The sequence below is a fragment of the Micromonospora sp. CNZ296 genome (assembly GCF_007827635.1).
Genome location: NZ_VISW01000014.1, coordinates 113541 through 211072 on the forward strand (window position 1 = coordinate 113541; position 97532 = coordinate 211072).

108 protein-coding genes, 1 tRNA gene and 2 riboswitches (1 of these 111 only partly in view) are annotated in these 97532 nt (G+C 73.2%); of the genes, 45 read left to right on the forward strand and 64 right to left on the reverse strand.

The window, feature by feature from the left end; translation table 11 throughout:
• Positions 1–923: the 5' portion of an ArnT family glycosyltransferase gene (locus FB455_RS22825; RefSeq protein ID WP_013286320.1), read on the reverse strand. The gene continues 619 nt to the left of window position 1, outside the view; the window shows 923 of its 1542 coding nt (coding positions 1–923); the start codon lies at positions 921–923; the stop codon falls past the left edge of the window.
• A 108-nt stretch (positions 924–1031) separates the two neighbouring features.
• On the opposite strand from FB455_RS22825, the gene FB455_RS22830 reads away from it, so the two are divergent.
• The 6 genes from FB455_RS22830 to FB455_RS22855 all read left to right on the forward strand — a co-directional run bounded on the left by FB455_RS22830 (position 1032) and on the right by FB455_RS22855 (position 4919).
• A complete protein-coding gene (locus tag FB455_RS22830; protein ID WP_013286321.1) occupies positions 1032–1520 on the forward strand; it encodes a GNAT family N-acetyltransferase in 489 nt (162 codons plus the stop codon).
• Positions 1521–1587: 67 nt separating this feature from the next.
• Positions 1588–2142, forward strand: a complete 555-nt coding sequence (locus FB455_RS22835) for an isochorismatase family protein (RefSeq protein WP_013286322.1) — start codon at positions 1588–1590, stop codon at positions 2140–2142.
• A 132-nt stretch (positions 2143–2274) separates the two neighbouring features.
• Positions 2275–2802 (forward strand): DUF2087 domain-containing protein, encoded by a 528-nt coding sequence (locus FB455_RS22840; protein WP_013286323.1) that lies wholly within the window; start codon positions 2275–2277, stop codon positions 2800–2802.
• The gene (locus FB455_RS22845) at positions 2799–3308 is read left to right on the forward strand and encodes a GNAT family N-acetyltransferase (protein ID WP_240322369.1); all 510 of its coding nucleotides are present in this window, start codon (positions 2799–2801) and stop codon (positions 3306–3308) included. Before FB455_RS22840 ends, FB455_RS22845 begins: the two co-directional genes overlap by 4 nt.
• Positions 3309–3382: 74 nt before the next feature.
• Complete coding sequence (locus FB455_RS22850; protein ID WP_013286325.1) at positions 3383–3817, forward strand: Hsp20/alpha crystallin family protein; 435 nt, start codon at positions 3383–3385, stop codon at positions 3815–3817.
• Between the two features lie 112 nt (positions 3818–3929).
• Entirely contained in the window at positions 3930–4919 is a 990-nt protein-coding gene (locus FB455_RS22855; RefSeq protein WP_013286326.1) for a tyrosine-type recombinase/integrase, read from the forward strand.
• A 55-nt stretch (positions 4920–4974) separates the two neighbouring features.
• Here FB455_RS22855 and FB455_RS22860 read toward each other — a convergent pair whose 3' ends face one another.
• Complete coding sequence (locus tag FB455_RS22860; protein ID WP_013286327.1) at positions 4975–5346, reverse strand: VOC family protein; 372 nt, start codon at positions 5344–5346, stop codon at positions 4975–4977.
• A 99-nt stretch (positions 5347–5445) separates the two neighbouring features.
• Between FB455_RS22860 and FB455_RS22865 the strand changes: the two genes are divergently transcribed.
• The gene (locus FB455_RS22865; protein ID WP_013286328.1) at positions 5446–5904 is read left to right on the forward strand and encodes an Rv0361 family membrane protein; all 459 of its coding nucleotides are present in this window, start codon (positions 5446–5448) and stop codon (positions 5902–5904) included.
• A gap of 3 nt (positions 5905–5907) precedes the next feature.
• Here the strand turns inward: FB455_RS22865 and FB455_RS22870 are convergent, their stop codons facing one another.
• From FB455_RS22870 to FB455_RS22880, 3 genes are all read right to left on the reverse strand, one after another.
• The gene (locus FB455_RS22870; RefSeq protein WP_369830071.1) at positions 5908–6594 is read right to left on the reverse strand and encodes a thymidine kinase; all 687 of its coding nucleotides are present in this window, start codon (positions 6592–6594) and stop codon (positions 5908–5910) included.
• Positions 6595–6688: 94 nt separating this feature from the next.
• Positions 6689–8086, reverse strand: coding sequence for an MFS transporter (locus FB455_RS22875; RefSeq protein ID WP_013286330.1), 1398 nt, complete (start codon positions 8084–8086; stop codon positions 6689–6691).
• A gap of 20 nt (positions 8087–8106) precedes the next feature.
• The gene (locus FB455_RS22880; RefSeq protein WP_013286331.1) at positions 8107–8874 is read right to left on the reverse strand and encodes a glycerophosphodiester phosphodiesterase family protein; all 768 of its coding nucleotides are present in this window, start codon (positions 8872–8874) and stop codon (positions 8107–8109) included.
• A gap of 88 nt (positions 8875–8962) precedes the next feature.
• Here FB455_RS22880 and FB455_RS22885 point away from each other — a divergent pair, with 88 nt between their 5' ends.
• Together FB455_RS22885 and FB455_RS22890 are read left to right on the forward strand one after the other, a co-directional pair.
• A complete protein-coding gene (locus FB455_RS22885) occupies positions 8963–9412 on the forward strand; it encodes a helix-turn-helix domain-containing protein (protein ID WP_013286332.1) in 450 nt (149 codons plus the stop codon).
• On the forward strand, positions 9405–9773 hold the full coding sequence (locus FB455_RS22890; RefSeq protein WP_013286333.1) for a DUF4180 domain-containing protein: 369 nt from the start codon (positions 9405–9407) through the stop codon (positions 9771–9773). The genes FB455_RS22885 and FB455_RS22890 overlap by 8 nt, the downstream gene beginning before the upstream one ends.
• Before the next feature lie 154 nt (positions 9774–9927).
• Here the strand turns inward: FB455_RS22890 and FB455_RS22895 are convergent, their stop codons facing one another.
• The gene (locus FB455_RS22895; RefSeq protein ID WP_013286334.1) at positions 9928–10578 is read right to left on the reverse strand and encodes a flavodoxin family protein; all 651 of its coding nucleotides are present in this window, start codon (positions 10576–10578) and stop codon (positions 9928–9930) included.
• A 64-nt stretch (positions 10579–10642) separates the two neighbouring features.
• The gene (locus FB455_RS22900; RefSeq protein ID WP_013286335.1) at positions 10643–11413 is read right to left on the reverse strand and encodes a lysophospholipid acyltransferase family protein; all 771 of its coding nucleotides are present in this window, start codon (positions 11411–11413) and stop codon (positions 10643–10645) included.
• A 207-nt stretch (positions 11414–11620) separates the two neighbouring features.
• On the opposite strand from FB455_RS22900, the gene FB455_RS22905 reads away from it, so the two are divergent.
• Both FB455_RS22905 and cydB read left to right on the forward strand, forming a co-directional pair.
• Complete coding sequence (locus FB455_RS22905; RefSeq protein WP_179945456.1) at positions 11621–13033, forward strand: cytochrome ubiquinol oxidase subunit I; 1413 nt, start codon at positions 11621–11623, stop codon at positions 13031–13033.
• A 17-nt stretch (positions 13034–13050) separates the two neighbouring features.
• Complete coding sequence (cydB, locus tag FB455_RS22910) at positions 13051–14049, forward strand: cytochrome d ubiquinol oxidase subunit II (protein ID WP_013286337.1); 999 nt, start codon at positions 13051–13053, stop codon at positions 14047–14049.
• 70 nt (positions 14050–14119) lie between these two features.
• On the opposite strand, the gene FB455_RS22915 is transcribed toward cydB, so the two are convergent.
• Positions 14120–14806, reverse strand: coding sequence for a hypothetical protein (locus FB455_RS22915; RefSeq protein ID WP_071095006.1), 687 nt, complete (start codon positions 14804–14806; stop codon positions 14120–14122).
• A 65-nt stretch (positions 14807–14871) separates the two neighbouring features.
• On the reverse strand, positions 14872–15336 hold the full coding sequence (locus tag FB455_RS22920) for a peroxiredoxin (protein WP_221488069.1): 465 nt from the start codon (positions 15334–15336) through the stop codon (positions 14872–14874).
• A gap of 90 nt (positions 15337–15426) precedes the next feature.
• Here FB455_RS22920 and FB455_RS22925 point away from each other — a divergent pair, with 90 nt between their 5' ends.
• Both FB455_RS22925 and FB455_RS22930 read left to right on the forward strand, forming a co-directional pair.
• A complete protein-coding gene (locus FB455_RS22925) occupies positions 15427–15819 on the forward strand; it encodes a YciI family protein (RefSeq protein ID WP_145754944.1) in 393 nt (130 codons plus the stop codon).
• Positions 15820–15838: 19 nt separating this feature from the next.
• Positions 15839–17059 (forward strand): RNA polymerase sigma factor, encoded by a 1221-nt coding sequence (locus FB455_RS22930; protein ID WP_145754945.1) that lies wholly within the window; start codon positions 15839–15841, stop codon positions 17057–17059.
• Positions 17060–17099: 40 nt separating this feature from the next.
• On the opposite strand, the gene FB455_RS22935 is transcribed toward FB455_RS22930, so the two are convergent.
• Complete coding sequence (locus tag FB455_RS22935; RefSeq protein ID WP_145754946.1) at positions 17100–17933, reverse strand: patatin-like phospholipase family protein; 834 nt, start codon at positions 17931–17933, stop codon at positions 17100–17102.
• Positions 17934–18008: 75 nt separating this feature from the next.
• Between FB455_RS22935 and FB455_RS22940 the strand changes: the two genes are divergently transcribed.
• Positions 18009–18737, forward strand: a complete 729-nt coding sequence (locus FB455_RS22940) for an SDR family NAD(P)-dependent oxidoreductase (protein ID WP_013286344.1) — start codon at positions 18009–18011, stop codon at positions 18735–18737.
• A 50-nt stretch (positions 18738–18787) separates the two neighbouring features.
• On the opposite strand, the gene FB455_RS34865 is transcribed toward FB455_RS22940, so the two are convergent.
• Positions 18788–18913: an MFS transporter small subunit gene (locus FB455_RS34865; protein ID WP_013286345.1), complete on the reverse strand. Its 126-nt coding sequence runs from the start codon at positions 18911–18913 to the stop codon at positions 18788–18790.
• Positions 18910–20328, reverse strand: coding sequence for an OFA family MFS transporter (locus FB455_RS22945; RefSeq protein ID WP_145754947.1), 1419 nt, complete (start codon positions 20326–20328; stop codon positions 18910–18912). Before FB455_RS22945 ends, FB455_RS34865 begins: the two co-directional genes overlap by 4 nt.
• Positions 20329–20507: 179 nt before the next feature.
• Between FB455_RS22945 and pdxY the strand changes: the two genes are divergently transcribed.
• From pdxY to FB455_RS22970, 5 genes are all read left to right on the forward strand, one after another.
• A complete protein-coding gene (pdxY, locus tag FB455_RS22950; RefSeq protein ID WP_013286347.1) occupies positions 20508–21359 on the forward strand; it encodes a pyridoxal kinase PdxY in 852 nt (283 codons plus the stop codon).
• A gap of 99 nt (positions 21360–21458) precedes the next feature.
• Positions 21459–21923 (forward strand): helix-turn-helix transcriptional regulator, encoded by a 465-nt coding sequence (locus FB455_RS22955; RefSeq protein WP_013286348.1) that lies wholly within the window; start codon positions 21459–21461, stop codon positions 21921–21923.
• 5 nt (positions 21924–21928) lie between these two features.
• On the forward strand, positions 21929–22339 hold the full coding sequence (locus FB455_RS22960) for a VOC family protein (RefSeq protein ID WP_030272243.1): 411 nt from the start codon (positions 21929–21931) through the stop codon (positions 22337–22339).
• 8 nt (positions 22340–22347) lie between these two features.
• A complete protein-coding gene (locus FB455_RS22965) occupies positions 22348–22797 on the forward strand; it encodes a pyridoxamine 5'-phosphate oxidase family protein (RefSeq protein ID WP_030272241.1) in 450 nt (149 codons plus the stop codon).
• A 26-nt stretch (positions 22798–22823) separates the two neighbouring features.
• A complete protein-coding gene (locus tag FB455_RS22970) occupies positions 22824–25199 on the forward strand; it encodes an ATP-binding cassette domain-containing protein (protein WP_013286351.1) in 2376 nt (791 codons plus the stop codon).
• Positions 25200–25269: 70 nt separating this feature from the next.
• Here the strand turns inward: FB455_RS22970 and FB455_RS22975 are convergent, their stop codons facing one another.
• Positions 25270–26127, reverse strand: coding sequence for a hypothetical protein (locus FB455_RS22975; RefSeq protein ID WP_013286352.1), 858 nt, complete (start codon positions 26125–26127; stop codon positions 25270–25272).
• Positions 26121–28055, reverse strand: a complete 1935-nt coding sequence (locus tag FB455_RS22980) for a hypothetical protein (RefSeq protein WP_013286353.1) — start codon at positions 28053–28055, stop codon at positions 26121–26123. The genes FB455_RS22975 and FB455_RS22980 overlap by 7 nt, the downstream gene beginning before the upstream one ends.
• Positions 28056–28732: 677 nt before the next feature.
• Between FB455_RS22980 and FB455_RS22985 the strand changes: the two genes are divergently transcribed.
• The 3 genes from FB455_RS22985 to FB455_RS22995 all read left to right on the forward strand — a co-directional run bounded on the left by FB455_RS22985 (position 28733) and on the right by FB455_RS22995 (position 31753).
• On the forward strand, positions 28733–29722 hold the full coding sequence (locus FB455_RS22985; protein WP_186466430.1) for a tyrosine-type recombinase/integrase: 990 nt from the start codon (positions 28733–28735) through the stop codon (positions 29720–29722).
• Positions 29723–29773: 51 nt separating this feature from the next.
• Positions 29774–30793, forward strand: a complete 1020-nt coding sequence (locus FB455_RS22990; RefSeq protein ID WP_145754949.1) for a hypothetical protein — start codon at positions 29774–29776, stop codon at positions 30791–30793.
• Between the two features lie 5 nt (positions 30794–30798).
• A riboswitch (ZMP/ZTP riboswitch) is annotated at positions 30799–30873 on the forward strand.
• Positions 30874–30886: 13 nt separating this feature from the next.
• Complete coding sequence (locus tag FB455_RS22995) at positions 30887–31753, forward strand: tetrahydrofolate dehydrogenase/cyclohydrolase catalytic domain-containing protein (protein WP_145754950.1); 867 nt, start codon at positions 30887–30889, stop codon at positions 31751–31753.
• 4 nt (positions 31754–31757) lie between these two features.
• Here FB455_RS22995 and FB455_RS23000 read toward each other — a convergent pair whose 3' ends face one another.
• On the reverse strand, positions 31758–32537 hold the full coding sequence (locus tag FB455_RS23000; RefSeq protein ID WP_013476774.1) for an endonuclease/exonuclease/phosphatase family protein: 780 nt from the start codon (positions 32535–32537) through the stop codon (positions 31758–31760).
• Positions 32538–32711: 174 nt separating this feature from the next.
• On the opposite strand from FB455_RS23000, the gene FB455_RS23005 reads away from it, so the two are divergent.
• Both FB455_RS23005 and FB455_RS23010 read left to right on the forward strand, forming a co-directional pair.
• Positions 32712–33485, forward strand: a complete 774-nt coding sequence (locus FB455_RS23005) for a sulfite exporter TauE/SafE family protein (protein WP_176739673.1) — start codon at positions 32712–32714, stop codon at positions 33483–33485.
• Positions 33470–34273, forward strand: a complete 804-nt coding sequence (locus FB455_RS23010) for a GNAT family N-acetyltransferase (RefSeq protein ID WP_030272228.1) — start codon at positions 33470–33472, stop codon at positions 34271–34273. Before FB455_RS23005 ends, FB455_RS23010 begins: the two co-directional genes overlap by 16 nt.
• On the opposite strand, the gene def is transcribed toward FB455_RS23010, so the two are convergent.
• Entirely contained in the window at positions 34253–34762 is a 510-nt protein-coding gene (def, locus tag FB455_RS23015) for a peptide deformylase (RefSeq protein WP_145754951.1), read from the reverse strand. The two genes, FB455_RS23010 and def, sit on opposite strands and share 21 nt — an antisense overlap.
• Before the next feature lie 99 nt (positions 34763–34861).
• Here def and pip point away from each other — a divergent pair, with 99 nt between their 5' ends.
• On the forward strand, positions 34862–35812 hold the full coding sequence (gene pip, locus FB455_RS23020) for a prolyl aminopeptidase (protein ID WP_145754952.1): 951 nt from the start codon (positions 34862–34864) through the stop codon (positions 35810–35812).
• 140 nt (positions 35813–35952) lie between these two features.
• Here pip and FB455_RS23025 read toward each other — a convergent pair whose 3' ends face one another.
• The gene (locus FB455_RS23025) at positions 35953–37146 is read right to left on the reverse strand and encodes a chorismate-binding protein (protein ID WP_145754953.1); all 1194 of its coding nucleotides are present in this window, start codon (positions 37144–37146) and stop codon (positions 35953–35955) included.
• A 123-nt stretch (positions 37147–37269) separates the two neighbouring features.
• On the opposite strand from FB455_RS23025, the gene FB455_RS23030 reads away from it, so the two are divergent.
• Positions 37270–37470: a DUF5999 family protein gene (locus tag FB455_RS23030; RefSeq protein ID WP_013286363.1), complete on the forward strand. Its 201-nt coding sequence runs from the start codon at positions 37270–37272 to the stop codon at positions 37468–37470.
• Positions 37471–37564: 94 nt separating this feature from the next.
• Here the strand turns inward: FB455_RS23030 and gcvP are convergent, their stop codons facing one another.
• Both gcvP and FB455_RS23040 read right to left on the reverse strand, forming a co-directional pair.
• Positions 37565–40387, reverse strand: a complete 2823-nt coding sequence (gene gcvP / locus FB455_RS23035) for an aminomethyl-transferring glycine dehydrogenase (protein WP_145754954.1) — start codon at positions 40385–40387, stop codon at positions 37565–37567.
• Positions 40388–40460: 73 nt separating this feature from the next.
• Positions 40461–40551: riboswitch (glycine riboswitch) on the reverse strand.
• 57 nt (positions 40552–40608) lie between these two features.
• Positions 40609–41451 carry an NAD-dependent protein deacetylase gene (locus FB455_RS23040; protein ID WP_030272221.1) on the reverse strand — a complete coding sequence of 281 codons (843 nt, stop codon included), beginning with the start codon at positions 41449–41451 and terminating at the stop codon, positions 40609–40611.
• An 88-nt stretch (positions 41452–41539) separates the two neighbouring features.
• On the opposite strand from FB455_RS23040, the gene FB455_RS23045 reads away from it, so the two are divergent.
• Positions 41540–42196 carry an NAD(P)H-binding protein gene (locus FB455_RS23045; RefSeq protein ID WP_145754955.1) on the forward strand — a complete coding sequence of 219 codons (657 nt, stop codon included), beginning with the start codon at positions 41540–41542 and terminating at the stop codon, positions 42194–42196.
• Positions 42197–42245: 49 nt separating this feature from the next.
• On the opposite strand, the gene FB455_RS23050 is transcribed toward FB455_RS23045, so the two are convergent.
• The 15 genes from FB455_RS23050 to FB455_RS23120 form a co-directional block, all read right to left on the reverse strand.
• Positions 42246–42926: a DivIVA domain-containing protein gene (locus FB455_RS23050; RefSeq protein WP_013286367.1), complete on the reverse strand. Its 681-nt coding sequence runs from the start codon at positions 42924–42926 to the stop codon at positions 42246–42248.
• A complete protein-coding gene (locus FB455_RS23055; RefSeq protein WP_013286368.1) occupies positions 42923–44089 on the reverse strand; it encodes a globin domain-containing protein in 1167 nt (388 codons plus the stop codon). Before FB455_RS23055 ends, FB455_RS23050 begins: the two co-directional genes overlap by 4 nt.
• A 2-nt stretch (positions 44090–44091) precedes the next feature.
• Entirely contained in the window at positions 44092–44481 is a 390-nt protein-coding gene (locus FB455_RS23060) for a group I truncated hemoglobin (RefSeq protein ID WP_013286369.1), read from the reverse strand.
• A gap of 436 nt (positions 44482–44917) precedes the next feature.
• Positions 44918–45511 carry a MerR family transcriptional regulator gene (locus FB455_RS23065; RefSeq protein WP_013286370.1) on the reverse strand — a complete coding sequence of 198 codons (594 nt, stop codon included), beginning with the start codon at positions 45509–45511 and terminating at the stop codon, positions 44918–44920.
• 216 nt (positions 45512–45727) lie between these two features.
• Positions 45728–46192, reverse strand: a complete 465-nt coding sequence (locus FB455_RS23070; protein ID WP_036311069.1) for a bifunctional nuclease family protein — start codon at positions 46190–46192, stop codon at positions 45728–45730.
• Between the two features lie 211 nt (positions 46193–46403).
• Positions 46404–47105, reverse strand: a complete 702-nt coding sequence (ftsR, locus tag FB455_RS23075; protein ID WP_174361714.1) for a transcriptional regulator FtsR — start codon at positions 47103–47105, stop codon at positions 46404–46406.
• A gap of 50 nt (positions 47106–47155) precedes the next feature.
• The gene (gene odhI, locus FB455_RS23080) at positions 47156–47608 is read right to left on the reverse strand and encodes an oxoglutarate dehydrogenase inhibitor Odhl (protein WP_007071101.1); all 453 of its coding nucleotides are present in this window, start codon (positions 47606–47608) and stop codon (positions 47156–47158) included.
• Positions 47609–47824: 216 nt separating this feature from the next.
• Positions 47825–48205, reverse strand: coding sequence for a glycine cleavage system protein GcvH (gene gcvH / locus FB455_RS23085; RefSeq protein WP_013286373.1), 381 nt, complete (start codon positions 48203–48205; stop codon positions 47825–47827).
• Positions 48206–48259: 54 nt separating this feature from the next.
• Positions 48260–49198: a DUF881 domain-containing protein gene (locus FB455_RS23090; protein WP_013286374.1), complete on the reverse strand. Its 939-nt coding sequence runs from the start codon at positions 49196–49198 to the stop codon at positions 48260–48262.
• A 10-nt stretch (positions 49199–49208) separates the two neighbouring features.
• Positions 49209–49541, reverse strand: a complete 333-nt coding sequence (locus FB455_RS23095; protein WP_007071104.1) for a small basic family protein — start codon at positions 49539–49541, stop codon at positions 49209–49211.
• A complete protein-coding gene (locus FB455_RS23100) occupies positions 49538–50503 on the reverse strand; it encodes a DUF881 domain-containing protein (protein ID WP_030272215.1) in 966 nt (321 codons plus the stop codon). The genes FB455_RS23095 and FB455_RS23100 overlap by 4 nt, the downstream gene beginning before the upstream one ends.
• Positions 50500–51138 (reverse strand): cardiolipin synthase ClsA, encoded by a 639-nt coding sequence (gene clsA, locus FB455_RS23105; protein ID WP_013286376.1) that lies wholly within the window; start codon positions 51136–51138, stop codon positions 50500–50502. The genes FB455_RS23100 and clsA overlap by 4 nt, the downstream gene beginning before the upstream one ends.
• A 307-nt stretch (positions 51139–51445) precedes the next feature.
• Entirely contained in the window at positions 51446–51916 is a 471-nt protein-coding gene (locus FB455_RS23110; protein WP_013286377.1) for a MarR family transcriptional regulator, read from the reverse strand.
• Positions 51917–51964: 48 nt separating this feature from the next.
• Positions 51965–53152, reverse strand: coding sequence for a PP2C family protein-serine/threonine phosphatase (locus FB455_RS23115; protein WP_030272213.1), 1188 nt, complete (start codon positions 53150–53152; stop codon positions 51965–51967).
• 98 nt (positions 53153–53250) lie between these two features.
• A complete protein-coding gene (locus tag FB455_RS23120; protein WP_013286379.1) occupies positions 53251–53997 on the reverse strand; it encodes an SAM-dependent methyltransferase in 747 nt (248 codons plus the stop codon).
• A 128-nt stretch (positions 53998–54125) separates the two neighbouring features.
• On the opposite strand from FB455_RS23120, the gene FB455_RS23125 reads away from it, so the two are divergent.
• The 3 genes from FB455_RS23125 (at position 54126) to FB455_RS23135 (ending at position 55799) form a co-directional block, all read left to right on the forward strand.
• Positions 54126–54971 carry a universal stress protein gene (locus FB455_RS23125; RefSeq protein ID WP_030272211.1) on the forward strand — a complete coding sequence of 282 codons (846 nt, stop codon included), beginning with the start codon at positions 54126–54128 and terminating at the stop codon, positions 54969–54971.
• A gap of 148 nt (positions 54972–55119) precedes the next feature.
• A complete protein-coding gene (locus FB455_RS23130; RefSeq protein ID WP_013286381.1) occupies positions 55120–55329 on the forward strand; it encodes a hypothetical protein in 210 nt (69 codons plus the stop codon).
• Positions 55326–55799, forward strand: a complete 474-nt coding sequence (locus FB455_RS23135; protein ID WP_013286382.1) for a hypothetical protein — start codon at positions 55326–55328, stop codon at positions 55797–55799. Before FB455_RS23130 ends, FB455_RS23135 begins: the two co-directional genes overlap by 4 nt.
• Here FB455_RS23135 and FB455_RS23140 read toward each other — a convergent pair.
• Positions 55796–55996 carry a hypothetical protein gene (locus FB455_RS23140; protein WP_013286383.1) on the reverse strand — a complete coding sequence of 67 codons (201 nt, stop codon included), beginning with the start codon at positions 55994–55996 and terminating at the stop codon, positions 55796–55798. The two genes, FB455_RS23135 and FB455_RS23140, sit on opposite strands and share 4 nt — an antisense overlap.
• A gap of 127 nt (positions 55997–56123) precedes the next feature.
• Between FB455_RS23140 and FB455_RS23145 the strand changes: the two genes are divergently transcribed.
• On the forward strand, positions 56124–56780 hold the full coding sequence (locus FB455_RS23145) for a hypothetical protein (RefSeq protein WP_013286384.1): 657 nt from the start codon (positions 56124–56126) through the stop codon (positions 56778–56780).
• Positions 56781–56786: 6 nt separating this feature from the next.
• Here FB455_RS23145 and FB455_RS23150 read toward each other — a convergent pair whose 3' ends face one another.
• The 10 genes from FB455_RS23150 to FB455_RS23190 all read right to left on the reverse strand — a co-directional run bounded on the left by FB455_RS23150 (position 56787) and on the right by FB455_RS23190 (position 68205).
• Positions 56787–56969: a hypothetical protein gene (locus FB455_RS23150; protein WP_013286385.1), complete on the reverse strand. Its 183-nt coding sequence runs from the start codon at positions 56967–56969 to the stop codon at positions 56787–56789.
• Between the two features lie 66 nt (positions 56970–57035).
• Positions 57036–58313: a hemolysin family protein gene (locus FB455_RS23155; RefSeq protein ID WP_013286386.1), complete on the reverse strand. Its 1278-nt coding sequence runs from the start codon at positions 58311–58313 to the stop codon at positions 57036–57038.
• Positions 58313–58510 (reverse strand): hypothetical protein, encoded by a 198-nt coding sequence (locus FB455_RS23160; RefSeq protein ID WP_013286387.1) that lies wholly within the window; start codon positions 58508–58510, stop codon positions 58313–58315. Before FB455_RS23160 ends, FB455_RS23155 begins: the two co-directional genes overlap by 1 nt.
• Positions 58511–58555: 45 nt before the next feature.
• Positions 58556–60319, reverse strand: a complete 1764-nt coding sequence (gene selB, locus FB455_RS23165) for a selenocysteine-specific translation elongation factor (protein WP_145754956.1) — start codon at positions 60317–60319, stop codon at positions 58556–58558.
• 5 nt (positions 60320–60324) lie between these two features.
• Positions 60325–61617: an L-seryl-tRNA(Sec) selenium transferase gene (selA, locus tag FB455_RS23170; protein ID WP_071094973.1), complete on the reverse strand. Its 1293-nt coding sequence runs from the start codon at positions 61615–61617 to the stop codon at positions 60325–60327.
• A 22-nt stretch (positions 61618–61639) separates the two neighbouring features.
• Positions 61640–61735: transfer RNA gene (locus FB455_RS34370), tRNA-Sec, on the reverse strand.
• 44 nt (positions 61736–61779) lie between these two features.
• Positions 61780–62961: an NrfD/PsrC family molybdoenzyme membrane anchor subunit gene (gene nrfD / locus FB455_RS23175; protein ID WP_145754957.1), complete on the reverse strand. Its 1182-nt coding sequence runs from the start codon at positions 62959–62961 to the stop codon at positions 61780–61782.
• A complete protein-coding gene (locus FB455_RS23180) occupies positions 62958–64001 on the reverse strand; it encodes a 4Fe-4S dicluster domain-containing protein (protein ID WP_145754958.1) in 1044 nt (347 codons plus the stop codon). The genes nrfD and FB455_RS23180 overlap by 4 nt, the downstream gene beginning before the upstream one ends.
• Positions 63994–67317: a formate dehydrogenase gene (gene fdh / locus FB455_RS23185; RefSeq protein ID WP_145754959.1), complete on the reverse strand. Its 3324-nt coding sequence runs from the start codon at positions 67315–67317 to the stop codon at positions 63994–63996. Before fdh ends, FB455_RS23180 begins: the two co-directional genes overlap by 8 nt.
• 300 nt (positions 67318–67617) lie before the next feature.
• The gene (locus FB455_RS23190) at positions 67618–68205 is read right to left on the reverse strand and encodes a hypothetical protein (protein WP_145754960.1); all 588 of its coding nucleotides are present in this window, start codon (positions 68203–68205) and stop codon (positions 67618–67620) included.
• A gap of 824 nt (positions 68206–69029) precedes the next feature.
• Between FB455_RS23190 and FB455_RS23195 the strand changes: the two genes are divergently transcribed.
• Positions 69030–69356, forward strand: a complete 327-nt coding sequence (locus FB455_RS23195) for a hypothetical protein (RefSeq protein ID WP_145754961.1) — start codon at positions 69030–69032, stop codon at positions 69354–69356.
• Positions 69353–70003: a nucleotidyl transferase AbiEii/AbiGii toxin family protein gene (locus FB455_RS23200; protein ID WP_145754962.1), complete on the forward strand. Its 651-nt coding sequence runs from the start codon at positions 69353–69355 to the stop codon at positions 70001–70003. The genes FB455_RS23195 and FB455_RS23200 overlap by 4 nt, the downstream gene beginning before the upstream one ends.
• A gap of 99 nt (positions 70004–70102) precedes the next feature.
• Here the strand turns inward: FB455_RS23200 and FB455_RS23205 are convergent, their stop codons facing one another.
• Positions 70103–71005 (reverse strand): SDR family oxidoreductase, encoded by a 903-nt coding sequence (locus FB455_RS23205; protein ID WP_047892925.1) that lies wholly within the window; start codon positions 71003–71005, stop codon positions 70103–70105.
• Between the two features lie 151 nt (positions 71006–71156).
• Here FB455_RS23205 and FB455_RS23210 point away from each other — a divergent pair, with 151 nt between their 5' ends.
• On the forward strand, positions 71157–72947 hold the full coding sequence (locus FB455_RS23210) for a 5'-nucleotidase C-terminal domain-containing protein (protein WP_145754963.1): 1791 nt from the start codon (positions 71157–71159) through the stop codon (positions 72945–72947).
• Between the two features lie 37 nt (positions 72948–72984).
• Here the strand turns inward: FB455_RS23210 and FB455_RS23215 are convergent, their stop codons facing one another.
• The gene (locus FB455_RS23215; protein WP_135240224.1) at positions 72985–73170 is read right to left on the reverse strand and encodes a hypothetical protein; all 186 of its coding nucleotides are present in this window, start codon (positions 73168–73170) and stop codon (positions 72985–72987) included.
• A 95-nt stretch (positions 73171–73265) separates the two neighbouring features.
• Here FB455_RS23215 and FB455_RS23220 point away from each other — a divergent pair, with 95 nt between their 5' ends.
• Positions 73266–74300, forward strand: coding sequence for an NAD(P)-dependent alcohol dehydrogenase (locus FB455_RS23220; RefSeq protein ID WP_123111734.1), 1035 nt, complete (start codon positions 73266–73268; stop codon positions 74298–74300).
• 43 nt (positions 74301–74343) lie between these two features.
• Here the strand turns inward: FB455_RS23220 and FB455_RS23225 are convergent, their stop codons facing one another.
• The gene (locus FB455_RS23225) at positions 74344–75480 is read right to left on the reverse strand and encodes a geranylgeranyl reductase family protein (RefSeq protein ID WP_145754967.1); all 1137 of its coding nucleotides are present in this window, start codon (positions 75478–75480) and stop codon (positions 74344–74346) included.
• Between the two features lie 143 nt (positions 75481–75623).
• Between FB455_RS23225 and FB455_RS23230 the strand changes: the two genes are divergently transcribed.
• Positions 75624–75860 (forward strand): hypothetical protein, encoded by a 237-nt coding sequence (locus tag FB455_RS23230; protein WP_013286401.1) that lies wholly within the window; start codon positions 75624–75626, stop codon positions 75858–75860.
• A 71-nt stretch (positions 75861–75931) separates the two neighbouring features.
• Positions 75932–77386, forward strand: a complete 1455-nt coding sequence (locus tag FB455_RS23235; protein WP_030275019.1) for an MFS transporter — start codon at positions 75932–75934, stop codon at positions 77384–77386.
• On the opposite strand, the gene FB455_RS23240 is transcribed toward FB455_RS23235, so the two are convergent.
• A complete protein-coding gene (locus tag FB455_RS23240) occupies positions 77359–77916 on the reverse strand; it encodes a helix-turn-helix domain-containing protein (protein ID WP_123111733.1) in 558 nt (185 codons plus the stop codon). The genes FB455_RS23235 and FB455_RS23240 overlap by 28 nt on opposite strands.
• 71 nt (positions 77917–77987) lie before the next feature.
• On the opposite strand from FB455_RS23240, the gene FB455_RS23245 reads away from it, so the two are divergent.
• Both FB455_RS23245 and FB455_RS23250 read left to right on the forward strand, forming a co-directional pair.
• Complete coding sequence (locus tag FB455_RS23245; RefSeq protein ID WP_013286404.1) at positions 77988–78329, forward strand: hypothetical protein; 342 nt, start codon at positions 77988–77990, stop codon at positions 78327–78329.
• A complete protein-coding gene (locus FB455_RS23250; protein ID WP_013476742.1) occupies positions 78326–79243 on the forward strand; it encodes an alpha/beta hydrolase family protein in 918 nt (305 codons plus the stop codon). Before FB455_RS23245 ends, FB455_RS23250 begins: the two co-directional genes overlap by 4 nt.
• A 51-nt stretch (positions 79244–79294) precedes the next feature.
• Here FB455_RS23250 and FB455_RS23255 read toward each other — a convergent pair whose 3' ends face one another.
• The 5 genes from FB455_RS23255 to FB455_RS23275 form a co-directional block, all read right to left on the reverse strand.
• A complete protein-coding gene (locus tag FB455_RS23255; protein WP_145754964.1) occupies positions 79295–79846 on the reverse strand; it encodes a hypothetical protein in 552 nt (183 codons plus the stop codon).
• Between the two features lie 412 nt (positions 79847–80258).
• The gene (locus tag FB455_RS23260; protein WP_030275023.1) at positions 80259–80984 is read right to left on the reverse strand and encodes a hypothetical protein; all 726 of its coding nucleotides are present in this window, start codon (positions 80982–80984) and stop codon (positions 80259–80261) included.
• A 220-nt stretch (positions 80985–81204) separates the two neighbouring features.
• The gene (locus FB455_RS23265; RefSeq protein ID WP_145754965.1) at positions 81205–82305 is read right to left on the reverse strand and encodes a DUF3626 domain-containing protein; all 1101 of its coding nucleotides are present in this window, start codon (positions 82303–82305) and stop codon (positions 81205–81207) included.
• 137 nt (positions 82306–82442) lie between these two features.
• Positions 82443–83072: an MBL fold metallo-hydrolase gene (locus tag FB455_RS23270; RefSeq protein WP_030275028.1), complete on the reverse strand. Its 630-nt coding sequence runs from the start codon at positions 83070–83072 to the stop codon at positions 82443–82445.
• Positions 83069–84157: an S-(hydroxymethyl)mycothiol dehydrogenase gene (locus FB455_RS23275; RefSeq protein WP_013286410.1), complete on the reverse strand. Its 1089-nt coding sequence runs from the start codon at positions 84155–84157 to the stop codon at positions 83069–83071. The genes FB455_RS23270 and FB455_RS23275 overlap by 4 nt, the downstream gene beginning before the upstream one ends.
• Positions 84158–84296: 139 nt before the next feature.
• On the opposite strand from FB455_RS23275, the gene FB455_RS23280 reads away from it, so the two are divergent.
• Complete coding sequence (locus FB455_RS23280) at positions 84297–84710, forward strand: hypothetical protein (protein WP_013286411.1); 414 nt, start codon at positions 84297–84299, stop codon at positions 84708–84710.
• 27 nt (positions 84711–84737) lie between these two features.
• Here FB455_RS23280 and FB455_RS23285 read toward each other — a convergent pair whose 3' ends face one another.
• From FB455_RS23285 to FB455_RS23305, 5 genes are all read right to left on the reverse strand, one after another.
• Entirely contained in the window at positions 84738–86021 is a 1284-nt protein-coding gene (locus FB455_RS23285; RefSeq protein WP_030275030.1) for an MFS transporter, read from the reverse strand.
• A complete protein-coding gene (locus FB455_RS23290; protein WP_036311809.1) occupies positions 86018–86668 on the reverse strand; it encodes a GntR family transcriptional regulator in 651 nt (216 codons plus the stop codon). Before FB455_RS23290 ends, FB455_RS23285 begins: the two co-directional genes overlap by 4 nt.
• 68 nt (positions 86669–86736) lie before the next feature.
• Entirely contained in the window at positions 86737–87576 is an 840-nt protein-coding gene (locus tag FB455_RS23295; RefSeq protein WP_013286414.1) for an alpha/beta fold hydrolase, read from the reverse strand.
• Positions 87573–88484 carry an SDR family NAD(P)-dependent oxidoreductase gene (locus FB455_RS23300; protein WP_013286415.1) on the reverse strand — a complete coding sequence of 304 codons (912 nt, stop codon included), beginning with the start codon at positions 88482–88484 and terminating at the stop codon, positions 87573–87575. Before FB455_RS23300 ends, FB455_RS23295 begins: the two co-directional genes overlap by 4 nt.
• Positions 88477–89973: a flavin-containing monooxygenase gene (locus FB455_RS23305; RefSeq protein ID WP_030275032.1), complete on the reverse strand. Its 1497-nt coding sequence runs from the start codon at positions 89971–89973 to the stop codon at positions 88477–88479. The genes FB455_RS23300 and FB455_RS23305 overlap by 8 nt, the downstream gene beginning before the upstream one ends.
• Positions 89974–90088: 115 nt before the next feature.
• Between FB455_RS23305 and FB455_RS23310 the strand changes: the two genes are divergently transcribed.
• On the forward strand, positions 90089–90769 hold the full coding sequence (locus FB455_RS23310; RefSeq protein WP_013286417.1) for a TetR/AcrR family transcriptional regulator: 681 nt from the start codon (positions 90089–90091) through the stop codon (positions 90767–90769).
• Here FB455_RS23310 and FB455_RS23315 read toward each other — a convergent pair.
• Positions 90744–91199 carry a hypothetical protein gene (locus FB455_RS23315; RefSeq protein WP_013476729.1) on the reverse strand — a complete coding sequence of 152 codons (456 nt, stop codon included), beginning with the start codon at positions 91197–91199 and terminating at the stop codon, positions 90744–90746. The two genes, FB455_RS23310 and FB455_RS23315, sit on opposite strands and share 26 nt — an antisense overlap.
• Positions 91199–91675 carry a hypothetical protein gene (locus FB455_RS23320; protein WP_030275034.1) on the reverse strand — a complete coding sequence of 159 codons (477 nt, stop codon included), beginning with the start codon at positions 91673–91675 and terminating at the stop codon, positions 91199–91201. The genes FB455_RS23315 and FB455_RS23320 overlap by 1 nt, the downstream gene beginning before the upstream one ends.
• A 44-nt stretch (positions 91676–91719) precedes the next feature.
• Between FB455_RS23320 and FB455_RS23325 the strand changes: the two genes are divergently transcribed.
• Positions 91720–92715, forward strand: a complete 996-nt coding sequence (locus tag FB455_RS23325) for a helix-turn-helix transcriptional regulator (RefSeq protein WP_145754966.1) — start codon at positions 91720–91722, stop codon at positions 92713–92715.
• 51 nt (positions 92716–92766) lie between these two features.
• On the opposite strand, the gene pdxR is transcribed toward FB455_RS23325, so the two are convergent.
• Positions 92767–94242: a MocR-like pyridoxine biosynthesis transcription factor PdxR gene (gene pdxR, locus FB455_RS23330; protein WP_030275036.1), complete on the reverse strand. Its 1476-nt coding sequence runs from the start codon at positions 94240–94242 to the stop codon at positions 92767–92769.
• Between the two features lie 29 nt (positions 94243–94271).
• On the opposite strand from pdxR, the gene FB455_RS23335 reads away from it, so the two are divergent.
• Both FB455_RS23335 and FB455_RS23340 read left to right on the forward strand, forming a co-directional pair.
• On the forward strand, positions 94272–94880 hold the full coding sequence (locus tag FB455_RS23335; RefSeq protein ID WP_030275037.1) for a LysE family translocator: 609 nt from the start codon (positions 94272–94274) through the stop codon (positions 94878–94880).
• Between the two features lie 27 nt (positions 94881–94907).
• Positions 94908–95615 carry a B3/B4 domain-containing protein gene (locus FB455_RS23340; protein ID WP_030275039.1) on the forward strand — a complete coding sequence of 236 codons (708 nt, stop codon included), beginning with the start codon at positions 94908–94910 and terminating at the stop codon, positions 95613–95615.
• 132 nt (positions 95616–95747) lie between these two features.
• Here FB455_RS23340 and FB455_RS23345 read toward each other — a convergent pair whose 3' ends face one another.
• A complete protein-coding gene (locus FB455_RS23345; protein ID WP_030275041.1) occupies positions 95748–96137 on the reverse strand; it encodes a hypothetical protein in 390 nt (129 codons plus the stop codon).
• Between the two features lie 93 nt (positions 96138–96230).
• Between FB455_RS23345 and FB455_RS23350 the strand changes: the two genes are divergently transcribed.
• Positions 96231–97037, forward strand: coding sequence for an SDR family oxidoreductase (locus FB455_RS23350; RefSeq protein ID WP_013476724.1), 807 nt, complete (start codon positions 96231–96233; stop codon positions 97035–97037).
• A 118-nt stretch (positions 97038–97155) separates the two neighbouring features.
• Here the strand turns inward: FB455_RS23350 and FB455_RS23355 are convergent.
• Positions 97156–97532, reverse strand: a 377-nt coding sequence (locus tag FB455_RS23355; protein ID WP_486481565.1) for an oligopeptide/dipeptide ABC transporter ATP-binding protein, incomplete at its 5' end; no start/stop codon positions are given.

The window sequence follows — 97532 nt, forward strand, 5'->3', positions numbered from 1 at the left end:
CCACCGGCCACCACCACGATCGCGACCACCACCAGCCACGCCCAGGCCAGCGACCGGTACGCCGCCCAGGACGGCCGGCGCAGCAGCGCCACCAGCCCGGCTACCCACACCGGGACCGCGAACGGGCTGATGATCAGGAACTGGAGCACCACCGCGTCGATCCGGCCGCTGTAGGAGCTGTCGCCCTCGGCGATCGACGCGGCGACGTCGAGCTGCGGGAAGCCGTGCGCGGCCTGCCACACCGCGTACGGCACGGCGAGCAGCGCGGCGATTCCCGCGCCGGCGAGCACCCACCGGTCCCGCAGCAGCCGGCGCGGCCCGGCGATCAGCAGACCGGCGACCAGGCCCACGCCGAGCAGCGCGGGCAGCGGCTTGTTGAGCAGGCCGACGCCGAGCGCGAGCCCGGCGCCGAGCGCCCACCGGGTGTCGCCGGTGCGCAGCATCCGCACCACGCACAGCGCGGCGGCCAGCCACACCAGCAGGTCGACGCTCGTGGTGCTGAGCAGGTGGCCGCCGGCCAGCACGATGCCCGAGGCGGCGGCGAGCACCGCCGCGGCCGTCTGGGCGACGCGGCCGGCGCCGAACTGCCGGGCGATCGAGGCGACCAGGACCACCGCCGCGCCGCCGATGAACGCCGACGGGGTACGCAGCACCACCAGGTTGCCCGGCGCGATCGTGTCGGCCAGCCGCGCCAGCGCCGGCACGAGAGGCCCCTGGTCGACGTAGCCCCAGTCGAGGTGCCGGCCGCACAGCAGGAAGTACAGCTCGTCGCGGTGGTAGCCGTAGCGGCCGGCCAGCGACAGCAGCACGGCGGTGAGGGCCGCGCCCACCACCAGGGGCGCGGCGGTACGCGGACCGGCGGGCGGCGGGCCACCGGGTGCGGCGGCCTCGCTCCGATCGATGTCGGCGACTGATTCGGCCACCCGTCCATGATGGCCCCGGCGGGTGGTCCGCCGATGCCCCGCCGCCCTCGGCCGGGTGGACGGAAACCGGTGGCCGGACGGCCGGGGCGGCGGCTAGCGTGCGCGCCGATGCTGATTCGTGACTACACCGACGCCGACTGGGCCCAGGTCCGGCCGATCCTCGCCGACGTCATCACCGCCGCCGACACGTTCCCGTACGACCCGCGGTGGCCGCCGGAGACGGTGCGCGAGGTGTGGGTGGAGCGCCCGCCGGGGCGTACCTCGGTCGCGGTGGACCGCGACGGCGCGGTGCGCGGCACCGCGAAGATGGGCCCGAACCGGCCCGGGCCGGGGTCGCACGTGGCGACGGCGAGTTTCATGGTCGCGGCGGACGCCCGCGGCCGGGGTGTGGGCCGGGCGCTGTGCGAGGAGGCCCTGGACTGGGCCCGGCGGCAGGGTTTCGCCGCGATGCAGTTCAACGCCGTGGTGGAGACCAACACGGCGGCGGTGGAACTGTACCGGCGGCTCGGCTTCACGGTGATCGGCACCGTGCCGGAGGCGTTCGCGCACCCGGAGCGGGGACGGGTCGGGCTGCACGTGATGCACCGGCGGCTGTGAGCGCGGCCCGGGAGTGTCGGGGGCCGGGGCTAGGTTGACCGGGACCGTCACCACCCGAGGAGTCGCCATGACCACGCTCACCGGCCGTCCGCACACCGCGTTGCTCGTCGTCGACGTGCAGAACGGTGTGGTGGGCGGCGCCCACGACCGTGACCGCGTGGTCGCCACCATCGCCGGTCTGGTCGACCGGGCCCGCGACGCCGCCGTCCCGGTGGTGTGGGTGCAGCACCGCAGCGACGACCTGCCGCCCGACAGTGAGCAGTGGCGGATCGTGCCGGAGCTGTCGCGCCGCGACGACGAGCCGCTGGTGCACAAGGCGTACGGCGACTCCTTCGAGGACACCGACCTGGAGCCGGTGCTCGCCGCCGCCGGGGTGGGCCGGCTGGTCGTGACCGGCGCGCAGACCGACGCGTGCATCAGGTCGACGCTGCACGGGGCGTTCACCCGTGGCTACGACGCCACGCTCGTCGCCGACGCGCACACCACCGAGGACCTGTCCGCCTACGGCGCGCCGCCGCCCGCGCAGGTGATCGCCCACACCAACCTCTACTGGAGTTTCCAGACCGCTCCGGGGCGCACCGCCGGCACCGTCGAGGCCGCCGAGGTGGACTTCGCGGCCTGACCTGCCGGGACGCACCGGTCGCGCCGGTCGGTGTCGGGGACCGGCCGGGCCGCCGTCCGCCGTGGCGACCCGGGGAGCGGCGGCCGGAAAACGCCTCGCCGGATCCGGCGGGTTGCTGACAGGCTGCCCGCCATGACCGCTCAAGCCCTCGCCGGGGCGCTCGCCGACGAGCGCCGCCGGACCGTGTTCGCCGCGATCGTGCTCGGCGCCCGGGACGTGCCGGCCGTGGTGGCCCGTACCGGCCTGCCCGCCCGCGACGCCGCAGTGGCCGTCCGCCGTCTCACCGACGCCGGGGTGCTCACCGACGACGGGGACGGGCTGCGGGTCGACGCCGGGCGGCTGCGCGAGTTCGCGCGGGCCGGTGCGGCATCCCCGGCGGCGCCGGCCGCGAACCCGCGCGAGACGATCCTGCGCACGTTCCTGCGCGACGGCGCGCTGACCCGGCTGCCCGCGCAGCGGGGGCGCCGCCGCGTGCTGCTGGAGCACATCACCGAACGCACCTTCGAACCCGGGCGGCGCTACCCGGAACGGGAGGTGGACGACGCGCTGCGCCGCTGGTGCGAGGGCGGCGACGCGGACCACGTGACGCTGCGCCGCTACCTGATCGACGACATGCTGCTCACCCGCGAGCAGGGCGTCTACTGGCGGACCGGCCCGTGACGGGCTGGAGCACGCAGGTCGTGCGCCCGGACGGGCCGGACGCGGCGCTGATGCTGCGCGAGTACATGGCGGAGATGGTGCGCCGCTGGTACGGCCGTCCGGAGCGGCCCGGCGAGGTGGACGCCGCGCTGGCCGAGGACCCGAGCGACGACCTGGCCCCTCCCACCGGGCTGCTGGTGCTCGCCCGCCACGAGGGGCGGCTCGCCGGGTGCGCCGGGCTGAGGTGGCAGCCGGACTGGGCCGAGCTGACCCGGGTGTACGTGCGCCCGGAGCACCGGGGCGCCGGGGGCGGGGCGGCGCTGATCGCCGCGATCGAGGCGTACGCGACCGGCGGCGGGGCGACGCGGATCCGGCTGGACACCCGCTCCGACCTGGTCGAGGCGCGTGCCCTGTACGCCCGGCACGGCTACCGGGAGATCCCCGCGTTCACCAGCGGCCCGTACGCGCAGCACTGGTTCGAGAAGGCGCTCGCGGGACGAGTTGACGACGCGGCGCAGGCGCGCTAAAACAGAACCAGGAACTTGAGTCACCCGGACTCAACTTGAGACCTTGGGTCAGGAGAACCGAGGAGGCAAGAGTCATGTTGATGCGTACCGACCCGTTCCGCGAGATCGACCGGATCGCCGAGCAGTTCTTCGGCACCACCGCCCGGCCCGCCGTGATGCACCTCGACGCGTACCGCGACGGTGACCACTTCTACGCGGCGTTCGACCTGCCCGGCGTGGACCCGGACAGCATCGACTGCACCGTCGAGCGCAACGTGCTGACCGTCCGCGCCGAGCGCCGCCGTCCCACCGGCGAGAACGTGGAGCTGGTCGCTGCCGAGCGTCCGATGGGCACGTTCACCCGGCAGCTGTTCCTGGGCGACACGCTCGACACCGACCGGCTGGAGGCCGGCTACGACAACGGCGTGCTGACGCTGCGCATCCCGATCGCCGAGCGCGCCAAGCCGCGCCGGATCACTGTGAGCACGCCCGCCGAGAGCAACGGCCACCGTCAGCTCACCACCGCCTGAGCACGTCACGCCCGAAGCGGGGGAGGCCGGAGCGCCGGCCGACCCCCTTCGGCGTACCGGCGGTCAGCGCGCCTCGTCGCCAAACACCCCGCCGGCTGAGAACCTTTCTCACATGCTTCGCCCCGAGGTGCTGCCCCGCGCCCGCCCCGCCGCCCTGCCCGCCGGTCCGGCCGACGTCACCGAGGCGTGGCTGCGCAACCGGCGGCTGTCCGAGCACACCCGCGACGCGTACCGCCGCGACGTCACCGGATGGCTGACCTGGTGCGCCGAACAGGCAGTCGACCCGCTGCGGGCCACCTTCCTCGACGTCAACACCTACGGCCGGGAACTGGAGTCCACACCCCGCGGCCGCGCCGGCCGTCCGCTCACCCCGGCCACCGTCGCGCGGCGGCTGTCCGCGCTGTCGAGCTGGTACGACTTCCTGGTCAAGCTGGGCGCGGTGCCCGCCAACCCGGTGTCGGCGGCGGACCGGCCGCGCGTCGACCGGGACCACTCCGCCACCGTCGGCCTGACCCCCGACGAGGTCGACGCGCTGATCGCCGCCGCCGAGGCCGACACCGGCCCGGCCGCCGCCCGCAACCGGGCCGCCGTCGCGCTGCTTGCCGACCTGGGGCTGCGGGTGGGGGAACTGGTCGCGCTGGACGTGTCCGACCTGGGCACGGAACGCGGTCACCGCAGCATCCGCTTCGTCGGCAAGGGCGGCAAGGTACGCCGGCGCGCGCTCACCCCGGGCACCGCGTACGCGGTCGACGCCTACCTGGCCGTACGGGCCGCCGCGCAGGGTGTCACGGTGCCGGAGCTGACCGGTCCGCTGCTGGTCACCGCCACCGGCGGCCGGTTGGACCGGCACGCCGTGTTCCGGCTGGTGCGCCGCCTCGCGCAGCGGGCCGGGATCGCCGCGTGGGCGAAGTTGTCGCCGCACTCGCTGCGTCACGCGTTCGCCACCACGGCCCGCTCCGAGGGGGTGCCGCTGGAGGACGTGCAGGACGCGATGGGGCACGCCGATCCGCGTACCACCCGCCGCTACGACCGGGACCGGCACAACCTGGACCGAGATCCGGCGTACGCGATCTGGGCGGCGCGGGCCCGCCGCCGCGGCTGATCGCCACCAGCCGCGCAGCGGGCCGCGGAGCACTGCGGCCCGCTGCGCCGACCGGTCAGCCCTGGGGGCGGGGGCAGAGGCAGAACGGCTGCCCGATCGGGTCGAGCAGCACGGTCCACCGCTCGCCGCCGGGCTGGAACTCGGGCCGGGTCGCGCCGGCCGCCACCAGGTCCTTCTCCGCGACCGCCACGTCGTCGACGTAGAGGTCCAGGTGGTAACGCTTGTCGCCGCTCTCGTCCGGCCACGCCGGCGGCGTGTAGCCGGGCACCAGGCCGAACCCGATCGCCGGGCCGTCCTTGACGATCATGGCGTACTCGGCCTCGCTGTGGGTTATCTCCCATCCCAGCGCCTTGGCGTAGAAGGCGGCGTGCGCGGCCGGGTCGGAGCTGTCGATACTGATCATGGCGATGTCGGCATGAGCTGTCATGCGGACAGTCTGCCGCCGATGCCCGCCGTTTGCTGTCCGGTACGAGCGCGCGTCGCAACCGGCTGCGCGTCACCGTCCGGTTGCCTACCGTCGACAGTGATGGGCAGGCAGCGGGAGTGGCACCACACGGCCCGGCGTCGCCGCCCGCTACGCGCGGGCGTGCTGATCGCCGGTCTCGGCGTGGGCACCTGCCTGATCGGGGTGGCCGGGCTGGCGGCGTGGAACGCGCAGGTGGTGTTCCAGGCCGACGGGCCGGTGCGGGAGACCGCCGACGGGTTCTTCCGCGACGTCGCGGCCGGTGACACCGACGCGGCGTACGAGCGGCTGTGCGCCGAGGCCCGGGGCAGGTGGAGCAAGTCGGGCTTCGGCAGTTGGGTTCGGACGCCTCCGCAGGTCAGCGGCTACGAGATCGTCGACGTGTCGGTGGCGACCCGATCGGGCCGGCCGCGCGGCACGGTGCTCGTGCGGATCAACCGGGACGGCGGCGGCAGCGAGGAGCGGGAGCTGCCTGTGGTGCCGGAGGGCGGCGGCTGGCGGGTGTGCGGAGACCCGTTCTGACGCTCAGCCGCGCGGGCCGAGGTCCCCGGAGCGGTAGTGGCGCCGGCACAGCACCTGATAGCGCACGTCGGCGGTGTCCACGGTGTCGCCGATGACGACCTGCGCGCCCTCGCGGACCACCCGGCCGCCGACCACGCGGGCGTTGAGCAGCCCTTCCCGGCCGCACCAGCACAGCACCTCGACCTGGATGCGGGCCACCTCGTCGGCCAGTTCGAACAGCCGCTGCGCCGCGGGGAACAGGCAGGAGCGGAAGTCGGTCGCCAGGCCGAAGGCGTAGACGTCGACGTCGAACCGGTCGACCAGCTCGGCCATCTGCTCGATGTGTTCGAGGTTGTAGAACGAGGCCTCGTCGCAGATCAGGTAGTCCACGCGTACCCCCTCGGCCCACGCGTCGCGGACCAGGACGCGCAGGTCGAGGTCGTCGGTGACCTCGACGGCCTCGTGGGCCAGGCCGATGCGGGTGGTGACCTGCGGGCCCAGCGAGCGGTCGATGCGGGTGGTGACCAGGCCGCGGCGGCCCTGCCGGGCGTGGTTGTGGTTCATCTGCAACGCCATGGTGGACTTGCCGCAGTCCATCGGCCCCCAGAAGAACTTGAGCGCGGCGGCGTGCAGCGGCCGGCCGTCGACGCCGCGGGCGGCGGCGCAGCCGGCGGCCCGGTCGTCGCCGGGCCCCGGCAGGGGGCGGGCCAGGCAGGTGGGGGCGGCGTCGTCGGTCACGTCGGGGCAGCCTAGTCCATCGACGCCGCCTGATCAGGCCCCCGATGATCCACGGGGGCGCGGCGGGTCAGAGCACCCGGGGCGGGGTGTTCCCGGCGGCGATGATGGCCCGGCGCATCGGCACGGCGGCCAGCAGCGCGAAGCCGACCACGAAGAAGATCAGCAGCGACACCAGGCCCACCCGGTACGACGAGGTCAGCTGGAAGACCAGGCCGAACGCCAGCGGGCCGAGCCAGCTGGTGCCCTTGTCGCTGATCTCGTAGAAGCCGTAGTACTCGCCCTCCTTGCCGGCCGGGATGAGCTGGCTGAACAGCGACCGGCTCAGCGCCTGGCTGCCGCCGAGCACCAGGCCGATGCAGCCGCCGAGGATCATGAACGGCACGGGCGCCTCGGCCGGCAGCCGGAACGCGGCGATGATCACACCGGTCCAGAGCACCAGCGACAGCAGCACGGTCTTCCAGGCACCGATGCGTTTGGCGAGCGCGCCGAGGGCGAGCGCGCCGCCGAAGGCGAGGAACTGCACCAGCAGGATCGTCACGATCAGCGTGCTCTGCTCCAGCCGCAGTTCCTCGGTGCCGTACTGGCTGGCGAGGGTGATGACGGTCTGGATGCCGTCGTTGAAGACCAGGAACGCGAGCAGGAAGTACAGCGTCAGCGGGTACGTCTTGATCTCCCGCAGGGTGCGCCCGAGCTGCCGGAACCCGTCGGTGAGCACGTTGACGCCGCTGCCGCCCCGGCGGGCCGCCTCGGTCGGGTGTTCCCGCAGCCAGCGCAGCGGCACCAGGGTGAACGCGGCCCACCACACGCCTGCGGAAACGATCGACCAGCGGGCCAGGTCCAGCGTGCGCTGGGCGTTGCCCTCCTCGCTGAGCATGGTGACCGCGACCAGGTTCAGCGCGAGCAGCAGGCCGCCGCCGAGGTAGCCGATGGCCCAGCCGCGGCTGGAGATGCCGTCGCGCTCGTCGGGACCGCCGAGTTGCGGCAGGAACGAGTTGTAGACGACCACGGCGGCGCCGAAGGAGATGTTCGCGATCAGGAACAGCGCGCCGCCGAGCAGGTAGCGCTCGCCGGTGACGAACGCGAACGCGATTGTCGCGCCGGCGCCGGTGAACGCCGCGGCGGCGAGCAGCCGCTTCTTGTGCGCCGACCGGTCGGCGATCGCGCCGATCACCGGCAGCACGAACACGGTGAGGAAGACCGACAGCGAGATCAGGTACGGGTAGAACGATCCGGCGGCGACCTTGATGCCCAGCGGGTACACCGCGCCGTCGCAGCTGTCCGCGCCCAGCTCGCAACCGGCGGCGAGTTCGGTGACCGTGGTGAGGAACGGCCCGAGGAAGACCGTGATGACTGTGGTCTGGAACGCGGAGTTCGCCCAGTCGTAGAAGTACCAGCCGGTGCGCTCGCGGCGGGTGCTGCCCGGTCCGGCGGGGTCGGCGACGGCGGGGGTGACCGTATCGGCCATCGGGGGTCGTCCTCGGGGGCTCAGGCGGCCCAGTGGCCGCGACTGCGATAGACGTCACGGAGCACGCTGACGTGATCGGTCATGATGCCATCCACACCAAGATCAAGTAAGTGGTGCATCTGGGCGGGATCGTCGATCGTCCAGACGTGCACCTGCAACCCGATCCGGTGGCAGTACGCGAGGAACCGCCGGTCGGCCACCGGCACCCGCCCGAAGGCGACGGGCACCTGCGCGGCCACCACCGACGGGGGCAGCCGTAGCGGCCGTCCGTGCAGCGAGGCCAGCCGCAGCCGGGCCACGCCGCGCATGCCGAGGCTGGTGGCGACCTTCGGCCCGGCCAGCGCCCGCAGCCGGGCCAGCCGGGCGTCGCTGAACGAGGCGAGCAGCACCCGCCCGCCCGCGCGGACCCGGGTGACCGTGGCGACGGTGGGCGTCACGCCGCCGTCGGACTTCACGTCGATGTTGAACCGCACCTGCGGCCAGGCGCCGAGCACCTCGTCCAGGCGGGGCACCAGGGCGGCGCCGCCGACGCGTACCGAGGCCAGGTCGGCCCAGCGCAGATCCGCGATGCGACCCGGCTCGCCGGTGACCCGGCGCAGCGTCGGGTCGTGGAAGACCACCGGTACGCCGTCGGCGGTGGCGTGCACGTCGGTCTCCACGTACCGGTAGCCCAGGGCGACGGCACGGGCGAACGCGGCGGCGGTGTTCTCGTCGCCGTCGGCCGCGCCGCCGCGGTGGGCGAACGCCAGCGGCGCGGGCGCGTCGAGGTAGCCGTGACGGGGCTGCACGCGGGCAGTATGCCCGGCCCGGGTGGCGCAGACATGGCCGGGCGGTGAAATTACCTATCGTTCCCCATCATCGCTAAGATAGGGTGCGATGAGTAACGACATGTACTCGGTGGAGCAGGTCGCTGACCTGCTCGGCCTGCACGTGCGCACCGTGCGCGGCTACATCCGCTCCGGGCGGCTGCGGGCCACGCGGATCGGCAAGCAGTACCGGATCACCCGCGCGGACCTGGACGCGCTGACCGGCCGGCCGGCGCCGCCCTCGGTGCCGGCGGCGGAGGTGTCGAGCGTCGTGCGGCTCGACGGCGTCGACCGGGCCGCCGTCGACCGGCTCGCCACGCTGGTGCTGGCCGGTGTGAACACCCACCACGACCCGGACCGTCCGCTGCGCGTGCAGACGGTCCACGACGAGGAGCGGCACCGCATGACCATCATGATCCTGGGCGATCTCACCGCCACCGCCGACCTGCTGCGCCTGCTCGACGGGGTGCTCGACGGCGGCAACGGCCTGCTCGGCGGCGGGGAGCACAGCCGTGGCTGACCTGATGCAGGAGCGCGCCGGCGAGCAGGTGCTGGTCTGCGACCCGGACGGCCCGCCGATCGCCACCGAGCGCGACGCGCTGGACCTGATCGGCGCGGCGTTCCTCGGCGCGACTGTGGTCGCGGTGCCGGCCGAGCGGCTCGACCCCGACTTCTTCACGCTCGGCACCCGCTTCGCCGGCGACGTGATGCAGAAGTTCGTCAACTACCGGCTGCGCCTGGCGATCGTCGGTGACATCTCCGCCCACCTGGAGCGCAGCGACGCGTTGCGCGCGCTGGTGGCCGAGTCGAACCGGCACGACCAGGTGTGGTTCGTCCCGGACCTGGCCGCACTCGACGACCGGCTGCGCACCACCCCCTGACCCACCCTGCCCGCCCCGCCCTCGCCTCGCTGATCTTGCACTTGCGGCCCCTCGTCGGGGGCGTTTGGCCGGGTTTGCCGGGGCACCAATTGCAAGATCGACGGCGGAGTAGCGGGCCGCGGGGTCGGGTCGGGTGCGGGCAGGGGGCGCCGGGTCAGCCGGACTGGCTGCTGGGTTCGGTGCCTGCGCCGCGGGTTCCGGGTGGCGGGTAGGGCCGGTCCGCGAGCAGCCGGGCCAGGTGGGCGCTGTTGAGCGCCAGCGCGGCGGTGGTGCGGCCGGTCGTGTCGGGTTTGGGGCGGGCGTCGACGTAGTCGGTCTTGTGCAGCGCCTCCCCGACCCAGTAGGTGGCCCCGGCGGCCGGGCAGGTGAACCCCACCTCGTTGAGGGCCTGCTGCACCTCGGCGATGGTGTGGTGCGCGCCGTCCTCGTTGCCGACCACGGCCACCCCGCCAACCTTGCCGTAGGTGCGCAGGCGGCCCTGGTCGTCGGTCTCGGACAGCTCGGCGTCCAACCGTTCGAGGACCATCTTGGTCACCGACGAGGGCTGACCGAGCCAGATCGGCGTGGCGATGATCAGGATCTGGGCGGCGAGCAGCTTGGCGCGGATGCCGGGCCAGCCGTCGCCGTCGCCCTCGTCGACGGAGACCCCGAAGCGCACGTCGTGGTCGACCACCCGGACGATCTCGCCGTCGACACCCTGCTCGGCCAGCGCGTCGAGCACCTCCTGACCGAGCACCTGTGAACTGGACGTCGCCGGGGAGCGCTTCAGGGTGCAGTTGAGAACGAGTGCTCGGACAGCGGTCATGACCAGGTCCTCTCCACCTGAAGGGGCGCGAGGACTTGATACCCGCCACCGGCGCCGGGATGCCTCAGCCGGCGCGGTGGCGACGGTGGGCGCGGGCGGTGTCGACCGGCCGGCCCGGGTCGACGTGGCGCGGCCGGTCCGGCTCGTCGGGGCGCAGCGGCACCAGGTCGTCGGTGATCGCGTCGATGATCCGGTCGGTGGCCTGCCGGGCCGCGCCGGGGGAGCCCGACCGCAGGTCGTCCAGCGGCACCGGGGCGCCGAAGTGCACCCGGATGGCGGGCCGGCGGACGATCGCCCGGGCTGTCGCACGCAGCATGCCCTTGGGCGCCCGGTAGGGGAGCACCTCGTGCGAGCCCCACTGGGCGACCGGGACCACGGCGGCGCCGCTGGCGAAGGCGAGCCGGGCGGCGCCGGTCTTGCCCCGCTCGGGCCACATGCCCGGGTCGAGCCCGATGCGTCCCTCCGGGTAGACCACCACCACCGAGCCGCCGGCCACGGCCTCGGCGGCGACCTCCAGTGACCGGTGCACCGCGGAGGTGCCCCGGTCGACGCGGATGTGCCCGGCGCGGCGCATCAGCGACCCGATCACCGGGGCCCGGAACAGACCGCCGGTGGCCATGATCCGGGGCGCGACGCGCCGGACCCGGCAGGCGGCGGCGAGCACCACCGGGTCGAACGGGCTGATGTGGTTGGCGGCCAGGACCAGCGGGCCGTGGCGCAGCGCGTCGGGCACGTCGCCGGTGACCTCCAGCCGGCCGACCAGCCCGACGACGGCGCGGGCGAGCGTCTGCGCGCTCCGCCACAGCAGCGGCGCGCGCCAGGGGGTGCTGTTCATCAGTGCTGGATGTTCCCACGCGCGGGCACAGCGGGGGGAGCCGGTGGGGGTCCTCCGGCGAGGAGGATCCCGGGACCGCAGGTCCTCCGGCAAGGTGATCAGGGTCATTGGTCCCGGGCCGGGTGGGGCCCTGCGGCCCTGCTGCTTTCGCTACGACGCCGAGTAGTATCTACTACGTCTCGTAGTATGCGCAGCTGGGGGTTTCAGGTGGACGCGTTGGACGTCGCCCGCTGGCAGTTCGGTGTCACCACCGTCTACCACTTCTTGTTCGTGCCGTTGACCATCGGCCTGTCCGTGCTGGTGGCGATCCTCCAGACCATGTGGCACCGCACCGGCAACGAGCGGTACCTCAAACTCACCAAGTTCTACGGCAAGCTCTTTCTGATCAACTTCGCGATGGGTGTGGTCACCGGCATCGTGCAGGAGTTCCAGTTCGGCATGAACTGGAGTGACTACTCCCGCTTCGTCGGTGACATCTTCGGCGCGCCGCTGGCCATCGAGGCCCTGGTGGCGTTCTTCCTGGAGTCCACGTTCATCGGCCTGTGGATCTTCGGCTGGGACCGGCTGCCCAAGCGCCTGCACCTGGCCGCGATCTGGGCCGCCGCGATCGGCACCAACCTGTCGGCGTACTTCATCCTCGCCGCCAACTCGTTCATGCAGAACCCGGTCGGGTTCCGGATCAACCCGGACAGTGGCCGGGCCGAGCTGACGGACTTCGTCGCCGTGCTCACCAACAAGGTCGCCCTGGTGACCTTCCCGCACACCCTGGCCGGCGCGTTCCTGGTCGCCGGGTCGCTGATGGTCACCGTCGGCCTGTGGCACGTGATGCGCAACCGCGACAGCGCCGACACCGGCGCATACCGCTTCGCCACCAAGCTCGGCTCCTGGGTCGTCCTGATCTCCTCGGCGCTGGTCATCCTCACCGGCGACATCCAGGGCAAGATCATGACCGAGGTGCAGCCGATGAAGATGGCCGCCGCCGAGGGCCTCTACACCACCGAGAGCCCCGCCTCGTTCTCCGTGTTCACCGTCGGCAGCCTCGACGGCAGCCGCGAGCTGTTCGCCGTCAAGATCCCGTACCTGCTGTCGTTCCTCGGCACCGGCGACCCCAACGGCACCGTGCAGGGCATCAACGACCTGCAGGCCCAGTACGCCAGCCAGTACGGCCCCGGCAACTACGCCCCGATCATCCCGGTCACCTACTGGAGCTTCCGCTTCATGATCGGCTTCGGGCTGGCCGCCGCCGCGATCGCGCTGCTGGTGCTGTGGAGCCAGCGCAAGGGCCGCACCCCGACCAGCAAGTGGCTGCTGCGGGCCGGCCTGGTCATGCCCGTGCTGCCGCTGCTGGCCAACTCCTTCGGCTGGATCTTCACCGAGATGGGCCGCCAGCCGTGGATCGTCTTCGGCGAGATGCTCACCCGCGACGGCGTGTCCCGCAGCGTCTCCCTGACCGAGGTGCTCACCTCGTTCACCGCGTTCACCCTCATCTACGCCGTCCTCGCGGTGGTCGAGTTCAAACTGCTGGTCCGCTACGCCCGCGCCGGCGTACCGGACGTCACCCCCCAGTCCGACGACGACGACACCGACGACGCCGAGCGCCCGCTGGCGTTCGCCTACTGACACCCCGGAGCCCAACCGTGGAACTGACGACCGTCTGGTTTCTCCTCGTAGCAGTGCTCTTCACCGGCTACTTCATCCTCGAAGGCTTCGACTTCGGCGTCGGGATGCTGCTGCCGGTGCTCGGCCGCGACGACAGGCAGCGCCGCGTCCTGATCAACACCATCGGCCCGGTCTGGGACGGCAACGAGGTGTGGCTGATCACCGCCGGCGGCGCCATGTTCGCCGCCTTCCCCGAGTGGTACGCCACCCTGTTCTCCGGCTTCTACCTGCCGCTGCTGCTCATCCTGCTGGCCCTGATCGCCCGCGGCGTCGCCTTCGAGTACCGCCACAAGCGGCCCGAGGCGTCCTGGAAGCGCCGCTGGGACCAGGCCATCTTCTGGGGCTCGGCGATCCCGGCCGTGCTGTGGGGCGTGGCGTTCGCCAACATCTTCCGCGGCGTGCCGCTGGACGCCGACCACGAGTACGTCGGCGGCCTGCTCGACCTGCTCAACCCGTACGCGCTGCTCGGCGGCCTGACCACGCTGGGGCTGTTCCTCACCCACGGCGCGGTGTTCCTGGCGCTCAAGACCACCGGTGACATCCGGGAGCGCGCCGGTGCCCTCGCCGTGAAGCTCGGTGTCGGCACCGCCGTGGCCGCCGTGGCGTTCCTGAGCTGGTCGCTGAGCATCCGCTCCAGCGCCGCCGCCGTCGTGCTCGCCGTCGGCGCCGCCCTCGCCCTGCTCGGCGGTCTGGCCGCGGCCAAGGTACGCCGGGAGGGCTGGGCGTTCACCGGCACCGCCGTGGCGATCGCGCTGGCCGTGGCGACGCTGTTCGCCGCGCTGTTCCCGAACGTGATGCCGTCCACCCTCGACGCGGCCGGCACGCTCACCGCCACCAACGCCGCGTCCACCCCGTACACCTTGAAGATCATGACCTGGGTCGCTGTGGTGTTCACGCCGATCGTGCTGGCGTACCAAGGTTGGACGTACTGGGTGTTCCGCCGCCGGATCGGGGTACAGAACATTCCGCAACACTGATCGACCTGTGGGCGCAGGGGCGCGGGGCCGGTGCGAGGGGGTCGCACCGGCCCCGCGGGGCGTTCCGGGGTCAGCGCGCCTCGCGCAGCTCCGCCAGCCGCGCCTCGATCTCGGCCAGCTCGGCGCGCAGCTTCTCCGCCTGCTGCTCGGCCTCGGCCCGCTCGGCGGCCAGGATCTGCTCCACCGCCTCCTGCACCCCGGGAACGTCGACCAGCGCCACCATCCGCAGCGCCTCGGCCGGCTTCACCACGTACGGCCGGGCCAGCGCCTTCGTGCCCTGCTGCGCGGCCACCGTCCACTCGCCCTCGGCGTAGGCCAGCGTGACGGTCAGCCCCGGCGGGGTCTTCGGCTTGGCGGCCTTCACGACCCGCTTCGCCGGCTTCGGCTCCGCCTGCGGCTGCTCGGCCTTCGGCTCCTCCCGCCGCGGCGCCGGCACCCGCGGCGTGTCCAGCACGAACTCCGGCTCCGGCGCGGCCGGCGGCTGCTCCGGTTCCGGCTTCGCCTCGGCGGCCGGACGCCGCCCGGCACCCTTCGGGGCGATCGCCACGTCGGCGGGGGAGAACGGCAGCTCGTCGCGGCCGAACCGCACCACCACGAACTCCTCCGACGCCGCCGGGTCGGTCAGCTCCACCACCTGCCCGAGCTGCCCGGCCATCTGCCCGGCTGCCTCGGTGAACACCACCCGGGGCTTGCGGCCCGCGGCCAGCGCCTCCCGGATCCCCTGAATCTCGTCAGTGGACAAACCCTGACCCGCCATCACGCCCTCTTCCGTACACCTGTTTGACGCAGCCTTGATACCAGCCGGCTGCGACACCGCGATGATCAGCCCCCGAGGGCCCGCAGCGCCGCGTCGGCGTGCTCGTTCATGCTCAGCTCGCTGTGCACCACTGCGAGCACCCGCCGGTCCGTGCCGATCACGAACGTCATCCGCCGGGTGCTCAGCGCGCCCAGCGGCAGCCGCCGCCGCACCCCGAACGCACGCGCCACCTCGCCGTCGACGTCGGACAGCAGCGGATAGTCGAACCCGTGCCGGCGGGAGAACTCCGCCTGCCGCTGCACCGGATCCCGGCTGATCCCCACCCGAGACGCGCCCACCGCCGCGAACTCCGCCGCCAGATCCCGGAAGTGGCAGCTCTCCGCTGTGCAGCCCCGCGTCATCGCCGCCGGGTAGAAGAACAGCACCACCGGACCGGCGGCCAGGAACTCCGACAGCCGCCGTGGCGTGCCCGTCTCGTCCGGCAGCGTGAAATCCTCGACCAGGTCACCGACACCCACCGCGTCACTCATGACGCGAGGATATGTAGACATCGGCGATCCCGCTCCGTCGTACCCGGCGAGCGGCGGGGAGGCACCGCCGCACGACGCGAAGGACCGACAGTGAAGTACGTGATCATGATCCACTCCAACCCGGAGCCGTGGGGCCACCCCACCTCCGAATACCTCGCCGCCCACCAGGAGTTGCCCGCCGAGGTACGCGACCGGCTCAACGCCGACTTCGAGCAGGTGATGACCGAGCTGCACGCCAACGGGGAACTGGTCGTCGGCGAGGCGCTCGCCGACCCCCGCACCGCCCGGCTCTACCGGTGGCGCGACGGCGCGCCGCTGGCGACCGACGGCCCGTACTCCGAGGCCAAGGAACACCTCGCCGGTTTCTTCCTCATCGACGTCGAGGACCAGGCCCGCGCCGACGCCGTCGCCGCGAAGTTCGCCGGCCCGGGGGAGACCGTCGAGCTGCGGCCCCTGATGTGGCCGGGCGGGTCCGATCAGTAACGCCCCGCCCCTCGCGGACGTGTGGCGCCGGGAGGCGCCGCACGTCCGCTCCGCGCTGCTGCGCCGCTACGGGCAACCCGACGCCTGCGAGGACGCCCTGCAGGACGCGGCGGAGGCGGCCGCCGCCCGGTGGCCGCTCACCGGCGTGCCCGACGAACCGCGGGCCTGGCTCATCCGGGTCGCCGCGCGACGGCTGATCGACCGGATGCGCGCCGAGGAGGCCCGCAGCCGCCGCGAGCGGCTCGACGCGGTCCGGCAACCCGGCGCCGGCGTCGTGCCGCCCGTCGACGACACGCCCGTGACCGGGGACGACGACACGCTGCGGCTGCTGTTCCTGTGCTGCCACCCGGCGCTGAGCCGCCCCTCCCAGGTCGCGCTGACCCTGCGCGCGGTCGCGGGACTGCGGGTGGAGCAGATCGCCGCCGCCTACCTGGTGCCGGCCCGGACCATGACGCAGCGGCTGAGCCGGGCCCGCGCGACGCTGCGCGAGGCGGGCGCCCGGTTCACCATGCCGCCGCCGGACGCGCTGCCCGGCCGGGTGGCCGCCGTGCTGGACGTGTGCCACCTGGTGTTCAGCGAGGGCTACACCCGCACCTCCGGCGACCAGCTCGTCGACGTGGAACTCGCCGAGGAGGCGATCCGGCTCACCCGCCAGGTCCACGCGGCGCTGCCCGGCCACCACGAGGTCACCGGCGCGCTGGCGCTGATGCTGCTCACCCACGCCCGGTCGCCCGCCCGCACCGACGCCGCCGGTGACCTCGTGCCGCTGGCCGACCAGGACCGCTCCCGCTGGCGCGGCGACCTCATCGACGAGGGCGTCACGCTGCTCGGCCGGGCCCTGCCCCACGGCCCGGTGGGCCGCTACCAGCTCCAGGCGGCCATCGCCGCCGTGCACGCCGAGGCACCGGCCTTCCCGGACACCGACTGGCTGCAGATCAGCGTCCTCTACGACATGCTGAGCCGGGTCGCCCCCAGCCCGTTCGTCACGCTCAACCAGGCCGTCGCGGTGGCCATGGCGCACGGCCCCGCCGTCGGGCTGGCGCTGCTCGATTCGCTGCTGGCCGACCCGGCGATGCGCGGCCACCACCGGCTGCACGCCGTCCGCGCGCACCTGCTGGAACTCCACGGCGACCCACAGGCCGCCGCCGAGCACTACCGGCTGGCCGCACGGCTGACCGGAAGCCTGCCCGAACAGCGCTACCTCAACCGGCGCCTGAGCCGCCTGACCGGCGTCTCCTGAGCTGCGGCGCCGGTCAGGCCGCGCCGTGCTGCACGCCCGGTCAGCGCCACACCGCGGCCACCTCGTCGGCCACCGCGTCGGCCTGGGCGAACCCGGCCCGCGCCGACGCCGCCCGCCGCGCCGGGTCCAGCACGTTGCGGCCGATCGCCGTCCGCGCCGCCCGGTCCGGCGACACCACTGCCACCCGCGCCCCCGCCTCCCGCAGCGGCGCCACCTGCGCCGACAGCCGCGGCATCGGCCCCACCGCCGCGCGCGTCGGCGCCAGGACCACCACCTGCCCGCACCCGGCCGCCAGGTCCGCGTTCACCGGCGAGCGGACCCCGCCGTCGACGTAGCGCCGGCCGCCGACTGTGACCGGCGGCCACACCCCCGGCACCGCGCAACTCGCGCCGACCGCGTCCACCAGCGGCACCCCGCTGTCCGCGTCGAACACCACGAACTCGCCGGAGGCCGCGTCCACGGCGGTGACCAGCAGCCGCGCCGCCGGCCAGTCCGGCGACGGCAGCCGCGCCGCGATCACCGCCCGCCGTGACTGCTCCGACGGGGTACGCGCCGACAACGCCATCGCGCCGATACGTGCCCGGGCCCGCGCCGCGTCCCGGCCCCGCCCACCGGCCCACGCCCAGCGCAACAGCACGCCCGTCCCGAGCCGGGCCGGCACCTCGTCGCGGGGCGGCCGCAGCTGCGCCTCGTACAACCGCGCCGGCGGCGTACCCGAACGCACCTGCGCCCCCACCACCGACCCGGCCGACGTACCCACCACCAGGTCCGCCTCGTCCAACCGCAGGCCGTGCCCGGCCAGCCCGGCCAGCAGACCCAGCTCCCAGGCCACCCCGGTCACCCCGCCGCCACCCAGCACCAACGCGCGCCCCATGTGACAGTCCTCTCCACCCCGGATGGTCCCGCCCACGGTAACGTCGCCCCCACCGCAAGGCAGGGGAGAAGGGCATTGACCTCCGTCACCATCGTCACCGGGGGAGGACGCGGCATCGGCGCGGCCACCGCCCGCCGGCTCGCCGCCGACGGCCACGACCTGGTCATCGGCTACCGCACCGACCACACCGCCGCCGAATCCGTGGCTGCCGACGTGCGCGCCGCCGGCCGCCGCGCGGTCACCGTCGCCGCCGACACCACCGACCCCGACCAGGTACGCCGCATCTTCGACGCCGCCGACCGGCTCGGCCCGCTCACCGGCCTGGTCAACAACGCCGGCGTCACCAGCCCGATCGGCCCGTTCACCGACCTGCGCGTCGACGACCTGCGCGAGGTCGTCGACGTCAACCTCATCGGGTACGTGCTGTGCGCCCAGCAGGCGGCCCGGCGGCTCACCCGCGGCGGCGCCATCGTCAACGTCTCCTCCGTGGCCGCGACGCTCGGCTCGCCCGGCGAGTACGTGCACTACGCCGCCGTCAAGGCCGCCACCGACACCCTCACCGTCGGGCTGGCCAAGGAACTCGCGCCGCACGGTGTCCGCGTCAACGCCGTCGCCCCCGGGATCATCCGCACCACCATCCACGCCCGCTCCGGAGTGCCCGACCGGCCCGACACCGCCGCGGGCCGGATCCCGATGGGCCGTGCAGGGGAACCCGAGGAGGTCGCCGGCGCGATCGCGTACCTGCTCGGCCCGGACGCCTCGTACACAACGGGCGCGGTCCTGCGCGTCGGCGGCGGTCTCTGACCCGGCGGCGGCCCGGGGATCTCCACCCCCGGGCCGCCGCGTCGCGTCTCCTACTGGGTGAACAGCTTCGCCGCCGTGATCAGCGTCTGCACCACGCCGTAGCCCAGCAGCGCCGACACCACCAGCCACGACACCACCAGACGGGCCCGCTGCCCGCCACCGGTCCGCTCGTTCACGATCCGCTCCTCTCCGCCGTCACCGGCTGCCCCGGTCCCGTCTCGTCCCGCCCGGACGCGGGCTCGTGGTAACGCTGCGGCACCGGCCGCACCAGCAGGTTCGCCACCAGACCCACCGCCAGCACGCCGACCATCGTGAACAGCGCCGGCCGGTACGCCGCCGCGGTCAACGTGCCCGGCTCGCCCTGCGCGTCGAGGAACGCGTTGACGATCAGCGGCCCGGCCACGCCCGCCGCCGACCACGCGGTCAGCAGCCGGCCGTGGATCGCACCCACCTCGAACGTGCCGAACAGGTCCCGCAGGTACGCCGGCACGGTGGCGAACCCGCCGCCGTAGAACGACAGGATCACGCACGCCAGCAGCACGAACAACGCCGTCGCGGTCTGCCCCACCAGCGCCAGCAGCAGGTACAGCACCATGCCCACACCCAGGTACACCATGTAGATCGGCTTGCGGCCGATCACATCCGAGGTGGACGACCACACGAACCGGCCCGCCATGTTGAACAGCGACAACAGCCCCACGAACCCGCCGGCCGCCGCCACCGACACCGCCGACGTGCCACCCTCGCGGAAGAAGTCCTGGATCATCGGGCTGGCCTGCTCCAGGATGCCGATACCCGCCGTCACGTTGCAGAACAGCACCACCCACAGCAGCCAGAACGACCGCGTCCTGACCGCGTTGGCCGCCGACACGTTCGCCGTCGTCACCAGCGGCTTGTCCGCCACCCGAGCCGGGTCGAACCCGGCCGGCCGCCAGTCCGGCGCCGGCACCCGCACGTTGAACACCCCGAACATCATGATCACGAAGTAGCCGACGCCGAGCGTCACGAACAACCACACCAACGCCGGCCCCGACGCCGTGGAACCGCTGTTCGCCGGGTCGTAGCCCGGGTCGTAGAACGACAGCAGCTGCCGGGACAGGGGAGAGGCCACCATCGCCCCACCACCGAACCCCATGATCGCCAAGCCGGTCGCCAGACCCGGCCGGTCCGGGAACCACTTGATCAACGTGGAGACGGGGGAGATGTACCCGATCCCCAGACCGATCCCGCCCAGCACCCCGTACCCCAGATACAGCAGCCACAGCTGCCCGGTCGCGATACCCAGCGCCCCCACCAGGAACCCCGCCGCCCAGAAACACGCCGAGACGAACATCGCCTTACGCGGCCCGTTCGCCTCCACCCACGTACCGGCCACCGCCGCCGACAACCCCAGCATCACGATCGCGATACTGAAGATCACCCCGATCGCCGTCTGACCGGTGTCGAAATGCGCGATCAGGGAGTTCTTGTACACGCTCGTGGCGTAGACCTGCCCGATGCACAGATGAATCGCCAGCGCCGCCGGAGGAATCAGCCAACGGCTGTACCCCGGCGGCGCGACGGTGTGCCGACGATCGAGTGCGGAAAGCATCAGTGCTTCCTCCGTCCGGATGGCGAGAACACCCCGGTTCATGCCCCTGCCGCACGCTGCACCCAAACCCGCCCCGCGCCGGACGGCCGAAACGCTGCGCCGAACGGTCACCGCCGTCCCGGCCCGTCATCACCCCACCACCGGCAGTCATCCCCGGCCCGGGATGCGACGATGACCGGGTGAAGATCCTGTCCATCCAGTCGTCGGTCGCCTACGGCCACGTCGGCAACTCCGCCGCCGTGTTCCCGCTGCAACGCCTCCGCCACGAGGTCTGGCCGGTCCTGACCGTGCACTTCTCCAACCACACCGGCTACGGCGCCTGGCGCGGCCCCCTGCTCGCCCCCACCGACGTCGCCGACGTCATCGCCGGCATCGAGGACCGCGGCGTGCTCGGCACCGCCGACGCCGTCCTCTCCGGCTACCAGGGCGACCCCGCCGTCGGCGCCGTCATCCTCGACGCCGTCGCCCGCGTCAAGGCCGCCAACCCGGCCGCCCTCTACTGCTGCGACCCGGTCATGGGCGACGTCGGCCGCGGCATGTTCGTCCGCCCCGGCATCCCCGAATACCTCCGCGACACAGTCGTCCCGCGCGCCGACATCGTCACCCCCAACCAGTTCGAGCTGGAATTCCTCGCCGGCCGCACCACCGACACCGTCGACGACCTGCTCGCCGCCGTCGACACCGTCCGCGCCACCGGCCCCCGGCACGTCCTGGTCACCAGCGTCCTGCACGGCGACCTGCCCGCCGGCCACCTGGAAGTCGTCGCCGTCTCCGACGACGGCGCCTGGGCCGTCACCACCCCGCTGCTGCCGATCGCCCCCAACGGCGGCGGCGACGTCACCGCCGCTCTCTACCTCGCCCACCTCGCCACCACCGGCTCACCGAAGACCGCACTGGAACGCACCACCAACTCGATCTACGCGGTACTCGAGGCGACCCTCGAAGCCGGCACCCGCGAACTGCAACTCGTCGCCGCCCAGGACGCCATCGCCGACCCACCCACCCGCTTCACCGCCCGCCGGCTGCGCTGACCGACAGCGCGGGTGCACCTGCCGCGCGGGTGCACCCGCGCGGCGACTCGCCGCTCGAACAGGTGGACGACCCCACCGCCCACCAGGCAGGATGCGGACGTGCCACCGCACCCGGCAACCGACGACCCCGCGTTCGCCCAACGGCTGCGCGACCTCACCCGGCTGCGCCGCGTCCGCGACCGCATCGACCGCGAATACGCCAAACCCCTCGACGTCGAAGCCCTCGCCCGCGGCGAACACATGTCCGCCGGCCACCTCAGCCGGCAGTTCCGCCAGACCTACGGCGAATCCCCGTACGCGTACCTCATGACTCGCCGCATCGAACGCGCCATGGCCCTGCTGCGCCGCGGCGACCTCAGCGTCACCGACGTCTGCTTCGCCGTCGGCTGCCAGTCCCTGGGCACCTTCAGCACCCGCTTCACCGAACTCGTCGGCGAACCACCCAGCGCCTACCGCGCCCGCCACGCACCCGACACCGCCGAACCACCCCCGTGCCTGACCAAACAGGCGACCCGACCGATCAGGAATCGAGAAGCCCGCACCGGCCGACCACCACTAGCGTGACCACCATGACGATCACCATTCACTACGCCTTCCTGCCCCACACCGACGCCGACGCCGCCCTCGCCTTCTACCGCGACACCCTCGGCTTCGAACTGCGCAACGACGTCGGCTACAACAACATGCGCTGGCTCACCGTCGGCCCACCCAACCAGCCCAAGACCGGCATCGTCCTGCACCCGCCGGCCGCCGACCCCGGCATCACCGACGACGAACGCCGCACCATCCTCGAACTCATCGCCAAGGGCAGCTACGGCGCGCTCACCCTCGCCACCGACGACCTCGACGGCCTGTTCGACCGCCTCCAGGCCTCCGGCGCCGACGTCGTCCAGGAACCCACCGAACAGCCCTACGGCGTCCGCGACTGCGCCTTCCGCGACCCCACCGGCAACCTCATCCGCATCAACGAGCGGCGCTGACCCACCCCATGACCGACGCACCCCGCACCCGCGCCCGCCGCCGCAAGGACACCACCCACCGCCTCGAAAACGACGTCGACTGCTGGGTCGCCACCGCCGAACCCGACGGCACCCCGTACCTCGTGCCCCTGTCCTTCGACTGGGACGGCCACACACTGCTCGTCGCCACCCCGGCCGACAGCCCCACCGGCCGCAACCTCGCCGGCGGCCGCGCCCGCGTCGGCCTCGGCCCCACCCGCGACGTCACCATGATCGACGGCGATGTCGAAACCCTCGCCCTCGACGCCCTGCCCACCGGCCGAGGCGACCGCTTCGCCACCCGAACCGGCTTCGACCCCCGTACCCTGACCACGCCCTACCGCTGGTACCGCATCACGCCACACCGCATACAGGCCTGGCGCGAAGCCGACGAGCTACCCGGCCGCACCCTGATGCGCGACGGCCGCTGGCTCGACTGACACCCGCACCACCGGACGGAGAGACCATGAGCAAGGCCACCACCGGCCTGCACCACGCCGACAGCCACGACATCATCCGCGTCCACGGCGCCCGCGAGAACAACCTGCGCAACGTCGACGTCGAGATACCCAAACGCCGCCTCACCGTGTTCACCGGCGTCTCCGGCTCCGGCAAGAGCTCACTGGTCTTCGGCACCATCGCCGCCGAGTCCCAGCGCCTCATCAACGAGACCTACAGCGCCTTCGTCCAGGGCTTCATGCCCACCCTGTCCCGCCCCGAGGTCGACATCCTCGAAGGCCTCACCACCGCCATCATCGTCGACCAGGAACGCATGGGCGCCGACCCCCGCTCCACGGTCGGCACCGCCACCGACGTCAACGCCATGCTGCGCATCCTGTTCAGCCGCCTCGGCGACCCCCACATCGGCCCACCCAACGCCTACTCCTTCAACGTCCCCTCCGTACGCGCCGCCGGCGCCATCACCGTCGACCGCGGCCCCGGCAAGACCCAGACCAAGAAGGGCACCTTCAACCGCCTCGGCGGCATGTGCCCCCGCTGCGAGGGCCGCGGCGCCGTCACCGACTTCGACCTCACCGTCCTCTACGACGAGAAGCTCTCCCTCAACGAGGGCGCCATCACCATCCCCGGCTACAGCATGGACGGCTGGTACAGCCGCACCTTCCGCTCCAGCGGCCTGTTCGACCCCGACAAGCCCATCCGCGACTACACCAGACGCGAACTCGACGACCTGCTCTACAAGGAGCCCACGAAGATCAAGGTCGACGGCATCAACGTCACCTACACCGGCCTCATCCCCGCCATCAGCAAGTCGATGCTCGCCAAGGACGTCGACGCCATGCAGCCCCACATCCGCGCCTTCGTCGAACGCGCCGTCACGTTCACCACCTGCCCCGACTGCGACGGCACCCGGCTCGCCCCCGAAGCCCGCTCCTCGAAGATCAACGGCATCAACATCGCCGACGCCTGCGCCATGCAGATCAGCGACCTCGCCACCTGGGTACGCGACCTGCACCAACCCTCCGTCGGCCCGCTGCTCAAGGCACTGGGGGACACCCTCGACTCCTTCGTCGAGATCGGCCTCGGCTACCTCAGCCTCGACCGCCCCGCCGGCACCCTCTCCGGCGGCGAGGCCCAGCGCACCAAGATGATCCGCCACCTCGGCTCGTCCCTCACCGACGTCACCTACGTCTTCGACGAACCCACAATCGGCCTGCACCCGCACGACATCGCCCGCATGAACAACCTCCTGCTCCAACTCCGCGACAAGGGCAACACCGTCCTCGTCGTCGAACACAAACCCGAGACCATCGCCATCGCCGACCACGTCGTCGACCTCGGCCCCGGCGCCGGCACCGCCGGCGGCACCATCTGCTACGAAGGCACAGTCGCCGGCCTGCGCGCCAGCGACACCACCACCGGCCGCCACCTCGACGACCGCGCCACCCTCAAGGACAAGCTGCGTACGCCCACCGGCACCCTGCCGATCCGCAGCGCCCGCACCCACAACCTGCGCGACGTCGACGTCGACATCCCCCTGGGCGTCCTGGTCGTCGTCACCGGCGTCGCCGGCTCCGGCAAGAGCAGCCTCATCCACGGCTCACTGGCCAAACGCGAGGACGTCGTCAGCGTCGACCAGACCGCCATCCGCGGCTCCCGCCGCAGCAACCCCGCCACCTACACCGGCCTGCTCGACCCCATCCGCAAGGCCTTCGCCAAGGCCAACGGCGTCAAACCCGCCCTGTTCAGCGCCAACTCCGAAGGCGCCTGCCCGACCTGCAACGGCGCCGGCGTCATCTACACCGACCTCGGCATGATGGCCGGCGTCGCCAGCACCTGCGAGGACTGCGAAGGCAAGCGCTTCCAGCCCGCCGTCCTCGACTACCACCTCGGCGGACGCGACATCAGCGAGGTCCTCGCCATGTCCGTCGACGAAGCCGAGACGTTCTTCAGCGACGGCGAGGCCCGCACCCCGGCCGCCCACACCATCCTCGACCGGCTCGCCGACGTCGGCCTCGGCTACCTCACGCTCGGTCAGCCCCTCACCACGCTGTCCGGCGGCGAACGGCAGCGGCTCAAGCTCGCCACCCGGATGGGGGACAAGGGCGGCGTGTACGTCCTCGACGAACCCACCACCGGCCTGCACCTGGCCGACGTCGCCCAACTGCTCGGCCTGCTCGACCGGCTCGTCGACACGGGGAAGTCCGTCATCGTGATCGAGCACCACCAGGCCGTCATGGCGCACGCCGACTGGATCATCGACCTCGGTCCGGGCGCCGGACACGACGGCGGCCGGATCGTTTACGAGGGCACCCCGGCGGATCTCGTGGCGGCCCGGTCGACGCTCACGGGCGAACACCTGGCCGACTACGTCGGCGCCTGACCGCCGGACGGCAGCACAGGGGAGAGGCCCGGCGGAGGGCCCCACGACAAGGATGCGCGGGCACGTCCCTTCAGGGCTCAAGTTGAATGTTCACCGGGTCGACGAATTCGACCCGCAGCCGATCATCAGACAGGATGTCGACTACCTGCTGCCAGTGCGCGGCACGCCGGCCGCAGACCGCGCGCAGGCGCTCGACGCCCGGCCTCTCTCCTTCCGCGTCGACCCGCCTCAAGGTCGCCAGGCCGACCTCAGCGGTGGCGGCGCTCAGCGTCGCGGTCACCCGGCCGACCTGCTGGACGACCTCGTCCACGTGCCGGGTCAGCTCAGCCACCCGGGCTTCGACGGATTGGTCGCGTCGAGACAGCGACTCCAGGCCGTCCGGCTTCTCGATGACCAACTCGTCGAACACCGGCACAGGTGGCGGGAAGCGGAGATCCGCGACGTGCACGAGCTCCACCGCCTCGGTGACGAGCCGGCAGAACTGCGCCCGGTGCAGCCAGTACCAAGCGCGGTCCTCCGCCATCCTCGCCAGCAGCCGCCATGTCCGATCATCCAGCTCGAGCCACTTGATCAGGTCGTGGACATCCGCCCGCCACGGCGGCTCACAACGCTGGTGCCAGTTTCGCTCCAGCAGCGCCGCCCCGTCGTGAAGCAGCTTCTTGACATACGCCGCGATCCGAATACGGGTGACGTTCTCGGGGCGCCGCAGGACCGATCGCATCGGCTGGTCCAGGTCCAGTTGAAGGAACCGAAAGTCGTCACTGCCGCGGAGGCGACCGAAGTCCGGGTCACTGCTGGCGATCCAACTGCGCAGCCGTGAGGCCACACCGGTCTGCGTGGTGGCCTGGAGCGAGACCTGCCCGGCGACCTTGCTGCCAGCGCTGGCCAGCACGGCCTGGAGTTCGATCACCGCGTACTCGGTCAGCAAGCGTTGGCGCTGGTCGTCACCGAGTTCGCCGGGAGGAGCGGGAGCGACACCTGCCGCCGGACTCGGTGGGGGAACGGGGAGATAGCCGTACAGCCCGTAGGCGTATGCAGCCGCCGCCTGGTAGTAGTCCAGGTAGCCCAGACGCCCCGGGCCGAGCCGATGACGACGCTGTGCGCGGATGACGGCGTCGCGAAGCGACTCCGGCTGGACAGGCCAGCTCCGCACCATCGTCTCGACTCGCCGGTACAGCCGTCGCGGCCACCAGCGTCGCAGGTTCCGCGCATCGCCATCAGCTTCTGCTCGGCAAACCAGCCGACCTCGACGCCGGCAACCGTCAGCTGGTCCTGGGCCAAGTCGTGTACGGCGCGGGCGAGCCGGAGCGGCGCCCACACGTCTCGCGCGAAGCGAAGCAGGCCTCTGGTCACCTCGGAGCGGGTTCCGCGGACCAACCACGCCAGGGCTGCGTCCTCGTGCAACCGGTGAAACTCCTGGAGCGCGGCCAGGTTGAGCAGCACCCGAGCGGTGGCCGGGGCACCTAGCATCTCCTTGACCTGCTGTTGCGCCTCGGCACGGTCCGCCGCATCGCGAAAGGAAGACAACAACGGCCAGTACCGCCCCACGAAGACCGCGATCAACCGATCCTTGATCTGGTCGCGGAGAACCTTCCGCTCTCCGACGGCATCGACGGCGAACCAGTCCTCCGCTGTGCGTTCCGAATACGCCAGAGTCTTCGCGTACTGGTAGCGCAGGCGGATGAGCTCCCGGCGACGGCGGATGGCCCACAGCATCGAGATGGGGTAGCGGAAGGGGTGCCTCCACCGGTCCCGTCTGCGGGTCCAGAGCGAGGCGGTGTAGCGGCTCTCCAACTCACCGAGGCAGAGTGCCCCGTGGTACGTGTCCAGGGCGGCGAGGAACAGACCCAGGTCTTCCTGAACGCTGGCCACCATCATGCGGATGTCGGAGTTGAAGGGGTCCAGGCGAAGAGCTTCCCGATACCACCAGAGCGCGTCGTCGAGACGCCGCTCGTCGTGCCGCTTCTTGGCCTCGTTGTACGCCTCGAACAGCCCGGTCGGCAGGTCGCGGAGTCGCCACGTCCGCCACGGTGCCTCATCAGCCAGGCGAGTCACCGGCAGAATCTTGGCCATCGTCCAGTAGGCCGCCTTACACGTGGCGTCTTCCCAGGTCATGCCCCACTCGGTAGTCGTCGCGCTGCCTGTGGCACCAGCGAACGACGTGACCGTGACCGAGACGCCGTAACAGGGCTCCTGCTTCCGCTCCTGGAGAGTCGCCCTGATCATGTAACCCGTCCGGGGCCAGAGCCGCGCCATGAACTTCGGCAGGACCGCCAACGGGTTCGTGAACGTTCCCGGCTCCTCGCCGAGGACATCGAGGAAGTTCTGCGCCGGGAGGGTCGTCGGGCCCGCGTACGGCGGATAGATGCTGGTGGTGGCGAGTTGACGGCAGAACCGGCTCTTCAGGTACGCCGCCCGGCCGGTGTCGTTCGCGTCCGCGGCGTTCTCGAAGTCACGCACGTCGACCGCCCCTGGACGGTGTGCGAGCCACTCACGGCGGAAGTTGCGCCACGCGACGAAGGCCGCCAGGAACAGGAACAGTATCCCGATCCGTCGCCACAGCTCAGTGGACCGGTCGAAGGCACGAGCTACACCGATCAGGAGGAGACGGAATGGCTCCAGCAACTCCCAGTCGCTCTGACCGGTCGGGACGGCGCCGGACCGAGCTAGGCGGTCGAGTGCCAGGAGCAGCGCCACCGTGCTGACGATTCCGAGGACGAGCCAGGGCGCTGGTTTCGGGATCGGCAGGGGCGAGGGCGCGGTGCGGGCCTTGCTGAAGATCCGATGGGGGGACCGGACCTTCCAGGACTCGGGGCGTGGGTTCCTCTGCTCGGCGTGATCGTGCCGGTTGTCCATCGAGAACGCTCCTGACGACCGCCCGGAACTGCGGTTCCAGGCTAAGTGGCCAGGTAGCGGGGAACTGGAAAACGGCGGATCGGTTGTCATGCCCGGAAAGCAGGCCATACTCTAGCGACCCTTGCTTTCCGGCCCGTGGGTTCGACGTGGCCCACCCGGTTCGATAATGTACATTATGTCAAGTAACGCTGAGGTGGGAGCTCCCCGAGCGCCCGCGCGAGGCAGGTGACCGCTTTTGCGGGCCTTCGGGGTGCCGGAGGGTCAAGCAGTCACCCCCTGTCGTGCTGCGGGACCGCGTGCTCCACCTGGCGAGCGCTGGCAGCGGCAGCAAGCTCGCCGCGAGCCGGCTCGCACCTCCGGACACGATGTCGCCGCCGTTGCGCCCAGGCACCAATCATCGGGCCGGCCCACCCACCAGGCGACCCGCGCATCCCCCGCCGGATCCCACCTCGCTCCACCCACCGTCCGCCGATCATGAAGTTGGCGGCGACAAATTAGACGGCACTCCCGGCCAACCTCATGATCGCCGGAGCCGCCGCCAGTTCGCCGATGTGGCTGCATCGGAGCACTGGGATTACCGCCATCTCGGCGAGAGGGAGTTGATCATGGCTTTGATCGCCCGCGCTCCCCTGATGCGCCTCCTGGCGGGAACGCGAGAATCATGCATAATATCCCTTATGCATGACAAACCGGACGGAACGGTAGGCGCTCTTATTGAGGAGTTCCTGACCGCCCGGGCCACCCGTAAGCCCTCCCCCCACACCCTGGCCGCGTACCGGCGGGATCTGACCACTGTGGCCGAGCTGGTGGCGGCGGCCGGTGACGCCTCTCCCCTGCGCCTACCGGTCAGCACCCTCTCCCCCAAGGTGATGCGCGCGGCGTTCGCGCGGTTCGCCGCTCCCCGCGCCGCCGCGTCGGTCCATCGTGCCTGGTCGACCTGGAACAGCTTCTTCACGTTCCTGGTCGCCGAGGGTGTCGTACCGGGCAATCCGATGCCGGCGGTGGGGCGACCCCGTACGCCGCTCCCCCGGCCCAAGCCGCTGCGGGGCGAGGACACCCCGGAGGAGTTGCTGGCGGCGGTGGCCCGGGCGGAGGGCCGGCAGCGTGATCCGTGGCCGGAGCGCGACCTGGCGGTGCTGGCGCTGGCGTTGTGCGCGGGGTTGCGGCTGTCGGAGCTGCTGGCGCTGCGGGTGTCGTCGGTGGCCGGGCGCGACGGTGAGCGGCGGGTGGACGTGGCGGGTAAGGGCGGGCGGCCGCGTACGGTGCCGATCGAGGACGGCGTGGACCGGGTGCTTGCGGGTTATCTGGACAGCCGGCGGCTCCGGTTCGGGTCGCGCAGTGTGCGGCCGGACTCGCCGTTCCTGGTGGATCGTCAGGGTGAGGCGTTGCGCCGGGGTGGGCTGCAGTACCTGGTGGAGTCGTGTTACCGGCGGGCGGGCATCGGTGACCGGGTGCCACGGGGTGCGCGGTTGCACGCGTTGCGGCACACGTTCGCGACGCGGTTGGCGGAGGACGGGGCGAGCGCGGCGGAGATCATGCGGTTGCTGGGGCACGCGTCGTTGGCGTCGTCGCAGACGTACATCGAGGTGACGGCGGGTCAGCAGCGGGCGGCGGTGGCGGCGAACCGTACCAACCGGGCGTTGTCGGGGCTGGCGCCGCGGCGGTGACTGTCGTGCGGCGGGCGGCGTGTGGGGTGGCGCGCTGGCAGGATCGGCGAGATGCGGGTGGGTGCGGCGCGGGCGGTGGCTGTCGGGTGGGTGCGGGAGCGGATGCGCGTCGATCCGTCGATCGAGGGGGCGTTGTTCAGCGGGTCGACTGTGGGGTTGCCGGACGACGCGGTGCTGCCGGTGTGGTCGGACGTGGACGTGCTGCTGGTACGCCGGGAGCCCGGTGTGAAGGTGGGCAAGTTCGTGCACCGGGGGGTGCTGCTGGAGGTCAGCACCGTCACGTGGGAGGAGTTGGGTGGCCCGGAGGACGTGCTGGGGTCGTGGGTGTTCGCGCCGATGTTCCGTACCGATGGGGTGATCGCGGATCCGTCGGGGCGGCTGGCCGCGGTGCGGGAGCGGGTGGCGGCGGGGTTCGCGGATCCGGTGTGGGTGCGGGAGCGGTGCGCGGGGGTGCGGCGGCGCATCGAGGCCGGGTTGCGGGCGGTGGGCGGTTCGGCGCCGGTGGCGGAGCAGGTGCTGGCGTGGGTGTTTCCGACGTCGTTGCTGGCGGTGTGGCCGGCGGTGGCGGGTCTGGCGGATCCGACGGTGCGGCGGCGGTACGTGCGGGCGGAGCGGGTGTTGTCGCGGTTCGGGTTCGCGGATCGGTACGCGGGCCTGCTGGACACGCTCGACGGCGGCGGGGTGGGTGTGGGCGCGTCGCGGGTGCGGGAGCATCTGGCCGGGTTGGCGGTGGTGTTCGACGAGGTGTCGCGGTTGCCGCGGGAGGGGTTCGCGTTCGGGGCGGATCTGGGCGCTGCGGGGCGTCCGGTGGTGTTCGACGGTGCGGCTGAGCTGATCGAGGCGGGCCGGCATCGGGAGGCGATGTTCTGGGTGCTGGTGACGTGGGCGCGGTGTCATGTGGTGTCGGGCGTGGTGGCGCCGGAGTGGGAGCGGGCGTTCGGGGCGGTGCTGGCTGATCTGGGTGTGGCGTCGGCGGCGGATCGGCGGCGGCGGGCGGACGGTTTGCTGGCGGCGTTGCCGGGGTGGCAGTCGGTGGTGGATGCGGTGGCGGTGGAGGCTGTGGCAGGCTGAGGGGGAACGCGACTGGCGGCACGGGGATGGGTGAACCATCGGGGAGCTCGTCGCGGGGGTCGACCGCCTGGGCCTCCGCGGGCGAGGTGTCGTATGTCTTCTGCGCGGTTGTTGCCGGGTGCCCCGGTGGCGGAGCAGGTGTTGTCGGAGGTCGCCGCGTCGGTGGCGGAGCTGCGTGCGGCGGGGGTGACGCCGGCGCTGGCGACGGTGCTGGTGGGTGACGACGACGCGAGCGCGGGCTACATCCGGATCAAGTCTCGGCAGGCGGCGGAGCTGGGGTTCGTGTCGCCGCACGTGCATCTGCCGGCGTCGGCGTCGCAGGCGGATCTGCATGCGGTGCTGGCGGATTTCAACGCGGACAAGACGGTCCACGGGGTGCTGGTGCAGTATCCGATTCCGGGTCACCTGGACTACGACCGGGCGTTGGCGGAGCTGGACCCGGACAAGGACGTGGACGGGATGCATCCGGTGAACATGGGCCGGCTGGCGTTGGGGTTGCCGGGTCCGTTGCCGTGTACGCCGGCGGGGATCGAGGCGTTGCTGGCGTTCCACGGTGTGCCGGTGGTGGGCCGGGAGGTGGTGATCCTGGGCCGGGGTGCGACGTTGGGTCGGCCGTTGGCGATGTTGCTGGCGCAGAAGCGGCCGACGGCGAACGCGGCGGTGACTGTGGTGCACACGGGGGTGGCGGACTGGCCGCGGTACACGCGGCGGGCGGAGATCCTGATCGCGGCGGCGGGGGTGCCGGGGATCGTGCGGCCGGAGCATGTGCGTCCGGGTGCGGTGGTGGTCGGTGGTGGGGTGCGGTACGAGGGGCGGCGGTTGCTGCCGGACGTGGACGAGTCGTGTGCCGAGGTGGCGGGGGCGATCACGCCGCGTGTGGGCGGGGTGGGTCCGACGACGGTGGCGATGTTGTTCCGTAACGCGGTGGAGGCGGCGCGGCGGCAGAGCGGTCTGGGCTGAGCGGTCAGCCGAGGTCGACGACGAGGGGCCGGTGGTCGGAGATGGTCGCCAGCGGGGTGTGGACGGCGGTGACGGCCGGCAGCCGGTCGAGCCCGTGGCGGTCGGCGAGGATGTGGTCGAGCTGGACGCGGGGTTGCCCGGCCGGGTAGGTGGGGCGCCGCGCGAGGGGCTGCCAGCGGGTGAGCGCGGCGGCGGGTCCGGCGGGCAGGTTGAGGTCGCCGAGCAGGATCCGGGGTGCGGGCAGGGTGCGCAGGACGCGCACGACGCGGCGTAGTTGCCAGATGTTCCAGCCGGGCACGAAGGACAGGTGGGTGGCGGCGACGGTGAGGGGGCCGTGGGGGGTGTCGAGGACGGCGGCGAGCACGACGCGGGGTTCGTCGCGGAGCAGGACGAGTCCGCCGCCGGGGCCGGGTGCGTAGATGGGTGAGCGGACGGGGGCGGCGCGCAGCCGGGTGACCTGCCAGGAGCGGACGGGGTGGCGGCTGATGAGGCCGATGCCGTAGAGGGGTTCGCCGTGGCCGTCGTCGTCGTGGGTGAGGGGGCGGAACTGTTCGCCGGGGGTGCCGACGACGGCGGCGGCGAAGCGGTGGTGGTCGGCGTGCAGGGCGCGGGCGGCCACGGCGGTGAGGTCGAGTTTGCCGCTGCGGGTCTGGTCGCGGTCGACTTCCTGGAGGGCGAGGACGTCGGCGTCGAGGTCGGTGACGGCGGCGGTGAGCCGGTCGGGGTCGACGAGCCCGTCGGTGAGGGATCGGCCGTGCAGCAGGTTGAAGGTGGCCAGGCGCACCTGGACACCCTACGTCGTCGTGGGAGTCTTGCCGGGTGCTGAAACTGCTGTGCTGTTCGATGCTGGTGTTCGTGGCGGTGGGGTCGGTCGGGGTGTGGTTGCGGCGTCGCCGGGGGCGGTGAGGCTGGCCACAGGTGGTCTCGTCGCTGGTGGCGGCGTGGGCAGAATGCGTCGGTGGATGCCCTGTCGTTGACGACGTTGCTGACCGCTGCCCTTCTGGCGGGGTGGGTGGACGCGGTGGTGGGTGGCGGCGGTCTGTTGTTGTTGCCGGCGTTGCTGGTGGCGGCGCCGGGTGTGCCGGTGGCGACGGCCTTGGGCACGAACAAGCTGGCGGCGATCTTCGGTACGTCGACGGCGGCGGTGACGTACGCGCGGCGCACGAAGCTGGACTGGGCGGTGGCGGGTCCGGCGGCCGGGTTGGCGGTGCTGACGGCGGGGTTGGGTGCGGCGTTGGCGGGTGCGGTGCCGGGTAGCGCGTACCGGCCGGTGGTGCTCGTGGTGCTGGTGGCGGTGGCGGTGTTCGTGCTGGCGCGGCCGTCGCTTGGTGTGGTGGCGTCGCCGCAGCGGCGGACCCCGGCGCGGGTGGTGGTGGCGGTGGCGGTGGCCGGTCTGGGTATCGCTCTGTACGACGGGTTGATCGGGCCGGGTACCGGCACGTTCCTGGTGCTGGCGTTCACCGCGATTCTGGGTTCGGATTTCGTGCATGCCTCGGCGATGGCGAAGGTCGTGAACGCGGGCACGAACCTGGGCGCGCTTGTGGTGTTCGGGTTGACCGGGCATGTGTGGTGGGCGTTGGGCGCGGCGATGGCGGTGTGCAACGTGGTGGGGGCGGCTGTGGGCGCGCGGATGGCGTTGCGGCGGGGCGCCGGGTTCGTGCGGGTGGTGCTGCTGGTGGTGGTGCTGGCGCTGGTGGCCCGGTTGGGTTACGACCAGTGGACGGCGGGCTGATCGCGGTGGCGGTGCGGGCGGAGCACGACCGGGCGGTGCTGGCGGGTCTGCTGGGCCGGGATCCGGTGTTGCACGCGTACCAGTTGGGTGATCTGGACGATTTCTTCTGGCCGTACACGTCGTGGTTCCGGCGTGGCGACCAGGTGGTGTTGCTGTATCACGGGGTCGAGTTGCCGACGTTGCTGGCGTTCGCGGCGCCGGAGCGGGTGGCGGAGCTGGCGGGGTTGCTGACGGAGGCGGCGCCGGTGTTGCCGGCGCGGATGTGGGCGCACCTGTCCCCCGGTCTGGAGGCGACGCTGGGCCGCTGGTTCGTGGTGTCGGAGGCGGCGGCGCATCACCGGATGGCGTTGACGGATCCGGGGCGGCTGGCGGCGGTGCCGGCGGTGGGTGAGCCGTTGGGGCCGGCGGACGCGGCGGAGCTGGCCGCGTTGTACGCGGTGGCGTATCCGGGGAACTGGTTCGATGCGCGGATGCTGGAGACGGGCCAGTACGTGGGGGTGCGGGAGCACGGCCGGCTGGTGGCGGTGGCGGGGGTGCACGTGTTCTCGCCGCGCTGGCGGGTGGCGGCGCTGGGGAACGTGACGACGCATCCGGACGTGCGGGGTCGTGGTCTGGGTGCGGGTGTGGTGGCGGCGTTGTGCGCCCGGCTGCGCGCGTCTGTGGATCATGTGACGTTGAACGTGCGGGCGGACAACGCGGCGGCGGTGCGGTTGTACGAGCGGCTGGGGTTCTCCCGGGTGGCCGGGTTCACCGAGTGCGCGTTGACGTCAGCGGCCGCGGCTGGGTGAGTCGAACCGGCCGGCGCGGATCTCGCGCAGGGCCCGGCGGCGGGTGTCGCCGCGCAGGGTGTCGACGTAGAGGCGTCCGCGCAGGTGGTCGGTCTCGTGTTGCAGGGCGCGGGCGAGGAAGCCGCTGCCGGCGACGGTGAGCGGCTCGCCGTGCTGGTCGTAGCCGTGGGCGGTGGCGTGCAGCGCGCGGGGGGTCGGGAAGTACAGGCCGGGGATGGACAGGCAGCCCTCCTCGTCGTCCTGGAGTTCGTCGGACACCTCCAGCGTGGGGTTGATCATGTGGCCGCGGTGGCCGTCGGCGTCGTAGACGAACACCTGGGCGTTGACGCCGATCTGGGGTGCGGCGACGCCGGCGCGGCCGGGTGCGCCGAGCAGCGTGTCCATCAGGTCGGTGACGAGGGCGCGCAGTTCGGCGTCGAAGCTGGTGACGGGTTCGCTGGGGGTGCGCAGCACGGGGTCGCCGATGATCCGGATGGGGCGCATAGTCATGTCCGGAAGGCTATCCGTTGCTTACCGCTGCGCGGGGGGCACCCGCCGGGGCGGCGGGGCTCGTAGGGTGTGCGGACACTGTCGCAGGGAGGCCGCCGCATGTATCCGCCGATCGAGCCGTACGCGCACGGGATGCTGGACGTCGGGGACGGGCAGCGCGTGTACTGGGAGACGTGCGGCAATCCGGACGGCCGGCCGGCGCTCGTGGTGCACGGTGGGCCCGGTTCGGGGGCGGGCGCGTCGTGGCGGCGGCTGTTCGACCCGGCCGCGTACCGGATCGTGTTGTTCGACCAGCGTGGCTGTGAGCGCAGCACTCCCCCGGCGTCGGATCCGTCCACTGACCTGTCGGTGAACACCACCGGGCATCTGCTGGCCGACATGGAGCTGCTGCGCGCGCATCTGGGGATCGACAGGTGGCTGCTGTGCGGCGCGTCGTGGGGGTCGTCGCTGGCGCTGGCGTACGCGCAGCGGCACCCGGGGCGGGTCAGCGCGCTGGTGCTGTTCAGCGTGGTCGCCAACACGAACCGGGAGATCGAGTGGGTGACCCGGGACATGGGCCGGGTGTTCCCGCAGGAGTGGGCGCGGTTCCGTGGCGGGGTGCCCGAGGCCGACCGTGACGGTGACCTGTCGGCGGCGTACGCGCGGCTGGTCAACGACGCGGACCCGGCGGTGCGGGAGCAGGCGGCGCGGGACTGGTGCGACTGGGAGGACGTGCACGTGTCGCTCGCCGGTGGGTTCGCGCCGGATCCCCGGTTCGACGATCCGGTGTTCCGGTACGGGTTCGCCCGGCTGGTGACGCACTACTTCGCGAACCGGGGTTTCCAGCCGGACGGGCAGGTGCTGCGCGACGCGGGCCGCCTGGCGGGCATTCCGGGGGTGCTGGTGCAGGGCCGGCTGGACGTCAGTGGCCCGCCGGACATCGCGTGGCTGCTGACCCAGGGCTGGCCGGACGCGCGGCTGGAGATCGTGGAGTCCGGCGGTCACGGCGGCGGGCACGGCATCGGCGAGCGGGTCGTCGCCGCCCTCGACGAGTTCGCCACCGCCGGCTGAGCCGCCGCGCACGGCCGCCACCGCCCGCGTAGCCCGAGGCGCCGCGCACGGCCGCTACCGGCCCGCGGAGCCGCCGCGACAAGCCAGGCCGCCGAGAGAGGCCGGGCCGCAGCGGGAAGGCCGGGCCGCCGGGCGACCCGTCAGCCGGCGAGCAGGGCGCGGATCGGGGCGGCCTTGGCGGCGGCCTCGGCGACCTCGGCGGCGGGGTCGCTGTCCCAGGTGATGCCTCCCCCGGCCCACAGGTGCAGCAGGTTCCCGTCGGCGGCGGCGGTGCGGATGGTCAGGCCCAGGTCGAGGCGGTCGGGTCCGACCCAGCCGAGCGCCCCCATGCTCGCGCCGCGGCCGACCGGCTCCAGCGCGGCGATGTGGGCCAGGGCGGCGTGTTTGGGCGCGCCGGTGACCGACCCGCCGGGGCAGACCGCGCGCAGCAGGTCGGCCAGGCCGAGGCCGTCGGCGGGCGCCGCCGACACCGTCGACTCGGCCTGCCACAGGTCACACCAGCGGCGTACGGCGAACAGCTCGTCGACGCGTACCGAGCCGGTGCGGGCGACGCGGGCCAGGTCGTTGCGTTCCAGGTCGACGATCATGACGTGTTCGGCGCGTTCCTTGGCCGAGGTGAGCAGGTCGCGGCGTCCGGCGGGGGTGGCCGGGCGGGTGCCCTTGATGGGGCGGGTGACCAGCCGGCCGTGTTCGACGGCGATGAGGGTTTCCGGGGAGGCGCAGCCGAGTGCCCAGCCGGGGCCGTGCAGGGTGCCGCCGTAGCGGGCGCCGGGTAGCGCGGCGAGGCGGGCCAGCGCGGGCAGCGGGTCGCCGGTGTAGCCGGCGGCGGCGTGGCCGACGATGTTGACCTGGTAGACGTCGCCGCGGGCGATGGCGTCGCGGACCGCGGCGACGGCGGCGGCGTGCGCGGCCGGGGTCCAGCTGTCCTGCCAGGGTCCGAGCCGCCACGGGGCCGGGGCCGGCGGCCGGGGCGCCGCGGGGCGGTCGGTGTGGTGGTAGACGACCACGACCAGGTCGGGCAGCGCCGGTGCGGGGCTGGGCGCGTCGGGCGACACGCCGAGGGTGTACGCGCCGGCGGCGGCGGACAGGTACAGCGCGGCGCCGCACACTCCGGCGTCGGAGTCGTGGCGGCCGGGCCGGGCGAGGTCGCCGCGGTCGATGCCGTGTGCGGCGAGGAAGCGTTGTGCCAGGTCGGCGGGGTCGCCGCCGTCGCCGATACGCCAGTGCAGCCGGGCGGTCTCGACGAGCCGGCGGCGGCATCCGGGCGGGGCGCCGGGAGCATCGACCTCCACCTGTGGGAGCGCTTCCACGACGTCCGGGCCGTTACGGGTCATCCGTTCAGCCCATTCTGGGTGAACAAGACGCATCCTTGCTCGTTGCCGCTCAGTTTTCCTTGGTACTGTGCGTCACTGGTCATGTGAACCATGACACAGTGCCCCCACAGTCCGGAGAACCCGATGTGTCAGCACCAGCCCACCTGCCCCTCCGCCGACGCGACCGACCGCGAGGCCGCCCGCGTACTCGCCTGCTTCCCTGAGCAGGGCTGGAGCCTGCTCTGCAACGGTGTCATCGTCTTCGAGGACACCGGTGAGCTGCTCCCCGACGGGCGCACCATCGCCCCGCACCGGGGTCCGGCCCGCCACGCCCTCGTCGCCTGAGCGATCACGCAGCGTCAGTGAGCGTACGCGCCGGTCATGACCGTCCGGCGCACCGGCCGGGGCGGCGAGAGCCCACCGCCCCGGCGTCAGCCGCTCAGTCCTCGAACGCCTCCGGCGCGGGGCACGAGCAGACCAGGTTCCGGTCGCCGTACGCGCCGTCGATGCGCCGCACCGGAGGCCAGTACCGGCCCGCCCGGTCCACACCCGCCGGGTAGGCGCCCACCGACCGCGGGTACGGGTGCGGCCACTCGTCGGCCGACACCATCGCCGCGGTGTGCGGCGCGTTCGACAGCGGATTGTCCCCCGCCGGCCACTCCCCCGAGCCGACCTTGTCGATCTCCGCCCGGATCGCGATCATCGCGTCGCAGAAGCGGTCCAGCTCGGCCAGGTCCTCGCTCTCGGTCGGCTCCACCATCAGCGTCCCGGCCACCGGGAACGACATCGTCGGCGCGTGGAAGCCGTAGTCGATCAGCCGCTTCGCCACGTCGTCCACGGTCACGCCGGTGGCCTTGGTCAACGGACGCAGGTCCAGGATGCACTCGTGCGCGACCAGACCCTTGTTGCCGGTGTACAGCACCGGGAAATGCGACCGCAGCCGCGCCGCGACGTAGTTCGCCGCCAGGACCGCCACGCCGGTGGCCCGGGCCAGCCCGTCGGCGCCCATCATCCGCAGGTACGCCCACGGGATCGGCAGGATCCCCGCCGACCCGTGGTTCGCCGCCGAGATCGCCGGCCGCCCGTCGGCGCGCGCGCCGAGCGGGTCGCCGGGCAGGAACGGCGCCAGGTGCGAGCGCACCGCCACCGGGCCCACACCCGGGCCGCCGCCGCCGTGCGGGATGCAGAACGTCTTGTGCAGGTTCAGGTGCGACACGTCCGCCCCGAACCGGCCCGGCTTGGCGAACCCGACCAGCGCGTTGAGGTTCGCGCCGTCGACGTACACCTGACCGCCGGCGTCGTGGACCTTCGCGCACAGCTGGGCGATGCCGGTCTCGTACACGCCGTGCGTCGACGGGTACGTCACCATGATCGCGGCGAGCGCGTCCCGGTGCTTGTCGATCTTCGCGTCGAGGTCGACCAGGTCGACGTTGCCGTCGGCGTCGCAGCCGACCACCACGACCCGCATGCCGGCCATCACGGCTGACGCGGCGTTCGTGCCGTGCGCCGACGACGGGATCAGGCACACGTCGCGGTGGCCCTCGCCGCGCTCCCGGTGGTAGCCGCGGATCGCCAGCAGCCCGGCCAGCTCACCCTGCGACCCGGCGTTCGGCTGCACGCTGACCGCGTCGTAGCCGGTCACCTCGGCCAGCCAGCCCTCCAGCTGCGCGATCAGCTCCCGGTACCCGGCGGTCTGCTCGTCCGGCGCGAACGGGTGCAGGTGCGCGAACTCCGGCCAGGTGATCGGTTCCATCTCGGTGGTGGCGTTGAGCTTCATCGTGCACGACCCCAGCGGGATCATGCCGCGGTCCAGCGCGTAGTCGAAGTCGGCCAGGCGGCGCAGGTAGCGCAGCATCGCCGTCTCCGAGTGGTGGCTGTGGAACACCGGGTGGGTGAGGAAGTCCGACGTGCGGGCCAGCCCGTCGGGCAGGGCCGCGTCGGTGTCGCCGTCGAACCCGTCGACGCCGAACGCCGCCCACACCGCCTGAAGGTGCGCGGGCGTGGTGGTCTCGTCGCAGGAGACGCCGACCCGGTCGGCGTCGACCAGCCGCAGGTTCACGTTGCGCGCCGCGGCGGCTGCGACCACCTCGGCGGCCCGGCCCGGCACGGTCGCGGTGACGGTGTCGAAGAACGCGACGTCCGCGACCTGCACGCCCCCGGCGCGCAGCCCGGCCGCGAGCCGCGCCGCCGCCTCGTGGGTACGCCGGGCGATGGCGCGCAGCCCGTCCGGGCCGTGATAGACGGCGTACATGCCGGCCATCACCGCGAGGAGCACCTGGGCGGTGCAGATGTTGCTGGTCGCCTTCTCCCGGCGGATGTGCTGCTCACGGGTCTGCAACGCCAGCCGGTACGCCGGGTTGCCGTCGGCGTCGCGGGACACCCCGACGAGGCGGCCGGGCAGCATCCGCTCCAGGCCTGAGCGCACCGCCAGGTAACCGGCGTGCGGCCCACCGAAGCCCATCGGTACGCCGAACCGCTGGGTGGTGCCGGCGGCGATGTCGGCGCCGATCTCGCCCGGCGGGCGCAGCAGCGTCAACGCCAGCAGATCCGCGGCGACCGTCACCAGCGCGCCCACGCCGTGCGCCGCGTCGACCAGCGCCCGGTGGTCGCGGACCGCGCCGGAGGCGCCCGGGTACTGCAGGTGCAGGCCGAAGAACTCCGCCGGCAGTTCGTCACGCTCGACGTCGACCACGCGCACCTCGATGCCGAGCGGCTCGGCGCGGCTGGCGATCACCGCGACGGTCTGCGGCAACGCGTCGGCGTCGACCACGTACACCGGGCTCTTGCTCTTGGACGCGCGGCGGGCGAGCGTCATCGCCTCGGCCGCGGCGGTGCCCTCGTCGAGCATCGACGCGTTCGCGGTGGCCAGGGCGGTCAGGTCGGTGACCATGGTCTGGAAGTTCAGCAGCGCCTCCAGCCGGCCCTGGCTGATCTCCGGCTGGTACGGCGTGTACGCGGTGTACCAGGCGGGGTTCTCCAGCACGTTGCGGCGGATCACCGCCGGGGTGTGCGTGCCGTGGTAACCCAGGCCGATCATGGACACGGCGACGGTGTTGCGCGACGCGAGGGCGCGCAGCTCGGCGACAGCCTCCCGCTCACTGGCCGGGGCGGGCAGGTCCAGGGTGCCGTGCCAGCGGATCACCTCGGGGATCGCGGCGTCCATCAGCTCGTCGACGGAGCCGTAACCGACGGTGTCCAGCATCCGGCGTTCGTCGTCGCGGCCGGGGCCGATGTGCCGGTCGGCGAACTGCTCTGCGGTCATGCGCTGCGCTCCTTGGTGGGGCGAGGTCGACGGGTCGGCCTCCCCCTGAGTCGCGCTGACGCGCTCCACAGCGCCTGCCCACGTGGTCCTTTTGCCTGAGAGGTTCCGGGGAGAATCTGCCCCTTCGGCGCCGTCGGATCGACGGTCTCTCCCACGTGGGTGGTACCGGCACTTCCCACGCTACCAGCGGGCGTGTTTCCGGCTCATGTCCCGGGGGTTGATCACACCGGCGCCGGCGCCGCCGCCACCCGGTCGGCCAGCGCGCACAGCGTCGCGCCCAGCGGCGCGTCCAGGCGCAGTGCCGCGTACCCGTCGCCGCGGGTGACGCCCTGGTTGACGATCGCCACCGGGATGCCGTGGCGGGCCGCCCGCAGCACGAACCGCCGCCCCGACATCACCGTCAACGACGACCCGAGCACCAGCAGCGCCCGGGCCCGCTCGACGAGCGCGAAACAGTCCGCGACGCGGGGCGCGGGAACCGTCTCGCCGAAGAACACCACGTCCGGTTTCAGCATGCCGGTGCCGCAGACCCCGCAGTCGACGGCGCGGAACCCGGTCACCGCCTCGTCGGGCAGGTCCACGTCGCCGTCGGGGTTGACGCGCGCCACCCGCGCGTCGAAGCCCGGGTTCGCCTCGGACAGCCGCCGATGCAGCTCGTCACGGCCGGTGGCGTTACCGCAGTCCAGGCACGTCACCTCGTCGAGGCGGCCGTGCAGCTCGATCACGCCGGTGGCGCCCGCGGCGGTGTGCAGCCCGTCGACGTTCTGGGTGATGATCCCGCCGAGCAGCCCGGCGTCCTGCAGCCGGGCCACCGCCCGGTGCCCGTCGTTGGGCGCCGCCCGGGCGATGGTCTGCCAGCCCAGGTGGCTGCGCGCCCAGTACCGCCGCCGGGCCAGCGGATCCCGGGTGAACTCCTGGTACGTCATCGGGGTGTGCCGGCGCGCCGCGCCACTGGGCCCCCGGTAGTCCGGAATGCCCGACTCGGTGGACAGGCCCGCGCCGCTGAGCACCACCACGTCACCGGCGGCCACCAGCCGCGTCAACTCCTCGAACGCCTCACTCACCCGTCCATGCTCCCTCGCCGGACCCCGCACCTCCCACCCGTGCGGCGGTCGCGCGGCGGGGTGCGGCCAGGCGGGCTAGGTTGAGCCCATGCGCGTCGTCATCGCCGGAGGGCACGGAAAGATCGCCAAACTGCTGGAGCGGGAACTGGCCGGACGCGGAGACGCCGCGCTCGGACTGATCCGCAACCCCGACCACGCCGCCGCGCTGCGCGCCGCCGGCGCCGAACCCGTCGTGTGTGACCTGGAACACACCGACGTCGACGCCCTCGCCGCCCACCTGGCCGGCGCCGACGCTGTCGTGTTCGCCGCCGGCGCCGGACCCGGCAGCGGCGCCGCCCGCAAGGACACCGTCGACCGCGGCGCCGCCGTGCTGCTCGCCGACGCCGCCGTACGAGCCGGGGTACGCCGCTACCTGCTGGTCTCCTCCATGGGCGTGGACGCCGCACCGTCCGAGGGCACCGACGACGTGTGGGCGGCGTACCTGCGGGCCAAGAAGGCCGCCGAGGACGACGTCGCCGCGCGGGACCTCGACGTGACGGTGCTGCGGCCCGGCCGCCTCACCGACGACGAACCCGCAGGCCGCATCACCCTGGCCCGGCACGTCGAAGCCGGCGCGATCAGCCGCGCCGACGTGGCCCGGGTGCTGCTCGCCCTGCTGTACGCCCCGGCCACCGCCGGGCACACCCTGGAACTCGTCGGCGGAGACACCCCCATCGCCGACGCGATCGCAGCCGTCGCCGCCTGACACCCGCCGGCGCGTCCCGGCCCGCCGTGCACACGGGCCGGGACGCCGCTCAACGCTGGTGCCGCGACAACGCCGGCTGCGGCGCGGTCCCGCCGCCCTGCGGCAACTCCCGCGCGATCCGCTCCATCGTGCGCGACAACTGCTCACTGCCGTCGTCGAGGTGCCGGGCCGCCGCCTGCATGTGCGAGATCATCATCTCGCCGAAGATCCGCAGCGCCTCACGCGTCGCCACCGAGTCGTCGAAGCCGCTCCCGGCGGTACTGCGGTACTCCGTCACCGCCCGCTCGGCCTCCCGCTTCGCCTCCTCCGCCGCCGCCCGCATGTAACTCTCGTACTGGGTACGGGCGTACTCGGCGACCCGGCGGGCATAGTCGTGGGCCTGCGCGATGATCTGCTCGGCCTCCCGCTGCGCCGCCGACAACAGGTTGACCTCCTTCGCCGCCGGCGCCACCGCCGCCTCCGTGCTCGGGATCACCCCGTGCCGGTGCAGCTCCAGATGGTCGTTGAGCCGCTCGTTCTCCGCCCGCAGGTTCGCCACCTGCGCCGCCAGCAGATCCAGCTCGTCGGCCACCTGCAACCGGAACCGGTCCACATCGGTCTGGTCGTAGCCGCGCCGCGTGAACGCCGCCGACCCGAACTCCCACCGCCGGACCCGGTCCGAGGTCAACCGCACCTGCACCGGACCGGACACCTGCTGCGCGTCGTAACTGCTGATCGGACCCGCGCTCACCGGCTCACCTCCGACTCGTCAGCCCCCGTCATCGTCCGCCACGCCGGGCCGTACCAGTGCTTGCCGTAACCCTCGTGGTGCACCTGGCCCGGCTGGAACCCGGCACCGGTCAACGCCGCCACCGAATGACCCACCATCTCGTCCGAGCCGCACACGTACACGTGCCGCGACCGCCAGTCCCCGTCGGCCAGCACCCGGTCGGCGATGCGCACCGACTCGCCCGGCCGGGCCGGATCCGCACCGGCCACGTACGACACCCGCAGCCACGGATGCGTCGCCGCCAGCTTGTCGATCGCCTCGCTGTCGTAGAACTCCGTCCGCGAACGGGCACCCACGTACAGGTCCACCCGCCGGCCCGAACCCTCCGCCGCGACCTGCTCCACCAGCGCCTTCACCGGCGCCCAGCCGGTCCCACCGGCCAGCAGCAGCAGATCCGACGACCCGGCCTGCCACAACGTCAACCGGTCGCCCACCGGCGACGCCAGGTGGATCTGGTCACCGGCCGCGCACCCGTACACCAGACGCGACGACACCACACCACCCGGCGCGGCCCGCACGTGCAGCTCCACCGTGCCATCCGGACGCGGCGCGTTCGCCGGCGAGTAGTACCGCCACGACCGCACCGCAGGATGCGACACCCCGATCGACTGGCCGGGCGTGAACGGCAACAGATACTGCGGGCGTACGGTCAGCACCGCCACGTCGAACGTGCGCTGCTCGTGGGTCAGCACCTCCGCCACCCACCACGGCGGCGACTTCGACTCCGCGGCCTGCGCGCCCTCGGTCATCACCTGCGCGACGAGCCCGTACGCGGCGGTCCAGTCAGCCGCCAGCTCCTCCGTCCACGCCTCACCGCAGAAGTGCCGCAACGTCGCCAGCAGCGCCTCACCGACCGCCGGGTAGTGCTCGGCGCGCACCGCGAACTTCCGGTGATCCGCGCCGAGGTCCCGCAGGAACCCGACCAGCCGGTCCACCTGATCCACGTGGGACACCACATGCCCCAGCGCGGCCACCAGACGGTCCCGCTGCCCGGCCATGTTCGTGGGGAACATCTGCCGGGTCTCCGGATGCGCCAGGAACAGCGTCGAATAGAAGTAGAGCGGCACCTGGTCGCCGTGCGCGGCGACCAGGGACCAGCTCTGCTTGAGCCGTGCGACGTCCACGCTCAGGCGTCCCCCGCCGACACGACCTGCTCCCGCACCTGCCCGAGCACGACCTGCACGTCGGCGATCACGTCCGCGGGCACGCCCAGCTCCACCAGCGTCGCGGTCAGATGCTCACCGACCTTCGCGTAGTGCTCACCGGTGATGTTCAGCGGCTGGTGCGCCTCCTCCAGGCCACGGCCCGCGTACTCGTTGGGACCGCCGAGCACGACCGCCAGCATCAGCGCCAGGTGCCGCCGCTGCTCCACCATGTCCACGTCGGCGAAGTAGCCGGCCAGATCCGGATCGGCCAGCACCTTGTCGTAGAACAGCTCCACCGCGGCCTTCACCGCGGCCGCGCCGCCGATGCGCTCGTAGTGGGAGATCGGGGTGGTCTCGCTCGTCACCGTCATGCTCGGTCCTTCCACAAGGGGTCCGCGGGCAGCGCCGCGGCAGGGGCTCGCCGTCCGGCGCGGCGTCACACAGCGTTCCGCCGTGACGTCGACACGCCGACGACCGGAACGGACCATAGCGCGCCCGCAACGACACTTCACGCCGACCCTGTCCTGATCCCGAGAACTGTCAATCACGGACAGTCAACAACGCGACCCGAGTCGGTGGACGCACCGCAGCCGGTCACACACAGGCCGTCAACACGCACGACGTACCGTCCTTTTCGGACATCACGCGCACACATGCCGTGACCTGCGCCGACCCTCACCCGGACCGGTCCACACCGTCCGATCACCTCAGCCCACAGGCGAGGACCACACCCCGTCACCAAAACACGAATCGCGCCACACCCTTTTTCGGGCGCGGCGCGATCCCGTCAACGAGACGCGACGCAGGTCACCCGGCCCGGCGCCGCGCCCGGCGCGCCGCCAGCTCGTCACCCACCGACTCCGAGTCCGACTCCGGCTCCACCACCGGCACGGCCGGCTCCTGCCCACCCACCGGCTCCGCCGGCAGATGCGACAACGAACCCTGGATCTCCTTGAACGCACCACCGATCGCGATGCCGAACACCCCCTGGCCGCCCTGCAACAGGTCGACCACCTCCTCCGGCGACCGGCACTCGTACACGGTCGTCCCGTCGGAGATCAACGTGATGCCCGCCAGATCGTCCACCCCACGCGACCGCAACGCCTCGATCGCCTTGCGGATGTTCTGCAACGACACCCCGGCGTCCAGCAGCCGCTTCACGACCTTCAACACCACCAGGTCGCGGAACGAGTACAACCGCGACGTCCCCGAACCCGACGCGTCGCGCACACTCGGCACCACCAGCGCCGTACGCGCCCAGTAGTCCAACTGCCGGTAACTGATCCCCACCGCCGAACACGCGGTCACACCCCGGTAGCCGACCTCGCCGTCACCGGCCGGATCGGCCCCCACACCCGCCTGCTGTTCCGCACCCGGACCAGGATCCCGTGGCTCGTGCATCCGGACCAACCTCCCCGCGCCCGTGGCGGTGCCGCGCCGACTCCCCGTACGCGCACCCCTCGACACGGCAACCCTAACGCCGCCCCCCGGACTTCACCCGCAGAAGACACCGCGACACGCCGCGCCACCACCCGGCAACAAAAACACACGGCGGCCGGCCGCCACCTGCCGTGACAACCACCGCCGCGCCGACCCCGGCCACCCGGCCGGGACACCTCAACCCGCGAAGTCCTCCGGACGCACCTGCTCCAGGAACTCCCGGAACTTCTCCACCTCGTCCTCCTGCTCGTCCGGGATCACGATCCCCGCCTCACTGAGGACCTGCTCCGCACAACGAATCGGAGCACCCACCCGCAACGCCAACGCGATGGAGTCACTCGGCCGCGCCGACACCCGCACACCGTCACCGAGGAGCAGATCCGCGTAGAACACGTTCTCCTTCAACTCGGTGATCTCCACCGCCCGCAACGGCGCCTGCAACGCCGTCAGCACATCCCGCAGAAGATCGTGCGTCAACGGCCGGGCCGGCTTGACCCCCTGCTGCTCGTAAGCGATCGCCGTCGCCTCGACCGCGCCGATCCAGATCGGCAGATAGCGGTCCCCCTCGACCTCCCGCAGCAGGACGATCGGCTGGTTGCTCGGCAACTCCACCCGAACTCCGACCACGCTCAGCTCGCGCACCGCCGCCTCCGTGTCGTCGTCACCATGCACCGCGCCCTTCCCTGCACGGTACACGGACCAGGACACGGGAGTCCCACGCGCTACGTGCACCACGCCTCGCCGGACGGGCATACCCCGGCAAGCCTACGACACGCTCCGCCGACCAGATCTTTCCGCGCCCACCCACGACGAAGGGCCGGGCGCACACCGCACCCGGCCCCTCGCACCGACCTCACCGGCCCAACGTCGACCGCAGCCCCACCCGCACCAACGCCGCGTGCAACCGCTGCGACAACGCCAGCAACTCCCGCGCCGTCTCCGCCGCCCGGGCCCGCGCCGCCGGATCGCTCTGCCGCGCCAACGGCGCCACCAACTGCGCGAACAACCCGACCTCACGATCCGCCGCCGACCGGTACGCCCGCAGATGCCGAGGCTCCAGCCCGTACGCCGCCAGACCCGCCACCGCACTCGCGATGATCAACGCGTCCGCGTCGTACCACCCCGGCGGATCCGACACCAGCACACCCAGCCGCTCCAACTCCGCGAGCGTCGACTCGTCCACACCACTACGAGCGATCAGACCCGCCCGGTCCAGCCGCACCTCCGACGACTCGACCGACTCCACCGGCTCCCGGCCCGGAACCTCACCACCCGGACCCACAGCCACCAGATTCGGCCGCCCCCGCCCCGGCGACGGACCAGACCCGTCCCACTGGGCCAACTGCTCCCGGATCACCCGCAACGGCAGGTACTGATCCCGCTGCGCGGTCAACACGAACCGCAACCGCGCCACATCGTCCCAGCCGTACTTCCGATAACCCGCCGGCGTCCGCTGCGGCTCCACCAGGCCCTCGGCCTCCAGGAACCGCAACTTCGAGATCGTGACGTCCGGAAACTCCGGCCGCAACTGCGCCAGCACCTCGCCGATACTCATCAGCGCAGGCGCCCGCGCCGCCCCGGACGGCGTCGAAGCCGCAGGCTCGTTCACCCCCGGCCGGCCTCCTCCTCCGGGCGCGGACCGGCGATGAACACCACCCGGAACTTGCCGATCTGCACCTCGTCACCGTTGCTCAGCGTCGCCGCCTCGACCCGCTCACGATTCACATACGTGCCGTTCAGGCTGCCCACATCCCGCACCGTGAACGTCCCACCGTCACGGTGGAACTCCGCGTGCCGACGCGACACCGTCACGTCGTCCAGGAAGATGTCACTGTCCGGGTGCCGCCCACTCGTCGTCACATCGTGGTCCAACAGGAACCGGGCACCCGCATTCGGACCCCGGCGAACCACCAGCAACGCCATACCCGGCGGCAACGAGCCGGACATCCGGCTCGGCACCACATCGGTGTCCGGGCCCTCCAGCACTTCGTCGAGCGAGCCGAGATTGAGCGTCGAAGTGACGTCGAGCGGGGGGAACTCGTCGTCTGGGCGCGTCATGGGACCACCTCACGGATCTGTTCGGTCGGCGTCAGGGAATGGCGGGTCTGGCCGCCGGGCAACACCACACCCGGCGGCTGGCTCCCCGTGCCCGGGAAGGCGCATTCCGCAACGCTCAAACTATTGGTTCTCGGTCGACTGGGCGAGCCTAGCCAGCGCCGAAATGCAGGGCAACCGGACGCGCGGAACCTCGCCGCCGCCCGGAACAGCACGAACTCAGCTCTCGGTGAGCTCGCGGTACGCATCGGCGGTCAGCAGACCCTCGACCGCCGCCGGATCGTCCGGAGTGATCTCCACCAACCACCCCGCACCGTACGGATCCGTATTGATCACCTCAGGGGTGTCGGCCAACGCCTCGTTGCGCGCCGCCACCGTGCCGCTCAACGGCGCGTAGATCTCCGACACGCTCTTCGTCGACTCGATCTCGCCCAGCGACTCACCCGCCGCCACCACCGCACCCGGCTCCGGCAGCTGAACGAACACGATGTCACCCAGGGCGTCCTGCGCGAAGTGCGTGATACCGACGCGGACGACACCACCGTCACCACCGACCACCCACTCGTGCTCGGCGGTGTACCGCAGATCCTCAGGAATCACCAACTGCGTCCTTCGTCATCGGTGCACCGGAGAAACCGGCGCGGCCGCGACCGGTCACGAGACCGGCCGGGCGTGGTCCAGCTTGATCGGCGCGTGCAGCTGCGAAACCTCCACAACCTCACGATCCTCGGAGGTCACGTTACCGCCGCCGTCCCGCACCGATGCGACCACCCCGCCGGGAATGTTCAACGCCGTACGCATCGTCGCCGGATCACCGATCACCATGATCGTGAACGGACCCGTCAACCGCCGCCCGTCCACCACCAGCGCACCGTCGGGCCCGTCCACGAAATACGTCGACGCGATGATCCGCGCCGCCGTACCGTCCGTGCCCTGGATCTGCATCGCCTCCGCGCCCGCACCCCGCAACTCCTGCACCGCGTCCAGGATCCGCGTCGACGACACCGCCTTCGCCGGCCCCGAGAACCGCACCTCAAGACCCGGACCCACCGCCGGCAACGTACCCGCCAGGATGCCCAGCTCGTCCGCCCGCCGCGTCGCCTCCTCCAGCGCCGCCTGCCGGCCCTGCTCACCCGACCGCAGCTGCCGCTGGCTCTCCTCCAGCAACTCGATCTCCTGGCGCAGCCGCCGCTCCCGCGAATCCAGATCCGACGAGATCCGCACCAGGTCCTCCTCCCGCGTCGCCGCGAGCGTCGGATCCGTCGACGTCGTCTTGAACTGCACCACCAGCGTGAAACCCAGCAACGCCAGCAACACCGCGATCATCGCGCCCGCCGACGAGAACCGCCGCGCCGCCGACGGCGCACCGGCACCGGCCGCCGCACCCGGCTCCGGCTCGGACTCCGGCACCGCCTCCCGCTCCGCGGGCTCCGCCGCCTCGTCCGGCACCGGCTCCACCGGCGCCAACGGGCTCAACTCGTCCGGATCGGGCGCGTCCGGGCGCGGATCCGGCTCACCCGCCGGACCCGACGGCCGCGCCGGCTCCCCCGGCCGCGGCCACCCGGTACCCGTCTCCCTGTGTTCCTCGCTCATCGCCACAAACCTACGCCCGGAACAGGTGCCGGCGGATCGCCGCCACATTTCCGAAGATGCGCACCCCGAGCACGACCACCACACCGGTGGACAACTGACCGCCCACGCCCAACTGGTCACCCAGGTACACGATCAGACCCGCCACCAGCACGTTCGAGATGAACGACACCACGAACTGCTTGTCGTCGAAGATCCGGTCCAGCTTCGCCCGCACCCCACCGAACACCGCGTCCAACGCGGCCACCACAGCGATCGGCAGATACGGCTGCAACGCCGCCGGCACCGTGGGGTCCAGATACACCCCGAGCACCACACCGGCGAGCAACGCCAGCACCGCGATCATCGGCCACCTCCCGAGGGGCTGGAAGAACCACCCGGGCCGGACGACCCGGGACTCGACGAACCGGCGCCACCCGAACCCGACGGGCGCGCGCTCGCGCTCGGACCCGGGCTCGCCGGAGGCTCGGCGTAGCGTAGCCGCGGCTGCGGCGCCGCCGGCAAGGTGAGGTCGTCGACCCGCTTCACCCCGAACGACAGACCCGTCGTCCGCGCCACCTCACGCATCAACGCCGCCGCCCGGCTCTCGTCGAACCGGTCCCGCATCGACCTCGGCCCGATCGCCTGCACCTCGTACGGGCCCGTCACCGGCCGGTAGTCCACCAGGATCGCCTCACCCGCCGAACGGATCGTCGACGTCGCCGTCAACCGCTGCCCGTTCACCGCCACCGCCTCGGCGCCCGCCGCCCACAACGCGTTCGCGACCTTCTGCAGATCCGAATACAGCACCCGGGACGGGCCCGCGTCCCCGCCGGTCACCCCGTCCTGGTCCGCCGCCGCGTCGGCCAGCCGCACCACCACGCCGTCCCCCCGCACCCGGGCCAGGCCGGTGCCCGCCTCCAGCGTGCGCAACCGGGACGCCTGCGAACCGCTCAACGCCGCGTCCCGCTGCCGGCCGACCTCCTCACGCAACTGCTCGGCGCGCTCGGTCAACCGGTCGGTCTCCGCCTCCCGCCCCTTGATCTCGGCGACCAGACCCGCCCGCGCCGTCGCGCGGCTCGGCTCCTCCGCCACCGTCTCCCGGTACGCCACCGCGAACAGGAAACCGATCAGCGCCAGCACCACCAGGCTCACCGGCCGGCCCAGCACCTCCCGCAGCCGCGACATGGAGCCCGTCGCCCGGCGCGCCGCCGCGTCCCCGTACCCCGGGTCCAGCGGATTGCGGAACAGCTCGGTCAGGAAGTCCGGGGCGTACACCCGGGTCGACGGGTCGCGTTCCTTGTCCCCGTCCCGTGACGGCGTCGTCATGCCGCCGCCTCCGTACGCCGCGCCCGCATGGCCCGCACGAGGCGGCTCGCCTGGACCACGTACATCGCGCCGGCGACCCAGTAGAGGACCAGGCCCCACCAGGCCAGGCCCCAGCCGATCGCGCCTGCGGCGGTGCCGGCGTCCGGCACCGCGTCGGCCAGCAGCAGGATGGGGAACGCCGCCAGGAGCAGGAACGTCGCGGTCTTGCCCACGTAGTGCACCGGCGGCGGGCCGTAGCCGTACCGGCGCAGCACCCCGAGGGACACCAGCAGGAGCAGCTCCCGGGCCAGCAGCGCGCCGGTGAACTGCCAGGGCACCACCTCGCGGGCGGTGAACGCGAGCAGCGTGGCGAGGATGTAGAGGCGGTCGGCCAGCGGGTCGAGCAGCTCCCCGAGCCGGCTCACCTGGCCCAGGCGGCGGGCGATCCAGCCGTCCACCCAGTCGCTGGTGCCGCCCACGGCGAGCACCGCGATGGCGGCGACGTCGGCCCGCACCACGAGGAACAGGTAGAGGAAGATCGGTACGCCGACGAGCCGGACGAAACTGATCAGGTTGGGCAGCGTGAGGACGCGGTCTCCCACGACCGTGGCGGTCCCGGAATCCGGTTGCTCCGCTGGAGCCGGCCGACGCGACACCGAACCCTCCCTTCGCAGCACGGTCCGGCAGCCGGATGAACGGCCGCTGGAGGGACGTGCGCGTTGCCGGCCGGTCAGACGCCGGCGCCCTCTGTGATCCCGGGCTGGGACCTCCCCGACGCGGCCCGCCCTCGTGGTGATCACGGGCCGCCCAGTTGCGCTGCCACTATATCGGGCTCGCCGCTCTCGCCCGGTGGCCCGCTGCGTCGTTGCTCAGTGGTGTCACGGTGGTGACCGTCACAACCGCTAAAGCGTCCTAGGACACTAGTTGAGCGGTGGGACGCAGGGCGGACATCGGTACGAGGGATCAGGCGGTACGGGCGGTCGAGTCCGAGCCGGCCTGCGGGGCGGTGGCCGCCGCGGCCTGGCTGAACGCCACCAGCGCCAGCAGCAGCTCGTGCTGCACCCGGTTGGGCATCCGGTCGAGCACGGCCTGCACCGCCCGGTGCCGTCTCTCCTGGAGGTCGCGCAGCAGCGTGTCGGCGGCAGCGGTCGGGATCAGCCGCACCTCCCGCCGGTCGCGCGGGTCCGCCACCCGGCGCAGCAGGCCGACCGCCTCCAGACGGTCGCACAACCGGCTCGCCGACGAGGGGACCACGTCCAGCAGCTCGGCCAGCCGGTTCACGTTGGTGTCCGGATGCGACACGATCAGCGACAGCACCCGCAGCTGGGTGGGCGAGACGCCGACGGTGTGCCGGGACGTCGCCGAGTCGAGCACACCGATGAGCGCCTCCGCAGCCGATTCGATGGCCGCGGCAAGATTCGGAGGTCGCTCCACTCGCCGTCCCCTGCGATCGTCCCGCTCGTGTTCGCTCCGCAGCCCCGGTCACTGCCCCGTCACGTCGTCGGACCGGCTGGGGCCGCGCCAGTCCAGGCAGACGACGACCGCGTCGTCGCGGAGATCCGCGTCGGCATGGTACGCGTGCAGTTCGCGCATCACCGTACCAACTGCCTCGGTCGCCGGCTGCAGCCGAGTCGACCGCATCGCACGCGCCATCGCCCGGACGCCGTACGGCTCCTGCTCGTCGGGCTCCGCCGCGTACACCCCGTCGCTGACGACGAAGAGGCGATCGCCCGGCTCCAGAGTGAACTCCTGCACGTCGTAGCGCGTCTCGGCGAACATGCCCAGCGGCAGCTGCTGCTCCAGCGCGATCGGCGTGACGCGGCCCCCACGCAGCCGCAGCAGTTGCGGTGAGCCGGCGTCGACCACGCGCATCACGCCCCGGCGGCTGTCCAGCTCCAGCAGGAGCGTGGCCACGTGCCGGTCGCCCCGGTGCTGGTAGTAGATGGTGTCCGAGGCCAGCTCCGCCTGCTCCACCAGACTGCCGCCCGAACGCCTGGCGTTGCGCATGGCGTTCACCGTCATCGCCGTGAGCATCGACGCGGCCAGCCCGCTGCCGGTGCCGTTGAGCACGGTGAGGGTGAGCCGGTCGCCGTCCACCGACCAGTCGAAGTGGTCACCGCCCACGGTGTACGCCGGTTCGAGCTGCCCGGCGAGCAGCGCGTCACCGAGCCGTACGCTGCGCCCCGGCAGCAGGTCCCACTGCATCTCGGCAGCCATGCTCAGCCGCTCCCGCCGCCGGGCGCGCCGGTAGCGGTCGGTCTCCCGGTCGGCCGCCCGGATCGCCACTGCCAGTTCCCCGGCGGCGTCGCGCGCGGCCTCCACAGTGGCCGCGTCCGGGTCGCCGGGCAGCTCCACCATCAGCACGCCGAGCCGCTCCCCCCACACCGACAGCGGCAGGTAGGCGCGGCAGCGGCCGTCCTCGACGATGTCCAGCACCGGCTCCTGGCTGCTGAAGCAGCGCTGCGCGACGCTGTGGGCCAGCAGCGGGCCGCCGTCGGGCACGTCCGGGTCGAGCACCGGCCAGAGTCCGCTGGCGCGGTAGTCGGCGACGAACACCTCCGCCCGCGCGGCCCCGAGCGTCTGGCGCAGCACCGCGTCCGCGGTCTCCGCCAGTTGGTCGGGTGGCGCCGTGCGCAGGGCACGTGACACCGATCCGGACGCCTCCGGCATGCTCATCCTCCGATGACGACTATTGCTACAGGGCAAACATCATACGAAGGCCGCCAGACGGCGAACGCCCCGCCTCGGCCGGGCGTGACGGGACCGGCTCAGCCGGCCGTGCGGAACGCCAGCGCGCCGTGGAACGCATCCGGCACCGGCTCGGGCTCACCGGCCGGCCGCCACCGCGCCACCGGCACGATGCCGTCGCCGGTCGGCTGCCAGCGGCCCAGCAGCGGCGCGAACCGCTCGGGCGCCCGCATCCGGAACGCCGGGCCCATCATGGCCAGCGCCTCGGGGTGCCCGGCCAGCTCCTCGGTGTCGAAGTCGATCGCCAGCCGGCTGCCCGGCGCCACCGCCTGGTACAGCTCGTCGAGCGTACGGGCGAGCGTGTCGTCGTCCAGGAACGCCGCCAGCCCGAGGAAGACCACACCCACCGGCCGTCTCCCCCAGCCCGGCACGAACCGGTGCAGCTGCGCCCGGTCGACGGTCCCGATGTCGGTGGCGTCGCCGTAGCCGTACCCGGCCCGGTCGCTGCCGGCGAGCAGGCTCCGGCCCAGGCGGACCGTCTCCGGGTCCACGTCGGTGTAGAGCACTGTCGCCTCCGGTGCGACCTCGTGCACGTTGCCGCAGGTGGGCACACCCGCGCCGAAGACCAGGAAGCCGTCGATCCCGTCGGCGGCCATCGCCTGCACAGTGCGGCCGAGGAAACCACGCAGCGACCGGAAGATCGCCGCGCAGGGCCCGTACGCCGCCTCGAAAGCGGCGGCCGCGGCGACGTCCACCGGACGGTGGTGCCGGCCGCCGAGCCAGTAGTCGATCATGCGGGCGGTGCTCGGTCCGTCCGGCTGATCCATCGACGGGGCTCCCTCCCCTGGGTGCTGCACGCCAGCGTACCCACCGGGCGACCCCGGCGGTATCGCCCCGGGCCGCCCACCCGGGCCGCGATACTGGCCGCGGGGGCGCCGGCCACGAGGAGGTACGGGTGAACTCGGCGAACGGGGCCGCGGTGGTGGTCGGGGTGGACGGCTCCGAACCCGCGACACGGGCGGTGCGTCTGGCGGCCCGGGAGGCGCGGCGGCGCAACCGCCCGCTGCGGGTGGTGCACGGTTTCATCTGGCCGCTGCTGCGCGTGCCGGTCTCCGCGCCGGCCGGGTCACCACCCGGTGCCGGGTTGCGCAACCAGGCCGAGCAACTGGTCTCCGACGCGGTCGCGGCGGCCGAGGCGGAGTCGCCCGGCCTGCGCATCACCGGCGAGATCATCGACGGGGAGGCCGCCGCGGTGCTGCTCGGCGAGTCCCCCACCGCCGCCCTGATCGTCCTCGGCGACCGGGGACTGGGCGGATTCGCCGCGCTCGTGGTCGGGTCGGTCGCGGTGCAGGTCGCCTCGTACGCCGACTGCCCGGTGCTGATCGCGCGCGGCACCGCCCGCGCGGACGGCCCGGTCGTGGTCGGCGTGGACGGCTCCACGCCGTCGCGCGCCGCCGTCGAGTTCGCCGCCGAGACCGCGTCCGCGTGGGGCGCGCCGCTGCACGTGGTGCACGCCCGTCCCGCCCCGCCCGGGCGCAAGGGCGGGGCCGAGGAGGACGAGCGGGTGCTCACCGAGGCGGTCGCCGGGATCGGCGAACGGTGGCCGGACCTGCCGGTGCACGCCGAGACGGTACGCGCCAAACCGGTCGCGGCACTGACCACGGCGTCAGCCGGGGCTCAACTGGTCGTGGTGGGCCGGCAGGGCCGGGGCGAGCTGGGCGGGCTGCTGCTCGGCTCGGTCAGCCAGGGGATCCTGCACCGCGCCGCCTGCCCGGTCGCGGTGGTCCGCGCCTCCGACTGAACGGCGTCCGGCGCGCCCGGCTGAGCGGTGGTCCACACCCCCGCTTGAGCGGCGCCCCGGCCGGGCGGGGATGCGCCCGCAACGGTTGGTCCCGGCCCGGGCGGGTAGACGCCTACGGTCAGCCGACAGCGATCCGGAGGAGGCAGAGATGCCAGGACCACGGCCGGGCAGCAACGCGTACGACAAGCAGCGAGCACGCCTTCGCGACCTCGTCGAACAGTCCGGACGGGCGTCGGACAAGGAGGCGAACCAGGTCGCCAACCGGATCCTCCAGGACGACCGGGGGCAACGCGGTGTGGTCCGGGGCGAACGGACCTACGGCCCCAAGGGCAACCGGGAACCGGGTGACCCGAAGTGAGGACGGCAGCGGTTGTCGACGGCGCCATCGCGGGCGCCGTCGGCAGCGCCGTCCTCAACGCGGTCTCGTACCTCGACATGGCGTTGCGGGCCCGGCCGGCCAGCAGCACCCCGGAATCGGTCGCCGGACGGCTCGCCGACGTCACACACGTCGACCTGGGCCCCGGCGACGAGGCGGAGAACCGCCGCTCCGGTCTGGGGCCGTTGCTCGGGTACGCCACCGGCATCGCCGCGGGGGCCGCGTTCGGTCTGCTCGCCGCGCGCCGGCGAATCCCGTTGCCGCTGGCCACGGTGGTGCTCGGCGGCGGGGTGATGGCCACCTCCGATGGCTCGATGACGGTGCTCGGCGTGACCGACCCGCGTACCTGGCGGCGCAGCGACTGGGTCTCCGACCTGATCCCGCACCTCGCGTACGGGCTGTCGGCCGCAGCCACCTGGCGGCGGCTGCGGCCGACGTCGGCTCGCGGCTAGCTCTCGTCGTCGGCGACCGGCTCACCGGCCGGGCCGTACGGCGACACCTGTCCCTTGGGGACCGGGCGTCCCGCGTCGCCGTTCGACGTGCCCCGGCCTCGCGAACGGCTGCCCGCCTGGGTGGCCGTCTTACGGCTGTCCTGGCTGGTGGCGCCGAGGTCGTTCCGGCGCAGTTCCTCCTGCTGCGGCTTGACCACGGGTCTCTCCTTCCCGGTGGAGCACACGGCCGTCGACCGCGCACCCGACCCGCGTACCCGCCGCCGCCCGGCGCATTCCGGATCGGCCCGGGGGTCTGGCCGGGCCCGGGGCGGGTAAGCCGGACGGATGCCAGACGATCGCAACGTCGCGCGCGCCCTGCTGGAACGGCAGAACCGCACATACGCGGAGGAGGCCGGCATCGCCCTCGCGGACCGGCCCGGCCCGCTGTACCAGTTGCTGGTGCTCACCACGCTGCTGAGCACCCGGATCCGGGCCTCGGTGGCGGTGGCCGCCGCCCGGGAGCTGTTCGCCGCCGGCTACCGCACCCCGCAGGCGATGGAGGCGGCGAGCTGGCAGGACCGGGTCGACGCGCTGGGCCGGGGCCACTACCGGCGCTACGACGAGCGGACCGCCACCATGCTCGGCACCGGCGCCCGGCTCTGCCTGGACCGCTGGCACGGCGACCTGCGCCGGCTGCACAAGGAGGCCGGCGCCGACCGGGCCGTGCTGCGCCGGCTGCTCACCGAGTTCCCCGGCATCGGCCCCACCGGTGCGGACATCTTCCTGCGGGAGGCGCAGTCGGTGTGGCCGGACGTGCGCCCGTACGCCGACCGGCGCACGCTCGCCGGGGCGCGGCGGCTGGGCCTGCCGGCGAGCCCCGGTGACCTGGTCGGGCTGGTCGGCGAGGCCGACTTCGGCCGGCTGGCGTCGGCGCTGGTGCGGGTGGCCCTGGGCGAGGAGTCGGCGGGCGAGGTGAGTCGCAGCGCCGCCACGGCCCACTGAGGGTCGCTACTTGGCCGGGCCGGGCTTGGTCAGGTTCCAGGCCAGCAGCGAGGCGAGCAGCGCGAGCAGCACCACGCCACCGGAGACGCCACCCTCCTCGCCGCTGCCACGACTTCCGGAGAAGCCGAAGTAGATCACGGCCAGTCCGGCCAGCACGGTGACGAACGTACGCAGTCCTCGGTCCTTCACGCCCGGACCGTACGACCGGCGACGCGGCCCGGGACGGGTATCGGGCGGTTGTCCCCCGTCCGGGTGTCAGTCCGGCGTGCGGCCGACAGCGGGGCCGCGCAGCCGGACCCGGCGGATCGCCCGCCCCGCCACCTCGACCACCTCCACGGTGAGGCCGGGCAGCCGCACCCGCTCCCCCGGCCCCTCGGGGAGCCGGCCCAGGCCGGCCAGCACCAGCCCGGCCACCGTGGTGTACTCCCGGGACAACGGGAACGTCACGCGGACGCCCACGTCGGGCAGGTCGTGCAGCGGGAAGTCGCCCGGCAGCAGCAGCGCGCCGTCCGGCTCCCGCACGGCGCGGCGCACGTCCCGGTCGGTCTCGTCGTACAGCTCGCCGACCACCTCCTCGAGCAGGTCCTCCATGGTGACCAGGCCGTCCACGCCGCCGTACTCGTCGACCACCAGGGCGAGCTGCTCGTGCCGCTGGCGCAGTTGCCGCATCGCGTCGGCCACCGGCAGCGTGCCTGGTAGCAGCACCGGCGGGCGGGCCCGGTCGCCGACGAGCGCGCCGTCGGCGTCCACCAGGTCGCGGATGTGCACGGTGCCGCGTACGTCGTCGAGCCCGCCGGGTCCGATCACCGGCGCCCGGGACCGGCCGCCGGCCGCCAGCCGGCGCATCGCCTCCGCCGCGGGCAGGTCGGCGGGCAGAGTGGTCACGTCGCGGCGCGCGACGAGGATCTCCCGCAGCGTACGGCCGGCGATGTCGAACGCCCCGGCGAGGATCTCCCGCTGCTGGGCGGACAGGCCGCGCTGGCTGACCAGCATCTCCCGCAGTTCCTCCTCGGTCACCTCCTCCCGGCTGGCGCGCGGGTCGCCGCCGGCGAGCCGGACCAGCAGGTCGGTGGAGCGGCCGAGCAGCCACACCGCCGGCCGGGACAGCCGGGCCAGCAGGTCCAGCGGCCCGGCGCTGACCAGCGCCCACCGCTCCGCCGTCTGCATGGCCAGCCGCTTGGGTGCCAGCTCCCCCACCACGAGCGTGAGGAACGTCAGCAGCAGTGTCACCAGGAACACCGCCACCGGGCGGGCGGCCGCGCCCAGGAAACCCAGCGGGCCGACCAGCGGCTCGGCCAGCGTCACGGCGGCGGCGGCCGAGGCGAGGAACCCGGCGAGCGTGATGCCGAGCTGGATGGTGGCCAGGTAGCGGTTCGGTTCGCGGGTGAGGCGGCTCAGCCGCGCCCCGGCCCGCCCGGACCGCGCCAGCCGGCGCAACTGCCCCTCCCGCAGGCTCACCAGCGCCATCTCGCTGCCGGACAGGGCGGCGTTGATCAGGATCAGCACCAGCACCAGCGCGACCTGCACGCCCATCAGTCGGTCTCCAGGTCGTCCAGCGAGATCGCGTGGGTCATCAGCCAGCGGGCCAGCGCGGCCATCCCGAACAGCCACAGCGGCGCCGACTCGGTGGGGCCGTTCGTGGCGAAGATCGCGAAGCGCAGGTCCGGGGCCCGGTACGCCTCGATCCGCCACTTGTGGTTCTTGTCCCGCCAGACCGCGGAAGGGTCCATGGCGTCACGGTAGGTGACCGGCGTGGGCCGGTGGCACCGGTTGGCTCAGCCCGGCGGGCGGACCACCTCGCGGGCGTCGTCAGGGAGCCGCCGGGTGGCGCCGCGCCGGTCCAGCAGTTCCAGCAGCGGCACCGCCACCCGGCGGGTGGTGCCGAGCGCCTGCCGGGCGGCGCTGAGCGTGAACGGCTGCGGCAGCCCGGCGAGCACGCGTACCGCGTCGTCCGGGGCGCCCGGCAGCAGCACCACGTTCTCGGCCAGCTTCAGCAACGCGCCGGCGCGTACCGCGGCGCCGATCTCGCGGGGCCCGAGCCCGAGGTCGGCCAGGTGGTGCGCCTCGGGGGCCTGGAACGGCCGGTCGCCGTACTCGGCCCGGACCCGGTCCACCGCCCGGGCCACCGGGTCCGGCAGAGTCCCCTGCGGGGCGGCGGTGACCAGACCGTCGCGCAGTCGCAGCGGCGGGCGCAGCAGCGCCGTGACCAGAGCACGCTCGGGCAGGTCGAGCCGGTGCCGCAGCACGTCGACCGGTACGCCCGCGGCGAGCGGATGCTCGGCGGCGTACCGGGCCACCTCCTCGGTGAGGCGACGACCCAGGTCCCGCCAGTGCTCCGGGTCGGCCAGCCACTGCCCGGCCACCGGCGTCGCGGTCGGCGGCACGCCCATCCGGGTCAGGTCACCGGCACGGACCAGCCGTCGCCGGCGCAGCTCCCCGGCCAGGTCCGGCCGCCCGTCCAGGCCGGCCAGCACCGCCGCGCGGGCGGCCGCCGCGCCCCGGCGGCGCAACGGCGGCGGGTCCACGTCCAGCACCGTCACGCCGCCCGCGACGTGGTGCCGGCCGGGGTCGCGCAGCAGCGCCCGGTCCCCGATCAGCAGCGGCAGCGGGCGGGCCAGGCGCAGCCGTACCGTGTCCGGGCCCAGCGGCCGGACCCGGGCGGGCACCGCCGCCGAGCCCACGTGCAGCGTGAGCGTGGCCGGCAGGTCGGCGGCGGGGTCGCCGGACAGCCGCACGTCGAGCAGGTCGGTACGCCCGAACCGGCCGGGCGTGAGCAGCGCGTCGCCGCGCCCGATCCGGTCCCGGGGCAGGCCGCGCAGGTTCACCGCGGCCCGGGCCACCGCCTCGAGGTCGGTGCGCGCGACGCCGAGCGAGTGCAGTCCGCGTACGCGCACCGCCTCGCCGGTGGCGGCCAGCTCCAACTCGTCGCCGGCACGCAGCCGGCCACCGCCGAGCGTGCCGGTGACCACCGTGCCGCTGCCGCGTACGGTGAACGCGCGGTCCACCCAGAGCCGTACCGGGGCGTCCCGGGCCGGGTCGGGCAGCCGGGCGGTCAGGCGGTCCAGCGCGGCGCGCAGCTCGGGGAGACCGGCGCCGGTGACCGCGGAGACCGGCACCGCCTCCACAGCGCCCAGCGACGTGGCGGCGATCTCTGCGAGGGCCCGCGCCGCCGCCGGCCCGGGATCGGCCAGGTCCGCGCGGGTGACCGCGAGCAGCCCGTACGACACACCCAGCGCGTGCAGCGCGGCCAGGTGCTCGGCGGACTGCGGCATCCAGCCCTCGTCGGCGGCCACGACGATCAGCGCGGCCGGGACCGGGCCGATGCCGGCGAGCATGTTCGGCACGAACCGCTCGTGCCCCGGTACGTCGACGAAGGCGAGGGTGCCGCCCGACGGCAGTGTGGTCCAGGCGAAGCCGAGGTCGATGGTCATGCCCCGGCGGCGTTCCTCCGCCCACCGGTCCGGTTCCATCCCGGTCAGCGCCCGCACCAGCGTGGACTTGCCGTGGTCGACGTGCCCGGCGGTCGCCACCACCCACATGCCGGTCAGTCCCCCACGCTCAGCACGGCCGCCCGGACCCGGTCGTCGGCGCTCTCCGGCACGGCGCGCAGGTCCAGCAGGAGACGGCCGTGCAGCACCCGGCCGAGGATCGCCGGGTCGCCGGTGCGCAGCGGCTCGGCGTACCGCTCGGGCAGGCTCAGCGCCCACGAGTCCAGCTCCACGCCGGGCGCCCCGCCGCCGCCGACCACAGCGACGCCGGGCACCACCTCGGCCTTGCAGCCGTCCTCGCCGAGCCGGTCACGCAGCCGCTCCAGCCGCTGCCGCAGCCGAGCCGGGTCGGCGTGCAAGGCGTCCCGGGTGGGCGTGGACGGCGCGTACAGGGTGGCGGCGAGCGCGGCGAGGGTGAGCTTGTCCACCCGCAGCGCCCGCGCCAGCGGGTGGCGGCGCAGCCGGTGCACGAGGTCGGCGTCGCCGAGCAGCAGACCGGCCTGCGGGCCGCCGAGCAGCTTGTCGCCGCTGGCGGTGACCAGGTGCGCGCCCGCCCGCAGCGTGGTGGCCGCGTCCGGCTCGGCCGGCAGCAGCGGGTCCGGCGCGAGCAGCCCCGACCCGATGTCGGCCACCACGGGTACGCCCAGCGTGGCCAGCTCGGCCACCGGCACCGCCGAGGTGAACCCGGTGACCACGAAGTTCGACGGGTGCACCTTGAGCACGAACCCGGTGTGCTCGCCGATCGCGGCCTCGTAGTCGGCACGCGTGGTGCGGTTCGTGGTGCCCACCTCGCGTAGCCGCGCGCCGGTGCTGGCCAGCAGGTCCGGCAGGCGGAACCCGTCGCCGATCTCGACCAGCTCGCCGCGGCTCACCACGATCTCCCGGCCGGCGGCCAGCGCGGTGGCGGCGAGCGCCAGGGCGGCGGCGCCGTTGTTCACCACGTGCACCGCCCCGGCGTCTGGCACCGCCGCGGCGAGCGCGTCGAGCGCCTCCCGGCCGCGCCGGGCCCGTCGCCCGGTCCGCAGGTCCAGTTCCACGTCGGTGTGCCCGGCGGCGGCGACCAGGGCGTCCACGGCGGACGGGGCGAGCGGCGCGCGGCCCAGGTTGGTGTGCAGCACGACGCCGGTGGCGTTGAGCACCGCGCGCGGCGTACGGCCGGGCAGGTCCGCCAGCGCCGCGTCGCGTACCCCCTCGGGGGTCAGCTCACCGCGGCGGGCGCGGTCCTGCGCGCGGACGATCGCGGCCTTGACCCGGTCGCGGCCGAGCGTGCCGACGGCGGCGGCCAGCGCGGGATCGGCGAGCAGCGCGTCGGTGCGCGGCACCCGCCGTCGCGGGTCGACCTCACGCATCGGCGCACTCCCGGGAACGGTTTGGCGGAGACGGACGGGAATCGAACCCGCCTGGCCCGGATCCCGGACCACACCGGTTTTGAAGACCGGGAGGGGCACCAGCCGCCTGAACGCCTCCACGCAGAAGTCAACCACAGCGGACGGAAGGCCGCCCGGGGAGGTTCAGTCCTGCTCGGCGGCCCGCCGGTCGGCGCGTTCGCGCTGCGGCACCACCGTGTACCGCGGATCGCGCGCCGAGGCGACCCCGCCGTGGAAGATGCCGAACCGGGTGCACACCGACGCGGCGATCAGCGCACCGCCGGACAGCGCGGACAGCACCCGGCTGCGGCGGCCGAGCAGCGCGCCCACGACACCGGCGGCGGTCAGCGCACGGCCCGCGCGCAGCAGCTTCCCGGGTGTGCCCTGCGTGTAGGGCTCGCTGAGCAGCCCGAGCCGGTTCTCCACCCGGTGCGAACCCCACAGCTCCATCGCCGCGCCCGCGACCGCGAGGCGCCGCGCCGGACCGGCCTGCGCGCCGGGCGCGGCCACCAGGCCGACACCCGCGCCGCTGGCCAGCGCGCTGCCCGCGAAGATGGCCGGCAGTTCCGGGTACGCCTCGTGCCACGACGGCACCGCCGTGTCCGCCAGCAGCACCCCGGTGTACGTGGCCAGCGCCGGCGCGGTGACGGCGGCGACCAGGCCGGCGGCGTGCCCGGCCGGGGGCAGCAGCCGGCGGCCGAGCCCCAGCACGCCGCGCTCGGGCAGCAGCGGGGCCGCCTCGGCGATCGCCGCGACCCCGGCGGCCGGGCCGAACACGCTGAGGATCCACGTGCCCACCGACATCGGCGAGGTCACCTTCGCCACCCGCAGCATGTGGTGGAAGCGCGACGGCCGCCCCAGGTCGTTCACCAGGAAGTACGTGCTGGCGCCGACCGCCGCGAGCGCGGTGACCCGGCCGGCGCGCCGCAGCGCCGGGCGGCCGGTGAGCTGCCCGCCCGCCGCGAGCAGCGACGAGCCGGCGGCGAGACCGCCGGTGAACAGGTACGCGGCGATGTCCCACCGCCACACCGGCGGCTTGAGGATGGGCCGGCCGTAGTAGGAGGTGAACTCGGCCGGCGGGACGTTGAGCTGCTCCCCACCGCCCTTGCCGCCCCTGCCCCGGCGTCGGCGCGGTGCCGCGTCGCGGGGCGGATGCGGGGCGAGGCCGGCGTCGCGGGAGCCCGCGTCGGTGCGGCCCACGCCGGGACCGGCCGCGGTAGCCCGGCTGCCGTTCTCCCGCTCGGCGGCGCCGCCGTTCTCCGTTTCGGCGGACAGGCGCTCGCGGAAGCGGCGGAACAGGTCACCGACCGGGCGGTCCGGACTCACGACGATCCTCCGACGAACGCGGCGACGGCAGCCGCCGCCATGGCCAGGGCGGCGAACCCGGCCCGCTTCCACATCTTCGGCAGGTCCCGGGTGGTGACCACCGGGTCCGGCGGCAGCCCGTACACCTCCGGCTCGTCCAGCAGCAGGAAGAACGCGCCGTCGCCGCCGACACCGTCGGTCGGGTCGTGGCCGTACAGGCGCGCCTCCGGCACACCCCGCTCGTGCAACGCGGTGACCCGCTTGGCGGCCCGTTCCCGCAGCTCGTCGAGCGGCCCGTACTGGATCGACTCGGTCGGGCACGCCTGCGCGCAGGCGGGCGTCATGCCCGCGCCGACCCGGTCGTAGCACAGCGTGCACTTCCACGCCCGGCCGTCGCCCTTGCGCTGGTCGATCACGCCGTACGGGCAGGCGGAGATGCAGTAGCCGCAGCCGTTGCAGATGTCCTCCTGCACCACCACCGTGCCGAACTCGGTGCGGAACAGCGAACCGGTCGGGCACACGTCCAGGCAGGCCGCGTGCGTGCAGTGCTTGCACACGTCGGACATCATCAGCCAGCGGAAGTCGGTGCGGCTCTCCACGCCGGTGGCCCGCCCGGGCGGCTGGGCGCCGGGCATGCCGAGGAACTCCGGACCGGCGGCCATCCGCGCCGCCGCCTCCGGCTGCCCCGGCGGCAGGCCGGGATTCGTACCGGTGTCGGGAGCGGTGAGCGCGCCGGCCGCCGCTGACGCCGGGCTGGTCGCCGGGCCGGTCGGGTCACCGGCGAACGGCGGCGTGCGGTGCCCGGCCGGGCGGGGCTGCTCGATGAACGCGACGTGCCGCCACGAGTTCGCGGTCAGCGCGCCGGTGTTGTCGTACGACATGCCGAGCAGGTCGAAACCCGAGTCGGGGACGCCGTTCCACTCCTTGCAGGCCACCTCGCACGCCTTGCAGCCGATGCAGACGCTGGTGTCGGTGAAGAAGCCCATCCGCGGCGGCGCGTCGACCCAGCCCGCGTCCGGGGCCGGGTCGAGCGGGCCGTACAGGCTGTTGGCGTCAGGCATCCCGATCCCCGTCCTGGTGCGCGGCGGCCGACTGCTCGTCGGTGCTGCCGGCGGCGTCGTCCCCGCCGGCCGCGTCGGTGGTCACCACCGGCACCTTGCGGTCCGGCGTCATCCCGGCCCGCCGCTGGTAGTCGCCGACCAGGTCGAGCAGCGGCGGACCGGTGGGCCGCCGCCCGGGCCGGACGTCGCAGGTGCCGACCTTGCTCTCCTGGATGAGGACGTTCGGGTCCAGCGTGATGCCGAACAGGTCGTTCGCCGAGTCGCCGGTGACCAGACCCTCGGTGCCGAAGTGGTACGGCAGCCAGACCTGGTGGATGATCCGGCCGTCCACCCGCAGCGGGGTGAGCCGGTCGGTGACCAGCACCCGCGCCTCGATCACCGCGCGTCCGCTGATCAGGTGCGCCCAGCCCAGGTGGGCCAGCCCGATCTCGCCGGCCAGCTCCGGGGACACCTCGACGAACATCTCCGGCTGCAGCTCGGCCAGGCGCGGCACGGTACGGCTCATCCCACCGGCCGTGTGGTGCTCGGTGAGACGGCTGACCGTGAACACGTACGGGAAGACCTGGCTGTGCGGCTCCGGCGGACTCGGGTTCATCCGGTTGATCGGATGCTCGTAGATCTTGCGGGTCGGGTTGGCCTGCTGACCGTAGAGCGGGTTGCGCATCGGCGACTCGGCCGGCTCGTAGTGCGTCGGCAGCGGACCGTCGAGGACTCCGCTCGGCGCGTACAGCCACGCCTTGCCGTCGCCCTGCATGACGAACGCGTCGTCACCGGCGAGCGCCGCCGGGCCCGACGCGCCCTCCGGCGGCCGGTATGACGGCGGCTTCGTCTTCTCGAAGTCCGGCACGTCGTACCCGGTCCACTCGCCGGCGTCCGGATCCCACCAGACGTACTTCTTGCGCTCGCTCCACGGCCGGCCCTCGGGGTCGGCGGAGGCGCGGTTGTAGAGCGTGCGCCGGTTCGCCGGCCACGCCCAGCCCCACTCGGCCGCCACCCAGTCCTGCTCGTGGCGGGACCGGCGGCGGGCCGCCTGGTTCACGCCGTCGGCGTACACGCCGGAGTAGATCCAGCAGCCGATCGCGGTGGAGCCGTCGTCGCGGGCCTCGCCGAACGCGTTCAGCAGGCGGCCGGTCGCCACCTCGTACCCGTTGATCTCCTTGAGCACCGCCTCGGCGCTCGGCTCGGCGTGCGGACCGTGCGTCGGATAGTCCCAGGTCAGGTCCAGCAGCGCCCGGTCCCGGCGCTCGGTGGAGGCGGCCAGCTTCTCCCGCAGCACCCGGCCCAGGTGGTAGAAGAACCACAGCTCGGAGCGGGCGTCGCCCGGCGGGTCGACGGCCTTCTCCCGCCACTGCAGCAGCCGCTGCGTCTGGGTGAAGGTGCCCTCCTTCTCCACGTGCGAGGCCGCCGGCAGGAAGAACACCTCGGTGCGGCACTCCTCCGGCACGATCTCGCCGGTGGCGACCTCCGGGCTGTTCTTCCAGAACGTGGCGCTCTCGATCATGAACAGGTCGCGGACGACGAGCCAGTCCAGGTTGGCCATGCCCAGGCGCTGAGCGCGGCCGTGCGCCGAGCCGACCGCCGGGTTCTGGCCGAGCAGGAAGTAGCCCTTCACCTTCCCGTCGATCATGTTCAGGACCTGCTGGTACGTGCCGTGGTCGCCGGTCATCCGGGGCATGTAGCCGTAGCAGAAGTCGTTCTCCGGCGTCGCCGCGTCACCCCAGTACGCCTTGAGCAGGCTCGCCGCGAAGGCCCGCGAGTCGCCCCAGAAGCCCTTCTGGCCCGGGTGCCGGATGCTGTCCACCCACTCGTCGAACGTCGGGTGGTCGGCGTGGTGCGGCATCGGCAGGTAGCCGGGCAGCAGGTTGAACAGCGTCGGGATGTCGGTTGAGCCCTGGATGCTGGCGTGCCCGCGCAGCGCCAGGATGCCGCCACCCGGGCGGCCCATGTTGCCCAGCAGCGTCTGGATGATCGAGCCGGTGCGGATGTACTGCACGCCGACGCTGTGCTGCGTCCAGCCGACCGAGTAGACGAGCGCGCCGGTGCGCTCCCGGCCCGAGTTCTCCGTCCAGGCGCGCGCCAGTTCGAGGAACTTCTCCTCCGGGATGCCGCACACGCGGGCCACCATCTCCGGGGTGTAGCGGGAGAAGTGCCGCTTCAGGATCTGGTAGACGCAGCGCGGGTGCTGCAACGTCTCGTCCCGCGGGGCCTGCGCCGGCACCGGCTCGCCGTGCGACTCGTGCTCCAGCCCGGAGGCCGAGTCGCGTTCCTTGCCGGTGCCCCGGACCTTGGCGTTGTCCTCCTGCCCCTCGTACTGCCAGCTCGCGTGGTCGTACGAGCCGGTGTCCGGGTTGTAGCCGGAGAACAGGCCGTCCAGGTCCTCGGTGTCGACGAACTGCTCGCTGACGATGTTGGCCGCGTTCGTGTACGCCAGCACGTACTCCCGGAAGTCCAGCTCGTTCTCCAGGATGTAGCGCACCACGCCGCCGAGCAGTGCGATGTCGGTGCCCGCCCGGATCGGCAGGTACGTGTCGGCGAGCGCGCTGGTACGCGTGAACCGCGGGTCGACGTGGAAGACCTTCGCGCCGCGCTTCTTCGCCTCCATCACCCACTGGAAGCCCACCGGGTGGGCCTCGGCCATGTTCGAGCCCTGGATGACGATGACGTCAGCGTTGGCGAGGTCCTGCTGGAAGTCCGTGGCGCCGCCGCGACCGAAGCTGGTCCCCAGACCGGGGACGGTGGCGGAGTGTCAAATACGGGCCTGGTTCTCGATCTGGAGTGCCCCCATCGCCGTGAACAGCTTCTTGATGAGGTAGTTCTCCTCGTTGTCGAGCGTCGCGCCGCCGAGGCTGGAGATGCCCAGCGTCCGGTTCAGCGGGCGGCCCTCGTCGTCGACGTCCTCCCAGGTCTCCGCGCGGGCGGCGAGGATCCGGTCGGCGATCATGTCGAGCGCGACGTCGAGGTCCAGGTCTTCCCACTCGGTCGCGTACGGCCGGCGGTAGCGCACAGTGGTCTGGCGCAGCGGGCTGGTCACCAGGCTCTTGCTGGCCGAGCCCTTCGGGCAGAGCCGGCCGCGCGAGATCGGGCTGTCCGGGTCGCCCTCGATCTGGGTGACCTGGCCGTCGGAGTGGAAGACGCGCTGCCCGCAGCCGACCGCGCAGTACGGGCAGACCGAGCGGGCCATGCCGTCGGCGGTCTCGGTGCGGGCGGTCAGGCCGGCGGAGCGGGCCGACTGGGCGGCGGCGCCGCGACCGAGCGGGTCGGTGCCGGTGAGTTGCCGGTAGACCGGCCACCCCTGGATGAACGTCTTGAAACCCATCCGGGCACCCCCCTCTCCGTCGAGAACGGCTCACCTCTGCCAGTAACCCTAGGCCAGCGGCCCGGGGCGTGCGACTCGAGCCCACAGACAGAGCCGCCCCGGCCGGATGGCCGGGGCGGCTCTGGGCGTCGGTGTGCATGTCGCCTCTCGGCGAGTGGCGCGACGCGGCTCCAGCCGAACGGTATTCCGCGAAGGCAATTTAGGTGAGGCCCGGGGACACTGAACACACCGACGCTCTGCACAACGGTACCGGGGTCACGGTTCTTCCGCTCGTTCGTCGTGACCCCGGTCACCGCCGGGTCAGCTGTTCCAGTGCTGGGCGACGAGGTCGGCGGCCTGCTGCTCCCACTGGGCGTAGTGGTCGGGGTAGGCGGAGACCTGGACGGTCTGGGCGGCCTTGGTCAGGGGCATGTCCTGCCAGCCGTCGACCTGCTTCAGACCCTTCAGGAACGCCGTCGTGGAGTACTCGGGGTCGGTGATCTGCTCGACCGTGCCCCAGCCGGAGGAGGGGCGCTGCTGGAACAGGCCCTGCGAGTCGTGGTCGTTGCGGTCACCGAGGTGGCCGAGGTTCTCCAGCTTCGACTCCTGCAACGCCGTGGCGATGGAGACGACGGCGGCGCGCTCGTCCATGCCGGCCTTCTTGGTGGCGGCGATGATGGCCTTGACGTTGGCGGTCTGCTCGTCGTTGAGGTCGATGTGGGACTGGTTGCCCTGCACGCCGTGCGGGATGAGTGTGGCGGTGTCGAGCTTCGCGGCGGCCTGAGTGGTGGTGACCGCGGCGTCCCGGGCGGTGGGGGTGCTGTCGTGGTTGAGGGGGCCGGCGGCGAGGCCACCGGCGACGGTCAGACCGGCGATACCGAGGATGCTCTTACGCAGGATCGTGTTCATGAGGGGGCTCCATTCGGGGGTCGACGCACACCCGGGGGTGGGGTGCGTGGGCACCGTCAGGCGCTCAAGAAGTCTTCGGGGGATCCGGCTCGCTGCCCGTGGTCCGGGGCGCCGGAGGCATGTGCAACGACCGCCGCCCCGGGATCATTCCGGGGGCCTGCACCCGCGTTCGTGTGCTGCGGGGGTGCTGCTGCGGTCGTTCACCAGGTATAACGCCCCGGCCCCGCCCACGATTCCGCCAGCCGGGTGTCCCCCACCACCCCAGAACCCGACACCCGCCCCACCCTCGGACACCGCCCCCGAACCATCCCCTGGTCCTCCGGCGTCCCGCCCAGCCTCAACATCCGTTCCGTTCCGTCCCGGCCGATCCGATCCCGGCCCCGTCCTCCGCCTGGACTCACCCGGCCCCGTCAAACATGAGGTTGACGGCACACGGTGTCCGGTTTGTCGCAGCCAACTTCATGATCGGGGCATGCTCGCGGCGACGTCCGCACTGCCGGATGGAGATCTTGGTACGAAAGTGCCCCCATGAGGGCCGTTGCGTACCAAGATCTCTCGTCGGCGGAACGCCGGGGCCCGTGCGCCGGCGTTGGCGCACGCGCCACCGTGGGAGATCTTGGAAGGAAACGGCCGCCATAGGGGCCCGAATCTTCCAAGATCTCCGGCGGAGCGCCGCGCTAGGCGAACAGGTAGCGAGGATGCAACGGTCGATCATGAAGTTGGCGGGGACGAAACGGACGCCGCGCGCCGTCAACTTCATGATCGACGGGGTGGGGGCGGGAAGGGCGGGGGGTGTTGGGCCGGGTTGGGGTTACCCTGATGCCATGTCGGTCAGCGCGCACGCGTACCTCGCCCGTCCCGGGCGACCCGCCGTGGTGGCGCGCACCCTGGACGAGCTGACCGGTCCCACCACCGGCATCGTCGAGCTGCCGGTACGCCTCATGTGGAGCAGCGAACGCGCGTTCGACCTGGGCGACCCGGACGAGTTGCTCTGGATGTACGAGAACGTGCTGCGCGAGACGACCCGGGTGGAGGATCTGCGCGAGCTGATCCACGCGGGCACGTTGCGCCGGTTGTGGCCGCTGCTCAACCTGCCCCGGGGCGTACGCCTGGCCTGGGAGGGCCGGCACCGGAGCCTGCGCCCGGCGTGACCCACCCGCACGACTTCTACCGGCAGGTGGCCCGGGTGGCGCTGGCCGCCGCCGGCCCACACCGCTTCGTGCTCGGCGGCGGGGTGGCGTGGGCCGCGCACGGCCTGGTCACCCGCCCCACCGAGGACGTGGACCTGTTCGCCGACGTGGAGGGCGCCGCCGCGGCGGCGGCCGACGGGGTACGCGCGGCGCTGGAGCGGGCCGGTTACCGGGTGGCCGAGGTGGACCCGGGCGGGCTGGGCGAGGTGTTCGACGGATTCGACCGGGACCTGCGGGACTTCGTGGTGAGCCGGGACGGCCGGCAGATCCGGCTCAGCCTGGCCCGCCTGGACCGGCACCGCAGCCCGGTGGTGATGGACCTCGGCCCGGTCATGGACGTACGCGACCTGATCGCCAACAAGACCGCCGCGCTGGTGAACCGGCGGGAGGTACGCGACTACATCGACGTGTCCGCCGCGCTGGACCGGTACACGGTCGCGGAGCTGCTGGAGCTGGCCCGGCAGGTCGACCCGGCCCTCGACGACGAGGACGTGCGCGCCGCGGGCCGCTACCTCGACGGGCTGGCCGACCGACGGTTCACCCGCTACGGCCTGGACGCACCACGGATCGCCGAGGTACGCCGCCGGATGGCCGCCTGGCCCCGCTGACCAGCGGAACCAGACGGCCGAGGGCGGGACCGGGCGGCCGGCACCGGCCAGCAGGCCAGAACGGGACCAGCCGACCAGGACGGCACCGGACGAGACGGCTCACTTCGTCGGGCGGCCGCCAGTGACGCCGAGGATCTCGCCGGTGACGTAGCTGGACTCCTGCGAGGCGAAGTAGACGTACGCGGGCGCCAGCTCGGCCGGCTGACCGGGACGGCCCAGCGGCGTGTCGGTGCCGAACTGCTTGACCTTCTCCTCCGGCATGGTGGCCGGGATCAGCGGCGTCCAGATCGGGCCGGGCGCGACCGCGTTGACCCGGATGCCCCGGTCGGCCAGGTTCTGCGCGAGCGCCTTGGTGAAGTTGGCGATGGCGGCCTTGGTGGTGGCGTAGTCGAGCAGCTGCGGCGACGGGTCGAACGCCTGGATCGACGACGTGTTGATGATCGTCGAGCCTTCCTTCATGTGCGGCACCGCGAACTTGCAGAGCCAGAACATGGCGTACACGTTGGTCTTGAAGACCCGGTCGAACTGCTCGGTGGTGATGTCGAGCAGGCCGTTGTCCTGCGACATCTGGTACGCCGCGTTGTTGACCAGGATGTCGACGCCGCCGAGGTCGCGGACGGCCTGGTCGACGAGGGCGCGGCAGTTGGCCTCCTCGCGCAGGTCGCACCGGACCGCGACGCCGGTGCGCCCGGCCTGCTCGATCAGGGCGACCGTCTCCCGGGCGTCCTTCTCCTCCTCGTCGGCGAGGTACGTGACGAGCACGTCGGCGCCCTCGCGGGCGAAGGCGACGGCCACGGCCCGGCCGATGCCGGAGTCACCGCCGGTGATGACGGCGCGCTTGCCGGTGAGCCGGTCGCTGCCCCGGTACGACTCCTCGCCGTGGTCGGGCTTCGGCCCCATCTCCTGCTCGTTGCCGGGCGGCGTCTGCTGCTGCGACGGCTGGCCGTCGCGCTGTCCGTACTGCTCGGCCGGGTGCTGCTGGGTGAACTGGTCCTCGCTCATGGATGCGCCCTACCCCGGTGACGGGCGGGAAAACAGCAAGCCTGTGACCGGAAGGGAAACGATTCGGGCCGGTGTGGCGCAGGTGACATGTGGTGGTTATGGTGCGCAACGGCGCCCACGAGGCGCGTACCCCCATTGGAAAGGCACCTCCATGACTTCCTCCTCCGGCGCCTCCCGGCGCCAGGTGCTGGCCGTCGCGGCCGCCGCCGCGACCGCTCCCCTGCTGGCCGGCGCGCCCGCCGAGGCGAAGCCGAAGCAGCCGAAGACCTGGGACCTGACGATCCTCGGCACGTCTGACACCCATGGCAACGTCTACAACTGGGACTACTACAAGGACGCCGAGTTCGACGACAGCAAGCACAACGACGTCGGCGTCGCGAAGCTCGCCACCCTGGTCAACCAGATCCGCGCCGAGCGCAGGGGCAGGGCCACGCTGGTCCTGGACGCCGGCGACACCATCCAGGGCACGCCGCTCGCGACGTACTACGCCAAGCAGGAGCCGATCACCAGCACCGGTGAGACGCACCCGATGGCCCGCGCCATGAACATCCTCAAGTACGACGCGGTGACGCTCGGCAACCACGAGTTCAACTACGGCCTGCCGCTGCTGGCGACCTGGATCGAGCAGCTCGGCTTCCCGGCGCTGGCTGCGAACGCACTCAACGCGAAGACCGGCAAGCCGGCGTTCCTCCCGTACGTGATCAAGGAGGTCAAGCTCGGCGGGCACGGCGCGCCGAAGCTGCGCGTGGGCATCCTCGGCCTGACCAACCCCGGCGTGGCCATCTGGGACAAGGGCAACGTCGAGGGCCGCCTGGTCTTCGCCGACATGGTCGCCACCGCCGCGAAGTGGGTGCCGGAGATGCGCCGCCGCGGCGCCGACCTGGTCGTCATCTCCGCCCACGGCGGCGACAGCGGCACCTCCAGCTACGGCCCGGAGCTGCCGAACGAGAACCCGACCGCGCTGATCGCCGAGCAGGTCCCCGGCATCGACGCGATCCTGTTCGGCCACGCGCACAACGAGGTGCCGGAGAAGTTCGTCACCAACCTCACCACCGGCGAGCGGGTCCTCACCTCGGAGCCGTCGAAGTGGGGCCAGCGGCTGACCCGGATGGACTTCACGCTGGCCCGGGAGAAGGGCCGCTGGACGGTCACCGCCAAGTCGGCCACCACGCTGAACACCAACACCGTGGTCGAGGACCCGGCGGTGCTCGCGGCCGTGCGCGGCCAGCACACCAAGACCGTCGAGTACGTCAACCGGGTCGTCGCCCAGTCGAGCGTGGAGCTGTCGGCCGCCGAGTCGCGGTACAAGGACACCCCGATCCTGGACTTCATCAACCACGTCCAGACCGAGGTGGTCACCGAGGCGCTCGCCGGCGGCGAGTACGCGGGCCTGCCGGTGCTGTCCATCGCCGCGCCGTTCAGCCGTACCGCGGTGTTCCCGCAGGGCGACGTGCGCATCCGCGACGTGGCGGGCCTCTACGTGTACGACAACACGCTGGAGGCGGTCGTGCTGACCGGCGCCGAGGTGAAGGCGTACCTGGAGTACTCGGCGAAGTACTTCGTCACGCTGCCGGCGGGCGCGCCGGTGAACCCGGAGACGATCAGCGACCCGGCGGTGCCGGACTACAACTACGACGTGTTCTCCGGCGTCGACTACGACATCGACATCGCCAAGCCGGTCGGCCAGCGGATCACCCGCCTGGTGCTGGCCGGCACCGACACCCCGGTCGCGGCGGACGCCCGGTTCGTGGTGGCGGTGAACAACTACCGGCGCAGCGGCGGCGGCAACTTCCCGGGCATCGTGAAGACCCAGGTCTACAACGCCCAGCAGGAGATCCGCCAGCTGCTCATCGACTGGGCGCAGGCCAAGGGCGTCATCGACCCGGCCGACTTCTTCGTACCCAGCTGGAAGCTGGTCCGCGACGGCGTGCCGGTCTTCTGACCGGGAGGCGGCGGGGCCCGGCGGTGTCCGGGCCCCGTCAGCCGCCCGCGCGCAGGTGCCACTCCGACTCCCCGCCGACCGGGTCCGGCCGGTCCGGCGGGAACTCGGTCTCGGCGGACTCGACCCGCTCCTCCGGGCGTACCCGGGCGGGCAGTTCGCCGAAGCGGACGTGCCGCAGGAACGCGTACTCCTCGTCGGTGAACGACTCGGCCGGCTCGCTCATGACCGCATTGTGCGCCCACCCGTCCCGTCTCCGCATCAACCGCCACGGCACGGGTATGCCGCCGCGTCGACCGTCGGCGACGAGGTGGAGGAGACATGCGCGCAGTACGGATGACCGCACCCGGTGTGCTGGAGCACACGGAGGTGCCCACGCCGCAGGCCGGCCCGGGTGAGGTGCTGCTGCGCGTCGGCGCGGTCGGCGCCTGCCACTCCGACCTGCACATCCTCGACGCCCCGGCGGGCGTGTTCCCGATCCCGATGACGCTCGGTCACGAGATCGCCGGCACCGTCGACACGGTCGGCCCCGGCGTGGACGGCTGGTCGCCCGGCGACCGGGCCGCCGTCTACGGGATCATCGGCTGCGGCCGGTGCCGGGCCTGCCTGCGGGGCGAAGAGAACCGCTGCCGGGTCATCCCGGTCGGCGGCATCGGGCTCAGCCGCGACGGCGGGCTGGCCGAGTACGTGGTGGTGCCCGCGTCCCGGCTGCTGCCGGTCGGCGACATGGACCTGACCCAGGCGGCGCCGCTCACCGACGCCGGGCTGACGCCGTACCACGCGGTGGACCTGGCGCGGCCCCGGCTGCGACCCGGCACCTCCTGCGTGGTGATCGGCATCGGCGGCCTGGGGCACATGGGATTGCAGATCCTGCTCGCCACCACAGCGGTACGGATCATCGCGGTGGACACGAACACCGCCGCGCTGGACCTGGCCGGCCGCCTGGGCGCGCACCACACGGTGCAGGCCGGCCCGGACGCGGTGGACAAGATCCGCGAACTGGTCGGACCGGCGCCGGACGGCGCGGACGTGGTGCTCGACTTCGTCGGCGCGCAGCCCACGCTGGACACCGCCCGGCAGGTCGTCGCCACCGGCGGCCAGATCCTGCTGGTGGGCCTGGCCGGCGGCACGCTGCCGGTGCGCCCGGTCGCCGACGAGCCGCCCCCGGTGCCGCTGGAGACCGGTGTGGTGGTGCCGTTCTGGGGCACCCGGGCCGAACTGCACGAGGTGATCGCGCTGGCCCGCGACGGCCGGCTGCACGCCGACGTGCACACGTTCCCCCTCGCGGAGGCGCCGCAGGCGTACGAGGCGCTGCGCCGGGGCGAGGTGCGGGGGCGGGCGGTGATCGTCCCCTGACGCGGGGCGCTCAGTGGTGCGGGAACACCGGCACGACGCCCGGTCAACCGGCCACTGACCGTACCTTCGCGGGCAGGCGGTCGAGCATCGCCAGCGCGGCCCGTACCGGCCGCCGGTCGAGCACCTCGGCGAAGCTCGCCCGGCCCTGGCAGAACCGGACGAACATCCGCCAGCCGGGCGGGCTGGCCAGCATCGCGTGGAACACGTCGGGCCGCCGCTCGAACACCTCCAGCAGCCGGTGCCCGGCGCGCATCTCCGGCGTCAGCCGCCGGTCGACCTCCCGGGCGTACGCGTCGAGGTCACCGGCGGCCACCGCCTCCCCGGCCAGCCGGCCCGAGCGCAGCGCGTAGCTGATCCCCTCGCGGCTCCACGGTTCCAGCAGCCCGGCGGCGTCCCCGGCGACCAGCACCCGGCCGTGCCGCAGCGGGGAGTCCCCGGTGCGGCAGCGGGTCAGGTGACCGGAGTCCTGCTCCGGCCTCACCCCGGACAGGCCGAGCCGGTCGGTGAAGTCGCGCAGGTAGGCGCGGGTGCGGTCGCCGTCGCCGCGGGCGGAGATGACACCCACAGTGAGACGGTCGCCCTTCGGGAAGACCCAGGCGTAGGAGCCGGGCAGCGGCCCCCAGTCGAGCAGCACCCGGCCGCGCCAGCGGTCCCGTTCGGCGGCGTCCACCGGCAGCTCCAGTTCCAGCCCGAGGTCGACCTGCCGGAAGCGCACCCCGACGTGGCGTGCCGTCACGCCGGACGAGCCGTCCGCGCCGATGACGGTACGGGCGCGTACCGTCTCACCGCCGGCCAGGCGCAGGCGTACCTCGTCGGGGTCCTGCTCGATCGCGCGGACCGCGACGCCCTCGCGGACCTGCGCCCCGGCGGCGACGGCGGCGGCGCGCAGCCGGTCGTCGAACTCCTCCCGGCGGATCATGGTGACCAGCGGCGCGGGGTGCCGGCGGGTGAACGCGCGTCGCCCGTCCCGGGTGAACGTGACCCGGCCGATCCGGTCGTGGGCGGGCACCTCGACGCGGCCGGCGACCTCGGCCAGCGACGTGCCGATCAGGCCGCCGCCGCAGGTCTTGTAACGGGGGTGGGTGGCCCGTTCGACCACGAGCGTGCGCACGCCGGCCCGGGCCGCGGCGTGCGCGGCGGAGAGTCCGGCGGGCCCGCCGCCGACCACGACGAGATCCATGATCACGGGTGCAGCCTAGGGCACCGCCGTGCCTCGCCGCCCGGTACGACAGTCGAACGGGTGCGCATCATCGCGGCCCGTCCGGGTAACCGCCGGTCGCCGGCCGTCCGCGGGTCGGGCGGTCCACGCCGAGGAGGGAAGCGATGCCTCAGGTCCAGCTGTCTGCGGTCGAGGAACGGGTCTACCAGGCGGTGTCCGCGCTGGAGGTGCAGGGACACGTCCCCTACCCGGACCTGATCGCCCAGGAGACCGGGATGACCGAGGAGGAGCTGCGCGAGCCGCTGCACTCGCTCACCGAGCGGGGGCTGCTGCACCGCGAGGACTCCCCGATGTCCGGCCTGGACTTCGGACCCCGGTGGTGCGCGCGCCAGATGGCGTGATCGAGTCGTTTGCCCCACCGGGCACCGGGTAGCGATCGGAGTCGGGTGATCGACGGTCTGTGGGGGGCACGATGAGCGAGGGCCGGTCGTCGACGCCGGTGCCTGACACCGGGTACGACGGCCGGCGCCGCTGGCGCGCGCTGAGCGTCGGCCTGATCGCGGCGTTCATGACGCTGCTGGACGTCAGCATCGTCAACGTCGCGGTGCCGTCGATCGACCGGGCGCTGCACGCCACGCCGAGCGATCTGCAGTGGGTGCTGTCCGGGTACGCGCTGACGTTCGGCCTGGTGCTGGTGCCGGCCGGGCGGTTCGGTGACGCGCGCGGGCGGCGTACCGCGTTCGTGGTCGGGGTGGGGCTGTTCACGCTGACCAGCGCGCTGGCCGGGCTGGCGCGCTCGCCGGAGTGGCTGGTCGTCGCCCGCCTCGTCCAGGGCGCCGCCGCCGGTGTGGTGAACCCCCAGGTCAGTGGCATGATCCAGGAGCTGTTCCGGGGCGCGGACCGGGGCCGGGCGTTCGGGCTGCTGGGCGCGACGATCGGCATCTCCACCGCCGTGGGTCCGCTGCTCGGCGGGCTGCTCATCCAGCTCGGCGGCGCCGAGCACGGCTGGCGGTGGGTGTTCTTCGTGAACATCCCGGTCGGGATCGTGGCGATGCTGCTCGGCTGGCGGCTGATGCCGGCCCGGCCCACCAACCCCGCCGGACGGGGGCGGCTCGACCCGCTCGGCGTGCTGCTGCTCGGCGCCGGAGTCACGGTGATCCTGCTGCCGCTTGTGCAGCGGGAGCAGTGGCGGGGCCCGGGCAAGTGGCTGCTGATCCCCGCCGGCCTGCTGCTGCTCGCCGGGTTCGCGCTCTGGGAGCACCGGTACGCCCGGCGCGCCCAGCCGCTGTTCGACCTGCGGCTGTTCACGGTGCGCTCGTACACGCTGGGCGCGCTGATCGGCCTGATCTACTTCGCCGGGTTCACCGCGATCTTCTTCATCTTCACGCTCTACCTCCAGATGGGGCTCGGCTACAGCGCGCTCGTGGCCGGTCTGGCGATCACCCCGTTCGCGCTCGGTTCGGCGCTCGCCTCCGCGCTCGGCGGCCGGGTGGTCACCCGCTACGGCCGTCCGCTCGTCGCGATCGGGTTGCTGGCCGTGGTGGCCGGGCTGATCGCGACCGACCTGGTGCTGGCCGGCGGTCCGCACGACGACGTGCCGCTGCGGACCGCGCTGCCGTTGCTCGTCGCCGGGCTGGGCAGCGGCCTGGTGATCGCGCCGAACCAGACGCTCACGCTGTCCGAGGTGCCGGTGCCGATGGCCGGCAGCGGCGCCGGGATGCTCCAGACCGGGCAGCGGATCGGATCGGCCGCCGGCATCGCCGCGGTGGGCGCGCTGTTCTTCTCGACGATCGCCGACGACCGCGGCGACTGGAGTACGGCGTTCCGCCACTCACTGCTGCTCGCCGCCGGGATCATCGTGCTGGCGCTCGGCGCCGCGGTGGCGGACATCGCGCTCGGTCACCGGCGGTCCGCGGGCCGCTCCTGATCGGCGGCGGGCAGCAGGACTGTGGTGAGCAGCCGCCGGGTCCGGCCGGGCCCGGGGCCGAGAGCCGCGTACTCGGCGAACAGGTCGCGGAACCGGGTGACGAACTCGGCGGTCTCGGCGTCGGTGGCGTGGAACGCGTTCTGCCGGTAGCCGGCCACGTCGCGGGCCAGGTCGGCGTCGCCGCGGTCGAGGTAGCCGTCGAAGTCGGCGAGCAGGCCCGCGACGAAGGTGAGGAACGCCTGGCGGTGTCGCTGCGGGCTCATGGACCGGGCCTCGTCCGGGTCGACCGACGCGGCGGCCTCGTTGAGCCGGTAGCTGCGCTCGACCGCGCCGCGGGCGCGCCGCTCCCCCACCGTGTGCAGGACGCCGTGGTCGGCGAGCGTGGCGACCTGCCGGTAGAGCGTGGCCGGTGGCACGTCGCTCAGTCCGGTGCGCAGGTCGGTGGTGGTGAGCGTGCGGCCACCCAGGAACGCCTGGACGATGCGCAGCCGGACCGGGTGCAGCAGCAGCTCCACGGTGTCGAGTGCCACAGTGGCTCCCCTTTTTGTTATCGCCTCCGGTAATGTTCTCAGCAACGATAACAGAAGCGAGGAGTTCGCCGATGGCCACCATCGACCTCACCCCCGACCGCATCGACGTCCGGCTCACCACCGCCGAGAAGGTCTGGGCGCTGCGCGGCGACCTGTCGTTCCCCCGCTCCGCCGTCAGCGGCGCCGTCGTCGTACCGGACGGGGCGCGCGCCACCCGCGGCATCCGGGCGCCCGGCCTCGGCGTCCCCGGCACGCGCAACGTCGGCACCTGGCGCGGCAGGGCCGGCAAGGAGTTCGTCAGCGTCCGCGGCGGCCAGCCGGCCGTCCGCATCACCCTCACCGGCCAGGCGTACGACTCCCTGCTCATCGGCGCCGACGACGCCTCCGCCCTGGCCGCGGCGGTGCTGCCGTGACGGTCGACCGTCCGCTCGCCGTCGACTCGGCCGGGCAGCGGCTGTCCGGCACGCTCACGCTGCCCGACGGCGCCGGACCGCATCCGTTGGCGCTGCTGCTGCCCGGCTCCGGGCCGATCAACCGCGACGGCGACCACCGCCGCCTGCCGCTGGGCATCCAGCGGCACCTGGCCGCCGCGCTGACCGGGGCCGGGATCGCTGTCGCCCGGTACGACAGGCGGGGCGTCGGCGCTAGCAGCGGCGAGTTCCTGCGTACCGGCTTCCACGACAACGTCGACGACGCGGCCGCCGTGCTCGCCGCGGTGCGCGACGACCCGGCCGTGGACGCCGGGCGGCTGTTCCTGGTCGGGCACAGCGAGGGCGCGCTCACCGCTGTCGCGCTCGCCGCGCGCGGCGTACCGGTGGCCGGCCTGGTCCTGCTCTCCGCGCCCGGGCGCACCGGCGCCGAGGTCCTGCGCCGGCAGGCCGGGCTGCTGCTGCCCACCCTGCCCGCGCCGGTACGCCTCGTCCTCCGGCTCACCCGCACCGACCTGGTGGCGAAGGTGGCCCGCAACCACGAGAAGATCCTCGCCACCGACAAGGACGTGGCGTGGGTCGGCGGGCAGCGGCTCAACGCCCGCTGGTTCCGGGAGTTCCTGCGCTACGACCCCCGGCCGGACCTGGCCCGCGTCGACGCGCCGATCCTCGCGCTCACCGGCGACAAGGATCTCCAGACCGATCCGGCGGACCTGCCGGTCATCGCCGCGCACGCGGGCGGGCCCGTGCAGACCGGGGTGCTGCCGGACGTCACCCACGTGCTGCGCCGCCGGACGGGCCCGCCGTCGCTGCGGGCGTACCGGGACGAGGCGAAGCAGCCGCTGGACCCGTCGGTGGTCGAGCCGGTGCTGTCGTGGCTCGCCGCGCACAGCGGCTGAGGGCACGCGAAAGGCCGGCACCCGGATCGGGTACCGGCCTTTCGTCAGGTCTTACTTGTTCCAGTGCTCGGCCACGATCTCGGCGGCCTGCTTCTCCCACTGCGCGTACGCGTCGGGGTAGGCGCTGACCTGCACGGTCTGCGCGGCCTCGGTCAGCGGCATGTCCTGCCAGCCGTCGACCTGCTTGAGGCCCTTGAGGAACGCCAGCGTCGAGTACTCGGGGTCGGTGATCTGCTCCGGCGTGCCCCAGCCGCTGGACGGCCGCTGCTGGAACAGGCCCAGCGAGTCGTGGTCGTTGCGGTCACCCAGGTGACCCAGGTTCTCCAGCTTCGACTCCTGCAGCGCGGTGGCGATCGAGATGACCGCGGCGCGCTCGGGCAGGCCCGCCTTCTTGGTGGCCGCGATGATGGCCTTGGCGTTGGCGAGCTGCTCGTCGTTCAGGTCCACGTGCGACTGCGCGCCCTGCGGGCTCACGCCCTGGACCGCGACGGCGGCCGGCGTGGCGGTGTCCGCCGCGTGGGCGGCGACCGGACCGGCGAACACGCCACCGGTGAAGGCCAGACCGGCGATACCGAGGATGCTCTTGCGCAGGATCGTGTTCATGGTGGGCTCCGTTCGGGGGTCGACGCATCCGGGGGGATGCGTGGGCACCGTCAGGCGCTCAGGTTTCTCGGGGGGATCCGGCAGCGCGCGGCGTGCCGGGTGCATCTGCAACGACCGGCAGCCCGGGGCTGTTCCCGGTGGGCGCTCGGCGGCGCCGCTCCGGTCGCGCACCGGGTTACAACGCCATCCGCCCACCCCCGATTCCGCCCGCGCAGTGCCGCCCACCACAGCGCAACCGGACACGGCGCGCACAGTCCCCACCGCCCCGTCGATCTTGGAGTTGTGGCGCCCAGGATGTCTGGTTTCACGAGGTCTGCGAGGTGCCACAACTCCAAGATCGGCGAGGGCCGGGCCTGCTCCATGCGAGAACGGCCGGCCCCGGAAGGGCCGGCCGTTCGCTACGGGTGTCGGGTCACCAGACCTGCTGGACGATGTCCGCCGCCTGCTCCTCCCACTGCGCGTACGCGTACGGGTAGGCGGACACCTGGACCGTCTGCGCGGCGGTGGTCAGCGGCAGCTCGTGCCAGCCGCCCACGTTCTTCAGCGCGTTGAAGAACGCCTTGCTGGAGTACTCCGGGTCGGTGATCTGCTCGGACGTGCCCCAACCGGACGACGGGCGCTGCTGGAACAGGCCCTCCGAGTCGTGGTCGTTGTACGCGCCGAGGTGACCCAGGTTGTACAGCTTCGACTCCTGCAGCGAGGTCGCGACGCCGATCACGGCGCCCCGCTCCCCCACGCCGGTCTCCTTGGCCGCCTCGACGATGGCCTTGGCGTTGTCGAGCTGCGCGTCGTCGAGCGGGATGCGCGACTGCGCGCCCTCGACGCCGTGCGGCACGAGCTTCTCCTTCGCCGGCCGGTCGGCCCGGGTCGGCACCTTGTCCAGGCCGGTGGTCTGGCCGGGCTTGACCGCCTCGGTGGAGGTCTTCTTGCCGGTCGCCAGGTCGATGGCGGCCTTGGCGCCGGCGTGCGGCCCGCTGGTCACCGGCGCGGCCACGGCTACGGGGCCGACGGCCAGGCCGCCCAGGACTGCCACACCCGCCACGCTCAGCGCGGCGCGGCGGTTACGGGTGACGGCGGCGGTCTTCGCGACGGCGGTCTTCGCGATGGCGGGGAGCCATCGAGTGAAGTGCTGCTTCACGATGGTTGCCCTTTCGATCGTTACGACGCGCTCCGGGGTGAGCGCCCCTCGAGGGACTACCGCCGGGTAGGTGTTTGGCTTCCGGCGGTACGGGGGACACAACCAGCCCGCAGTGTCGGTCATTCCGGAAATGCCGGGCAGGGCCGAGGCTGCGGTCCAGGTCACCCGCGATTCCGGGCAGCGGCTGCCGGAGCGCGGCGGACGGGACGAAAAGGGATGATCAGGCCGGAACGCCGAACCGGACCAGCACGTGCCAGAGCTGCTTGAGGTGCTGAAGCGTCACCGCGGCCGGCCCCCGGTCTGCCCAGCGCTGCGGCTCGCGTACCACCGAGGCGGCGGCGCGCCCGACGAGCGCGGCGTGCAGCGGCTCCCCCGGGCGGGCGAACTCGGCGGCGACCCGGACGGCCAGCGGCGGGATGTCCGGGCCGCGGAACTCGGCGTCCACGGCGTCGACGGGCAGCACGAAGCCGGGGTGGAAGCGCAGCGCCACGCCGTGCCGCGCGGCGATGTCCTCCAGGCGGCGCCCCACGTCGGTGCCGCGGAACGACGGGTCGACCACGAGCGCCTCGACGTCGCGGGCCAGGCTGATCTCGCCGTGCACCTGCGCCTCGATGTAGTCGTCCAACGCCCGGCCGACCCGCCCGGACTCCCGTTCCCGGCGGCGCAGCAGCGTCCGCAGCAGCGTGCCGGTGTCCATGCCGGCCACGCCCAGGGCGACGCCGGTACCGGCGGTGGCGGTCAGCAGCGCCGCGAACACCGGCTCGAAGACGTCGACGGTGCCGAACTCGGTGGGCTCGATGTGGCTGTCACCGAAGCTGAACGTCGCCCGGGCCAGCACCTCCGGGCGCAGCCGCAGGTGACACGAACCGAACCGGGGGCAAGCACCGTCGGCGTGGTCGAGCAGGTTCAGGCCGCCGTACTTCGGGCGCTCCGTGGGGAGCACGCCGGGACGCTGGTACGCGCCGCCGAACATCGCCTGCTCCCAGACGTCCCGGTCGCCGCCCGCGTACGCGGTCAGCCCGCCGTTGGAGATGCCGGTCTCGAACTGGCTGCGGTAGACGCCCTCCTCGTCCAGCGCCTCGACCACTGTGCGGCCGTCCCGCAGCACCCGGTCGGGGTGGAAGTTGACAGTCAGGCGCCCGTACCCGGTCACCGCGGCGACGACCTCCTCGTACCGGTACCTGGCGCCGGAGGCGGCGAGGTGGCGGGCGATGACGGCGAGCGCCGCCGGGCGGTCGCGCAGCGCGACGTCGCGGACGTGGCGCAGCGCGGCGGACTGGGCGGCGGTGAGTGTGGCGACGGACACGGGCCCGAGTATCACCGGACGGGACCTCGCCCGGCCACACGGTTTCGGTGCCGTCCGAAGCGGACGGACGCCCGCCGGCGCGCGGACGGGCCGGGAGACGCCGCGGGCCCGGACCGGACTGCTCCGGCCGGGCCCGCGCGGGTGTTCGGTCCTCAGTGGCCCCGGGCGATCCACTCGTCCAGGTGCGGCGCCTCGGCCCCGATCGTGGTGTCGTCGCCGTGCCCCGTGTGCACCACCGTCTCCGGCGGCAGCGTGAGCAGCCGGGTACGGATCGACTCGACGATGGTGCCGAAGTCGCTGTACGACCGCCCGGTCGCGCCCGGTCCACCGGCGAACAGGGTGTCGCCGGTGAAGACCGCGCCCAGGTCGGGGGCGTACAGGCTGCACGCGCCGGGACTGTGGCCGGGCGTGTGCAGCACCCGCAGCGTGGTGCCGCCGACGGCGAACGTCTGCCCGTCGGTGAGGTCGCCGTCCGGGGCCGTGCCCGGGTGCACCATGTCCCACAGCACCCGGTCGGCCGGGTGCAGCAGCACCGGCGCGCCGGTGGCCCGGGCCAGCTCGGGCGCGACCCGGACGTGGTCGTCGTGGGCGTGGGTGGCGATGATCGCCAGCACCCGCCGGTCACCGATCACCTCGCGGATGGCCGCCACGTCGTGCGGCGCGTCGAGGACGACGCACTCCGAGTCGTCACCGATCACCCAGACGTTGTTGTCCACGTCGAACGTCTGGCCGTCGAGCGAGAACGTGCCGGAGGTGACGGCGTGGTCGACGCGGGCGGTCACGGGAAGACCACCACCGAGCGCAGCACGTCGCCGTGGTGCATCCGGGCGAACGCCTCCTCGACCTGGTCGAGTGCGATCTCCTCGGTGACGAACGCGTCCAGGTCCAGCCGGCCCTGCCGGTACAGCTCGGTCAGCATCGGGAAGTCGCGGCTGGGCAGGCAGTCGCCGTACCAGCTGGACTTGAGCGCGCCGCCGCGGCCGAAGACGTCCAGCAGCGGCAGGTCGACTGTCATCTCCGGGGTCGGCACGCCGACCAGCACGACGGTGCCGGCCAGGTCGCGGGCGTAGAACGCCTGCTTCCACGTCTCCGGGCGGCCGACCGCGTCGATCACCACGTCGGCGCCGAAGCCGCCGGTGGCCGCGCGGATGGCCTCCACCGCGTCGTCCTCGGAGGCGTTGACGGTGTGGGTGGCGCCGAACTTGCGCGCCCAGTCGAGCTTTCGGGAGTCGGTGTCCACCGCGATGATCGTGGTCGCGCCGGCCAGGGCCGCGCCGGCCACCGCCGCGTCGCCGACGCCGCCGCAGCCGATCACCGCGACCGAGTCGCCCCGGGTCACGTTGCCGGTGTTCATGGCCGCGCCGAGACCGGCCATCACGCCGCAGCCGAGCAGGCCGACCGCCGCCGGCCGGGCCGACGGGTCGACCTTCGTGCACTGCCCGGCGTGGACGAGCGTCTTCTCGGCGAACGCGCCGATGCCGAGCGCGGGCGTCAGTTCGGTGCCGTCGGTGAGCGTCATCTTCTGCGTCGCGTTGTGGGTGGCGAAGCAGTACCACGGGCGGCCGCGCCGGCAGGCCCGGCACTGCCCGCAGACCGCGCGCCAGTTGAGCACCACGAAGTCGCCGGGCGCCACGTCGGTGACGCCGTCGCCCACCTGCTCCACGATGCCGGCGGCCTCGTGGCCGAGCAGGAACGGGTAGTCGTCGTTGATGCCGCCCTCGCGGTAGTGCAGGTCGGTGTGGCAGACGCCGCACGACTGGATGCGGACCACCGCCTCGCCCGGCCCCGGGTCCGGCACCACGATGGTGGTGACCTCCACGGGCGCGCCCTTGCGCCGCGACACGACTCCCCGGACTTCCTGGCTCACGGTGCCTCCTTCGTTGCGTGCATCTGCACCCAGAACCTACCGCTGATCATGACCCGCGAACCAATGAAGGCCGCCGGATTGTCCTGGTCATGACCGGGTACCCGGTGTGCCGGTTCTACCAGGTGGGACGGGAGTGATCATGAGGCTGTCGCATGCGCCGCTGCGGGTCGCCATCGGCGCGTACATCCTGAACTCCGGGCTGGGCAAGCGGGGCCTGGAGGGTGAGGCCGCCGCGGGCATGCACGGCATGGCGGCCGGCGCGATGCCGCAGCTGCGGCAGATCCCGCCGGACCGGTTCGCCGTGCTGCTGTCCCGGGGCGAGGTCGCGCTCGGCGCGGCGCTGCTCGCCCCGTTCGTCCCGTCGCTGCTGGCCGGAGCCGCGCTCACCGCGTTCGGCGCGGGTCTGGTGCAGCTCTACCTGAAGACGCCGGGCATGCGCGAGGGCACCAGTCTGCGGCCGAGCCAGGAGGGCATCGGCCTGGCCAAGGACGTGTGGCTGGTCGGCGCGGGGCTGACCCTGGTGCTCGACTCGCTGGTGCGGCACCGGCCCTGAGCCGGCCGCGCCCGGCCGCCCGCGTACTCAGGCCGCCGCCGGCACCGCAGCGGCGGCCCGCTCGTCGGCGAGGCGGCGGCGGGCGGCGTTGCGGTAGCGCAGCACCTGCGCCGCGCCGAGCGCCCAGAGCAGGAACTGCACGGCGAACGCCCAGCGGAACGCGGACAGCGGCGGCGCGTCCCTCCCGGCCGGGGTGGCCAGGTCGAGCACTACGCCGACGGCCAGGATCAGCGCGATCGAGGCGACGAAGCCGCCCACGTTGACGATGCCGGTGGCACTGCCGATGCGGTGCACCGGGTTGAACGTGCGGGCGTAGTCGAACCCGATCATCGAGCCGGGTCCGTTCACGGCGAGCACCACCACAAGCGCCACCAGCAGCCAGTGCGGCGCGCGGCCGGGCCAGGCCAGGACCACCGCCCACACCCCGGCGGTGGTGGCGGTGATCGCGAAGACCACCACCGAGCGGTGGAACGGGTGGCGCGAGCACAGGTGCGCGATCACCGGCCCGCACACGAGCGTCACCACTGTCATCAGGGTGAGCATCCCGGCCGCCGCGGTCGGCGAGAACCCCTGCCCCTGCACGAGGAACGGGTACCCCCACAGAAGCGCGAACACCGCGCCGGAGAACTGGGTGACGAAGTGCGTCCACAGGCCCAGCCGCGTGCCGGGCTGCGCCCAGGCGTCGGCGAGCTGCCGCCGTACGGTAGGCAGGTCGGGGGCGAGCGCGGTGGCGTGTTCGGCGTGCGGGGTGTCGCGTACCGCGACGAGGACCAGCAGCACCACCGTGGCGCCGAGCGCCGCGGCGGTCAGGAACGCCGGGGTCCAGCCCGCGCGGTGCAGCAGCAGCACCAGGGGTACGGCGCCGAGCACCGCACCGAACTGGCCGACGGTGCCGGTGAGCTGCACCAGGAGCGGGTTGCGCCGGCCGGGGAACCAGAACGCGACGATGCGCAGCACGCTGATGAAGGTCATGGCGTCGCCGAGACCGACGAGCACCCGGGCGGCGACGGCGGCCGGTACATCGCCGGCCACCGCGAACAGGAGCTGCCCGGCCACCATGAGCGCGCCGCCGGCAAGCAGCAGCCGGCGTGAGCCGTAGCGGTCCAGCAGCACCCCGACCGGCACCTGCATGGCGGCGTAGACGGCGAGCTGGGCGACGGAGAACGTGGCGAGCGCGGCGGCGTTGATGTGGAAGCGCTCCGCCGCGTCGACCCCCGTCACGCCGAGGGAGCTGCGGTGGAACACGGCCGTCAGATAGGCGGTGACGGCCACCGCGTACACCAGGGCGGCGGGGCGGCGACCCGCGTTCACCGCAGCGTCCCGAGCATCCGCGCGGCGGTGTCGATGTGCGCGGCGACCGCGTCGTGCCAGGCCTGCGGGTCGTCGCCGTCGAGCGCGGCGAGCTGGCCGGCGTGCTCGGTGAGGGCGACCTCGGCCCAGCCGGGTGAGAGCCGGAAGCTCGCCTCGCCCATGCGGAGCTGCCTGTCGCGCAGCCGGTGGTACAGCTCGGCGAGGATCTCGTTGCCGGCGGCCTCGACCACTGCGGCGTGGAACGAGCGGTCGGCGGCCATCAGGGTGGTGATGTCACCGGCGGCGTGCGCGCGGCGCATCTCGTCCAGCCAGCGGGCCAGGTCGGCGCGCAGCTCGGCGCGGCGCGGCCAGACCCGGTCGGCGGCGTGCAGTTCGACCAGGCGGCGGGCCTCGATCACGTCGGCGATCTCCCGGGCCGACACCGGCCGGATCAGCGCGCCGCGCTTCGGGTAGAGCTTGACCAGCCCTTCGGTCTCCAGCCGCAGCAGCGCCTCCCGGACCGGGGTGCGGGACACCCCCGTCGCCTCGGCGACCTCGCCCTCGCTGACGAGCTGGCCGCCCGGGTAGACCTGTTCCAGGATGGCCTGCTTGAGGTGCCGGTACGCCCGCTCGGCGGCGGACGGCGCGGTCCGGCTGGGATGCGTCATGTATCTAAGCTTGCTCCGCCGGCCGCCCGCCGGCCCGGCGCGGGCCGGGACAGTGGCGCAGGCCACGGTCAGGCCCACAGCTCCCGCAGCAGCGCCTCCACCTCGGCGGTCCGCTCGATCTGCGGCATGTGCCCGGTGTCGCGGAACAGGTGGCTGCGCGCCTCGGGCAGCCGGGTGCTGGCGTACGCCAGGTGCGCGGCGGGCAGGACCAGGTCGCGCTCGCCCCAGACGAGCAGCGTGGGCAGGCCGAGCGCGGCCACCGCGTCGAGCAGGTCGGCGCGCCACTGCGGGCGTACGCCGCGCCAGGTGCCCAGGTCGCGGACCAGCTCCAGCATCACCCGGGCGGCGTGCGGCTGCCGGGCCACCGCGAGCGCGGTGGCGAGCCGCTCGGCGGTGACGTACGCCGGGTCGTGGAAGATCGCCCGTTCGGTCCGGCGGACGATCCCCGGGTGCGGGCGCAGCAGCAGCCGGGCCAGCGGGCGTACCGCGAGCAGCCGCAGCGCCACCGTCACCTCGCGGCCGAAGCCGGCGCTGTTGAGCAACGCCAGGCTGGCGACGCGCCGCGGTTCGTCGGCGGCCAGGCGCATCGCGACCGCCCCGCCGAGGGAGTTGCCGACCAGGTGGGCGGGGCCGGTCACCCCTGCCACGTCCAGGAAGCGGGCCACCGCGGCGGCCAGCGCCGGGAGCGTGTGCGGTCCGTCCAGCGGCGCGGAGCCGCCGTGCCCGGGCAGGTCCACCGCGAGCACCAGGTGGTCGCGGGCCAGCTCCGTGTGCAGGGCGGTGAAGTCGTCGAGGGTACGGCCGATGCCGTGCAGAAGCACCACGGGCGGCCCGTCGCCGCTGATCCGGCAGCGGGTACGCCGCCCGTCGACGGTGCGCTCGCCGGCCGGGGGCAGGGCGAGCGTCACGCCCGGCGTCCGGGTTCCGCCCCGGCCTCCTCGCCGGTCCGGGGAGACGGCACCGGCACGCCGGCGTCGGCCCGCCGGGCCGGACGGAGGCGCATGCCCAGGGCCAGCACCCGGCCGTACCCGGCGGGGGCGACGCGGGCGAGCAGGTCGGGCAGTTTCGCCGACCAGCCGATCAGCACCCGGCCGCGACGGCGCTGCGCGCCGCGCAGGATCACCTCGGCGGCGGTCGCCGGGTCGATGGTGAGCAGCTTCTCGAACTGCTTGCGTCCGGCCTCGTACTCGTCGAGGGCCACGCCGCTGCCCACCCGGGCGCTGGCGGCGATCCGGGTGCGGATGCCGCCCGGGTGCACCGATGTGACGCCGACGCCGTCGTCGACGAGCTCGTGCCGCAGCGCCTCGGTGAACCCGCGTACGGCGAACTTGCTCGCCGCGTACGCGGCCTGCCCGGCGGGCGCGATCAGGCCGAACAGGCTGGACACGTTCACCAGGTGGGCGCCGGGTTCGGCCTTGAGCGCGGGCAGCAGCGCGTGGGTCAGGCGCACCACCGCCCGGAAGTTGATCTCGATGACCCAGAGGAACTCCTCCAGGGTGACCTGGTCGAAGCGTCCGCCCAGCGCCACACCGGCGTTGTTGATCAGCAGGCGGATCCGGGGGTGCGCACTGTGGATCTCGGCGGCGACCCGGTCGGTGGCGTCGGCGTCGGCCAGGTCGACCAGATGGGTCTCCACCCGCCGGTCCGGGTACGCGGCCCGGATCGCGGCCACGGTGGCGGCCAGGCCGTCGGCGTCCCGGTCGAGCAGCACCAGATCGGCGCCGCGCCGGGCCAGGCCGTGGGCCAGTGCCGCGCCGATGCCGCTCGCCGCGCCGGTGAGCACCGCCGTGCCGCCGGGGAAGACGAGGTCACGCATCGGTTCCTCCCGAGGTGGTGGCCGCCGTGGCGGGTATGCCGGCGCGGTCGAACCGTACGCCGTCGGTGAGCGGGCCGTGCCGCATCAGGCGTACGTCTCGGGGATAGTTCTGGTGCAGCCGCCACGGCGCCTGCGGCCCCTGCTTGGGCAGCTGGTCGACGGCGCGCAGCACGTAGCCGGACTGAAGGTCGATGATCGGCACCAGGTCGTCGGTGTCCGGGGCGAGCGGCGTGACGATCTGCCGGCCGGTGTCGTCGAGGTGGCGCAGCAGCCGGCACACGTACGTGGCGACGAGGTCGGCCTTGAGCGTCCAGGAGGCGTTGGTGTAGCCGATGGTCATGGCGAAGTTCGGCACGCCGGACAGCATCATGCCCTTGTAGGCGACAGTCGAGGCGAGGTCGACCTCCGCGCCGTCGACAGCCAGCGTCATGCCGCCGAGCGCGAGCAGGTTGAGGCCGGTGGCGGTGACCACCACGTCGGCGGGCAGCTCCTCACCGGAGGCGAGCCGGATGCCCTGCTCGGTGAACGTGTCGATGGTGTCGGTCACCACCGACGCGCGGCCGGCGCTCAGCGCGGCGAACAGGTCCCCGTCCGGCACCACGCACAGCCGCTGGTCCCACGGGTTGTAGCGGGGCGAGAAGTGCCTGTCGACGTCGTACCCGGACGGGAGGCGGCCCTTCGCGGCCCGGCGCAGGAACCGCTTCACCACGCCGGGGGCGCGGCGGCTGAGCTGGAAGTTGGCCACGCCGAGCGTGACGTTCTTCCACCGGGCCACCGCGTACGCGGCCTTCGGGGGCAGCCAGCGCCGCGCGGCGTCGGCGAACGGGTCGCGCGAGGGCAGCGCGATCACGTACGTGGGTGAGCGCTGGAGCATGGTGACGTGGGCGGCCCGCTCGGCCATGGCCGGGACCAGGGTGACGGCGGTGGCGCCGCTGCCGATCACCACGACCCGCTTGCCGGTGTAGTCCAGGTCGTCGGGCCAGTGCTGCGGGTGCACGAGCGTGCCGGCGTACCGCTCGACGCCGGGGAACCGCGGCGTGTACCCCTCGTCGTAGCGGTAGTAGCCGGAGTTGGTGAACAGGAAGGCGCAGGTGAGGGTGACGTCCTCGCCGGTGTCGTCGCGGTGGGCGTGCACGGTCCAGCGCGCGGTGGCGCTGTCCCACTCGGCGCGGACGGCCCGGTGATGGAAGCGGATGTGCCGCTCCACGTCGTACTCGCGGGCGGTCTGCCGGACGTACGCCCGGATGGAGTCGCCGTCGGCGATGGCCTTCGGGTCGGTCCACGGCTTGAACGAGTAGCCGAGGGTGTACATGTCGGAGTCGGAGCGGATGCCCGGGTAGCGGAACAGGTCCCAGGTGCCGCCGATGGCGCCCCGGGCCTCCAGCACCACGTAGGTCTTGCCGGGGCACTCACGTCCGAGGTGGACGGCGGCGCCGATGCCGGACAGGCCGGCCCCGACGATGAGGACGTCGACGTGGTCTGCGGCCATCGCTTCTCCCGTTCGCACCGGCGGTGGACCGGACACTATCCATCGCCGTCGACCGCAGTCAACACCGTGTCGAGTCGAATCGACAGTGTGTCGAGCGGGTGTAGCATCTGCCGACATGACGACCGCCCGTACGCCGACCGGCGCCGCGCCGACGCGCGGGCGGCGGGCCGGCCGGTCCACCGGCGACGACCGGGAGACCGCGATCCTGGCCACGGCCGAGCGGTTGCTCGCCGAGCGTCCCTTCGCCGACATCTCCATCGACGACCTGGCGCGCGGCGCGGGGATCTCCCGGCCCACGTTCTACTTCTACTTCCCGTCCAAGGACGCGGTGCTGCTCACGCTGCTCGACCGGGTCACCGAGGAGGCCGACGCCGCCGCCGGGGGCGTGTTCGAGCGGCTCGCCGAGGATCCGCGCGCCCACTGGCGGGAGCTGATCGCCCGGTTCCACGCCACGTTCGGCGGGCACCGGGACGTGGTGCTGGCCTGCGCCCAGGTGCGCGGCACCAACGCCGAGGTGCGGCGGCTCTGGGCCGAGGTGCTGGAGCGCTGGGTCCGCGCGGTGCAGGCCGCGATCGAGTCCGAACGCGCCCGCGGCGCGGCCCCGGACGGGCTGCCCGCCCGGGACCTCGCCATCGCGCTGAACTCGATGAACGAGCGCGTCTGGTACGCCACGTTCGCCGGGGACGGCCCGGCGGTGGCCGAGCGGGACGTGGTGGACGTGCTGCTCGACGTGTGGCTGACCGCGATCTACCGGACCGCCACGCCGCCGGTCACCGCGTCCGGCGGAACTCCATGACCCAGTTGGTCTCCCACGTGCGCTCACCGTCGGTGGAGAACGCCTGCTCCCAGCGGCATGAGTCGGCGGTGACCGCCGACCAGAGGAACCGGCAGCGTACCGGCCGCCCCTCGTCGGTGTCGTCGGCGTAGAACGTGCCGACGCCGCCGGTGAACCGGCCGACCACCGGGGGCAGTTCCAGCACGCCACGGCTGCTGTGCATCCAGTAGATCGACCACAGCCCGGTCGACGGGTTCAGGATGCGCACCGTCGAGCCGGAGAAGCCCCGGCTCGGGCAGCGCATCTCGTCGAAGCTGCCCGCGCCGTCGAAGAACGATCGCGCCTCGCTGACACCGGCGAACTCGTCCCAGTCGTCGCCGCCGACGTGGCGCTGCCGCAGGCGCCGGTTGGTCACGTCCCAGGTGCCGACGAGGAAGTCGAAGTCGCCCATCAGCGGCCCACCGGCCCCTCGGCCCGGGCGTCGGCCAGGTAGCTGGCCAGGTCCGGCCGGTCCGGTGCGAGCACGTGCCGGATCCAGGCGGTGCGCTCGTGTTCCAGTACGCCCAGTTCCCAGACGCAGCCGACGCCGGGACGGGTGAGGTCGACGAAGTGCGCCGGGTCGTCGTCCGGGCAGTCCAGCGCGGGCTGCCCGGCGATCGCGATGCGGCACTCGACGACGTTGTCGAAGAACCAGCTGTACGCCAGCAGGTACGCCCCGGTGTCCGCGCCCCGGTGCAGCACCACCCAGCTCGCCGGCGGGGTGGAGCCGTCCGGGCCGGGCAGCAGCGACGGCAGGTACGCGTACGCGGCGTCGACCACCCGCGGTTCGAGGCGGCGGTCCGGCTGGTCCATGTGGTAGCGCTTGACGTGCCGGCCCGCCACCTCGACGGTCCCCGGCACGGTCAGCTCCTTGTCGTGAAAAGCCATGTGGGCACGCTAGGACCGCTCCCCTGACAGCTAGTGTCAGTGGAATGCGGGCCAGTCGACTCCTGTCCATCCTGCTGCTCCTCCAGGCGCACGGCCGGCTCACCGCCGCCGACCTGGCCGCCCGCCTCCAGGTGTCGGCGCGCACGATCTACCGGGACGTGGAGGCGCTGCACGCCGCGGGCATCCCGCTGTACGGCGAGGCCGGACACGACGGCGGCTACCGGCTCGTGGAGGGCTGGCGCACCCGGCTGACCGGGCTCACCGCCGAGGAGGCGGACCGCCTGCTCTTCGCCGGGCTCCCCGGGCCTGCGGCCGAGCTGGGCTACCAGTCGGTCGTCGCCGCCGTCCAGCTCAAGCTGCGGGCCGCGCTGCCCGCGCCGCTGGCCGACCGGGCGGCCCGGCTGGAACAGCGGTTCCACCTGGACACACCGGGCTGGTACTCCGACGGCGACCCGTCGCCGCACCTGGCCGAGGCCGCCGAGGCGGTGTGGCGGCAGCACCGGCTCCGGGTGCGGTACCGGGGCTGGCGGGGCGAGACGACCCGGGTCCTCGAACCGTACGGGCTGGTGCTCAAAGGCGGACGCTGGTACCTGGTCGCCGCCCGGCCGGACCGCGCCGACCCAGCCACCTACCGGGTCAACCAGATCCTGGACCTGACCCCGCTGGACGAGCCGTTCGAGCGGCCGGAGTTCGACCTGCCGGCGTGGTGGCGCGCGCACGTGGTGGAGTTCCGGGCCGGCCTGCACCGCGACGAGGCGCGCATCCGGCTGTCGCCACGCGGGTTCGCCCGGCTGCGCGAGATCGGCAGCGACGTCGTGGTGGCCGCCGCCGAGGCGAGCGCCGGCCCGCCCGACGCCACCGGCTGGGTGCACGCGGTCATCCCGATCGAGTCGCTCACCCACGCCCACGGCGACCTGCTCCGGCTCGGCGCCGACGTGGAGGTCCTCGCCCCGGCGGCGCTGCGCACCCGCCTGTCCGAAACCGCCGCCGCCCTGGCTGCCCTCTACCACCCGCCCTCCGCCCCGCCTCTCCCCGGTTGATCAAGGAGTTGGTGTCCTTCCAGGAGATCGACTCGGACAAAAACCCCTTGATCACGGGGGCGGGGTGACGGCGTCGGCCACCGTGGAGAGGGCTCGGTCGATCTCGGAGGGCGGGGTCGCCGCGTAGCCGAGGACCAGGCCGGGTGGCTGCGGGCGCCGGCTGTGCCAGGACAGCGGGTGGACCTTGACGCCGCGGCGCAGCGCCGCCGCCGCCAGCGCCCGGTCGTCGACGTCGCCGGGCAGCGTGACCATCAGGTGCAGCCCGGCCGCCGCGCCGTGCACCACCGCCCCCGGCAGGTACGCGCGGACCGCCCGGATCATCGCGTCCCGCCGGCGTACGTGCCGGTGGCGCAGCAGCCGCAGGTGCCGTTCCAGCGCGCCGGACTCCATCAGCTCGGCCAGCACGAGCTGCGGCAACGCCGCGTTGCCGAGGTCGGCCGCCCGCTTCGCGGCCACCACGTCGGCGTGCAGCGCGGGCGGCACCAGCATCCACCCGATCCGCAGGGCCGGCGCGAGCAGCTTGGAGATGCTGCCGACGTAGCAGACCCGATCCGGCGCCATGGCACGCAGCGCCGGCACCGGCGGACGGTCGTAGCGGTGCTCGGCGTCGTAGTCGTCCTCCACCACCAAGCCGCCGTCGCGTGCCCACCGCAGCAGCCGCCGGCGCCGGTCGCCGTCGAGCACCACCCCGGTCGGGAACTGGTGCGCCGGGGTGAGCAGCACGGCCGGAGCGCCGGAACGCTCCAGTTCGTCGACACACAGGCCCCTGTCGTCCACCGTGATCGGCGGTGTCGCCAGCCCGGAGTAGACCAGGTGCTGCCGTACGCCCAGCGAGCCGGGATCCTCCACCGCGACGGTGTGCGTACCCCGGTCGTGCAGCACCCGCGCGAGCAGGCCGAGCGCCTGGGACACCCCGGCCACGATCACCACCTCGGCCGGATCCGCACGAACGCCCCGGTTGCGGGCCAGCCAGTTCGCGACCGCGAGCCGCAGCGCGGGCGTGCCGGCCGGGTCGCCGTAGCCGAGCGCGGCGGGCGTCATCCGGTGCAGCACGGCCCGCTCGGCCCGCAGCCAGGCCGCGCGGGGAAAGGCCGCCAGATCGGGTACGCCGGGAGTCAGGTCCACCTTCGCCGGTACGGCGCGCAGCTCGTCGAACGCGTCGACGCCGGGCCGGGTGGCGAACACCTGCGGTGCTCTCCTCGGCTCGGGCGGCCGGGTGACCACGGCGGCCGGCGTGGCGACCACCACCGTTCCGGCCCGGCCGCGTCCGGCCACCTGCCCGTCCTCGGCCAGCCGCTGGTACGCCTCGGTCACCACACCGCGGGAGACACCCAGCTCGGCGGCGAGCACCCGGCTGGCGGGCAGACGGGTGCCCACCGGCGCCCGTCCGTCGGCGATGGCGGATCGCAGCCGGGCGGCGAGCCAGTCCGCGCGGCCGCCGGGCGGCGCCTCGCCGACGTCGAGCTGGAGGAAGTCCGCGCCGGCCGCTTTGGACTCCTCGGGAACGGCAGCTTTGACCCTGTCCATCGGGCCATTATGGGCACAGGCTGGACCGCATGACAGTCGCCTTCCTGCTGACGTCGCTCGTCGTCGCGATCACTCCGGGCACCGGGGTGATGCACACGCTCGCCACCACTGTGACCGCCGGACGCCGGGCCGGCCTGGCCGCTGCCGCCGGGGGCACGCTCAGCCTCGTCCCGCACGTGATCGCCGCGGTGACCGGACTGGCCGCCCTGCTGCGCGCCGGCACCCCGGCGTTCCGCGTGGTGACCTGGCTGGGCGTGGCGTACCTGCTCTGGATGGCCTGGTCGGCGCTGCGCGACCGGGGCACGTTCGCCCTCGACGGCGACCGGCCCCCGCGTCCGGCGGCGGCCGTGTTCCGGGACGGGGTGCTGCTGAACCTGCTGAACCCGAAGGTGACTGTGTTCTTCGTGGCGTTCCTGCCGCAGTTCGTACCGCCGGACGCGCCCGCCGCCACAGCGCGCATGCTCGCCTGCGGCCTGGTGTTCATGGCCGTCACGCTGCTGGTGTTCACCGGTTACGCGCTGCTGGCCGGGGCGTTGCGCCGACGGGTGCTGTCCCGGCCCCGGCTGACCGGGCTGATGCGGCACACCTTCGCCGGCAGCTTCCTCGTCCTGGGCCTCGGCCTCGCGTTCACCGCCTAGCCCTCAGCACCTGGAAGGAGTCTTCCCGTGCGTTTCCGGCACTCCCCCGAGATCTGGTCGGCCTTTCCCGAACTGACCTGCGGCGTCCTGCACGCCACCGGCGTCACGCCCGACGTCGACGTCACGCCACGGCTGGCCGGGTATCTCGGCACCGCCCGGGACCGGCTCGCCGCCGGGCCGGAGGGCGGCTTCCCGGAGATCCAGGCGTGGCGTCGCGCGTTCGCCCGGATGGGCTGCCCGCCGACCCGCTACCGCTGCGCGGCCGAGTCGCTTTTGCGCCGGTTGCGGCGGGACGGGGACCTGCCCCGGCTGCATCCGCTCGTGGACCTCGGCAACGCGCTCTCGGTCCGGTACGCGGTCCCGGTCGCAGTGCTCGACGTGGCCCGGATCGGCGGCGACCTGACAGTGCGCCCGGCCGACGGCACGGAGTCCTATCTAGGGCTCGGCGGTGACAGCGAGCAGCCCACGCCCGGCGAGGTGATCTTCGCCGACCAGGGCGGGAACGCGCACGCCCGGCGCTGGTGCCACCGGCAGAGCGGCACGTCAGCGGTACGGGCCGGCACCACCGAGGTGCTGGTGGTGGTCGAGGCGATGCACGACGGGGCGGCGCCGACCGTGCGCCGGATGCTGGACGAGCTGGCGGCGGCGCTGGCCGAACAGTGGCGCGTGCCGTCACGGACGGCGCTGCTCACCGCTGACGCGCCCGAGTTGGCCGTGCCGGTCCGGACGGGCTGACCCGCCGGCGTGGTGACGGCCGGTCGCGTGGCGTGACGCCGGCTCCGGGCGTCCGGCGACGACGCCGGCAGCCGCCCGGCTCGTCGTCAGGCATCGGGGTCGTCGGGGCGGTCGCGCGCCATCAGCTCGTCGTCAGGCGTCGGGGTCGGTGCGGTCGCGCGCCATCAGCTCGTCGAACTCGGCCGGGGTGATCTCGCCGGTGCGCAGCCGCCGGGCGTTGGCGGCGAACCGGGCCGTCGCCGCGCCGCGCGGGTCCGGCTCGGTGAGCAGCCCGGCGTCGGCCGTCAGGGCGCTCGCGGCGCCCGCCACATCGTGCGGATCGGCCAGGTCGACCGGCTCGCCGTGCAGCTCGCGCAGGGCGTCGGCGAGTCGCGCGTCGGCGGCGTCACCGGTGCCCCACAAGCGCCGGGCGAGGTCGACGGTGCGGCCGAGCGAATCCTCACCCACCCGTTCGGTGCCTATCTCGGCACGCATCATGCGCAGGAAGCGGATTGTCACAGCGTCGGAGTCATCGGCGATCACGCCCGTACCCTAGCGAGCGGCTACGACGAAACCGCCGGGCGAGCCGGGGTCGTCCGGCCGGTTGAGGTCGCCACCCGCGGGTAGTGCGCGGACATGCCCGAACGATACGAGGACTACGACCGCGTCGCGATCGTCACCGGTGCGGACTCCGGCATCGGCAAGGCGTGCGCGGTGGCGCTCGCCGAGGCCGGTTACGACATCGGCATCACCTGGTACGGCGACGCGGCGGGGGCCGACCGTACCGCCACCGAGGTACGCGCCACCGGCCGCCGCTGCGAGACCGCCGAGCTGGACCTGACCCGGCTGCCCGAAGCGGCGGCGGTGGTCGACGAGTTGGCCGACCGGCTCGGTGGCCTGGGCGTACTCGTCAACAACGCCGGCACCGGCCTGTCCGAGCCCTTCGTGGACGTGAGCTGGGAGAAGTGGCGGGACGTGCTGGCGGTGGACCTGGACGGGCCGTTCCTGTGCTCGCAGCGGGCCGCCCGGCGGATGCGCGCGGCCGGGCGAGGTGGCCGGATCATCAGCATCACCAGCGTGCACGAGCACGCGCCCCGGGTCGGCTCGTCGGCGTACTGCGCGGCGAAGGGCGGGCTCGGCCTGCTCACCAAGGTGATGGCGCAGGAACTGGCGGCCGACGGGATCACAGTCAACGCGGTCGCGCCGGGCGAGATCGCCACGCCGATGACCGGGCAGGAGGACGTCGACCCGTTCACGCAGGAGCGTCCCGGCGTGCCGGTGGGGCGCCCCGGTGACGCCCGCGAGGTGGCAGCGGTGGTGGCGATGCTCGCCTCACCGGCTGCGGCGTACGTGACGGGGGCGTCGTGGGCGGTGGACGGGGGGATGCTGCTGATGGGTCCGCAGGCTTCTGCGCTTTCCTCCCATTCGTGGCGCGCTGCTTAGTCCTTGGTCACTGTTCGGGCTCCGGTCACCGTTCAGGGCCGGGGGCGACCGTGCCCGGCTCCGGGCGGTCAGGCTTGATCCCTGCGCCGTGCACGGTCGCCCCCGGCCCCGTCGTGGGTCAGGTGCGTTCGTTGCTGCCGGGATCGGGGGTGGCTCCCACCGCCGCATCCTCTCGGGAGCTTGTGGGCTCGTTCTCGGGGTAGTGGCAGGCGGTTTGCTGTCTGCCGTCGTCCCGGGTGGTCAGCGCCGGTTCTTCGGTGGCGCACCGGTCGGTGGCCTTCCAGCAGCGGGTACGGAAGCGGCAGCCCGACGGCGGGTTGAGTGGCGTGGGCACGTCGCCGGTGAGACGGATCCGTCCGGCGGGCCCGAGCGTGGTGACGTCCGGGATCGCCGACAGCAACGCCCGGGTGTACGGGTGCTGCGGCCGCGTGTAGATGTCGTCGCGGTCGCCGATCTCGACGATCTTGCCGAGGTACATGACGGCGACGCGGTGGC

Excerpts from the sequence above, each read along its gene's own strand:
- FB455_RS22830 (WP_013286321.1), top strand. The coding sequence starts at position 1,032 with ATGCTGATTCGTGACTACACCGACGCCGACTGGGCCCAGGTCCGGCCG.
- FB455_RS22835 (WP_013286322.1), top strand. The coding sequence starts at position 1,588 with ATGACCACGCTCACCGGCCGTCCGCACACCGCGTTGCTCGTCGTCGAC.
- FB455_RS22840 (WP_013286323.1), top strand. The coding sequence starts at position 2,275 with ATGACCGCTCAAGCCCTCGCCGGGGCGCTCGCCGACGAGCGCCGCCGG.
- FB455_RS22850 (WP_013286325.1), top strand. The coding sequence starts at position 3,383 with ATGTTGATGCGTACCGACCCGTTCCGCGAGATCGACCGGATCGCCGAG.
- FB455_RS22855 (WP_013286326.1), top strand. The coding sequence starts at position 3,930 with ATGCTTCGCCCCGAGGTGCTGCCCCGCGCCCGCCCCGCCGCCCTGCCC.
- FB455_RS22860 (WP_013286327.1), bottom strand. The coding sequence starts at position 5,346 with ATGACAGCTCATGCCGACATCGCCATGATCAGTATCGACAGCTCCGAC.
- FB455_RS22865 (WP_013286328.1), top strand. The coding sequence starts at position 5,446 with ATGGGCAGGCAGCGGGAGTGGCACCACACGGCCCGGCGTCGCCGCCCG.
- FB455_RS22875 (WP_013286330.1), bottom strand. The coding sequence starts at position 8,086 with ATGGCCGATACGGTCACCCCCGCCGTCGCCGACCCCGCCGGACCGGGC.
- FB455_RS22885 (WP_013286332.1), top strand. The coding sequence starts at position 8,963 with ATGAGTAACGACATGTACTCGGTGGAGCAGGTCGCTGACCTGCTCGGC.
- FB455_RS22895 (WP_013286334.1), bottom strand. The coding sequence starts at position 10,578 with ATGACCGCTGTCCGAGCACTCGTTCTCAACTGCACCCTGAAGCGCTCC.
- FB455_RS22900 (WP_013286335.1), bottom strand. The coding sequence starts at position 11,413 with ATGAACAGCACCCCCTGGCGCGCGCCGCTGCTGTGGCGGAGCGCGCAG.
- FB455_RS22915 (WP_071095006.1), bottom strand. The coding sequence starts at position 14,806 with ATGGCGGGTCAGGGTTTGTCCACTGACGAGATTCAGGGGATCCGGGAG.
- FB455_RS22920 (WP_221488069.1), bottom strand. The coding sequence starts at position 15,336 with ATGAGTGACGCGGTGGGTGTCGGTGACCTGGTCGAGGATTTCACGCTG.
- FB455_RS22935 (WP_145754946.1), bottom strand. The coding sequence starts at position 17,933 with ATGGGGCGCGCGTTGGTGCTGGGTGGCGGCGGGGTGACCGGGGTGGCC.
- FB455_RS22945 (WP_145754947.1), bottom strand. The coding sequence starts at position 20,328 with ATGCTTTCCGCACTCGATCGTCGGCACACCGTCGCGCCGCCGGGGTAC.
- FB455_RS22960 (WP_030272243.1), top strand. The coding sequence starts at position 21,929 with ATGACGATCACCATTCACTACGCCTTCCTGCCCCACACCGACGCCGAC.
- FB455_RS22965 (WP_030272241.1), top strand. The coding sequence starts at position 22,348 with ATGACCGACGCACCCCGCACCCGCGCCCGCCGCCGCAAGGACACCACC.
- FB455_RS22970 (WP_013286351.1), top strand. The coding sequence starts at position 22,824 with ATGAGCAAGGCCACCACCGGCCTGCACCACGCCGACAGCCACGACATC.
- FB455_RS22980 (WP_013286353.1), bottom strand. The coding sequence starts at position 28,055 with ATGGACAACCGGCACGATCACGCCGAGCAGAGGAACCCACGCCCCGAG.
- FB455_RS22985 (WP_186466430.1), top strand. The coding sequence starts at position 28,733 with ATGCATGACAAACCGGACGGAACGGTAGGCGCTCTTATTGAGGAGTTC.
- FB455_RS22990 (WP_145754949.1), top strand. The coding sequence starts at position 29,774 with ATGCGGGTGGGTGCGGCGCGGGCGGTGGCTGTCGGGTGGGTGCGGGAG.
- FB455_RS22995 (WP_145754950.1), top strand. The coding sequence starts at position 30,887 with ATGTCTTCTGCGCGGTTGTTGCCGGGTGCCCCGGTGGCGGAGCAGGTG.
- def (WP_145754951.1), bottom strand. The coding sequence starts at position 34,762 with ATGACTATGCGCCCCATCCGGATCATCGGCGACCCCGTGCTGCGCACC.
- pip (WP_145754952.1), top strand. The coding sequence starts at position 34,862 with ATGTATCCGCCGATCGAGCCGTACGCGCACGGGATGCTGGACGTCGGG.
- FB455_RS23025 (WP_145754953.1), bottom strand. The coding sequence starts at position 37,146 with ATGACCCGTAACGGCCCGGACGTCGTGGAAGCGCTCCCACAGGTGGAG.
- FB455_RS23030 (WP_013286363.1), top strand. The coding sequence starts at position 37,270 with ATGTGTCAGCACCAGCCCACCTGCCCCTCCGCCGACGCGACCGACCGC.
- gcvP (WP_145754954.1), bottom strand. The coding sequence starts at position 40,387 with ATGACCGCAGAGCAGTTCGCCGACCGGCACATCGGCCCCGGCCGCGAC.
- FB455_RS23045 (WP_145754955.1), top strand. The coding sequence starts at position 41,540 with ATGCGCGTCGTCATCGCCGGAGGGCACGGAAAGATCGCCAAACTGCTG.
- FB455_RS23060 (WP_013286369.1), bottom strand. The coding sequence starts at position 44,481 with ATGACGGTGACGAGCGAGACCACCCCGATCTCCCACTACGAGCGCATC.
- FB455_RS23065 (WP_013286370.1), bottom strand. The coding sequence starts at position 45,511 with ATGCACGAGCCACGGGATCCTGGTCCGGGTGCGGAACAGCAGGCGGGT.
- ftsR (WP_174361714.1), bottom strand. The coding sequence starts at position 47,105 with ATGAGTATCGGCGAGGTGCTGGCGCAGTTGCGGCCGGAGTTTCCGGAC.
- odhI (WP_007071101.1), bottom strand. The coding sequence starts at position 47,608 with ATGACGCGCCCAGACGACGAGTTCCCCCCGCTCGACGTCACTTCGACG.
- FB455_RS23090 (WP_013286374.1), bottom strand. The coding sequence starts at position 49,198 with ATGAGCGAGGAACACAGGGAGACGGGTACCGGGTGGCCGCGGCCGGGG.
- FB455_RS23095 (WP_007071104.1), bottom strand. The coding sequence starts at position 49,541 with ATGATCGCGGTGCTGGCGTTGCTCGCCGGTGTGGTGCTCGGGGTGTAT.
- FB455_RS23100 (WP_030272215.1), bottom strand. The coding sequence starts at position 50,503 with ATGACGACGCCGTCACGGGACGGGGACAAGGAACGCGACCCGTCGACC.
- FB455_RS23115 (WP_030272213.1), bottom strand. The coding sequence starts at position 53,152 with ATGCCGGAGGCGTCCGGATCGGTGTCACGTGCCCTGCGCACGGCGCCA.
- FB455_RS23120 (WP_013286379.1), bottom strand. The coding sequence starts at position 53,997 with ATGGATCAGCCGGACGGACCGAGCACCGCCCGCATGATCGACTACTGG.
- FB455_RS23130 (WP_013286381.1), top strand. The coding sequence starts at position 55,120 with ATGCCAGGACCACGGCCGGGCAGCAACGCGTACGACAAGCAGCGAGCA.
- FB455_RS23145 (WP_013286384.1), top strand. The coding sequence starts at position 56,124 with ATGCCAGACGATCGCAACGTCGCGCGCGCCCTGCTGGAACGGCAGAAC.
- FB455_RS23155 (WP_013286386.1), bottom strand. The coding sequence starts at position 58,313 with ATGGGCGTGCAGGTCGCGCTGGTGCTGGTGCTGATCCTGATCAACGCC.
- FB455_RS23160 (WP_013286387.1), bottom strand. The coding sequence starts at position 58,510 with ATGGACCCTTCCGCGGTCTGGCGGGACAAGAACCACAAGTGGCGGATC.
- selB (WP_145754956.1), bottom strand. The coding sequence starts at position 60,319 with ATGTGGGTGGTGGCGACCGCCGGGCACGTCGACCACGGCAAGTCCACG.
- selA (WP_071094973.1), bottom strand. The coding sequence starts at position 61,617 with ATGCGTGAGGTCGACCCGCGACGGCGGGTGCCGCGCACCGACGCGCTG.
- FB455_RS23180 (WP_145754958.1), bottom strand. The coding sequence starts at position 64,001 with ATGCCTGACGCCAACAGCCTGTACGGCCCGCTCGACCCGGCCCCGGAC.
- FB455_RS23190 (WP_145754960.1), bottom strand. The coding sequence starts at position 68,205 with ATGAACACGATCCTGCGTAAGAGCATCCTCGGTATCGCCGGTCTGACC.
- FB455_RS23195 (WP_145754961.1), top strand. The coding sequence starts at position 69,030 with ATGTCGGTCAGCGCGCACGCGTACCTCGCCCGTCCCGGGCGACCCGCC.
- FB455_RS23205 (WP_047892925.1), bottom strand. The coding sequence starts at position 71,005 with ATGAGCGAGGACCAGTTCACCCAGCAGCACCCGGCCGAGCAGTACGGA.
- FB455_RS23210 (WP_145754963.1), top strand. The coding sequence starts at position 71,157 with ATGACTTCCTCCTCCGGCGCCTCCCGGCGCCAGGTGCTGGCCGTCGCG.
- FB455_RS23215 (WP_135240224.1), bottom strand. The coding sequence starts at position 73,170 with ATGAGCGAGCCGGCCGAGTCGTTCACCGACGAGGAGTACGCGTTCCTG.
- FB455_RS23220 (WP_123111734.1), top strand. The coding sequence starts at position 73,266 with ATGCGCGCAGTACGGATGACCGCACCCGGTGTGCTGGAGCACACGGAG.
- FB455_RS23225 (WP_145754967.1), bottom strand. The coding sequence starts at position 75,480 with ATGGATCTCGTCGTGGTCGGCGGCGGGCCCGCCGGACTCTCCGCCGCG.
- FB455_RS23230 (WP_013286401.1), top strand. The coding sequence starts at position 75,624 with ATGCCTCAGGTCCAGCTGTCTGCGGTCGAGGAACGGGTCTACCAGGCG.
- FB455_RS23235 (WP_030275019.1), top strand. The coding sequence starts at position 75,932 with ATGAGCGAGGGCCGGTCGTCGACGCCGGTGCCTGACACCGGGTACGAC.
- FB455_RS23245 (WP_013286404.1), top strand. The coding sequence starts at position 77,988 with ATGGCCACCATCGACCTCACCCCCGACCGCATCGACGTCCGGCTCACC.
- FB455_RS23255 (WP_145754964.1), bottom strand. The coding sequence starts at position 79,846 with ATGAACACGATCCTGCGCAAGAGCATCCTCGGTATCGCCGGTCTGGCC.
- FB455_RS23280 (WP_013286411.1), top strand. The coding sequence starts at position 84,297 with ATGAGGCTGTCGCATGCGCCGCTGCGGGTCGCCATCGGCGCGTACATC.
- FB455_RS23290 (WP_036311809.1), bottom strand. The coding sequence starts at position 86,668 with ATGACGCATCCCAGCCGGACCGCGCCGTCCGCCGCCGAGCGGGCGTAC.
- FB455_RS23300 (WP_013286415.1), bottom strand. The coding sequence starts at position 88,484 with ATGCGTGACCTCGTCTTCCCCGGCGGCACGGCGGTGCTCACCGGCGCG.
- FB455_RS23305 (WP_030275032.1), bottom strand. The coding sequence starts at position 89,973 with ATGGCCGCAGACCACGTCGACGTCCTCATCGTCGGGGCCGGCCTGTCC.
- FB455_RS23310 (WP_013286417.1), top strand. The coding sequence starts at position 90,089 with ATGACGACCGCCCGTACGCCGACCGGCGCCGCGCCGACGCGCGGGCGG.
- FB455_RS23315 (WP_013476729.1), bottom strand. The coding sequence starts at position 91,199 with ATGGGCGACTTCGACTTCCTCGTCGGCACCTGGGACGTGACCAACCGG.
- FB455_RS23320 (WP_030275034.1), bottom strand. The coding sequence starts at position 91,675 with ATGGCTTTTCACGACAAGGAGCTGACCGTGCCGGGGACCGTCGAGGTG.
- FB455_RS23325 (WP_145754966.1), top strand. The coding sequence starts at position 91,720 with ATGCGGGCCAGTCGACTCCTGTCCATCCTGCTGCTCCTCCAGGCGCAC.
- pdxR (WP_030275036.1), bottom strand. The coding sequence starts at position 94,242 with ATGGACAGGGTCAAAGCTGCCGTTCCCGAGGAGTCCAAAGCGGCCGGC.
- FB455_RS23335 (WP_030275037.1), top strand. The coding sequence starts at position 94,272 with ATGACAGTCGCCTTCCTGCTGACGTCGCTCGTCGTCGCGATCACTCCG.
- FB455_RS23350 (WP_013476724.1), top strand. The coding sequence starts at position 96,231 with ATGCCCGAACGATACGAGGACTACGACCGCGTCGCGATCGTCACCGGT.